This is a genomic window from Algoriphagus lacus, assembly GCF_003583985.1.
Taxonomy (GTDB): domain Bacteria; phylum Bacteroidota; class Bacteroidia; order Cytophagales; family Cyclobacteriaceae; genus Algoriphagus; species Algoriphagus lacus.
Genome location: NZ_QXML01000003.1, coordinates 173,015 through 288,357, shown reverse-complemented (window position 1 = coordinate 288,357; position 115,343 = coordinate 173,015). Strand labels below are relative to the sequence as shown.

At 45.1% G+C, this 115,343-nt stretch carries 94 protein-coding genes and 1 tRNA gene (1 of these 95 cut by a window edge); 37 read left to right on the top strand and 58 right to left on the bottom strand.

What is annotated here, in order from left to right; all coding sequences use genetic code 11:
- The first annotated feature begins 142 nt into the window (after nucleotides 1-142).
- Nucleotides 143-562 carry a hypothetical protein gene (locus D0X99_RS08335; protein WP_119477217.1) on the top strand — a complete coding sequence of 140 codons (420 nt, stop codon included), beginning with the start codon at nucleotides 143-145 and terminating at the stop codon, nucleotides 560-562.
- Between the two features lie 15 nt (nucleotides 563-577).
- The gene (locus tag D0X99_RS08330; RefSeq protein WP_119477216.1) at nucleotides 578-1,402 is read left to right on the top strand and encodes a Cof-type HAD-IIB family hydrolase; all 825 of its coding nucleotides are present in this window, start codon (nucleotides 578-580) and stop codon (nucleotides 1,400-1,402) included.
- A 13-nt stretch (nucleotides 1,403-1,415) separates the two neighbouring features.
- Here D0X99_RS08330 and D0X99_RS08325 read toward each other — a convergent pair whose 3' ends face one another.
- Together D0X99_RS08325 and D0X99_RS08320 are read right to left on the bottom strand one after the other, a co-directional pair.
- Nucleotides 1,416-2,093: a DUF2461 domain-containing protein gene (locus tag D0X99_RS08325; protein ID WP_119477215.1), complete on the bottom strand. Its 678-nt coding sequence runs from the start codon at nucleotides 2,091-2,093 to the stop codon at nucleotides 1,416-1,418.
- 62 nt (nucleotides 2,094-2,155) lie between these two features.
- A complete protein-coding gene (locus D0X99_RS08320) occupies nucleotides 2,156-3,451 on the bottom strand; it encodes a UDP-N-acetylmuramoyl-tripeptide--D-alanyl-D-alanine ligase (RefSeq protein WP_119477338.1) in 1,296 nt (431 codons plus the stop codon).
- Between the two features lie 91 nt (nucleotides 3,452-3,542).
- Between D0X99_RS08320 and D0X99_RS08315 the strand changes: the two genes are divergently transcribed.
- From D0X99_RS08315 to D0X99_RS08300, 4 genes are all read left to right on the top strand, one after another.
- Nucleotides 3,543-5,627: an FG-GAP-like repeat-containing protein gene (locus D0X99_RS08315; protein WP_119477214.1), complete on the top strand. Its 2,085-nt coding sequence runs from the start codon at nucleotides 3,543-3,545 to the stop codon at nucleotides 5,625-5,627.
- A 199-nt stretch (nucleotides 5,628-5,826) separates the two neighbouring features.
- Nucleotides 5,827-7,533, top strand: a complete 1,707-nt coding sequence (locus tag D0X99_RS08310) for an amidohydrolase (protein ID WP_119477213.1) — start codon at nucleotides 5,827-5,829, stop codon at nucleotides 7,531-7,533.
- A gap of 190 nt (nucleotides 7,534-7,723) precedes the next feature.
- Entirely contained in the window at nucleotides 7,724-10,648 is a 2,925-nt protein-coding gene (locus tag D0X99_RS08305; RefSeq protein WP_119477212.1) for a S9 family peptidase, read from the top strand.
- Between the two features lie 368 nt (nucleotides 10,649-11,016).
- The gene (locus tag D0X99_RS08300; protein ID WP_119477211.1) at nucleotides 11,017-11,595 is read left to right on the top strand and encodes an NADPH-dependent F420 reductase; all 579 of its coding nucleotides are present in this window, start codon (nucleotides 11,017-11,019) and stop codon (nucleotides 11,593-11,595) included.
- A 62-nt stretch (nucleotides 11,596-11,657) separates the two neighbouring features.
- Here D0X99_RS08300 and D0X99_RS08295 read toward each other — a convergent pair whose 3' ends face one another.
- Entirely contained in the window at nucleotides 11,658-12,230 is a 573-nt protein-coding gene (locus D0X99_RS08295) for a DsrE family protein (RefSeq protein WP_119477210.1), read from the bottom strand.
- 148 nt (nucleotides 12,231-12,378) lie between these two features.
- Here D0X99_RS08295 and D0X99_RS08290 point away from each other — a divergent pair, with 148 nt between their 5' ends.
- The 3 genes from D0X99_RS08290 (at nucleotide 12,379) to D0X99_RS08280 (ending at nucleotide 18,127) form a co-directional block, all read left to right on the top strand.
- The gene (locus tag D0X99_RS08290) at nucleotides 12,379-13,335 is read left to right on the top strand and encodes a calcium/sodium antiporter (RefSeq protein WP_119477209.1); all 957 of its coding nucleotides are present in this window, start codon (nucleotides 12,379-12,381) and stop codon (nucleotides 13,333-13,335) included.
- Between the two features lie 150 nt (nucleotides 13,336-13,485).
- Nucleotides 13,486-15,879 carry an outer membrane beta-barrel family protein gene (locus tag D0X99_RS08285; protein WP_119477208.1) on the top strand — a complete coding sequence of 798 codons (2,394 nt, stop codon included), beginning with the start codon at nucleotides 13,486-13,488 and terminating at the stop codon, nucleotides 15,877-15,879.
- Between the two features lie 70 nt (nucleotides 15,880-15,949).
- Nucleotides 15,950-18,127, top strand: coding sequence for a DUF5916 domain-containing protein (locus tag D0X99_RS08280; RefSeq protein WP_119477207.1), 2,178 nt, complete (start codon nucleotides 15,950-15,952; stop codon nucleotides 18,125-18,127).
- Here D0X99_RS08280 and D0X99_RS08275 read toward each other — a convergent pair.
- From D0X99_RS08275 to D0X99_RS08250, 6 genes are all read right to left on the bottom strand, one after another.
- Nucleotides 18,124-18,693, bottom strand: coding sequence for a pyridoxamine 5'-phosphate oxidase family protein (locus D0X99_RS08275; RefSeq protein ID WP_119477206.1), 570 nt, complete (start codon nucleotides 18,691-18,693; stop codon nucleotides 18,124-18,126). The two genes, D0X99_RS08280 and D0X99_RS08275, sit on opposite strands and share 4 nt — an antisense overlap.
- Nucleotides 18,694-18,783: 90 nt before the next feature.
- The gene (locus tag D0X99_RS08270; protein ID WP_119477205.1) at nucleotides 18,784-21,903 is read right to left on the bottom strand and encodes a WD40/YVTN/BNR-like repeat-containing protein; all 3,120 of its coding nucleotides are present in this window, start codon (nucleotides 21,901-21,903) and stop codon (nucleotides 18,784-18,786) included.
- A 198-nt stretch (nucleotides 21,904-22,101) separates the two neighbouring features.
- The gene (gene clpB, locus D0X99_RS08265) at nucleotides 22,102-24,720 is read right to left on the bottom strand and encodes an ATP-dependent chaperone ClpB (RefSeq protein WP_119477204.1); all 2,619 of its coding nucleotides are present in this window, start codon (nucleotides 24,718-24,720) and stop codon (nucleotides 22,102-22,104) included.
- A 248-nt stretch (nucleotides 24,721-24,968) separates the two neighbouring features.
- Nucleotides 24,969-25,463, bottom strand: a complete 495-nt coding sequence (locus D0X99_RS08260) for a hypothetical protein (RefSeq protein ID WP_119477203.1) — start codon at nucleotides 25,461-25,463, stop codon at nucleotides 24,969-24,971.
- 169 nt (nucleotides 25,464-25,632) lie between these two features.
- Complete coding sequence (locus tag D0X99_RS08255) at nucleotides 25,633-26,883, bottom strand: dipeptidase (RefSeq protein ID WP_119477202.1); 1,251 nt, start codon at nucleotides 26,881-26,883, stop codon at nucleotides 25,633-25,635.
- A gap of 100 nt (nucleotides 26,884-26,983) precedes the next feature.
- On the bottom strand, nucleotides 26,984-28,441 hold the full coding sequence (locus tag D0X99_RS08250; RefSeq protein ID WP_119477201.1) for a c-type cytochrome domain-containing protein: 1,458 nt from the start codon (nucleotides 28,439-28,441) through the stop codon (nucleotides 26,984-26,986).
- Nucleotides 28,442-28,538: 97 nt separating this feature from the next.
- On the opposite strand from D0X99_RS08250, the gene D0X99_RS08245 reads away from it, so the two are divergent.
- A complete protein-coding gene (locus D0X99_RS08245) occupies nucleotides 28,539-30,107 on the top strand; it encodes an FG-GAP repeat domain-containing protein (protein WP_119477200.1) in 1,569 nt (522 codons plus the stop codon).
- A gap of 11 nt (nucleotides 30,108-30,118) precedes the next feature.
- On the opposite strand, the gene D0X99_RS08240 is transcribed toward D0X99_RS08245, so the two are convergent.
- Nucleotides 30,119-31,531: a DUF1501 domain-containing protein gene (locus D0X99_RS08240; protein WP_119477199.1), complete on the bottom strand. Its 1,413-nt coding sequence runs from the start codon at nucleotides 31,529-31,531 to the stop codon at nucleotides 30,119-30,121.
- A gap of 2 nt (nucleotides 31,532-31,533) precedes the next feature.
- Nucleotides 31,534-34,878, bottom strand: coding sequence for a DUF1553 domain-containing protein (locus D0X99_RS08235; protein ID WP_119477198.1), 3,345 nt, complete (start codon nucleotides 34,876-34,878; stop codon nucleotides 31,534-31,536).
- Between the two features lie 420 nt (nucleotides 34,879-35,298).
- Here D0X99_RS08235 and D0X99_RS08225 point away from each other — a divergent pair, with 420 nt between their 5' ends.
- The 4 genes from D0X99_RS08225 (at nucleotide 35,299) to D0X99_RS08210 (ending at nucleotide 39,660) form a co-directional block, all read left to right on the top strand.
- Nucleotides 35,299-36,177: an SMP-30/gluconolactonase/LRE family protein gene (locus tag D0X99_RS08225; RefSeq protein WP_119477196.1), complete on the top strand. Its 879-nt coding sequence runs from the start codon at nucleotides 35,299-35,301 to the stop codon at nucleotides 36,175-36,177.
- Nucleotides 36,178-36,366: 189 nt separating this feature from the next.
- The gene (locus D0X99_RS08220; protein ID WP_119477195.1) at nucleotides 36,367-37,365 is read left to right on the top strand and encodes an acyl-ACP desaturase; all 999 of its coding nucleotides are present in this window, start codon (nucleotides 36,367-36,369) and stop codon (nucleotides 37,363-37,365) included.
- Nucleotides 37,366-37,444: 79 nt separating this feature from the next.
- Nucleotides 37,445-38,734 (top strand): Zn-dependent hydrolase, encoded by a 1,290-nt coding sequence (locus tag D0X99_RS08215; protein WP_119477194.1) that lies wholly within the window; start codon nucleotides 37,445-37,447, stop codon nucleotides 38,732-38,734.
- A 71-nt stretch (nucleotides 38,735-38,805) separates the two neighbouring features.
- Entirely contained in the window at nucleotides 38,806-39,660 is an 855-nt protein-coding gene (locus D0X99_RS08210) for a pirin family protein (protein WP_119477193.1), read from the top strand.
- On the opposite strand, the gene D0X99_RS08205 is transcribed toward D0X99_RS08210, so the two are convergent.
- The 10 genes from D0X99_RS08205 to bshC all read right to left on the bottom strand — a co-directional run bounded on the left by D0X99_RS08205 (nucleotide 39,661) and on the right by bshC (nucleotide 55,743).
- On the bottom strand, nucleotides 39,661-40,434 hold the full coding sequence (locus D0X99_RS08205; protein WP_119477192.1) for a Rossmann-like and DUF2520 domain-containing protein: 774 nt from the start codon (nucleotides 40,432-40,434) through the stop codon (nucleotides 39,661-39,663).
- Nucleotides 40,435-40,610: 176 nt separating this feature from the next.
- On the bottom strand, nucleotides 40,611-42,008 hold the full coding sequence (lpdA, locus tag D0X99_RS08200; RefSeq protein WP_119477191.1) for a dihydrolipoyl dehydrogenase: 1,398 nt from the start codon (nucleotides 42,006-42,008) through the stop codon (nucleotides 40,611-40,613).
- A 102-nt stretch (nucleotides 42,009-42,110) separates the two neighbouring features.
- A complete protein-coding gene (gene odhB / locus D0X99_RS08195) occupies nucleotides 42,111-43,640 on the bottom strand; it encodes a 2-oxoglutarate dehydrogenase complex dihydrolipoyllysine-residue succinyltransferase (protein ID WP_119477190.1) in 1,530 nt (509 codons plus the stop codon).
- 95 nt (nucleotides 43,641-43,735) lie between these two features.
- The gene (locus D0X99_RS08190; protein ID WP_119477337.1) at nucleotides 43,736-46,528 is read right to left on the bottom strand and encodes a 2-oxoglutarate dehydrogenase E1 component; all 2,793 of its coding nucleotides are present in this window, start codon (nucleotides 46,526-46,528) and stop codon (nucleotides 43,736-43,738) included.
- Between the two features lie 149 nt (nucleotides 46,529-46,677).
- The gene (locus D0X99_RS08185) at nucleotides 46,678-47,604 is read right to left on the bottom strand and encodes a hypothetical protein (RefSeq protein ID WP_233553679.1); all 927 of its coding nucleotides are present in this window, start codon (nucleotides 47,602-47,604) and stop codon (nucleotides 46,678-46,680) included.
- A 24-nt stretch (nucleotides 47,605-47,628) separates the two neighbouring features.
- The gene (locus tag D0X99_RS08180; protein WP_119477188.1) at nucleotides 47,629-49,284 is read right to left on the bottom strand and encodes a SusD/RagB family nutrient-binding outer membrane lipoprotein; all 1,656 of its coding nucleotides are present in this window, start codon (nucleotides 49,282-49,284) and stop codon (nucleotides 47,629-47,631) included.
- Nucleotides 49,285-49,301: 17 nt separating this feature from the next.
- A complete protein-coding gene (locus D0X99_RS08175) occupies nucleotides 49,302-52,535 on the bottom strand; it encodes a SusC/RagA family TonB-linked outer membrane protein (protein ID WP_119477187.1) in 3,234 nt (1,077 codons plus the stop codon).
- A 445-nt stretch (nucleotides 52,536-52,980) separates the two neighbouring features.
- On the bottom strand, nucleotides 52,981-53,481 hold the full coding sequence (locus D0X99_RS08170) for a hypothetical protein (protein WP_119477186.1): 501 nt from the start codon (nucleotides 53,479-53,481) through the stop codon (nucleotides 52,981-52,983).
- A 21-nt stretch (nucleotides 53,482-53,502) separates the two neighbouring features.
- Entirely contained in the window at nucleotides 53,503-54,072 is a 570-nt protein-coding gene (locus D0X99_RS08165) for a 5-formyltetrahydrofolate cyclo-ligase (RefSeq protein WP_119477185.1), read from the bottom strand.
- A gap of 102 nt (nucleotides 54,073-54,174) precedes the next feature.
- A complete protein-coding gene (gene bshC / locus D0X99_RS08160; RefSeq protein WP_119477184.1) occupies nucleotides 54,175-55,743 on the bottom strand; it encodes a bacillithiol biosynthesis cysteine-adding enzyme BshC in 1,569 nt (522 codons plus the stop codon).
- Nucleotides 55,744-55,935: 192 nt separating this feature from the next.
- Here bshC and D0X99_RS08155 point away from each other — a divergent pair, with 192 nt between their 5' ends.
- The 4 genes from D0X99_RS08155 to D0X99_RS08140 all read left to right on the top strand — a co-directional run bounded on the left by D0X99_RS08155 (nucleotide 55,936) and on the right by D0X99_RS08140 (nucleotide 58,885).
- On the top strand, nucleotides 55,936-57,177 hold the full coding sequence (locus tag D0X99_RS08155) for a M16 family metallopeptidase (RefSeq protein WP_119477183.1): 1,242 nt from the start codon (nucleotides 55,936-55,938) through the stop codon (nucleotides 57,175-57,177).
- Nucleotides 57,174-57,656, top strand: a complete 483-nt coding sequence (gene ispF / locus D0X99_RS08150) for a 2-C-methyl-D-erythritol 2,4-cyclodiphosphate synthase (protein ID WP_119477182.1) — start codon at nucleotides 57,174-57,176, stop codon at nucleotides 57,654-57,656. The genes D0X99_RS08155 and ispF overlap by 4 nt, the downstream gene beginning before the upstream one ends.
- Complete coding sequence (gene mnmD, locus D0X99_RS08145) at nucleotides 57,653-58,345, top strand: tRNA (5-methylaminomethyl-2-thiouridine)(34)-methyltransferase MnmD (protein WP_119477181.1); 693 nt, start codon at nucleotides 57,653-57,655, stop codon at nucleotides 58,343-58,345. Before ispF ends, mnmD begins: the two co-directional genes overlap by 4 nt.
- 78 nt (nucleotides 58,346-58,423) lie before the next feature.
- Nucleotides 58,424-58,885 carry a Clp protease ClpB gene (locus tag D0X99_RS08140; protein ID WP_119477180.1) on the top strand — a complete coding sequence of 154 codons (462 nt, stop codon included), beginning with the start codon at nucleotides 58,424-58,426 and terminating at the stop codon, nucleotides 58,883-58,885.
- A 58-nt stretch (nucleotides 58,886-58,943) separates the two neighbouring features.
- On the opposite strand, the gene D0X99_RS08135 is transcribed toward D0X99_RS08140, so the two are convergent.
- From D0X99_RS08135 to D0X99_RS08115, 5 genes are all read right to left on the bottom strand, one after another.
- On the bottom strand, nucleotides 58,944-59,603 hold the full coding sequence (locus D0X99_RS08135; protein WP_119477179.1) for a phosphatidylserine decarboxylase family protein: 660 nt from the start codon (nucleotides 59,601-59,603) through the stop codon (nucleotides 58,944-58,946).
- 74 nt (nucleotides 59,604-59,677) lie between these two features.
- The gene (locus D0X99_RS08130) at nucleotides 59,678-60,955 is read right to left on the bottom strand and encodes a Glu/Leu/Phe/Val family dehydrogenase (protein ID WP_119477178.1); all 1,278 of its coding nucleotides are present in this window, start codon (nucleotides 60,953-60,955) and stop codon (nucleotides 59,678-59,680) included.
- Nucleotides 60,956-61,024: 69 nt separating this feature from the next.
- Entirely contained in the window at nucleotides 61,025-61,867 is an 843-nt protein-coding gene (locus D0X99_RS08125; protein ID WP_119477177.1) for a phosphatidate cytidylyltransferase, read from the bottom strand.
- A complete protein-coding gene (locus tag D0X99_RS08120; protein WP_119477176.1) occupies nucleotides 61,851-62,057 on the bottom strand; it encodes a putative signal transducing protein in 207 nt (68 codons plus the stop codon). Before D0X99_RS08120 ends, D0X99_RS08125 begins: the two co-directional genes overlap by 17 nt.
- A complete protein-coding gene (locus D0X99_RS08115; protein WP_119477175.1) occupies nucleotides 62,032-62,985 on the bottom strand; it encodes a CPBP family intramembrane glutamic endopeptidase in 954 nt (317 codons plus the stop codon). The genes D0X99_RS08120 and D0X99_RS08115 overlap by 26 nt, the downstream gene beginning before the upstream one ends.
- A gap of 37 nt (nucleotides 62,986-63,022) precedes the next feature.
- Between D0X99_RS08115 and dusB the strand changes: the two genes are divergently transcribed.
- On the top strand, nucleotides 63,023-64,018 hold the full coding sequence (gene dusB, locus D0X99_RS08110; protein ID WP_119477174.1) for a tRNA dihydrouridine synthase DusB: 996 nt from the start codon (nucleotides 63,023-63,025) through the stop codon (nucleotides 64,016-64,018).
- Between the two features lie 101 nt (nucleotides 64,019-64,119).
- Nucleotides 64,120-65,016, top strand: a complete 897-nt coding sequence (locus D0X99_RS08105) for a DMT family transporter (protein ID WP_119477173.1) — start codon at nucleotides 64,120-64,122, stop codon at nucleotides 65,014-65,016.
- 11 nt (nucleotides 65,017-65,027) lie between these two features.
- On the opposite strand, the gene D0X99_RS08100 is transcribed toward D0X99_RS08105, so the two are convergent.
- The 7 genes from D0X99_RS08100 to D0X99_RS08070 form a co-directional block, all read right to left on the bottom strand.
- Complete coding sequence (locus tag D0X99_RS08100; protein WP_119477172.1) at nucleotides 65,028-65,924, bottom strand: M23 family metallopeptidase; 897 nt, start codon at nucleotides 65,922-65,924, stop codon at nucleotides 65,028-65,030.
- 58 nt (nucleotides 65,925-65,982) lie between these two features.
- Nucleotides 65,983-67,059, bottom strand: a complete 1,077-nt coding sequence (locus D0X99_RS08095; RefSeq protein WP_119477171.1) for a DUF3810 domain-containing protein — start codon at nucleotides 67,057-67,059, stop codon at nucleotides 65,983-65,985.
- A gap of 12 nt (nucleotides 67,060-67,071) precedes the next feature.
- Entirely contained in the window at nucleotides 67,072-67,653 is a 582-nt protein-coding gene (locus D0X99_RS08090) for a NifU family protein (RefSeq protein ID WP_119477170.1), read from the bottom strand.
- A 72-nt stretch (nucleotides 67,654-67,725) separates the two neighbouring features.
- Nucleotides 67,726-68,469, bottom strand: a complete 744-nt coding sequence (locus D0X99_RS08085) for a ThuA domain-containing protein (protein ID WP_119477169.1) — start codon at nucleotides 68,467-68,469, stop codon at nucleotides 67,726-67,728.
- A gap of 93 nt (nucleotides 68,470-68,562) precedes the next feature.
- Nucleotides 68,563-69,312 (bottom strand): M15 family metallopeptidase, encoded by a 750-nt coding sequence (locus D0X99_RS08080; protein WP_394336579.1) that lies wholly within the window; start codon nucleotides 69,310-69,312, stop codon nucleotides 68,563-68,565.
- The gene (locus D0X99_RS08075) at nucleotides 69,309-70,073 is read right to left on the bottom strand and encodes an SDR family NAD(P)-dependent oxidoreductase (protein ID WP_119477168.1); all 765 of its coding nucleotides are present in this window, start codon (nucleotides 70,071-70,073) and stop codon (nucleotides 69,309-69,311) included. Before D0X99_RS08075 ends, D0X99_RS08080 begins: the two co-directional genes overlap by 4 nt.
- A gap of 177 nt (nucleotides 70,074-70,250) precedes the next feature.
- On the bottom strand, nucleotides 70,251-70,916 hold the full coding sequence (locus D0X99_RS08070) for a heme exporter protein CcmB (RefSeq protein ID WP_119477167.1): 666 nt from the start codon (nucleotides 70,914-70,916) through the stop codon (nucleotides 70,251-70,253).
- 129 nt (nucleotides 70,917-71,045) lie between these two features.
- On the opposite strand from D0X99_RS08070, the gene D0X99_RS08065 reads away from it, so the two are divergent.
- The 4 genes from D0X99_RS08065 (at nucleotide 71,046) to D0X99_RS08050 (ending at nucleotide 76,587) form a co-directional block, all read left to right on the top strand.
- Nucleotides 71,046-71,807: a sterol desaturase family protein gene (locus D0X99_RS08065; protein WP_119477166.1), complete on the top strand. Its 762-nt coding sequence runs from the start codon at nucleotides 71,046-71,048 to the stop codon at nucleotides 71,805-71,807.
- A gap of 116 nt (nucleotides 71,808-71,923) precedes the next feature.
- Complete coding sequence (locus tag D0X99_RS08060; RefSeq protein ID WP_119477165.1) at nucleotides 71,924-74,044, top strand: outer membrane protein assembly factor BamB family protein; 2,121 nt, start codon at nucleotides 71,924-71,926, stop codon at nucleotides 74,042-74,044.
- A gap of 96 nt (nucleotides 74,045-74,140) precedes the next feature.
- On the top strand, nucleotides 74,141-75,451 hold the full coding sequence (locus tag D0X99_RS08055; protein WP_119477164.1) for a DEAD/DEAH box helicase: 1,311 nt from the start codon (nucleotides 74,141-74,143) through the stop codon (nucleotides 75,449-75,451).
- Between the two features lie 74 nt (nucleotides 75,452-75,525).
- Nucleotides 75,526-76,587, top strand: a complete 1,062-nt coding sequence (locus D0X99_RS08050; RefSeq protein WP_119477163.1) for a dipeptidase — start codon at nucleotides 75,526-75,528, stop codon at nucleotides 76,585-76,587.
- Here the strand turns inward: D0X99_RS08050 and D0X99_RS08045 are convergent.
- The gene (locus D0X99_RS08045; RefSeq protein ID WP_158587690.1) at nucleotides 76,584-76,883 is read right to left on the bottom strand and encodes a hypothetical protein; all 300 of its coding nucleotides are present in this window, start codon (nucleotides 76,881-76,883) and stop codon (nucleotides 76,584-76,586) included. The genes D0X99_RS08050 and D0X99_RS08045 overlap by 4 nt on opposite strands.
- A 102-nt stretch (nucleotides 76,884-76,985) precedes the next feature.
- A complete protein-coding gene (locus tag D0X99_RS08040) occupies nucleotides 76,986-78,926 on the bottom strand; it encodes a tetratricopeptide repeat-containing sensor histidine kinase (RefSeq protein WP_158587689.1) in 1,941 nt (646 codons plus the stop codon).
- Between the two features lie 240 nt (nucleotides 78,927-79,166).
- Here D0X99_RS08040 and D0X99_RS08035 point away from each other — a divergent pair, with 240 nt between their 5' ends.
- Nucleotides 79,167-80,309, top strand: coding sequence for an acyl-CoA dehydrogenase family protein (locus tag D0X99_RS08035; protein ID WP_119477160.1), 1,143 nt, complete (start codon nucleotides 79,167-79,169; stop codon nucleotides 80,307-80,309).
- Between the two features lie 73 nt (nucleotides 80,310-80,382).
- Here the strand turns inward: D0X99_RS08035 and D0X99_RS08030 are convergent, their stop codons facing one another.
- From D0X99_RS08030 to ubiE, 9 genes are all read right to left on the bottom strand, one after another.
- Entirely contained in the window at nucleotides 80,383-81,171 is a 789-nt protein-coding gene (locus tag D0X99_RS08030; protein WP_158587688.1) for a 5'-methylthioadenosine/adenosylhomocysteine nucleosidase, read from the bottom strand.
- Complete coding sequence (locus D0X99_RS08025) at nucleotides 81,168-82,463, bottom strand: NCS2 family permease (RefSeq protein WP_119477158.1); 1,296 nt, start codon at nucleotides 82,461-82,463, stop codon at nucleotides 81,168-81,170. The genes D0X99_RS08030 and D0X99_RS08025 overlap by 4 nt, the downstream gene beginning before the upstream one ends.
- Nucleotides 82,464-82,502: 39 nt before the next feature.
- The gene (locus D0X99_RS08020) at nucleotides 82,503-83,273 is read right to left on the bottom strand and encodes a 3-ketoacyl-ACP reductase (RefSeq protein ID WP_119477157.1); all 771 of its coding nucleotides are present in this window, start codon (nucleotides 83,271-83,273) and stop codon (nucleotides 82,503-82,505) included.
- A complete protein-coding gene (locus D0X99_RS08015) occupies nucleotides 83,270-84,712 on the bottom strand; it encodes an oxidoreductase (protein ID WP_119477156.1) in 1,443 nt (480 codons plus the stop codon). The genes D0X99_RS08020 and D0X99_RS08015 overlap by 4 nt, the downstream gene beginning before the upstream one ends.
- Entirely contained in the window at nucleotides 84,709-86,088 is a 1,380-nt protein-coding gene (locus D0X99_RS08010; RefSeq protein ID WP_119477155.1) for a glycoside hydrolase family 88 protein, read from the bottom strand. The genes D0X99_RS08015 and D0X99_RS08010 overlap by 4 nt, the downstream gene beginning before the upstream one ends.
- Nucleotides 86,078-87,490, bottom strand: a complete 1,413-nt coding sequence (locus D0X99_RS08005; protein ID WP_119477154.1) for a sodium:solute symporter family protein — start codon at nucleotides 87,488-87,490, stop codon at nucleotides 86,078-86,080. The genes D0X99_RS08010 and D0X99_RS08005 overlap by 11 nt, the downstream gene beginning before the upstream one ends.
- Nucleotides 87,487-87,699, bottom strand: coding sequence for a hypothetical protein (locus tag D0X99_RS08000; protein ID WP_119477153.1), 213 nt, complete (start codon nucleotides 87,697-87,699; stop codon nucleotides 87,487-87,489). The genes D0X99_RS08005 and D0X99_RS08000 overlap by 4 nt, the downstream gene beginning before the upstream one ends.
- A gap of 165 nt (nucleotides 87,700-87,864) precedes the next feature.
- Nucleotides 87,865-88,668: a type IX secretion/gliding motility protein PorT/SprT gene (gene porT, locus D0X99_RS07995; RefSeq protein ID WP_119477152.1), complete on the bottom strand. Its 804-nt coding sequence runs from the start codon at nucleotides 88,666-88,668 to the stop codon at nucleotides 87,865-87,867.
- Entirely contained in the window at nucleotides 88,617-89,339 is a 723-nt protein-coding gene (ubiE, locus tag D0X99_RS07990; protein ID WP_119477335.1) for a bifunctional demethylmenaquinone methyltransferase/2-methoxy-6-polyprenyl-1,4-benzoquinol methylase UbiE, read from the bottom strand. The genes porT and ubiE overlap by 52 nt, the downstream gene beginning before the upstream one ends.
- A 122-nt stretch (nucleotides 89,340-89,461) precedes the next feature.
- On the opposite strand from ubiE, the gene yihA reads away from it, so the two are divergent.
- From yihA to D0X99_RS07970, 4 genes are all read left to right on the top strand, one after another.
- Entirely contained in the window at nucleotides 89,462-90,073 is a 612-nt protein-coding gene (yihA, locus tag D0X99_RS07985; RefSeq protein ID WP_119477151.1) for a ribosome biogenesis GTP-binding protein YihA/YsxC, read from the top strand.
- Nucleotides 90,074-90,111: 38 nt separating this feature from the next.
- On the top strand, nucleotides 90,112-90,534 hold the full coding sequence (locus tag D0X99_RS07980; RefSeq protein ID WP_119477150.1) for a DUF5606 family protein: 423 nt from the start codon (nucleotides 90,112-90,114) through the stop codon (nucleotides 90,532-90,534).
- 43 nt (nucleotides 90,535-90,577) lie between these two features.
- Entirely contained in the window at nucleotides 90,578-90,883 is a 306-nt protein-coding gene (locus D0X99_RS07975; protein ID WP_119477149.1) for a hypothetical protein, read from the top strand.
- Nucleotides 90,884-90,961: 78 nt separating this feature from the next.
- Nucleotides 90,962-92,083 (top strand): sugar phosphate isomerase/epimerase family protein, encoded by a 1,122-nt coding sequence (locus D0X99_RS07970; protein ID WP_119477148.1) that lies wholly within the window; start codon nucleotides 90,962-90,964, stop codon nucleotides 92,081-92,083.
- A 40-nt stretch (nucleotides 92,084-92,123) separates the two neighbouring features.
- On the opposite strand, the gene rnhA is transcribed toward D0X99_RS07970, so the two are convergent.
- The 6 genes from rnhA to ccsA (D0X99_RS07940) all read right to left on the bottom strand — a co-directional run bounded on the left by rnhA (nucleotide 92,124) and on the right by ccsA (D0X99_RS07940) (nucleotide 97,189).
- On the bottom strand, nucleotides 92,124-92,579 hold the full coding sequence (gene rnhA / locus D0X99_RS07965) for a ribonuclease HI (protein ID WP_119477147.1): 456 nt from the start codon (nucleotides 92,577-92,579) through the stop codon (nucleotides 92,124-92,126).
- 40 nt (nucleotides 92,580-92,619) lie between these two features.
- Complete coding sequence (locus tag D0X99_RS07960; RefSeq protein WP_119477146.1) at nucleotides 92,620-93,204, bottom strand: MarC family protein; 585 nt, start codon at nucleotides 93,202-93,204, stop codon at nucleotides 92,620-92,622.
- A gap of 87 nt (nucleotides 93,205-93,291) precedes the next feature.
- Nucleotides 93,292-95,811 (bottom strand): cytochrome c biogenesis protein CcsA, encoded by a 2,520-nt coding sequence (gene ccsA, locus D0X99_RS07955; protein ID WP_119477145.1) that lies wholly within the window; start codon nucleotides 95,809-95,811, stop codon nucleotides 93,292-93,294.
- Nucleotides 95,812-95,839: 28 nt separating this feature from the next.
- Nucleotides 95,840-96,256 carry a cytochrome c maturation protein CcmE domain-containing protein gene (locus D0X99_RS07950; RefSeq protein WP_119477144.1) on the bottom strand — a complete coding sequence of 139 codons (417 nt, stop codon included), beginning with the start codon at nucleotides 96,254-96,256 and terminating at the stop codon, nucleotides 95,840-95,842.
- A 12-nt stretch (nucleotides 96,257-96,268) separates the two neighbouring features.
- Nucleotides 96,269-96,511: a CcmD family protein gene (locus D0X99_RS07945; protein ID WP_199708038.1), complete on the bottom strand. Its 243-nt coding sequence runs from the start codon at nucleotides 96,509-96,511 to the stop codon at nucleotides 96,269-96,271.
- Between the two features lie 3 nt (nucleotides 96,512-96,514).
- Nucleotides 96,515-97,189 carry a cytochrome c biogenesis protein CcsA gene (ccsA, locus tag D0X99_RS07940; protein ID WP_119477143.1) on the bottom strand — a complete coding sequence of 225 codons (675 nt, stop codon included), beginning with the start codon at nucleotides 97,187-97,189 and terminating at the stop codon, nucleotides 96,515-96,517.
- A 194-nt stretch (nucleotides 97,190-97,383) separates the two neighbouring features.
- On the opposite strand from ccsA (D0X99_RS07940), the gene rlmN reads away from it, so the two are divergent.
- From rlmN to D0X99_RS07925, 3 genes are all read left to right on the top strand, one after another.
- Nucleotides 97,384-98,448: a 23S rRNA (adenine(2503)-C(2))-methyltransferase RlmN gene (rlmN, locus tag D0X99_RS07935; protein WP_119477142.1), complete on the top strand. Its 1,065-nt coding sequence runs from the start codon at nucleotides 97,384-97,386 to the stop codon at nucleotides 98,446-98,448.
- 77 nt (nucleotides 98,449-98,525) lie between these two features.
- Nucleotides 98,526-101,210, top strand: coding sequence for a TonB-dependent receptor plug domain-containing protein (locus D0X99_RS07930; protein ID WP_119477141.1), 2,685 nt, complete (start codon nucleotides 98,526-98,528; stop codon nucleotides 101,208-101,210).
- 67 nt (nucleotides 101,211-101,277) lie between these two features.
- On the top strand, nucleotides 101,278-101,751 hold the full coding sequence (locus tag D0X99_RS07925) for a porin family protein (protein WP_119477140.1): 474 nt from the start codon (nucleotides 101,278-101,280) through the stop codon (nucleotides 101,749-101,751).
- A 33-nt stretch (nucleotides 101,752-101,784) separates the two neighbouring features.
- Here the strand turns inward: D0X99_RS07925 and D0X99_RS07920 are convergent, their stop codons facing one another.
- From D0X99_RS07920 to D0X99_RS07905, 4 genes are read right to left on the bottom strand one after another with little or no spacing between them, the layout of a single operon-like run.
- Nucleotides 101,785-102,720 carry a rhomboid family protein gene (locus D0X99_RS07920; protein ID WP_119477139.1) on the bottom strand — a complete coding sequence of 312 codons (936 nt, stop codon included), beginning with the start codon at nucleotides 102,718-102,720 and terminating at the stop codon, nucleotides 101,785-101,787.
- 1 nt (nucleotide 102,721) lies between these two features.
- Nucleotides 102,722-103,513: a rhomboid family intramembrane serine protease gene (locus D0X99_RS07915; protein ID WP_119477138.1), complete on the bottom strand. Its 792-nt coding sequence runs from the start codon at nucleotides 103,511-103,513 to the stop codon at nucleotides 102,722-102,724.
- Between the two features lies 1 nt (nucleotide 103,514).
- On the bottom strand, nucleotides 103,515-105,356 hold the full coding sequence (gene mutL / locus D0X99_RS07910; RefSeq protein WP_119477137.1) for a DNA mismatch repair endonuclease MutL: 1,842 nt from the start codon (nucleotides 105,354-105,356) through the stop codon (nucleotides 103,515-103,517).
- Complete coding sequence (locus D0X99_RS07905; RefSeq protein WP_147392206.1) at nucleotides 105,349-105,765, bottom strand: hypothetical protein; 417 nt, start codon at nucleotides 105,763-105,765, stop codon at nucleotides 105,349-105,351. Before D0X99_RS07905 ends, mutL begins: the two co-directional genes overlap by 8 nt.
- Nucleotides 105,766-106,021: 256 nt before the next feature.
- On the opposite strand from D0X99_RS07905, the gene D0X99_RS07895 reads away from it, so the two are divergent.
- Complete coding sequence (locus tag D0X99_RS07895; RefSeq protein ID WP_394336578.1) at nucleotides 106,022-108,964, top strand: glycoside hydrolase family 3 N-terminal domain-containing protein; 2,943 nt, start codon at nucleotides 106,022-106,024, stop codon at nucleotides 108,962-108,964.
- A gap of 138 nt (nucleotides 108,965-109,102) precedes the next feature.
- Here the strand turns inward: D0X99_RS07895 and D0X99_RS07890 are convergent, their stop codons facing one another.
- The 4 genes from D0X99_RS07890 to D0X99_RS07875 form a co-directional block, all read right to left on the bottom strand.
- Nucleotides 109,103-111,037 carry an OmpA family protein gene (locus D0X99_RS07890; protein WP_119477134.1) on the bottom strand — a complete coding sequence of 645 codons (1,935 nt, stop codon included), beginning with the start codon at nucleotides 111,035-111,037 and terminating at the stop codon, nucleotides 109,103-109,105.
- Between the two features lie 37 nt (nucleotides 111,038-111,074).
- Nucleotides 111,075-111,563 carry a hypothetical protein gene (locus D0X99_RS07885; protein ID WP_119477133.1) on the bottom strand — a complete coding sequence of 163 codons (489 nt, stop codon included), beginning with the start codon at nucleotides 111,561-111,563 and terminating at the stop codon, nucleotides 111,075-111,077.
- A gap of 75 nt (nucleotides 111,564-111,638) precedes the next feature.
- Nucleotides 111,639-112,430 (bottom strand): (Fe-S)-binding protein, encoded by a 792-nt coding sequence (locus tag D0X99_RS07880; protein ID WP_119477132.1) that lies wholly within the window; start codon nucleotides 112,428-112,430, stop codon nucleotides 111,639-111,641.
- 81 nt (nucleotides 112,431-112,511) lie between these two features.
- Entirely contained in the window at nucleotides 112,512-113,846 is a 1,335-nt protein-coding gene (locus D0X99_RS07875) for a 4Fe-4S dicluster domain-containing protein (RefSeq protein ID WP_119477131.1), read from the bottom strand.
- Nucleotides 113,847-113,949: 103 nt separating this feature from the next.
- Between D0X99_RS07875 and D0X99_RS07870 the strand changes: the two genes are divergently transcribed.
- The 4 genes from D0X99_RS07870 to D0X99_RS07855 form a co-directional block, all read left to right on the top strand.
- Nucleotides 113,950-114,022: transfer RNA gene (locus D0X99_RS07870), tRNA-Phe, on the top strand.
- 280 nt (nucleotides 114,023-114,302) lie between these two features.
- Nucleotides 114,303-114,794: an RNA polymerase sigma factor gene (locus D0X99_RS07865; RefSeq protein WP_119477130.1), complete on the top strand. Its 492-nt coding sequence runs from the start codon at nucleotides 114,303-114,305 to the stop codon at nucleotides 114,792-114,794.
- Nucleotides 114,791-115,228, top strand: coding sequence for a hypothetical protein (locus D0X99_RS07860; protein ID WP_119477129.1), 438 nt, complete (start codon nucleotides 114,791-114,793; stop codon nucleotides 115,226-115,228). The genes D0X99_RS07865 and D0X99_RS07860 overlap by 4 nt, the downstream gene beginning before the upstream one ends.
- A protein-coding gene (locus tag D0X99_RS07855) for a DUF4252 domain-containing protein (RefSeq protein ID WP_119477128.1) crosses the window boundary here: on the top strand, nucleotides 115,225-115,343 show its 5' portion. 427 nt of this gene lie beyond the right edge of the window; 119 of the gene's 546 nt are visible here — the first part of the coding sequence; its start codon is at nucleotides 115,225-115,227; the stop codon falls past the right edge of the window. The genes D0X99_RS07860 and D0X99_RS07855 overlap by 4 nt, the downstream gene beginning before the upstream one ends.

Here is a 115,343-nt window from a genome sequence, read left to right as displayed (position 1 = left end):
CAATTTTTTTTCTTAATCACCGATTTGAATGAATTAATCACCCGCCGGCTTCATTTATATTCCTCCTCTGCAAAATTGAAGTTCGTCTGTCCAGAATGATGAAAAAGTCCGATCTTTAGCTTAGACTTAATTATTCAAACCCATGAAAAAATCTCTGATTTTATTCTCTCTGGTTGTTTGGCTTACATCCTGCGCCTGTGAACCGGAGGACATCGCGAGGATCGCCTTTAGCGGAATGGAAAACATCATGGGAGAAGGATTCATGCCTTCTGAAGAAATCAGGGCTATGGGTGAATTCCAGGGAATGAGTGTGAACCTGGGCCAATCTTCCGTAAACGGAGAAGTGGAATCCACCATTTTTTTGCGGCTTGAAAACGGTGATCCGAAAATTTTGGACCGTCAGCCAGAGGTTTTGGCTCGAAAATGCGCTGAAATCTACCTTAGTGGTTTTGAAAAGTCAGTTGATTATCAAAAAATCACCGTGCAGTTCGTCCAAACTGACCCCTCCAATCCTGAAAATATCGCCATGCAGGAATATACCTTTGACGTCACAGATTTTTAAGCCAGACCTCTGCTAATGAACTTCAAAGCAATTTGCACAGATATCGACGGCACTTTACTCAATTCAGAACGGGATCTCTCACCTCGACTCAAGGCAGTAATTCAACTGTTACCTCAAGACTTTCCCCTGATTTTGGCGAGTTCCAGAATGCCTGATGCCATGCGGCACTTGCTTTTTGATCTCGGAAAACCCTCCGAGCCTATTATTGCCTACAACGGTGGGTTTGTCCTCGATGGGAAAGGCAATGTCCTGGATTCGGTTTGTATCCCACTGGAATTGGTGTCAAAAATCCTGGACATGACCCGCAAAACTGATATCCACGTGAGTTTGTATCAGGGGGAAAACTGGTATGAACCTAAACCAGATTATTGGGCCAAACGGGAAATTCAAAATACTAAAGTTGAACCAACCTGGATGTCTGGAGAGGAAGTGCTCGACCTCTGGGAAAAAGACAATTTGGGAGCACATAAAGTCATGGTCATGGGTGATTCAAATGAAATCAGCTGGCTTTTCGGGGAGTTGCATTTCGAGCACGCAAAAGACCTGCACCTTTATCGGTCCAAGGATACTTATATTGAGATTGCCCCTCGAAAAATCTCAAAAGCCACTGCTCTAAAACTGGTTTTGGATCATCTATATGACTTTGGTATGGAGGAGGTCATCGCCTTTGGAGACAATTACAATGACATAGACTTGATCCAACGTGTGGGATGGGGTGTAGCGGTTGCCAATGCCAGACCGGAGGTAAAGGCTGTAGCCAAAGAAATTACACTCCACCACAAAGAAGACGGGGTGGCAGCAACACTTGAGAGAATTCGAGATTTGAAATTCGAGATTTGATCCTAAGTTTTTATCAAAGGATACCTGACCCATCTTCGACCTCTTCGATGGCTTGGCGCAGAAAATCATTGAACGGCTTCATCCGACGAAATCCATCCATCGCAAAAGTCAAAAACGCTCCGGATTCTACCGCCTTTTCCGAAATAGGATGTGAAACGGTGAAGCTTTTTAGCTTTAGGTACTCGATGTAGGGATGATCCGCTCCGTATTCTCTTGGGCTGGTTTTGAGTTTCTCACCTTCGATCCCAGGGAAAAGTTTTTTGAATTCCGGGTCATTCTCGATCTGCTGGAGTTCGACTCCACTGTAGTCGATTTCCTTTCGGATTTTCTTCAGGGTATCTGCTTCTGGCATCCAAATTCCTCCCGCCAAAAAAGAATTTCCTGGTTGAATTTGCAGGTAGTATCCAGGACCTGGGGATTTTTTTCCTCCAGGAGAAAAGTAGACTCCGAAATTAGTTTTGTAGGGATCTTTATTGGTAGAAAACCGAACATCCCGATTTTGACGAAACACACAATCTTTTGGCTTGAATGCTGAAAGTTCGGGTTCCAGTTCGGTCAGTTCCTTAAGCAAAACGTCAACATCCTCCAGAAATCTTTCCTTGGTTTCCAGGTACCATTTCTTATTGGCATCCATCCATTCTTTATGGTTGTTTTTGGCCAGTGCGGAGAGGAATTCAAGATAGGGACGCATAGTTAACGATGGATTCAAAAGGTTAAAGACACCAAATTCTAACCTCCTTTTTGAAGTTAGGTTCAAATAAAATCTACCAAGGTCTCCAGCTTCATGCCACGGCTACCTTTGATCAAGATCAGGTAATCTTCCAGCTTGCTATCTTCCAGCCAATTTCTAAATGAAAATGGATCAGGAAAATAGAATGCTTTGGGAGCTTTTTCCAAAGCAGATACAATCAGATTCCCGGTAAAACAAACTTTATCAATCGGATATTCACTGACAATTTCTCCCAACCTACGGTGCTCCGCTTCGGAATGCTCGCCTAACTCAAACATGTCTCCGAGAATGATCATTTTATACTTCTTTCCTGTCATCTGTCCGAAAGTACGGATAGCCACCTCCATGCTGGATGGGTTGGCATTGTAAGCATCAAGAATGATTAGATTGCTCCGCTTCTCGATGAGCTGGGAACGCATATTTTCAGGTTTGTAGTTAACAATACCCTCCACCGCTTTTTCCATTGGAACTCCAAAAAACTTCCCGATAGTTAGCGCATTGGCAATGTTTCCAAAATTGTAAGCACCAATCAAGGAGGTCAGATGTTCGCCTGCCACACCCTCCACTGAAAACTTCACGAACGGGTCTGCTCCCAAAAACTGCACCTCGCAAAAATCCCCTTTGGCTGGGTAAAGCACCGGATTTTCAAAGCGCTTGATCATGTTGGACAGGATCGGATCTTGGGTATTGATGAAGACTGTCCCCTGGTTTGCACGAAGGTGCTGATACAATTCTGTTTTGGTCTTTAGCACTCCCTCAGGCCCGCCCATCCCCTCGAGGTGAGCCTTCCCAATATTGGTGATAAAACCATGGGTAGGTTCGGCGATGTCGCAAAGTTCCTTGATATCGCCCTGCTTGTTGGCACCCATTTCGATGATCGCGATTTCGTGTTCTGGCTTGAGGCGAAGCAAGGTCAAAGGCACCCCTATGTGGTTATTGAGATTCCCATTAGTCGCTAGGGTATTAAATTTTTGCTTCAAAACGGCATGCAAAAGCTCTTTGGAAGTGGTTTTTCCATTTGAACCAGTCAAACCGATCACCGGAATGTTGAATTTTCTGCGGTGGTAAGTAGCAAGGTTTTGAAGCGTCATGAGCACATCCTCACAGATAAAATAGCGCTCGTCATCCTCTACAAAATACTTCGCTTCATCAATCACCACCGCCGAAGCGCCCATTTCCAAGGCTTTGGAAGCAAACTCATTCGCATTGAAATTCGGGCCTTTCAGTGCAAAAAAGAGGTTGCCTGGATCGATTTTTCGGGTGTCAGTACTAACGCCTGTACTTTTCAGAAAGAGTTGGTAAAGGATATCGAGGTTCATTTTTCCGGAAAATTTGCCACAAAATAACGCATTCGGTACATCTTTGCGGAGCCCGATTCGTTTTATTTTGGAGCCTGATTTCCCCTTTGCCATGCAAAAAATCCTTGTGCTGATTTTTCTGACGATTGCTTCTCCGGTTTGCGCCCAAACGGTTTTTGAAATAGACCAAAGCAAAACCATCAAAGTGAACGGACAATCAGTTTCCAATGGATTTTCTCAGGGAATCAATTCTGCCCAAATCCAAACGATGGACCTTACCGGAGACGGAAAAGAAGAATGGGTGGTATGGGATATCAATTCCCGCCAGCTTCAGGTTTTTGAGAAAAACGGGGAAAATTTCACCATTAGACACGAACTCCCCTACTTTTTTCCATCGGACATCAGCGGTTTTTTAGTTTTGGCTGACTTTGACCGGGATGGAAAGAAGGACCTGTTTACCTCTACCGCTCTTGGGATCAAAGCTTATCGAAACACATCCCAAGGCTCCCAAATTTCGTGGTCTGTTGCCCAGAATTTCCTGCGATTGGATGGTTCCGGCAACATTCCGGTCAATAACTTGGATACTCCCCTGTTGCAGGATCTCGATCAGGATGGGGATTTGGATTTGGTGATTTTCAACTTTGCCCAAGGTGATTTTCTGGAATATTTCAAAAACACTTCGGTGGAGCGAAAAGGGAATCCTGATATCGATGGATTTGCTTTCCCGGTAGATTTTTGGGGAAATTTTGTCTTTTGCGGTTGCAATGAGTTGTCGTTTGGAGAGCGATGCGATGGCAGGCCGATTGATTTTCGTATCAATTCCGATGATAACAATCGAATCCAGCACGCCGGCGGACATAGTATTTTGTACAGGGATTTCTCCGGCGACGGGATTCCGGATTTGGTTTTAGGAAGGGATGAATGCAGCACACTTTATTACCTTCCCAATTCCGGCACTTCTACCCAACCCAAATTCACTTCGGTTTCCAACCAGTTACCTGGCTACGGAAATCTTCCCGACTTCCAACGCTATCATGTAGGCCAATTGATTGATGACCAATTAGTCGTAAGCCTAAACACCAATGAAACTTCCGCCAGCTATGGGATCGACTTTGCCAAGTCCATTGTCAAACTGAATAACTCGGGAATTGTAGAGTCCAACTTCCTACAAAATCAACTCTTGGATCTGGGGGAAAATGTCCGACCCTATTTCAAGGGAAATGTCTTTTCCGGGGAACTCTGGCTGACAGCCAATGTAAAAAATGGAGAAGCCGTCCAAGGTCAGACTTACCGACTGGGCTACTCTGGAAATCAGCTTGAGCTTTTAAACTCGGATTACCTTGGGCTTTCCTCCCTAAAACTATTGGAACTCCAATTGATCGAATATAGCAGTGTCAAAAATCAATCCTATCTTCTTACCTCCGGAATCCGGACTACCAATGGCATTCCTGCTCAAGTTTTGCTTCGTGGCCAAGGATCAAATTGGACAGATTTCTCGCTCTCTGGGTTGACACTTCGGGTGGGCGATCAGTTGACATTTTTCTCCTATCAGGGAAAAGATCACCTGCTTGTCGCTGCTTTAAATGGAAGCTTGACACTGTATGAGGTAGATTTGGAGGCTCGGATTGCCAGCTTGAAAACCGCTAATTTCCTGGGATACCAAGACAATCCCGCAAACCGAAACTTGAGCGCGGCAGTGCGTATTCAGGAAATGCCGGATCTGTATACCGTGGATCAAAGGGGAAGAATTTTCCTCATCAAAGACATGATGAATTCGGAAGTTCGGGAAGAGGTCTTGGTTAAAATCGGAGAACAAAATCTGCCTTTCCGACTGGGAAGAAATACCTGGATCTCGATAGTCAATCCGGGGTTCGATGAAAACGTGGATTTGATATTGGGAAGCAGAGGAGGGGGAATCACCTATTTGAGTTCAGTCAAAACCGACACACCCAATGACGGTGAACTTTTGGTGAAAATCTATCCCAATCCGACCTCAGGTCCATTCAAAGTCATTTCCAATACTGCTGCCCAAGCCCGATTGATTACTTCCATGGGGCAGATCCTTTTGGATGAAATTACCATTCCCGCTAACCGGGAAATCGAGATCCAAGCCCAAACACTTCAGCCGGGACTTTACTATTTACATCTGGAAACGGAGGATCGAAAAGTGCTGGTAAAGAAAATATTGGTGCGATAACCCAATTTTCCCACCTATAACCTCTGAGAAAAAATCGCAGACTCTAGCTAATTTTTTCACCCATCTCAGAAAACTTTTTAACTCAGTAAACATATCTGTTGAGTTTTTCAGATTTCTCAATCCCCTATTCTACCTTTCAAAAAATCCCGTTTGTCCCTATTCCTCAAAACATCTAGCTTCGGTTCAGAATTATAAATCCATGAAGAATATCTACTTACTCATTTTCTTAGCGCTTTTTGGCTGGGCATGTAAATCAGGCCCTGAAAATCCCGCCGACTCAGTCTACATAAATGGCATCATCTACACCGTGGACGAAGCCAATCCCAAGGCACAAGCCGTTGCGGTTAAGGACGGTTTGATCCTGGCTGTTGGATCAACGGAAGATATCCAAGCCTATGTGGGGGAGTCCACCGAAGTGATCGACCTACAGGGAAAAACCCTAACTCCTGGCTTTATTGAATCCCATGCGCACCTGATGGGCATCGGTTACAACAAGCTCGAGATCGACCTGATGGGTGTGAAAACCTACGATGAACTCATCCAAAAGGTAGCAGACGCCGCCGCCACCGCCAAGCCAGGTGAATGGATTACCGGTCGGGGTTGGCATCAGGATAAATGGCTCCAAATGCCCGAAAAAACAGTCCAAGGCTTCCAAACCCACGATGCACTCAGTGCTGTGACGCCAAACAATCCGGTATACCTAGCCCATGCTTCCGGCCATGCTTCTTTTGTCAACAAAAAAGCCATGGAACTCGCAGGAATCACTCCTTTGCGCAGCGAAAAACCTACTCAGGAAGTTGAGGGTGGTGAAGTTCTTCGCGATGAACTTGGCAATCCAACCGGTGTACTGGTCGAGCGCGCTTCAGCTTTGGTCAGCAAACTGATCCCTGAAGAAACGCCCGAAAGAGCAGAAGAGGCTTTGACTTTGGCGCTCCAGGAATTGGCAGAAAAAGGAATCACCTCGTTCCATGATGCGGGTTCAGGACAGGAAGTGATTGATCTTGTGCAAAAGTTCAAAAACGAAGGCAAGCTCACCTCAAGGATGTACATCATGTTGTCCGGAAGACAGCCTGAGCTTCTCGAGCAATGGTACAAAAAAGGCCCCATGGTCGATCCGGACCACTTTGTGACGGTCCGCTCCATCAAGTTGAATTGTGATGGCGCTTTGGGTCCATGGGGAGCTTGGTTGCTCGAGGACTATTCCGACAAGCCAGGCCATCGGGGCCATGAGACGCTGCCGATGTCAGTCGTGACAGAAGTTTCTGAAAAAGCTCTTCCATTGGGTTTTCAGGTCTGTGCGCATGCCATCGGCGACCGTGCCAACCAGGAGATTTTGGATCGATTTGAGGCGGCTTTAGCCAAAAACCCGGAAGCCAAAGACCACCGTTTCCGCATCGAGCATGCCCAGCATTTGCATCCGGATGATATTCCGAGATTTGGTCAGTTGGGGGTAATTGCCGCCATGCAGGCGATACACCTGAGTTCGGACAGACCTTGGGCTATTGATCGCTTGGGGGAAAAGCGGATTATTGATGGTGCTTATGTGTGGCAAAAGCTTTTCCAAACCGGTGCTCGCATCGCAAACGGAACCGATGCGCCTGTCGAACCCGTAGATCCGATTCCTTCTTTCTATGCCTCGGTAACACGCAAGACCCTTCAAGGACTTCCGGAGGGAGGCTACGAAGGCGATCAAAAAATGACCAGGGAACAGGCCTTGAAGTCCTACACCTTGGACGGCGCCTATGCGGAGTTTGAAGAAAATTTCAAAGGATCAATCCAGGTAGGAAAAGCTGCTGATTTCACCGTTTTCGACAAAAACATTATGGAAGTCCCTGAAGATGAGATTCTTCAGGCCAAAGTTCAGATGACTGTCGTGGGAGGAAAAGTGGTTTACAAGAAGCCTTGAAAATCTTAAAGACAAATTTTAAGATTATAAAAAAACCTGCTTTTCCGGAAGCAGGTTTTTTGTTAAAAACCAAAGGCAATACACCTACTGGGGAATACGGCAATTGAGTATTAAATTTTTTCCAATGAAATACTTTTCCAGCCTAACCTCCAAAAAATCCCCTATTTTCCCACCCCAATAAACTTTACCTATGAGAAAACACCTACTTATTCTTTGGCTTTTTGCCCTTACTTGCCAGCTGGCATTTGCCCAAGATTCGCCTAAACCCATGTCCTGGAAGGATGTCGCTACTTGGAAATCCATGCCTAATAGTGGGTTTAAACTTTCTCCTGACGGCCAGTGGATGGCTTATGTCCTCACTGGCATTGAGGTCGATGGAGAATTGATTCTCCAAAAAGTCGCCGATTCAGCCAGCAAAAAATCTTTCCCCATCGGCAACGCAAACTTCGCCAGTTTCGAATTCAGCGAAAACAGTCAGTGGATCGCCTTTAAGGAATATCCAAAGTTTACCGAAAAGCAGGCCAACGAAAAGGCCAAAGGCAAACCCCTGAAGGAAAAGCTCCACCTGATCAAATTGGGAACAGCCGACAAAAAGACCTTTGAAGGAGTCGGGGGATTTTCATTCAATGGTGAAGCAGCAACTCACTTGATCATCAACCTGCCCAAGGAAGGTAATGGAGAGGCCAAAGGCGCTGATCTCCTAATCTACCACCTCGCTTCTGGCAAATCCCAAAACCTGGGTAACGTCCGAGAACATGCGTTAAACAAAGCCGGAACTCACCTTGCCTACTCAGTTGATGCGGCCAATTCCCAAGGAAACGGTCTTTACCTTCTCACCCTATCCAATAATTCCATCCAAGTTCTGGATTCTGATGAAGCTGGCTATCAGAGCATCAACTGGACCGAGAAGGGTGATGCCTTTGCTGCCCTTAAACTCAAAAAAGACAAAAAATACAAGCAGGAAAAAGGGACTGTTTTGGGTGTGAAAAACATCTCAAACCCTCAGGTAACGCTCTACGAACCTGCAAAAGACTCTATTGGCTTTGACCAGAAATACACGATCAGTCCAAATCGCCGCCCGATGTGGTCGGAGGATTTGACTCGTCTGTTCTATGGAATTCATCCATTGGTTTTAACTGAAAAGGAAACCCCAAAAAAGGAGTTGAACAAAGATTCACTCGCAGCTGCTGAATCGGTGAAAATCGCCAAAATCATGGCTGATACAACCATAAAGTCCATTGCAGATCTGCAAAAAGCCATCGCTAAACTGGACACCGGAAAGGTGAGTGGTAAAAAATCCAATGATGCCAAAAAGCCTGAAATGACCATTTGGCATTGGCAGGATGACCGTCTCCAATCCCGTCAGCAAGTGTTGGAAAGCATGGACAAAAATTACAGTTTCTGGGCCATGTATGATGTCGCTTCCAAAAAGCACATCGCACTTCAGGACAGTAGCATGCGGGATCTGAGCATTTTACCAAAGGAACAATTCGCCCTAGGTTCCGATCAACAAGCCTATGAACTGGACATCAACCTGAACGGTCAGATGTATCGGGATTACTTTATCGTTGACCTGAAGACCGGTGCAAGAACTCCGCTTTTTGAGAAGTTTTACCAGCCTTCCTTTGCTTCCATGCCTCGCCCTTCCACGGATGGGAAAAAGCTTCTCTACGGCAAAGACGGACATTTCTACGTCTATGACCTCACAGCAAAAACGCACACCAACATCTCCGAAAAGCTACCCGTCAGCGTGGTGGATGTGGAAGACGACCACAACGTGACCAAGCCCCTCTACAATCCGCTGGGTTGGAGCAGCGACAGCCGCTATGTACTTGTGCGTGACGGTTGGGACATCTGGCAGATCCCCATGTCAGCTAAAGAAACTCCGATCAACCTCACCCAAAACGGCAAGACTCAAAAAATCCGATACCAATATCGATTCAACCTCGATCCGGAAGAAAAAGGAATCGACTTGACTAAGCCCGTTTACATTAGAACCTATGGGGAGCTTTCCAAGAAAAGCGGAATCGCAACTTTGGCACCTGCCAAAACGGGTTTAACCGCCGGAGCGAAGGTCTTGCTTTGGGAAGATGCCAATATTCAGGGCTTGACCAAGGCGAAAAAAGCTGCGGTTTACACCTTTACCAAGGAAAAATCTAACCAACCAACCCAAGTTTTCTTGGGTGATGCCACTTTGGGCAATGCCAAGCAAGTCACTGAAAATGCACCGGATGCGGGCAAATTCGCCTGGTCTTCCGGTGTAAAACTGATCGATTATGTGACCACCAAAGGCGATTCCCTTCAGGCTGCACTTTTCCTTCCGGCAAACTTTGTAGAGGGTCAAAAATACCCAACTGTGGTCTACTACTATGAGAAGCTTTCCCAGACTTTACACAACTGGGCCAATCCCGGCTACAGCGGTACGGGATGGAATCCTACCCTTTACACCAGCAATGGGTACGCAGTCCTGATTCCGGATATCGTGTACAAAATGGACGATCCAGGGATGTCAGCAGTTTGGGCAGTCCTTCCGGCAGTGGATGCTGCCCTGAAAACCGGCGTCATCGACGAAACTAAAATGGGACTTCACGGACACAGCTGGGGTGGCTATCAAACTTCCTTCCTAATAACCCAAACCAACCGATTCAAGGCTGCGGCAGCAGGTGCCCCACTGACCAACATGATCTCCATGTATGATTTGATCTATTGGAATACCGGAAGCGGCAACATGTCCATTTTCGAAGCTTCACAGGGAAGATTCTTGGGAGGACCTTGGGACAACTGGGATGCTTACGAGCGAAACAGCCCGATCTATCATGTGAAAAACGTTCAGACTCCCCTACTCATGTTGCACAATGACAAGGACGGTGCAGTGGATTTCACCCAAGGAGTCGAATATTACAATGCCCTTAGAAGACTGAAAAAACCGGTGATCATGATCCAATACTTGGGTGAAAATCACGGCTTGGGTAAAATAGAAAACCGAAAAGACTACAGCGTACGGATGATGGAGTTTTTCGATCACCATCTGAAAGGTGTACCTGCACCAGACTGGATGACCAAAGGAGTGCCTAGACTTCAACTCGGAGATCATTTGGATGAACGGGCCTTCTAAAGCTGAAAACTTGGAATTACCTCCACAACTTGAAGTTTTGGAAACCGAAAAATTGACAAAGAGTCTGGGAAATTCCCGGGCTCTTTTCGTTTTAAATAATGCCAATCTGGAACCCAACCTAAATCGGGTCAAGCACTTATCGAAATAAAATTTTTTCTGATAATACTCATATAAAATAAAATTAGGATTTAGGAACCATTTCGAAAAAAAATATGTCCTTTATGAACCTGTGGAGTGTTATAGGACAATTGAGTTCATTTTGCATATCATCGAAATATGAAATCGAGCAAAATGCTATTCACTCCCGAAGGGATGACTGGCAACCATGTGAGATTTCATATGGCCTCTAAAAATCAAATTATAATCATATGAAAAAAATTGGCGTATTAGGCTCAGGAGCCATGGGAAGAGCTTTGGCAGAGGGTTTTGAAAAGCACGGTTACTCAGTAATGCTGGGAACTGACCATCCCAATAAACTTTCCAACTGGCAATCCGGAGTCAACGGAAAAGTGGGGAGTTTTCAGAGAGCTGCCGATTTTGGTGATTTAATTGTCTTTGCAGTGAAAGGAACAGCAGCTATTTCCATAGCTGAGCAGGTAAAAGGAAGCATTAGTGGAAAGACAGTATTGGATACCACCAATCCGATTTCTGATACCCAACCCAAGAACGGTACCTTGGAATTTTTCACCGGACCGGAAGAATCCCTAATGGAAAAACTCCAGGAAGTTGCACCTGAGGCTCACTTTGTTAAAGCATTCAGCTGCATAAAAAGTACTTCAATGGTTAATCCAAAAATGAAATCGAGACCCGTAACCTACATTTGTGGAAACGAAGAAAGCGCAAAAGCTGAAGCTGCCGAAATTCTGGCTCTTTTTGGTTTTTCTGCCAAGGATTCCGGAAATGCAGCCAAAGCAAGGGTAATTGAACCCATGTCTTTGCAGTTTTGAAGTTTCGGTTTTTCATAAAAGACAAAAAAATACGGCTTTGAATGAGCCGTATTTTTTTGTTCCTATTTCAACCCAACATCCAAAAAGCTGTACCCTTTTTGGTCAAGGGTAACCAATGCAGTTTTTGCAGAATATGCTACTTTAACCAGAGGAGAAATCTGCTCTCTTGTATAGTTTAAATATCCCAAGTTTTGACCGCAGACAATCAGGTCAATCCCAGCTTTGCTGAAAGCCTCCAAGGCAACTAAATTCGGATTTGAAACCTTGAACTTTTCCTTGTAGGCCTCATCTGTTAGAATTGCATTGACTGCCATTCCATGGATAACAACTGCCACTTTTAGCTTTTCTTTTGGTACCCCGTTCGCCAAATGAAGGTTGTAAGTGCGGGCGGCCTCCTCCAGAGATCCATGAATCTTGGTGGAGTCTTTTTGATTTCCATACACATCCACAGCCACCTTGTAGTCCAAGCTTGGGTCAAAAGTTAGTACTTCTGCATCAGTCGTAATGACTCCAACCCAGGTACTGAAATCAAACTGAGGATAAGAAATTTTCCCTTTGAGGTATTCGGGAACTCCTTGTCCAATAGCTGGAAGGGAAAAAAATGCGAAAACGAGAATAAAAGTCATTTTTTTCATAACCTATATGGGATTTAACGTTTAGGAAGATAGAAAAAAAATCAGGCAAAGTACCGAAGAAAATGCATCGGAATTCTCAGCTTGTTTAGGCAAAGAAACGGAAAATCAATCTTTTAAAACCCATTACAAAACCCAACGAAAGATACTAATGCTGATTCATCTCTTACTTCTCTCCCTAGGACTGGTATTATTAGTAAAAGGGGCCGACTGGCTCGTGGACGGTGCTTCGGTATTGGCCAAAAAATACAATGTTTCAGATCTAGCGATCGGTTTGACCATTGTTGCATTTGGCACGTCTGCTCCTGAATTGGTGGTCAACGTCGTTGCGGCTTCAGGTAATTTCCCAGATATCGTTTTTGGAAATGTCATTGGATCAAACAACTTCAACCTATTCGCGATCCTCGGTATTGCAGGTTTGATCACTCCTTTGGCAGTCCAATCCAGTACCGTCTGGAAAGAAATTCCCTTCTCACTTCTGGCTGCAATCGTCTTTTTCTTTCTTGCCAACAATTACTTCCTTTCCTCACAGCCATTCGTTTCCAGTTATGACGGGATCATCCTTTTAGTCTTGTTTGCAGCTTTTCTTTACTATGTAGCTACCCAACTCAAAAATGAGCCTCAAACTGAAGTCATTCCAAACAAGGATTATTCAAATCTCAAAATATGGATGTTGATTATTGGAGGCTTGGCCTTTTTGGTAGGAGGAGGAAAGCTCGTAGTGGATAATGCCGTATCCATGGCAGAATCACTTGGTGTCAGCGAAAAAATTATCGGACTGACCATTGTAGCTGCGGGGACCTCCCTTCCAGAACTCGCAACTTCTGTCGTTGCCGCAACAAAAAAGAATGCGGACATCGCCATAGGAAATATAGTAGGCTCCAATATTTTTAATATCTTCTTTATTCTGGGTGTAAGTGTGGTGATACGTCCTATGAATTTCAATCCTGCATTCAATGCCGATATTTATTTCCTTATTGGAGGATCCATCTACCTGTTTTTTGCCATGTTTACCGGAAGAAGACATCGCTTGGACAGATGGGAAGCTGCAATTTTACTTGCCATCTATCTCGCTTACACAGGGTATTTGGTCAGCCTCGAACTCTAAGTTCTTGGCTCAATTTTATTCAAAGGTTTCCTCACGAGAAACCTTTTTTTTTGCCATTTGTAAAATTCAGGCTAGTTCAAACCGGGTTTCATTCTAAATTTCAGGGAGTTAATTTGAATCTATTTTGAATTAACCCTGAAACCCAAACCTATGAATTCCTTTTTCCAGAAAAACCAAGTAATTCTTCTGTTCGTTTTTTTGACTCTGAACTCTGTATCCACTTTTGCTCAGCAAAATCGGGGAAAGATCCGAGGAGTCATTTTAGACAAATCCAACGCTGAGCCACTCCCCTTTGCCACTATTGGGGTTTATTCAGAAAAAGACAGCTTGATTGGCGGGGGGATTTCCGATGAGGAGGGAAAATATACGGTAGATCTTCCGTTCGGGAAATTTTACGCCCTCATTGAATTTATGGGATATGAGACTCAAAAAACGAACATTTTTACGGTTTCGCGCGAAAACCAAAATCTGGATCTTGGGGAAATCGGACTTTCAGTCACTGCTTCTGATTTGAATGAAGTGGTCGTTCAGGGAGAAAAGACGATCATGGAACTTTCACTCGACAAGCGGATTTTCAATGTAGGAAAAGACCTCGCCAATGCAGGCGGAAATGCCTCAGACATCCTGATGAACCTGCCATCTGTAGCAGTAGATCCAGAGGGAAATGTTCGGCTACGAGGCTCCTCCAATGTCCGGATTCTGATCGACGGTAAACCTTCGGGTCTAGTCAGTTTCAAGGGCAGCAGTGGTCTCCGGCAACTTCCCGCCAACATGGTGGAGCGAGTGGAAGTCATCACCAATCCTTCTGCACGATATGAGGCTGAGGGAATGGCTGGAGTGATCAATATCATCCTGAAAAAAGACAGTAAGCAGGGCTTTAACGGTTCCTTTGAAGTCATTACAGGTTATCCACTTAATCTTGGATTTACTACCAATCTTAACTACCGTCATAAGCGGATAAACTGGTTTGTTAATTACGGATTAGCTACCCGACAGCAACCAGGAGTCAGCGAACTTTACCAGGAAGTGTACAATGAGGACGGCAGCACTTCCCTCCTGCTTCAAAACAATTCCATTGACCTCCGAACGCTCAACAATAACTTGCGCGGAGGATTGGACTACTATTTCAACGAAAACAGTATCCTGACCTTATCCTACCTCTGGAGGAGAAGTGATGCTCACCGGATTATGGATATCCGGTATGAGGATTACCTGAATACCTTTGATAATTACCTTGGATATACCCTTCGTCGGCAGGACGAAACCGAGGACGAACCCAACAAAGAAGCAATCGTCAACTACAAGCGGACCTTTGCCCAAAAAGGCCATGAGCTCACTGCTTCCTTCACTTACCTGAATTATTGGGAACGATCAGACCAGCTGTATACCCAGTATTCCTTCACTCCCGGGGGCGACGCAATCCCCTCTGAAGATGTCGTGCAAACTTCCCTAAATGACGAATACGAAAACCAGTATCTCCTTCAAATGGACTATGTTAAGCCATTTGCCACAAAAGGGAAAATAGAAACCGGCCTGAGAACCAGTTTCCGGGAAATGAAAAATGACTACCTCGTTCAGGAGGAAAATGAATCCGGAGAATTTGAAACCATTCCTGGATTGGACAATATCTTCCTCTATGACGAAAACATCCTTGCAGCCTACGGAATCGTGGGAAATGAATCCGGAAAATGGAGTTACCAAGCCGGACTCAGGGCAGAACACACCGACGTAAATACCATTTTGGTGGAAACCAATGAACAAAACCCGAGAAAGTACACCAATCTCTTCCCGAGCGCTCATTTGACCTACAACGTAACCGAGGAAAACGCCTTTCAACTGAGTTACAGCAGAAGAGTCAGGAGACCAGTTTACAATGACCTCAGCCCTTATGTGACTTTTTCCGATCAACGAAACTTCTTCTCCGGAAACCCGGATTTGAATCCTGAGTACACTGATGCATTTGAGATTGGACACATTAAATACTTTGAAAAGGCAACCCTCTTTTCAACCGTCTATTTCAGAAACACGGTGGATAAAATCGAGCGAATCCGACAAGTCAATGAGGATGGATTTTCGGTGACGGCTCCCTACAACCTTACCGGCGAAAAATCCTACGGTGTGGAATTCAGCGGAGACTATCGTGTAAAGGATTGGTGGAAGCTGGACTTCAATGCTAACTTCTTCCATGCCCGAATTGATGCAAGCAACATCGGCCAAACGGAATTAAGAACTACCTACTCTTGGTTGTTCCGGCAAACTTCCCGGTTTACTTTCGGAGAAGGCTGGGACATTCAAGTCCGAGCCAATTATGAAGCCCGCCAAAAAACTGCGCAGGGCGTAAGAAAAGGGATTTTCTTCGTTGACCTTTCTGCCAGCAAGCGGATACTTCAAGACCGTGGAACCTTGGTACTCAATGTGACAGACGTATTCAATTCGAGAATAAACCGCTACATCACCGAGGGAGCCAACTTCTTCACCGAAGGGGAAACCCAAATGATCCGAAGACAAACGAATCTGACCTTCGCTTACAGAATCAAGCAATAATTCAACTTTCAAAGCTACGCCTTGCCGGCTTTCAATCGGCTTTCTTTAGTTTTGAAAATCACCCTCCGCCATGCGTTTCTTTTTTATTTTCGCCCTGTTGACTGTCGGATTGGCTACCAGCCTTTCTGCTCAAAAAATCAATGCAGGCTACAGGCTTTCCATTCAAAAAGCGAGCTCCCCGATAGTAATTGACGGGGTACTTGACGAGAAGGCATGGACAGACGCGGAGGTTGCGACAGATTTTTTCATGATTACCCCGATGGACACGAGTTTCGCCAAGGTAAGGACGGACGTACGGATGAGCTACAACGAAGATCACCTTTACCTGATTGTCGTCAATCATCATGCGGTGGAAGGTCCGTACATGGTGGAATCACTCCGAAGGGACTTTTCATTTGGAAAAAATGACAACTTCCTGCTTTTCATGGATCCCTTCGATGACCAGACCAATGGATTTTCATTCGGAGCCAACGCCGCCGGAGCCCAATGGGATGGTCAGATGTACAATGGGGGAAGTGTTGATCTCAGCTGGGATAACAAATGGGTATCGAAAGTGAAAAACTACGAGGACAAGTGGATTTTTGAGGCCTCGATCCCATTCAAATCCATTCGATACAAAAAAGGCATCACCGAATGGGGAATCAATTTTAGTCGATTGGACCTGAAAACCACCGAAAAATCAGGATGGGCGCCAGTGCCCCGTCAGTTTCCTTCAGCTTCCCTGGCTTATACGGGTACACTCGTGTGGGACAATCCTCCACCGGATGCCGGGGCAAATATTTCAGTCATTCCCTACCTATTGGGAGGAGTGAGCAAAGATTTCCAAAATGAAGGCCCTACGGAATACCGAAGAGAAGTGGGGGTGGACGCAAAGATTTCACTGACCTCTTCCCTGAATTTGGACCTCACGGTAAATCCCGATTTTTCCCAGGTGGAAGTCGATCGGCAAGTGACCAATTTGGACCGATTCGAACTCTTTTTCCCGGAGAGAAGACAGTTCTTCTTGGAAAACGGGGACTTGTTCGCGGGATTTGGCTACAATACCATTCGTCCGTTTTTCTCCAGAAGGATAGGACTTAATGCTCCGATTCAGTTTGGGGCGCGACTGAGTGGCAAGATTAATAAAGATTGGAGAATCGGAGCGATGAACATGCAGACAGGTGAAGTCTCCGAAACGGCTCTCCCCTCTCAAAATTTCACCGTAATGGCCCTACAGCGACAGGTCGGAGCCAGATCCAATATTGGAGCCATGTTTGTAAACAAACAGTCTCTGAACTATAATCCAGACCCCAATTCCGAGCAGCCCGTCTATTCCCAATTTAACCGAAACGTGGGGTTGGAATACAATCTGGCTTCCAGCAATAACCTTTGGACCGGAAAAGCCATGATGCTGCAAAGCTTCGGCCCTGACAATGTCGGCAACGGATTTGTCCATGCAGCTAATCTCAAGTATGCCAGCGGAAACCTGACATGGAGCTGGCAGCATGAATATGTTTCAGAAAATTATACCGCAGAGGTGGGCTACGTCCCGAGAAAGGGGTTTTACAAGGTAAATCCTTTTGTAGGCTATCGCTGGTTTCCCAAAAGCGAAAAAATCCTGAGTCATGGACCTGATCTGAGTTCAACGCTTTTCTACAATACCAAGGGAGTCCATACGGACAACAATTCTTTTTTGTCCTACAACGTACGCTTCAGAAGTCAGAGCAACCTGACCACCTACCTCATTTATGACTTTGTGAAGCTGCAGGCACCTTTCGATCCTACAAATTCCGGAAATGAAAAATTGCCTGTTGGGTCAGATCATTATGCCTACAGCTGGAGGACGGAATACGTTTCAAAGCCACAGAGCGTCTTCACCTATGGCTTTTCCACGAGATTGGGGGGGTATTATGCCGATGGAGAATTATACACGCTGAGTACGGATTTGGGCTACCGTTTTCAGCCTTATGTGAGTCTTGCCCTCAACACCACTTACAATCAAATCGTCCTCCCGGAACCTTGGGGCACTACCGATTATTGGCTGGTCGGTCCGAGAATCGACGTCACGATGACCAACACACTATTCTTCACTGCCTTTGTTCAATACAACGAGCAGATCGACAACATCAACCTGAACACCCGCTTCCAGTGGAGATTCAAGCCAGCTTCTGACTTGTTTATCGTCTACACAGACAACTATTTGCCTGATCCGTTTAATGTGAAGAATCGGTCAATTGTCCTGAAATTCACCTACTGGTGGAATGTTTAGGGAACGAGCCATTGCCCTTTCCAATGGTGCCTTTTTGAAAAAAGTATCCGTAGGTGCTTCAATCCGTCTAGTTGCAAAGCTTCAATGGATTCAGGTATAAATCTCAGCACTGCAAAAAACTCATCACCAGTTTGAGTTGACCAATGAAAGGCTTCTTTGGGATCAGAAATTTCTTCCCCGGGGCTCAAAACGGACTGATATCCTTTTTGTGAATCTGACTTTAGCGTATTCCAAAAAGCAGCACAAACCAAGTCTTGATGATGAATCTCAGCTTTGGCTTTTACCCGGATTTGCACCCGCTTTTTGGGATGGTAAAAATGCAAAGTGGCTGATGGGTTTGCTCTTAGTTCTTTCACTTTGTCGGAACGAAAATCCGTAAAAACATACAAATCGAGCACCTGTTCAAACTCCCGAAGGACCACTGTCCGCACCTCGGGTCCGTTTTCGCCAAAAGTACCAAGGCTCAAAAATCGGAACGGATGATCCGCATCCAAAAATCCTTTTTGAAGTTCATGAATCAGGATTTTCCAGATTTCTTCGGGAGATTCTTTATCAGTGAAGAGCATGACTATTCGTTTGTTCTTTGGCAAATCAACCAATAACTAGTTAGAAGGTTAAAAAAAGCCCCATCCTGCCGGATGGGGCCGGGCCTTACTTTACGATTTTTTCTTAGGTACCAGAAAAGGAATTTTCTGTTCAACCAAGGCGCTTTCCAAGGTCTTGGTTCCTTGCATTGCCTCTTCCACTTGGGCTTTGACTTTGGAATATTTCTCGAGCAGATCTTTTGCCCGAAGTTTTTGCCCTTCTGTCACAGGAGGTTCACCATCGTTGATTGCACTATAGATATGCAGGAGATCTGCATCCAGTTTATTTGGGAAATTGATGACATCCTGGAAGGTTTTCTGTTGGGTTTGGATCAACTCTGCTTCTGCGGCATCTACGGCTTTGACCACCTCATTGGCCTGACTGTGCCATTCGGCAAATTCCTCCTTATCTACACGGTCTTGAAGATCTTTGATCTGCACTCGGAGACTCCGGAGGTTTTCAGCCATTTGACGGGTATCAATAATGGCAGTTCGCAACGAGATCAAGGTCTCATGCTGCAGCTGATAGTCACCGGGTTTTGCAGTCCATCTCGGGTCGGCTTTAACTTCCAATTCCTTGGAGATTTCCTGCCCCTGATACCTCATCACCAATTGGTATTTTCCTGGAATTACCCGCTGGGAGGAAGATCCGATTCCGGAAAAAACCCCCTCAACCCCCTCAAAATCATCCAAACTCAAATCCCAATTCAGGCGATTCATTCCCGATTTTTTCGAGATTTTACCGGTTTTAGCTTTTGAATCCGTGGTGAATTTCCTCAGAACGTTTCCCTTTAAATCCCTTATTTCGGCTTCCAGAAGAATGGAATCCTGAGTGCTTTTCAGGTAATACATCACCGAAAAACCAGGATAGGGATTCTGACCTAATTGAGGATTCTTTCCCCTCATAGCATAATCCCGGATAGCAGGCTCAGGCTGATAAACATAGAAATTTGAAGCTGAGGCCTTTGCCAATTCATACAGGGGATTCAAATCATCCATCACCCAAAAAGACCGCCCGGAAGTAGCAAGAATCAAATCATTGTCCTGAATCATCAGGTCATTGATTGGAACAATCGGGAGGTTTAACTGAAATTTTTCCCAAAGCTGACCACCATTGAAGGAAATATACAGGCCAGTTTCCGTCCCTGCGTACAACAGATCTTTTTGATTGGGATCTTCTCTAACGACTCTGACATGAGCCTCTTTTCCAATGCCATTCACCAAGCGAGTCCAGGTCTTTCCATAATCGGCGGACTTGAAGACATGAGGGGTGAAATCATTGAACTTGTAACTATTAAAGGCTACATAAACCGTGGCAGGATCATGGGGAGACACTTCAATCTGATTGACCATTCCATCAGGCGTATTTGGAATGGTGATGTTTGACCAGCTTTTTCCCCCATCCTGGGTCACATGGAGTAAGCCATCATCCGCACCTGCATAGAGTACATTCGGCGTATGGGGAGATTCGGCCAGGTACATGATCGTATGGTAAACTTCTCCTCCAGCGCCCTCATTGGTGATGGGTCCGCCACCTGGAATCAAGTGTGTGGTGTCATTTTTAGTCAGGTCTGGAGAAACCTCTTCCCAGCTTAGACCTCGGTTGTTGGTTTTTAAAATCACATTACCCGCATGGTAAATCACACTAGGATCATGCTTGGAAGCGATGATTGGTGCGTTCCAGTTGAATCGGTATTTCACTTCTCTCGGATTGGATGCCAGCCCTTGGTAAGGATAGGCCATCACATCTTTTTCCAATTTGGTCGCACTGTTCCATTCGGTAATGATCCCCTGATAACATCCAGAATAAATGTAAATGGGGTTTTCGGGATCAAAAGCCGAATAGGCAGACTCACAACCTCCAACGGGGTAAAAATCACTCAAACCAATTCCTGATCCATTTGCCCGGGAAGCGACTGACACAGAAGAATTATCCTGCTGCCCGCCATAAATGCGATACGGGTATTGCTTGTCTACATTGACTCGGTAAAATTGAGCGGTGGGCTGATTGTCCTGACGAGACCAATTTTTTCCGGCATCGATGGATACGTTACCTCCCCCGTCATTTGCATTGACCATGTATTGAGGATGCTCAGGATTGATCCAAAGCTGGTGATTGTCTCCATGGCGGGTTCCCAAGTCCGAAAACGTCTTTCCTCCATCCTTGGATTCCACCAAAGGTGCATTCATAATGTAGACTGTTTCAGGCTCGGTAGGATGTGCCAAAATGTGCATGTAATACCAGGATCGGGCTCTCAGCAAGCGATCGCCATTGACTAATTTCCAATTTTTCCCTGCGTCATTGGAACGGTAAAGACCTCCGTCTTCGGCTTCTATGATTGCCCAAACGGTGTTTGGATTGGCTCTGGAAACTGATATGCCAATTTTACCCATTATTCCCTTTGGAAGACCTTCGGAAAGTTTTGCCCAAGTCAGACCCATATCAGTGGATTTATAAATTCCGCTTCCCGGACCTCCACTTTGAACTTTCCAAGGAAATCTGCGATGATCCCAATACGCCGCATAGATGATTCGAGGGTTTTTCATATCCATGCTCAGGTCAGAAACCCCGGAGTTTTCATCCACATAATGAACCTTGGCCCAAGTGACCCCACCATCTTCTGAACGATAAATTCCTCTGGCATCTGTTGCTCCATAGGGGCTTCCCTGCCCTCCCACCAGAAGGATATCCGGATTGGTTGGATGGACGACTATTTTTGAGATTTGGCGAATTTCAGGCAAGCCCATATGCTTCCAGGTTTTGCCGGCGTCCGTTGATTTATACACGCCATCTCCATGGGATGTCATTACCCCACGGACAGGTGCTTCACCCATTCCTACATACACGACATTGGGATCGGATTCGGCAACTGCAATCGCTCCGACTGAGGCAGTACCAAAAAAACCATCCGATACATTGACCCAGCTCTCACCTGCGTCTGTGGTCTTCCATACTCCACCTGTGGCCCCCATGTAAAATATCAGCGGCTCTTGGACTACGCCCGCCACTGCTGTGGCTCTGCCTCCACGAAAAGGCCCAACAAGCCGAAATTCCATGGCATTGTAGAGCGAAGTGTCAAAAACAGGTTTTGTACTCAGCTCAGCCTGTTTTTTACTTTTTTGAGCAAAAGCCTGATGGTGTGCAACTCCCAGAAGTAACAGGAGCCAAAGCACCGCGTAAAATCGTTTCATGAAGAAGGATTGATGGTTTTATCGGAATTTAGGTAAAAGACAGGAGAAAAAACTATTGGATCATTTGGAAAGACCTGAAAACTGAAAAGCGTAAAAAAACAAAAAACCCTTGAGGAATTTGGACCTAGTCCAAAGACTCAAGGGTTTGATGGTTTAGCCTTGAAGAGTACAAATTAAGGTACTCTCAGAGGTCAAAAATTAAACTACTGTAAGATCCACATTTTTGAAATAAACCTGCTTGTCAGCATCCAAATCCACCAAAACAGCAGAATCATTCTTAATGTAGCCTGATAAGATCTGCTTCGAAAGCTCATTCAGCACCAATCGCTGCATCGTTCGCTTCAGTGGTCGGGCACCGAAGTTCGGATCAAATCCTACTTCACCCAAGTAATCCAAGACTTCCTGAGTGGCCTCAATTTCGATATTGGCTTCTGCAAGTCTCTTCTGAATTTCCTTCCACTGAATGTCCACGATCTTGCGGATGATGCCTTTGCTCAACGGCTCAAACATGATCGTTTCGTCGATTCGGTTTAGAAATTCAGGCCGAACAGATTTCTTCAGCATTTCATACACCTCGGTTTTGGTCTTTTCCAAAATCTCCTCCTTGTTCCATTCCTCCATCTCTGCGAATCTCTCTTGGATCAAGTGCGAACCGATGTTGGTGGTCAGAATGATGATAGTATTCTTGAAGTTGGCCAATCGACCCTTGTTATCAGTCAAGCGTCCGTCGTCCAATACCTGAAGCAGGATATTAAACACATCCGGGTGAGCTTTTTCGATCTCATCCAGCAGGATCACAGAATAAGGCTTTCTCCTCACCGCTTCGGTCAGCTGTCCGCCTTCATCGTAACCCACATAGCCTGGAGGCGCTCCCACCAATCTGCTAACTGCATGTCGCTCCTGATACTCGGACATGTCGATTCGTACCATGGCATTTTCGTCATTGAAGAGGTATTCAGCTAGCGCTTTCGCCAATTCGGTCTTTCCGACTCCAGTGGTACCCATGAAGATGAAGCTACCGATCGGACGCTTCGGATCCTGCAATCCCGCGCGACTTCTGCGAACGGCATCAGACAATGCTGCAATTGCTTCCCGCTGGCCTGCGACTCTTTTTCCAAGCTCTTCTTCCAGATGGAGTAGTTTTTCACGCTCCGATTGGATCATCTTCGAAATTGGAATTCCGGTCCATTTGGACACCACAGATGCGATATCCTCCTGATCCACTTCTTCCTTGAGCAACGGAGAGCCTGCCTGCATTTCTGCCAGCTGGGTTTTGAACGACTCCAGTTTTTTCTCGGCTTCACCTATCTTGCCATATCGGATCTCAGCCACCTTACCAAAATCTCCGGCTCGCTCAGCTTGTTCCGCTTCCATTTTCAGTTTGTCAATGGCCTCCTTTTCCCGGCGAATGCCCATGATGACCGCTTTTTCGCTTTCCCATTTGGCTTTTACATTTTGTCGCTTTTCGGAGAGTTCAGCGATTTCCTTGCTGAGGACTGTTTCTTTATCCTTGTTGTTTTCCCGTCGAATAGCTTCACGCTCGATTTCCAACTGCATGATGCGACGATTTAACTCGTCCAATTCCTGAGGAAGAGAGTCAATCTCCATTCTCAGTTTTGCGGCAGCCTCATCCATCAAGTCAATGGCTTTGTCCGGTAGGAATCGATCTGAAATGTACCGCTGCGAAAGCTCTACCGCAGCAATCACTGCATCGTCTTTGATCCGTACTCCATGATGCAATTCATATTTGTCTTTGATTCCCCGAAGAATCGAAATCGCATCTGCAGCATCCGGCTCGTCGACAATGACCGCCTGGAATCTTCGCTCCAGCGCCTTGTCTTTCTCGATGTACTTTTGGTATTCCTTGAGGGTGGTGGCACCGATCGCATGGAGTTCACCCCGTGCTAAAGCTGGCTTTAGCAAGTTGGCTGCATCCATGGCACCTTCTCCACCTCCTCCTGCGCCGATCAGGGTATGAATCTCATCGATGAAGAGGATGATTTCCCCCTCCGCATCCGTCACTTCCTTAATAACGGCCTTGAGTCGCTCCTCAAATTCCCCCTTGTACTTGGCCCCTGCCACCAACAAGCCCATGTCCAAAGAGATCAAGGTTTTGGATTTGAGGTTTTCGGGGACGTCTCCGGACACAATACGTTGAGCCAGTCCTTCGACGATTGCCGTTTTACCCACACCCGGCTCACCGAGCAGGATTGGGTTGTTTTTGGTTCGTCGGGCGAGGATTTGAAGCACCCTCCGGATTTCTTCATCCCGGCCGATTACAGGGTCTATTTTGCCCTTTTTAGCCAAATCGTTCAGGTTTTTGGAATATTTTTCCAAAGCCCTGTACTTGCTTTCTGCGTTTTGATCAGTCACTTTATTGCCTTTTCTTAGTTCCTTGATTGCTTCGATCAGGGGCTTTTCAGCCAAACCCTGATTCTTGAGTAATTGAGCGGTGGCATCGCTTCCCGCAAGAATTGCCAAGAACAAATGCTCAATGGCCACATATTCATCGCCAAATGTCTTGAGATAGTCCTTGGCCTTGGTCAATACCTGATTAGCAGGTCCAGACAAGTAAGGTTGCTGATTGGCTCCGCTTACCTTTGGCAACTTGGCCAATTCCTGATCCAGCTTTTGCGAAATCAATTGTTTGCTGGTACCTAGCTTCTTAAATAGAAAGTCAGTCACATTATCATCTTCAGAAAAGATTCCTTTGAGTAAATGAGCCGACTCAATCGCAGGGGTACCTGCTCCTGTGGCAAGCTCGGCAGCTTTTTGAATTGCCTCCTGAGACTTGATTGTAAATTGGTTGAAATCCATAGTGTGGTCTGCTAGTGGTGGTCCATGTTCCGGGGCTCAGAATTCCCCATCCAATGACACGATTCATCATCAGGATTTGAGGAGTTCTTTTCCCGTTACCTCCTTTGGAACAAATTCAACTCCAAGCTGACTTTTCGGCCAGAATGACTGAAAACACCTGATAAACAAAGCAAAAAAGGAAATAATGTCAGAAAACAGGAGCTATAATAGGACAAAAAATAACCCCGTCTTATCTGACGGGGCCATCCTTAATTTCCTTTTTTCAGCAAGTCACCAGCCGGAGGAGCTTTTTTATTCACTACGGAGTTGGTGTTTATCAAAGATGGAAAAAACAGTCTAACCCGATATTGCTCCTGAGAAACAAACAAGGCACTCATTCCATCTGTGATTTCATTTAAAGTTTGCGGATCCTGCTGAGCCAACCAAGTCTGATCAAAGTCTTTAAACATTCTTGTCAAAGTGGAATACGTCCCATCGGTTTTTTGGATGTAAACCGGACGAACCAGCTTACCGCCTTGGATTGTTGCTTTCCCCATGTAGCATTCACTTTGGTTGTTTTGAATGACCGAGATAACTACCTCGTATTCTCCATCTTTAGGTTGGGAAGCACCTCTGTTATGAAACTCAATGTAGTAATCCGAATAGCATCCTTGTACTCCCTGTTTGAAAATGCTTACTTCCTGTTGAGCCTGAACTTGAAAGATGAAAATTAATAGCCCAAGTACTGTTAAATAAATTTTCATAAAGTGACTAATTGATTTTGATTGATTTTAAAATGTTGGCTAAAACTTCGGGAAAATTCCGCTACAAAAACATGACAAAAGTCTTCTGGGAAAATTTTCATGCAAATTCCCGAAAAAATAAACCCAGCCTTAGTTTAAAGCTGGGGATCATTCATGAAGTCAACTGATTTTATTTCGCTGAAGCAGCATATTCCTCCACTGCTTTCCAGACGCGGAAGATGTTTTTGTAGCAGATTTTTTCAATATCCTCCTTGGAATACCCTCTTTTCAGCAGCTCTGCAATTAGATTGGGATACATTGATACGTCTTTCAGTCCGGTAGGCAATGAATCACCCACACCGTCAAAGTCCGAACCCAAACCGATGTAATCAATTCCCACCAGATTTTTTACGTGGTCAATATGATCTGCCACTTTCTGCACCGTCGGAAAAGGATTGTTTTGGGCCGTATATTCCTGAATATAGGCTTGGGCAGCTGAATCCTGTCGAGTCAGATTATTCTCGGCCAACCAGTTGACGATGTGCTCACGAACTTTGTCTGCACCGGCTGCATAAGCGGAATCAATAAAGCTTCCTCCAAAGTTGATCATCATTACCCCACCATTTTTAGCCATAGCCTGGATCAACTCATCACTCATATTTCGCTCAAAGCCCGGAGTAAATTTTCTTACCGAAGAGTGGGAAGCAATCACCGGCACTTTGGTGATGGCCAAGGCATCTTTAAACGTATTGTCTGAAACATGGCTTAGATCAACCATGATCCCCACTCGGTTCATTTCCCTGACCACCTCTTCGCCAAAAGGACTCAAGCCCCCGTGGGTCCCTGTGGTATCGTAGCTCGCATCACCGATCAAGTTGTCCGTGCCGTGAGTCAAGGTGATGTATCGGATTCCTCTCTTGTGAAAGTATTCCAAATTGGCTAGGTCATCCTCAATCCCGGCACCATTCTCCATCCCCATGGGAAGTGAGATCAGGCCTTTTGCAAAATTGGCTTCAATATCCGCAGGACTATAAGCCATGGCAAATTTGTCGGGGAAAGCAGAAGCCAATCGCTCCGTCATTAGGATCAAAGAATCTGCAAGAGCCTTGGATGCACCGGGTATTTTCTGGTTTACTGCCGGGATGTAAATAGACATAAACGGTGCGTCAAGCCCCCCCTCTTTGGATCGTGGAAAGTCAAAATTCCCATCCGGAGTCCGAACCGAAACGTCCAATATTTCGCGCTGAAGTGTAAATCCACCCACCTTCATCCGATAGGGAAGATCCACGTGACCATCAACCATGATGGTAGACCTTGCGATTTCGGTAGCGGCTTTAAGGCGCTCTTCATCGGTCATTTTGGTGTAGTCAATCGCTTCTTCCTTTGGAGAACAAGCGAAGGCTAACCCGGAGAGCGCAAGGAGATAAAGGAGTTTTTTCATGGAATGGATTTATCTGGGAATCGGAAGATAAGTGCTTTTCAAAAACTTATATTAAAAAAATCATTAGGAAATCATCGGCTTAAAAGGCCTTAACCTCCCATCACTTTCCACTCAGCGTTACCCCCAAATCAATCTCCAAGGCAGGGTTTTCTTTCTGAAGGGAATCAGCCAATTCTCTGGTGACTTTGGTGTTCCAGAGGTAAATTCTCTTTAAGCTTTTTTGACTGGCCAATGCCTTTAAGCCTGTATTGCTTACCGATGTACTGTGGAGATTAAGGGATTCCAAATAGTCGAATTTTGCCAAATGGATGATGCCCGCATCCGTAATGGCATTGTTGTCAAGATTGAGTCGGGTCAAGTTGGTAAACTTCCCAATAGAACTTAACCACTCGTCTTTCAGACCTGAATTTCCAAGGTCAAGCCAAGTGATCTGCTCCTTGATGGCCAGCAAGGCCTCCATCTTCGCCGCGGTTAACGTGTCCTTTGACTGCACTTGCAGGAAGTTGTTGCCCTCGGCGAGGGTTTCTATTTTGTAGCCTTGTGACCGCAAACTTGACAAGGTCTCTTCTGAAGCAGGGGTGACAATCGCTTTTTCATAAAAAGGCTTTTTCTTGGTGGTCAGGGCATATCCTTGTTGGAGAAGAACCTGAATCTCTTCCGGAATACGCTCATCCGTCACGGTAAGATCCATCGGCATCCCGGCCGTAATCCAGTAATTCAGAAGGGTGATTTCAGTATACGACATGGGCGTTCCTCGGGGAGGCATAAATTTCCGGCTTGCCGGATCCATACTAACCCTTTTAAAAAGTTCACTACTTTTAGGAGACCCATTTTCAAGTACCGGACCATTATCTCCTCCGAGAAGTAATCCCTCATGAGTAGTGAGCAGCAATCCGCCTTTTTTGGTGTTTTCATCGTGGCAGGAGGCACATTTTTGATTTAAAATCGGTTCGATCACATGCCCGAAAAGCAGGGTGGAATCAGGATCAGCCGGAAATTCAAACTGACTAACTGCCGCTTCCTCTTCAATAAGCAAGTCCTGAATGAATGGAGGAGCGTAGGCAAAAAGATAATCCTCGCCATGGGTGAGATTACCACCAAGGTGTCCAGTGATCGAAATCAAAATCACCAATAAACCCAACAACCACCCGATATTCTTTTTATTCTCGTGTATTCGATGTTCTATATTGGCATGGTTAGAAATTGGCTTTTTATCCTCATTTTGAACCTTTTTGGTGAACCAACCCTGAATCCAGATCCAACTTAGAATCGAGATAATGGCTACCGAAATTCCAATCCATTGGTGCCAAAACAGGGTACTTTCCGGATATCCACCCTCATCTGAAAGAAACAAGCCCAAGATTACTGAAACAACCGCACTGATCGCTCCTAGAAGCAGGACGATCGGCAAGGCTCGTAGCAAAAAACCATAGCTTTTGAATAAGGAGAGAACAAACAAAATCCCTGCGAAAAGCAAAAAACCAATCGGAAGATGAACCGCAAGCGGATGAAAACGGCCTAAAAATAAGGTAGAGTCTGCCTGTAAAAGAATATTCATATAGAGATGGATAACCCATTTAAAGTTAACATTTGTACCTTATAATCCTCCTATCCAAAAATGTATAAGTCCAGCCCTTTTCCCTGATCAAAACCCCATGAAGCTCTTTCTCGCCAAGTTGATTTTTTTGATTGCTGTCTCGGTAATTGCACTTTCTTCCTGTGAAAAAGCCCAGGAATCCTCAACGACAGAAACCCAGGTAGACAAGGTCCTTTGGGAGGATATGACGGAAAAATACTTACCCAAAACTGCCGAATGGACCAATCGCGTAGAAGCCGCGGACCTGAACGGCGACGGAAGGATCGATTTGATTTTTGCAAATGGCGGGAATTATTCCGAACCGGGCGCATTGGAATCCAGCCGTATTTTCATCAATCAGGGTCCGGACGCCCTATTTCTGGAAGTGACCGAGGATATTTTCGGTGATTCTAAATTTTATGCCCGTGTCATAAAAGTCCGTGACCTAAACGGAGACGGAAATCCTGATATCCTGGTCGGCAACACCTTCCAAACCCAAACTGAATTATATCTTGGTCAGGGCCAAGGAAAATTTAAAAGAGTGACAGAAACTCATTTGCCTACTCTTTTGGCAAGTGTCGGTGACGTAGAGTTTGGAGATGCAGACGATGACGGAGATCTGGATATTATTTTCGCCGATTGGGGACCTGGATCGAACATGAACAATATCGGCGGTCGCACCCGACTTTGGTTCAATGACGGGAGTGGGGTTTATACTGATGTAACCGAAACTCAAATGCCCAATATTCTGATCCAATTTTCATGGGATCTGGAATTCTTTGACTTCGACAATGACTTTGATCCCGACATAGCTGTTTCCTGTAAGCAATGCGGATCGAGCCGGATTTTTGTAAATGACGGAAAAGGGAATTTCACCGATAAACGCCTCGTTCCTGCCTACACCAACAATTACGAGTTTGAGGTAATGGATGTGGATGGAGATGGATTTTTGGATCTGGTCACCGTCAACGATGGCGAAATTGTGGATCAAAAAACATGGTCAAGGATAGAGCATGTTTTCCGAAATGACAGCGCAAAGCGGTTTATTGATGCTACTTCCCTGCTTTGGCCGACAAGTGAAAACACCGGAGAGGATGACAACAATGTGGTTTTCCTTGATTTCGATTCTGATGGAGACTCTGATTTCCTGCTAAGTTCACTCACCGGAGAAGATCGCTTGCTGGTGAACGATGGCTCGGGAAAATTCAAACTCCGTCAATCTATTATGTCGGGAGACCCGACTCCTCACACGCTTTCCTTGGTACTAGGCGACATCAATTCGGATGGAAAAATAGACCTAATCATGGGACAGGGAGAAGGGGAGGAAACCATCGAGGAGCGGATCTTTATCGGAACCACTGTGAAAGCTGACACCTCGGCTCCGAAAATCTCACATTCCCAATTGAAAGAGATTGCTCCGGGCACTTTCACCTTGAAAGCGAGAATCCACGACTATAAAAGCCCGAACATGCCGCAGGATTGGCAGTCGGTAGTATTGTTGGTCAATAATCAGGAAGTTCCTTTGAATTGGTATGGAGAAAATCTTTGGAAAGTTACCGTTAGGGATAAGACCAAAACTGAAACCTGGAAAATCTGCGCCACAGATGCTTCCGGCAACAAAACCTGCATGGATCTGATCCCGGATTGATCGATTAAAATCTAGCTGAGGACTCCCTTCACGACCAGTCCTTCCACATCTGTCAGCCTGAATCTTCTGCCTTGGAATTTATAAGTCAACCGCTCATGGTCAAGACCCATCAGATGGAGAAGCGTGGCGTTCAGGTCATGGACATGGACAGGATTCTCCACGACATGGTATCCGAAATCATCAGTTCTTCCATAGGTCAGTCCTTTTTTCACTCCCGCTCCGGCAAGCAGCATCGTATAGGAATCAGGATGATGGTCACGACCGAAATTGTCAGCTGTCAATTGTCCTTCGGAAAAACAAGTTCTCCCAAATTCCCCACCCCATACAACCAGGGTATCTTCCAGTAATCCCCTTTGCTTGAGGTCCATAATCAGGGCGGCGCTTGCCTGATCAGTTTCCTTGGTACGCTTGGTGATATCTTTAGGCAGGTTGTTATGGTGATCCCAGCCTCCATGGTAGACCTGAATGAATTTCACTCCGCGCTCAGCAAGTCTTCTGGCAAGCAGGCAGTTACTGGCAAAAGTCCCGGGCTTTTTACTATCCTCTCCGTATTGCTCATAGATGTAGTCCGGCTCACCTTTCGTGTTCACGACTTCCGGAACAGAAGTTTGCATCCGAAATGCCATCTCATATTGCGCCATTTTGGCTTTGATGCTCGGATCATCCCAAAACTCATGGGCGCCGGATTGCATCTTTTGCAGGTAATCGAGTTGCTCCCTTCGTGCCTGCTCAGTCACTCCGGGGGGATTTGTCAGGAAAAGGACAGGATCCTTACCTCCCCGAAAACGCACGCCTTGGTGCTCAGCAGGTAAAAAAGCACTTGAGAACAAGCCTGAAAATCCGCCTTCCAGCCCTTCAGTCTTGAGTACAATAAATGCCGGAAGGTTTTCATTGTCTGAGCCCAGTCCGTAACTGATCCATGATCCAAAAGACGGTCGGCCGGGAAGTTCCGAGCCCGTATTGGTAAACATCTGAGCAGGTTCGTGCTGGACAGAGGCTGTATGCATGGATTGGATTTTGCACAACTCGTCGGTAATTTTTGACATGTTGGGCATCAACTCACTCATCCACATTCCGCTTTTTCCGTGCTGCTTAAAATTATAAGGTGACCCTACCAGAGGGAGGGAATTTTGTGTGGCGGCGGTTCCGGTAATTCGATCTCCCAAAACACTGCCAGGCAAATCCTTGCCATGCATTTTTTTGAGCATTGGCTTGTAATCGAAAAGGTCTAATTGGGACGGTGCTCCTGCCATGTACAGGTAAATGATCCGTTTTGCCTTAGGTACAAAATGAGGCTGATTTCCAAAGGCAAACAAGGAAGATGGATTCATCAGGGAAGCCAGAGAGACTGCCCCAAGACCCAAAGAAGTTTTGGTCAAAAACTCTCTTCGGGTAAGCGGTTTATGAATATGGTCGTGTCCCATGATTACCTTTTCATATAGGTTTCGTCGAAATTAAAAATTGAATTGGCCACAATGGTGAGCGCTGCGGCTTTGGTTTTATCCAGACGGATATCCCGTGGGATTTCTCCCACCGCTAGTAAAGAATCTGCCAGATTTGGGTGCTGCTGAAAATGAGTAAAGGCACTTTGGTAATGTTCCCTTAAGGTTTTCAGCAATTGCGGACTTGGGGTGACTCCTGTGGAAAGCCGGAATCCAAGCGTTAGCTGATCATCAAGTGAGACTTTCTCTTTTAGCATTCTTTCCGACAGGCTCCTGGAAGCCTCCACAAACTGGGGGTCGTTCAGCAAGTTCAAAGCCTGAAGAGGTGTATTGGTGTTCACCCTTCGGGTGATGCAAATCTCCCGGTTGCCGGCATCGAAAGTGGACATAAATGGCGCCGGTGAGAATCTTCTGGTAAAAGTGTACAAGCTCCTTCTGTGGAGGTTGGCTCCGGTATCCTGCTTATAGGTATACAACTTATATGAAAAATTTCCCAACTCTTCCCAGAGTCCTTCAGGCTGATAAGGTTTTACGCTGGGACCACCGATTTTTTTTTGCAAAATCCCGCTGGAAGCAAGCGCATTGTCGCGGATGATCTCTGCCGGCCAGCGGTAACTACTTCCTCTTGCGTAAAAGCGATTATCAGGATCAGCTTCATACTTTTCCGGATTTGCATAAGATGATTGCCTATAGGTCGAGGACATTACCATCAACTTGAGCATTTTCCGAAGGTCCCAATTGCTTTCCATAAATTCTGCAGCAAGCCAATCCAAGAGTTCCGGATGTGAAGGCAACTCGCCTTGAATCCCGAAATCACCGGTTGTTTTAACCAAACCGGTTCCGAAAATCATCTGCCAGTATCGGTTGATAGTCACGCGGGAAGTGAGCGGATTATCTTTGTTGACAAGCCATTTGGCAAGACCAAGTCTGTTTTTGGGGTAATCTTCCGGAAAAGGCAATACGCTTTCAGGAGTGCCTGTCTGCACTTCTTCCAAATATTGATTGTAAACTCCCCTGCTGAGCAAATAAGTTTTTCGGGGCTTAGGCATGTCCTCCATCACCATGATTTCCCGGGTATTTCTCATGATTTCAGCCTTGGCTTTTCTAAAGGTTTTGAGCTTACCTTCAAGGGCAATGATCTCCTTTGCCTTTGCCAGATTATGCTCAGTGGAGATCGAAGCTGAAATGGGAAGGGTTGTATTTTCACCTAACCGAGCCATTTCCAACTGAGTGAGTTTCCGGTTAAACAATCTAACCTCATCCATGGACCCCTGAAAAATCCCAGGATCAAATGTCCAAACCCGATAGCTCTTCCCTAATCGAATCGGGAGCGTATCATATTTATTGGTGTAGCTATTAATCGGCCTGATGCTTCGGGTGAGTTTATCCGAAAGCGTATTTGTTTTTTGTTTTTGCCCATCAATAAAAATTGAAACTCCTTCGGCTTTTTGACTTCCGTCATAGGTAAATCCTACCTGAGACCACTTTTCAAAGGGTATTGCTTTTTCGGTAACCACTTCAAGGTAATCATCAGGCAACCGATGGATCATTCTCATGGATAATCGGTTGGTCGAATCCAACGCAAACTCCCACCCGCGGTACATTCCGGCATAGTTATTACTATTGCCCATCACCGTTTTGATATGAGGCTTTTCGCTCTTTTTGGGATTGACCCAGACACTTGCACTGAAGGATTCATAATGCTCAATCCAGCCTGCCTCAATCAAACTGACATAATCGTAGTCGTGATCAAAACTCACCCCTTTGCCTCGTTTGCCTTCAGCCAAAGAAACGCCAAGGGTAGCTTCTGATTTTTTGTTTTTGTCTAAAATCAATACCTCCTCATACTCAATCTTTTTTGCCTTTTTAAGGGAGTCCGCTTTCGCCTTTTCTTTGGCTGATTTCTTTTCGTAGGCAGCTTTCTCATCTTCGGCAAAAGGATTCACCACTTTCTTTTTCCTCTTGATTTTTTCAAATGACTCGAAGGAATAAGAGCCAATCTCGTTTTCGATTTGATCAGCGGAGCTTATGCTGGAAACATAATCTTTGATTTGGCCTGCTTCCACCTTAGTCAGCATGGCCTCATGCGTGGCTATCAGTGCATCAATTGAGTCGAGCCTTTTAAGTTGGTCTTCTTCATACAAAATCAGGGTTGGTGGTCGGTTAGCATCGGCAGGCCCCAATCCAAATTCATCCACACTGTTGAAAAAAGCAGAAAGCTGGAAGAAATTCTTTTGAGTGATCGGATCAAACTTATGATCATGACATCTGGCGCACCCAATCGTCAGACCCAAAAAAGCTGTTCCAGTTGTGGCTGTTCTTTCGGCTACATATTCTACCCGATATTCCTCACCAATGGACCCCATAGATGCTTCCATTGGATTTTGTCTGTAAAAAGCAGTTGCCAGTTTATCATCCGGTTTGGCTCCCGGCAACAAATCTCCCGCTACCTGTTTAGTGATAAAATCATTATATGGCAGATTGGATTTGAACTTCTCAATAACCCAATCCCGATAAGGCCACATCTCCCGGTAGCCATCGAAAGAAACACCGTGAGAATCGGCATATCGGGCCACGTCAAGCCATTCCATGGTGAGTCGCTCCGCATGAGCTTGGGTTTTAAGCAACCGATCAACCACTTTCTCATAGGCTTCAGGCGATTTATCTTTGAGGAAATTATCGATTTCCTCGATAGTCGGAGGAAGGCCAGTCAGGTCAAGGGTTACCCTTCTAATTAGCCGTTCCCTGTCAGCTTCCGGATTTGGGGATAAGCCCTGACGAATCAGTTCGGATTGAATGAAATTATCAATTGGGTTCACTGCTACCCAATCCTTTTTTACTTCAGGGACTTCGGGTTTCTCAACCTTCAAAAATGACCAGTGAGCCTTCCATTTTGATCCCTGTTCGATCCATTTTACTATAATGGCAATTTCCTTAGGAGTCAGAGACAAGTTCGACTCAGGAGGAGGCATAATGAATTCCTGATCCTCACTTACCAGTCTATGGTAAACTTCACTTTTTCGGACACTTCCTTTAACAAAAGCATAGTTACCGGAAGCAAGCTGGGCAAAAGCCTCCTCCTCAATATCAAGTCTTAAATTCCCTTTTCTGGATCCTTCATCCGGACCATGGCAAGCATAGCATCGGTCCGCTAAAATTGGCTTTACGTGGAAATTATAATCCACCTCATCAGGAAGCAAGGTGTAGGCTTCCTCAACTGGTTCCGGTAACGAAGGGCTACATCCAACTATAAAAAAGCCCGCCAATAAAAATAAAATCCCAACACAGATTTTTGTGATGGGGTTACCGGCATTCAAAATTGTCACCATGGAACGAGTTGAAAAATTTTATGAATATACCAATTTCAATAGCATTTTTTTCGTTTTGAAAAAAATTGAATTCAAGAAATATCCTATGGTTTTCAATCAATTAGGCAAATATTTCCAGAATCCTCTTTTTGGTTTTTTTCAGGACCATTCCTCCTCAAACCAAAAAAATTCACCTCTGTCGAAGATGAAAAAACCTTATTCCATGGAAACCAGGACAAGTCAAACTGCAATCAAAATTCAGTTAAATCTGTAAAGACGTTACAACTGATTTTCAAAATATTTCCTTGAAAGATGGTTCAATTTCAAACTTTTCCCCTGATTACCGAAACAATTTACTTTCATTCAGGATTTTATTTTGGAAAGTAATTTCACGAAATTTGAATTCATCAATTTAATATTCCAACTAAATCACAATCCTTCATGAAATCAATCACTAAAATTTCTTTGATGGGGGTTGCAGTTTCCGCTATCTTGTTTAGCTGCGCCCCACAAAAGACCGAGGAGGTCGTAGTAGAAGTAGCTGAAATGAAAACTCCTACACTCACCTTGCTTTGGGAAACTGCAGACTCTCTGATCACCAACGAGTCTGTGCTGTTTGATGACGCAACCGGAACCATTTATGTATCCAATATCGAAGGTCAGGATCCACTTCAAAAAGACGGAAAAGGCTCCATTGCGATCATTTCCAAAGAGGGAAAAATCATGAATCCTGCTTGGGTAAAAGGCCTGAATGCTCCAAAAGGAATGGCTATCGCCAATGGAAAACTCTATGTAACCGATATCGATGAATTAGTGGAAATCGACATCGCCACTTCAAAAGTTTCCAATAAGTGGAAAGTGGAAGGAGCACAATTCCTCAATGATGCGGCTGCTCATAACGGAACCGTATACTTCACCGACATGAACACCGGGAAAGTTCATGCATACGCCAATGGAGCAATCACAACGGTATCTGAAGGCCACGCCTCGATCAACGGAATCGCAGTTGGTACTGACGGTACCATCTATGGATTGGATCCCTCAGGATTAAAAAAATGGAATGCTGACGGGACCTCAACTGTAGTGAATGCCAATGTAACGGGAGGAGATGGATTGATCATCCTTGGTGATGGAAACTTTGTAGCCTCCAGATGGCAAGGAGAAATCTGGTTTGCAAACGACTCTACACAAACCCTTATGTTGGACACCAAAGCTGCTGAATCCAACACTGCCGATATCGGATACAATGCCGCTGAAAAAATCGTCTACGTACCTACTTTCTTCAAAAACAAAGTAGCTGCTTACAAGCTGGACTATTGATCTTTACCTGTAGTTTTTGAAGAGGCCTTCAAGTAGAAGGCCTCTTCTTTTTTCAATAATCCACCATTCATGGAAACCAATATCTGAATTAGAGTTTTTCTATCATAAGTCCGCAGATTTGTCCGTACCTTTATTCATATTAACTAGTTAACCGTCCGAGCATAACCCAACGGACTAATCAGTACCCTAATGAAATCAGGCGAAATCAATTACGAATTAGAAAAGAACATGGAGGTCATCTCACAGTTGGATGGTCTCGTGGGCCATGCTGTGGACAATGTGCTGGTGGATCCGGATGATTGCTGGCAACCTTCCGATTTTCTACCCGACATGGGAAACCCTGAAGCTTTTGAAGACATCAAATTGCTTCAAAAAAGAGCCGAAGGAATTCCTGACACTGTTTTGACTTCTTTGGTTGGAAATATGATCACCGAGGAGGCTTTGCCTTCTTACCAAACTTACTTTAACCTTCTGGAGGGAATCAACGAGGAAAGATCTTTGCTTTCTCCATCAGGATGGGTTCGATGGTCCAAAGCCTGGACTGCCGAAGAAAACAGACACGGAGATTTGCTGAACAAATACCTTTACCTGACTGGCAGAGTAGATATGAGAGCGGTGGAGCAGACTATTCATCGACTAATCACTAATGGCTTTGACCCAAAGTCTGAATCAGACCCCTACCAGGCAATGATCTACACTTCTTTTCAGGAAAGAGCTACCAAAATTTCCCACGTAAATACAGGAAAACTGGCTGACAAAGCCGGTGACCACGTGCTCTCCAGAATATGCAAAACCATAGCAGGGGACGAGGCAAGACATGAAAAGGCTTACAAATCTTTTATGGCTCGGATTTTCGAAATTGACCCAAGTGGAGCAATCACGGCTTTTGAGAAAATGATGCGAAAGCAAATCGTAATGCCGGCGGTATTGATGGGAGAAGGAGGAAGCCGACCTAACCTTTATAGAGATTTCTCCGATATCACCCAAAAAGTTGGCATCTATACCGGATGGGATTATGCAAGAATCATCGAGCATTTAGTGGAGTTTTGGAAAATAGAAGCCCTCACCGGCCTGGATGCAGCTGCTGCCAAAGCTCAGGATTACCTGGCAAATCTGGCTGACCGATACATGCGACTGGCAGACAGAATGAAAGCCCCCGACGAGATCAAACTTGCCTGGCTGAAGTAATACTTTCCCTTTCAAACAAAGTCCTTCCCAAAAGAGGGACTTTTTTCATGCTACAACGCCCACTTGGTTTCCCTTAATTATGAAAAAATATCTGGTTTTAGCCTTTGCACTTTTCGAAAGTTTCACCTCCTTTTCTCAGGAGCTCTATGTCAACGGAGATCGGCTTCACGAAAGTCTGATTACGCTTTCTATCTATGGAAAAAATGCCGCCGGAGGATCTGACCGGGTGGCCTATAGCAAGCATGATGTTGAAGCAAGAGTCTATGTCAAGGAATTGATGAAAAATGCCGGATTGGATGTTTCGGTAGACTTTGCGGGAAATATCATTGGGAAAAAAGCAGGGAAAAATCCTGCGCTTAAGCCAATTTCCTTTGGATCTCATATCGATGAAGTACCAAATGGCGGACATTATGATGGACCCGTTGGTTCGCTGGGTGCCATTGAGGTAGTCAGAACTCTCTCCGAAAAAAGTATTCAAACCGAGCATCCGCTGGAAGTGATCATTTTCACCAACGAAGAAGGCGGAGTGGTTGGAAGCCGAGCGCTCGTGGGGGCTTTGAGTAAGGAAGCCCTGCAAGTGGTAAGCAATGCCGGAATTACTCAGGCAGAAGGAATCAAGCTTTTGGGTGGGAATCCTGACCGAATTCCTGAACTGAAAAGAAATTCAGGAGACATCGCAGCGTATTTGGAACTCCATATCGAGCAGGGAGGAAACCTTTACAATGAAAAACTGGACATCGGCGTAGTCGAAGGAATCGTAGCCATCGAGTGGTGGGAATTCACGTTCAAAGGAAAGGCAAATCATGCCGGTACCACACCAATGAATATGCGAAAAGACCCGATGCTACCGGCAGCTAGATTTGTGCTGGCTGTCAACGAAATCGTAAACAGTTATGAGGGTCGTCAAGTGGGCACGGTCGGAAAAATCCAAGCCTTTCCGGGTGCGGGAAATGTCATCCCAGGAGAAGTCAAAGTGAATGTAGAGGTCAGAGATTTGTCCTCCGAAAAAATCTGGAAAATCTATGCGGACTTGGAGGCCAGAGCAAAAAAACTTGCCGAGGAAAGTGAAATCGGATTGGGTATCAAGCATATCGAAGTAGCCAGTAAACCAGCTCTAGCGGACTCGATGATTCGTGAAGTCATCGGCACTCAAGCCCAAAAACTAGGACTTAGCACCAAAAGCCTACCTAGCGGTGCTGGACACGATGCACAGGAAATGGCTCGAATTGCACCGATGGGCATGATTTTCATTCCAAGCAAAGACGGAATCAGCCATGCTCCTCCGGAATATTCCTCCAAGGAAGACATCACCAATGGCGCAAATGTCCTTCTCCATACCATTCTGGATTTGGATAAAAAACTAAAGTAATTGACTTGATAAATTACTCTCACCAAACTTTTAGCGTACTGAATCTATTTACCTCATAGAGTATAAAAATCATGAGAGCCATTAAGCGAATACATAAAGCAGAATATCGACCGATTGCTGATCTAGTTACCTACAGCCCGCTGCCGACCCGAAGTCTCCAGCAGATTGACCCTTTCATTTTTTTGAATCATCACGGATTTCAGCGGTATCCTGAGCGAAATCAAGGTCTTCCTTTTGGACCTCACCCACATCGGGGAATGGAAACTGTGACTTTTATCCTGGAAGGCGACATCATGCATAAGGATTCTTCCGGGCATGAATCCGTCATTGGTCCAGGAGGTGTGCAATACATGACTGCGGGAAGGGGATTGATCCATGCAGAAGTTTCGAGCAGTGAATTCAAGCGGAATGGCGGAGACCTTGAAATATTGCAGCTGTGGCTTAATCTCCCTGCTGCTAAGAAAATGGTCACCCCAAACTACGTTGGGCTACAAAAAGAGGAAATTCCGGCTTTTGAACTGGATGGTGGAAAAGTAAAAATTCAACAGCTTTTTGGGGAATGGAACGGCGTAAAAGGGGCATTTGAAGGAACGTTCCCGATCACAATGAGCACCATTTATCTTCAAAAAGGGGGGAAGTTTGAGAAGAAAATACCTGCCGGAGAAAACATCTTTTTCTACATCGTCCGCGGTGAACTGAGTGTGAATGGAGAAGAAATTATGTTCCGAAATTTGGTTGAATTTACCGATTCAGGAGAAAGCTTGGCTGTTGAGGCCTTGGAGGAATCCATTTTGATTTTGGGTCATGCAGCACCTTTCAACGAACCAATGGTCGCCCAAGGGCCATTTGTTATGAATACCCAACAGCAGATTTATGAAGCTTATCAAGACTACCAAGCCGGCAAATTTGGATCTTGGGAACATTGATCAACTGTCAATAATATCCTGAGAGATCAGTCGGTAGATTTCCGCAAGGGAATCATTGTATCTGAGAAAGCGGTGATGATCCTCCATCGTGTCATAATCCTCTCGGATGGCTGGACCAGTCTGGGCATTTTTTGCTCCAATCTGAAGACTTTTGGAAATGGTCTCAATGATCAGCGGCTTGAGCATTTCGTAGTCGAGACCTTGCCGACGCATGATTTCTTCAGCAATCCGAAGCATGTGATTGGTAAAGTTGCTGGCAAAAACCGCTGCTACATGAATTGCTTTCCGGTCTTTAGAACGCATCTGATAGACGAGTGGAGAAATGCTTTTTGCCAGTTTTTTCAGCTTTTGCAAGGTCTCCTCATCCTCGGCTTCCACCAAAAACGGAACCTCATCCATGTCCATTTTTCTTCCTTTGGTAAAAGACTGAAGAGGATACAAAATCCCGGTGTAACTCGCAGAACTATAGCCCAAAATATCCAAAGGCATCGCCCCTGAGGTATGCACCAAAATACTTCCTTCCGGTAAAATCACTTCATCCGCAAGTTCAGTGATTGCTGAATCCTTAACCGCCAAAATGAAAATCTGAGCTTTACTTTCCGAAAAATCAAGATCATCCTTGGGCTCAGCTGCATAGACCCGTTCAGTGATCTGAGTGGCCTTATCAATATCTCGGGCGTAAATTTCCGTAATTTCATGCCCGGCGTCCTCCAGAGCCGGTGCCAAATGCCAAGCTACATTGCCCGCTCCCAAAATGGCTATTTTGAACTTCATGAGGGAATTAAACCAATTTTTTTACAAAAGAAATCGAGCCTGACAAAAAAATCATCTATGCCAAAGTTATCTGTCATTCGAGATTCCAAATGACTTTAAAAAACAAGCAATATTCAAAAGAAAAAGCCATCCTCAGGATAGAAGATGGCTTCATGTTTATTGCATTGACAGAATCCTTACACGTGCAATGCGCGATTGTCTGTGGCTGCCAGACAGGCTTCTTTAAACGCTTCTGTATAAGTTGGATGTGCGTGTGACATTCGTGCAATATCCTCAGCAGAGGCACGGAACTCCATTGCAACTACCGCCTCAGCAATCATGTCAGCAGTACGGGGACCAATCATGTGTACACCCAGAATTTCATCAGTCTCGGCATCAGCCAGAACTTTCACCAGACCATCTGTATCCATAGACGCTCTTGCGCGACCTGATGCCAGAAACGGAAATTTACCGGCCTTGTATTTTCTACCTTGTTCTTTGAGTTGCTCTTCGGTGTAACCTACCGCAGCCACTTCTGGCCAGGTATAAACTACTCCTGGAATCAACAAATAGTTGATATGAGGCTTTTGTCCGGCAATAGTTTCAGCGACATAGACTCCTTCTTCTTCAGCTTTGTGTGCAAGCATCGCACCTTTCACCACATCTCCTATGGCGTAAATGTGAGGCACGGAGGTTTGAAGGTGATCATTCACTTCGATCTGACCTCTTTCGGTAATTTTCACCCCGGCAGCCTCTGCATTAAGTCCATCAGTATACGGCTTACGACCGATTGAAACCAAAACATAATCACCTTTGATCTCTACAATTTCTCCCTTTCCATTGTCAGCTTTGACAACCACTTCCTCACCGAGATTTTCAACCGCGGTGACTTTATGCTTGAGGTAAAACTCAAATCCGATCTTTTTCAGGGACTTCTGGAGCTCTTTTCCCATCGTTTTATCCATGGTAGGAATAATGGAGTCCATGAATTCTATCACAGAAACCTTTGCTCCCAATCGGCCATAAACCGACCCTAGCTCCATACCGATTACCCCTCCGCCGATGACAATCAGGTGCTTTGGGATTTCCTTCATTTTCAAGGCCTCTGTCGAAGTAATAACTCGCGTCTTATCCAGCGGAATGAAAGGCAAGGAAGCAGGCTTGGATCCCGTGGCGATAATGATGTTTTTTCCCTGAATAACAGAAGAAGAACCGTCCGCTTTGGTCACATTTACGGTGTGGGTATCTACAAATGAACCCATTCCGTGATGTACATCGATTTTGTTTTTCTTCATCAAAAACTGGATACCATCCACATTTTGCTTGACCACGTCGTCCTTTCGGGAGATCATCTGAGCCAAATCAACTTGAAGATCATTCAAGTTAATTCCGTGAGTTTTGAAAGTATGCGCGGCATTGTGATAATGCTCGGATGAGTCCAAAAGTGCTTTTGAAGGAATACAACCCACATTAAGGCATGTACCCCCAAGGGTGGAATATTTTTCAATAATTGCGGTTTTCATCCCGAGCTGAGCAGCTCGGATCGCTGCTACATACCCACCTGGACCTGAACCGATTACAATGACGTCGTACATGATTTTTTAGGTTTTAGACACAAGACACAAGAAAACAGACTTGGACTAGATTTGTGAAAAAAGGGACCGGTTCTACCCAGCCCCTCATAAATCGTAAATTTCTTAAACTCCAAAAAGAAGTCTAGTCGGATCTTCGAGCAACTGCTTCACACGAACCAAGAAGCTGACAGATTCACGACCGTCGATAATACGGTGATCGTAAGAAAGCGCCACATACATCATCGGACGGATAACCACCTGGCCGTTTTCCGCAATAGGTCGCTCCACAATATTGTGCATCCCAAGGATGGCCGATTGAGGCGCATTGATGATTGGAGTGGACATCATGGATCCGAATACTCCCCCGTTGGTGATGGTGAACGTACCGCCGGTCATTTCTTCGATGGAAAGCTTGTTGTCTCTCGCCTTTCCTGCCAATCTCACGATTTCCTTTTCGATCTGGTCAAAGCTCATGGATTCCGCATTTCTGATCACAGGCACTACCAATCCCTTCGGAGCAGAAACCGCAACGGAGATATCACAAAAGTCATTGAATACAATATCGTTTCCATCAATCTGGGCATTTACAGCAGGCCATTCTTTCAATGCCACACAGACAGCTTTGGTAAAGAAGGACATAAAGCCCAATCCAACTCCATGTTTTTCCTTGAACTGATCTTTAAACTTAGCTCTCAAGTCCATGATTGGCTTCATATTCACCTCATTGAATGTGGTGAGCATAGCTGTTTCGTTTTTCACTGCAACCAATCGACGGGAAACAGTCTTTCTCAAGGAAGACATTTTTTCTCTTCGGATATTTCTGGATCCAGGAATAATCGGAGCTGGAGCAGATTCGACAGACTTGGTTGGCTGAGCCACAGGAGCTGCGGCAGGAGCAGGTTTTTGAGCACTCATGGCGTCTTCTTTAGTGATTCTGCCGTCTTTTCCAGAGCCAGAAACGGCGGCAGCGGAAATTCCTTTTTCTGCCAAAATCTTGGATGCGGCTGGTGATGCATGTCCGGATGCATAAGTAGCTGAAGCTGATGCCGGAGTTGAAGAAGCAGCTGGTGAAGGAGCTGAAACTAGAGAAGCACCTTGAACGGGAGCACCCTCGGTAATTTCTATTCTGCAAATCAATCCTCCGATTTCCAAAACATCACCTTCCTTGGCCACATGTCTCAAGATACCGGTAGCCTCAGCTGGAAGTTCAAAAGTTGCTTTGTCTGAATCTACTTCTGCAATGATTTCATCCAAAGTGACAAAGTCTCCGTCCTTCTTGATCCAATTAGCCAAAGTCACCTCGGTAATGGACTCTCCGACAGTGGGAACTATCATTTCCTTTACTCCGCCAGTAGCAACAGCCTTTGCAGCTGGTGCGCTCGGCTGGGCAGCTGCAGGAGCTGAAGTGGAAGCACCTGTAGCCTCTTCAATGACACAAATCAAGCCCCCGATTTCTACGGTATCGCCAGGCTGTGCCTTGATTCTCAAAATCCCAGTGGCCTCAGCTGGGAACTCAAAAGTAGCTTTATCAGATTCCAGTTCACAGAGCACTTCGTCCAATTGAACGAGATCTCCATCTTTTTTAAACCATTGACCCACTGTAACTTCAGAGATCGACTCTCCTACTGTAGGTACTCTCATTTCTTTGCTCATGGTTCTATATTTTATCCTTCGGGTTATTTTGGAAGGAGGTTATTGACTTATTTTTTTAAAACTAGTACCGGGATAAGTTCCATTACAGAATAAGATTAAAGCTTCAACGCTTGTGAAACAATTGTTTTTTGTTCTTCCACGTGGACTTTATTGTATCCGGTAGCAGGTGAAGCACTCGGTTTACGGGCAATTACACTCATTGGTAAATCCTTGTAAAGCAATCTCAGAAGGTAATTCCAGTAACCCATATTTTCTGGTTCTTCCTGTAACCACACTACTTCAGCTCCTTTATATTGTTTGAGATTCTCCAGAATCTGATTCTTTGGAAGTGGATGCAATTGTTCTACTCTAATGATAGCGACATTCTTGATTTTATCCCTTTCTCTAGCTTCTTCCAGGTCGTAGTAAACTTTGCCGGTACAAAGGATCACCCTTTTTACTTCTTTTGGATTGACGGTGGCATCCGGTAAAACCTCTCTGAATCTTCCTGAGGTGAATTCAGAAAGTGGAGAAACTACCTTTGGATGTCTCAGCAACGACTTTGGAGACATTACTATGCATGGTTTTCTAAATTCCCAGGCTACTTGTCTTCTCAACAAGTGGAAGAAATTGGAAGGTTCTGTGATGTTGGCAACCACCATGTTGTATTCGGCAGATAGCTGAAGGAAACGCTCCGGACGGGCGTTGGAGTGCTCGGGCCCTTGACCTTCGTAGCCATGTGGCAACAGCATCACAATACCGTTCATTTTTTGCCACTTGGATTCTCCGGAAGAAATAAACTGATCAATCATGGTTTGTGCACCATTGGCAAAGTCTCCAAACTGTCCTTCCCAAATGGTCAAAGAATTAGGATTGGCCATTGCGTATCCATATTCAAAACCTAACACCGCATATTCAGAAAGGAGAGAGTTATAAATATGGAATTGCCCTTTGCTTCCTTTCAATTCCTTCAAAGAGTTATATGGCTGATTGGTGTTCGCATCATGAATCACCGCGTGACGGTGTGAGAACGTACCTCTTTGTACATCCTGTCCAGTAATCCGAACGGTCTTACCTTCCAAAAGCAACGATCCATAAGCAAGTAATTCAGCAGATGCCCAGTTCAACTCTTTGGATTCAAAGAACATGTCTTTGCGCTGTTTCATTTGAACTTCGATCTGCTTGATCGGCCTAAATCCTTTAGGAATGACCGTCAGCGCATCTGCGACTTTTTCTATTGCTTCTGTGGATATACTTGTTTCCGGAGACTGCTCAAAATCCTCAGGTGTGGACCTTCTTAGGTTGGCCCATTCTCTTTCAAACTTGGTAGCCTGATATGGAAGTGGTTTTTCTTTGACCATGTTCAGGCGATCCTGAAGAAGCTGACGAAACTCCTCATCCATCTGGGCTGCAATTTTTGCATCAAAATCACCCCTTTCGGTCAATTTTTTCACATAAATCTCCCTAGGATTTGGGTGCTTTGAGATGATATTATACAGCTCTGGCTGTGTGAATTTTGGTTCATCTGATTCGTTGTGTCCATGCCGTCTATAACAAACCATATCCACAAAGATGTCTTTGCTGAATTTTTGACGGAATTCAGCAGCCAACTTTGCTGCAAAAACCACAGCTTCAGCATTATCACCATTGACGTGGATGACTGGCGCATCGATAATCTTAGCTACATCCGTACAATAAATGGAAGAACGTGCATCATCAAAATCAGTAGTGAAACCCACCTGGTTATTGATCACAAAATGAATAGTTCCACCAGTATGGTAACCCTTTAGACCTGCCATTTGAGTCACCTCATATACAATGCCCTGGCCAGCAACTGCAGCATCACCGTGGATCAGTATTGGTAACGCTTTCTTTACATCTCCTTTGTGAGCATGATCAATTTTAGCTCTGATAAAACCTTCCACCACAGGATTAACTGCTTCAAGATGGGAAGGATTTGGCGCTAATTTCAGGTGGACTTTCTTTTCTTCAGGAGTAACTATATCACTTGAATAGCCCATGTGATACTTCACATCGCCGTCACCCATCGTAAGATCTGGTTTGGCAGTTCCTTCAAACTCTGAAAAAATTTGCTCATAGGTTTTACCCATGATATTGGAAAGCACATTCAATCGCCCTCGGTGGGCCATACCGATCATTACCTCTTCTACCCCAAATTGGGCACCAGTATTGATAACCGCATCTAGAAAAGGAATGGTGCTCTCCCCGCCTTCAAGAGAAAATCTCTTTTGGCCGAGGTACTTGGTATGCAAGAAATTTTCAAACACCACCGCTTGATTCAATTTGAAAAGAATTCTCTTTTTTTCTTCAAAAGATGGATTGAATGCAAGAGCTTCTTTTTCAACCTTAGACTTAAACCAATCTAGGATTTCAGCATCGCGGATATATAAAAATTCGAAACCCATAGGGCCTTCGTAAATCGTTTTCAGCGCAGAAATGATCTCTGCTAATTTGGCATTTCCAATTCCAATTTCATTACCAGCCTGAAAAACGGTATTCATGTCATCCGAACCGAGACCGAAGTTCTCAGGATCAATCATCGGCTTGCGGTCTCTCCGTTCCCTTACAGGATTTGTTTTTGATCTTAAGTGACCTCTTGATCGATAGGCATGAATCAGGGCACGAACCTTGATTTCCTTTGGCAATTGCTCCATGTCCATAATGGTACCCGGAGAAGCCAAGGAGCCCGATTTCTGCACAGAGGCTACTACAGGCTTTACAGATCCAGAACCGTTTTCTTCCTGACCGTAATTTGCCAAAGCAAAGTCAAATCCGTCGAAAAATTCCTTCCAGCTTGGGTCTATTGATGAAGGATCGTTTTTGTAGGAAGCATAAAGCTCATCGATGTAAGAAACATGAGCATTAGCGATATAAGAGAACTTATCCATGGTTATTTTTTGAGAACCATCAAAACTAAGCTCAATTTGCTGGATTAAAAAATTGCATATTTGCTTTTGCAAATATTAATTAATGACCAATAAGAATAAAAAAAAGCAGTGCCTTTTGAGCACTGCTTTTAAACTGAATCAATAGCCTATTATTTCAAAGCTGGCCAAGGTTTACCAGCATTGGATTTAACTGCCACAGTACCAAATTCACCGTAAGTGTTTACCCACTCAAATGTCAAGACAGTAGGAGTTGAACTCAACACCTTCATAGAGTAGCTATCACCATACTTATCTGTTCCGGTCATAGTCAATGTACCGCAAGCATCATTGATTCTCACGTTACCACTACCCCAAGTATCAGGATAACAAGCATTCCAAGCACCGAAGGTACCATCGTTCACGGTGTAAGCACCAGCAACTGAAGCAACTGCAGTCCAAACAGTAGAACCTGAGAAGGTTTTTCCACAGAATGTTTCCAATGCATCAAATGCATAGGTGCCTGCCAAATCAGATGGACAAACCACACTAACGTTGTACTGGAATGGAGATGCATAGAAAGGAGCACCAGCCACGTTAGTAGTCACGTTATTTGTAGAGAATACACGTCCAAACTTGTCATTCAACACCAATCTGAATTCGAATACATCTCCACCTGCAATTTGTGCAGGAGTCAAGCCTACGGCCGTAATTGCCTCAGCTGCAGTGATCTCAAACGCCGTTCTCAAAAATCTGGATTGATCATTCGGTTTAAAATCAGAAGCCTGAAGCGTCTTAACTAACACATCATTAGCTGGAGTGTACTTTAAGCCTACACCTGCAATTAATCTTCTATGACGGACACGGATTTCTACAGTTTCCACTGTAGCTCCATCTTCCTTATCAACCGCCTCAAGTGTAAGTGCAAACTTTGAACCTGCAAGATTGAAGAAGTTAAAGGTTGTGCTCGTTCTGGCAATTGTTCTCAAATAAGCACCGTTATCAAATTCGCTGTACGGAACATTAGGCTCCACGAAATCTCTACAAGAGCTTAGAAAGATGAGTGCTGTAGCCAATAAGCCGAAACTATATTTTAGCATTTTCATTTTTTCTAAATTTTTTGGTTAATAAATCCAAGGTGATGCAGGATTCTTATCCCAGAACACTTGTACAGCGTTATTAGGCTTCTGAACAGCATTGGTATTGGTTACCATATAGTTGTTTGGATACAGGAAAGACCGAATAAATGGTCCTGGATCTGCTTCCAAAGCTGGCTGCAATCTTTCAGGCTTACCGGTTCTTCTGTATAGATTATACGACTCATGTCCATTACCATACAAAGCCAACCAATATTCTCTACCAATCACATTCATTTTTGCACTTGCGTTAGCCGCAGCATCATAGCGTGAGTTTACAAACGCAACATAACTGTCTCTTTGACGAGCATGTTCTGCATCGCTAATGATAGCATTGATTGCGGCACTTTCACTTGTTGCAACAGAGAAGGCTCTTACATAATTGATATGCTTGGTAATCCCTGAAGCAAGTAGTGCTTTTGGATCGCCATTTGTTCCCAATGTAAGGGCTGCTTCAGCTAGCATAAAGTCAACATAAGCTGCCAACATAATTGGGTGAATACCGGCTCCTCTTGCTCCCAAAGCAGGGTTGTTTACAGGAACTGCGCTGTTGTTGTCAAATCGACCACCAGCAGGAAATACCCCGTATGCAGTTCTCTTCAAACCATCTGGTGGAATACCGTCTGGATCTAAGTGATCTCTACCCCAGTAACCTTTGTTACCCGCTGGATTACAGTAAGGGAAGTTGCCTACCAAATAATGAGAAGGAGGCAATTGAGAAACGCACTCTTGCTCATCCACATTCGTAGTATTGGTCAATACCTGACGATACATATAGTATCTAACACGCGGATCGTCAAAACCCTTATCGACTGTCAAATGATGCATGAAATCAGTAGACTGATAATCACCACCGCCTTGGGTATACTGTCCAGCAAACTTAGGATGTCTAGAATCCGGATCAGCAGCAGTAGTACCAAATTGGAAAACAAAACTATCTGTTGCACCCAACATGTTGTTTTCAGCAATCAACGCATTAATTCCAGCCTTTGAAGCTGCAGCGTCAACCAACTTGGTATTGAGGAAATACCTCAACTTCAACGTGTTGATCAGTTTTACCCAACGGGTATAGTTTCTGTTGTAATAATAATCGTTTGGACTTCCTGCAGAAGTAGCAGCCGTAAAGTGACCTGCAGCTTCATTCAACAAAGCAAACGCAGCGGCATAAACTGCCTGACCAGTGTCTGTCTTAGGATTGAAGTTTGCAGCATCAAGTGCTTCAGTATAAGGAATATCCCCATAAGTATCAACCATGTCAAAAAGCACCATCGCTTTGATTGTTTTAGCAATACCAAGGTGTCTTTGGAAGTTGGATGCTTCAGCAAGCGGCTCCAAAAACTCGATATCAGCCAGAATATTGGCGTAGGCATTTGTCCATGTTCCGTTTGTGGAAATAGCAGTATATGCGTTGATATACAAAGCAGAACCTTGGTTGATTTGACGGGTAAGTCTTGCTCCTCTGTCGGAAATTCCATACCACAAATCCTTGTAATCCAACTGGATTCTGTTTAAGAGGAAGTCCGGTGATGCAGTCGTCGCGTTAACTGCATTTGGGTTTTCCAACAGTTCATCCAATTTTTCTTCGCAAGACGTTGCAAAAACCAATGTGGTTGCAACTGTCAGGCCGTATATAAATCTTTTCATTGTCATCTCTATTAGGGTTAGAAAGTAAGAGTTAACGTTCCACCCACTCTTCTGGAGCTAGGACCAGTTACGAAATCGAATCCAAGTCCGTTACCTACCCCTGTACCCAACACGTCTACGTCAAAGTTCATATTAGGAGGGAAGTTAAGTGCTTCAAACCACAAGTTGGTACCACTTAGCGCGATAGATGCTCTCTTGAAAGGAGTCTTCGACATCAAGTTATTAGGCAACTGGTAAGCCAATGAAACTTCTCTCAACCGGATCATAGAACCATCAAAAATGTTGGGCTCGTCAGTCGCTCCCTGGTAACCAGAGAAGAAGTAATCAGCAGCGGAGATTTGATAGTCGTTAGGAATATACTTAGGAGTTCCGTCAGCATTTGTACCATCCTGTCTTACACCTGGCATGATAAAGGTCAACTCTCTGTCAGCTACTGGATCCTTGGTTACACCACGGGCCAATGTAGCAGTTACAGTGTTGGAGAATACGGCACCTTTATGTCTATATTCCAACATGAAGTTGAACGTGAATCCTTTGAAGGTAAAGTTGTTAATCCAAGAACCATTCCAAGCTGGGTTTGGATCACCTAAGTCAACGTTTTCGGAAGTAGGCTTATGAACACCATTGGAAAGGATGATAGGCTGTCCATCAGGAGCTCTGTCAAAACCAATACCTCTGATGATGTTGAACGGTTTGCCAGGAATTGCGAAGTTACCCAAGTCAGTAAATCCGGCAATTACCACTTCTTCCAAACCACCACCAAGTTCAATTACTTCAGTTCTATACTTTGACCAGTTCAAAGTAGAGTTCCAAACAAAACCGGAAGCAGTAGAAACTGGAGTCACAGTAGCCTGAACTTCAGCACCTCTTGTTCTGATTTTACCGATGTTGATCGCAGTGAATGTAAATCCGGTAGATGGATCAATTGGAGCATTGGTAATCAAATCTCTGGTGTTTTTCTCATAAACTGAGATGTCAAATCTCAATTTGTTATTAAACATAACACCCTCAACACCTAATTCAAGCTCACCATGAAGCTCTGGCTTCAAGTTAGGGTTTCCTAATGTGTTTGATACTGAGTGAGTGGTCGTCACTGCTCCATTCACATCAAATGCTCTGGCAGACTGTGCCAATACATTTCGTGTATTGTATGGTGAAGGATAACCAGCAGAAGTACCATAGCCCAATCTAACTTTCAAGTCATTCAACGTTGAAGAACTCCAGTCAAATGCAGTGGTTGGGATAAATGAGATAGAAGCTCCTGGATAAAGAATACTTCTGTTCTGCTTTTCAACTGTTGAAGTCCAGTCATTTCTAGCGGACATGTTCAGGAACAGGTAATCGGAATAATCAAAAGTTACGTTTGCATACACACCGTATCTTCTTTCTTCCTGTGTGAAGTTCAAAGAACCTCCAGAGTAGGCATCTGTGTTAGCAGAAGTTCTGAAGTTTGAATGTCTGAACAAGCCGAATGCAAGCTGTCCTTGAGAAGCTATACCGTTTTGATTGTAAGAGTCAAATCGGCTGTTACCTCCAAGCAAGGCACTCAAACCAATTTTATCAGAAATATCCTTCTTCCAGTTCAAGATCAAATCCTGATTCCAGATGGTATTGTTGATGTTGATTGATCTGTAGTAACCATTTCTGGTTGCCAAGTTGGCAGTTGCGCCCCCTTTATTGTACCTAATTTCCTGCAACTCTGTATACGTATCCAAACCTATGCGGTAGGTTACTGAGAAATCATCGTTGATGTCGTAATTCAAAGAAGTGGAATTGAAGAATCGATTTACTTTGGAAGTGTTTGAGTAGTACTTAACCAACCAGTTAGGGTTAGTAATGTCATTACCGCCTCTGAAGTAAACAGAGCTCTTATCGGATGGAAGTTCGAAAGGAAGATTTTCCAAATCCACGGAACGCGGAGTGAACAACACGTGTCCGAATACGGAAGGAATATCACTACCAGATCCGTAAGAAGCATTCACAGGAGGAGTCTTCAGATCAGTGATTGCGAAAGTGAATGAAGAGTTCACTGACAATTTATCAGTGATAGCAGAATTCATACCCAATCCAAAGTTGTATTTTTCCAACTCGTTACCAGGAACATAGCCTTCCTCATCAGTATAACCAAAGCTAGCGTTGAATCCAGTTCTGTCGGAACCACCTGCAATCTGAACTGAGGTATTTGACACCAAGCCAGTTCTGAAGAAAATTTCAGATGGATCTTTGTAGGCCTTGTATTCATACTGAACCGGAGTTCCACCTACTTTTCCATCCACCCAAAACTGAGGGAATTCATTACGGATAGCTGCTACGGATGAAGTAGCGTAAGGGTGATTGATAGTCAATCCAGTATCCATTCTCGGACCGAAGTTTGAGAAGAAGAAACCAGGAGCCTGCTGAAAACCATTTCCATATACTTGACCATAAGTAGGCAAAGAAGCTGCCTCGTTGGTAAATACAGACTGGTTGATGGTTACTTCGGCAGCTTTTCTCTTGGAAGCACCAGATTTGGTAGTGATCAGGATTACCCCGTTTCTACCTTGGTCACCATAGAGAACCGTTGCAGAAAGACCTTTCAGTACAGACATGCTCTCGATGTTGTTTGGATCGATATCCAGGAATCGGGAAGATGTTGTAGCTCCACCAGTAGTAAAGCCGTTCTGGGCGTTTGTGCTGGTGTTAAAAGGCACACCGTCCACTACAAATAGTGGCTGGTTATTTCCCGTCGCCGATTTGTAACCCCGGATTACCATGTTGGTACCGGAACCGGACATACCGTTGGTAGAGGTGATGTTCACCCCTGGAACTTTGCCCTGAAGTACGCGGGCCACGTCTGCCTCTGGTCTGTTTTCCAGCTGCGAATTGTCCACTGAAGTTACTGCGTAACCCAGTGCTTTCTTCTCTCTTTCGATACCGATCGCTGTTACTACCACTTCGGATAGTTGAGCAGCGTCAGTCGCAAGAGTGACATTGACTACGGATCGGTTACCGATTGCCTCTTCCATGGTCTTTAGACCTACGAAAGAGAAAATCAGGACATCTGATCCCGCGGGTACGTTGATAGAGTAATTACCATCCAAATCGGTGGTAGTACCTACTGTCGTACCTTTCACGAGAACCGTTGCCCCTGGCAACCCGAGACCGTCTTCCTCGGAAATTACCTTGCCGGTAATTACCCGTTGTTGCGCCGACACCTCATAACTGAGGGCCATGGTGAAAAGCGCAACAACAAAGAGTAAAGCTTTTCTCATAAGGTATTTAGTTTAGTTGATTCGTAAAGAAAATTTATTCTGGGTTAATTTCAAAAGCGGTAAAAAATTTGTTTCAATGGCCCCAAAACCTTTTTATTTGGAAAATATGCCCATTTTTAACAAATCTTAACCAGATTGGATGGATTTTTTAACATTACCGAAACAATATTCGGCCAAAAGCCAAAAAAGTTGAAAATCAAAAATTATTTTCAACTGGAAAAAATATTTTTACTGCCCTGAAAAGCTGTTTTTTTAACCTTTTTAAGAATAAAATCTACCCTTTTATTAAATTTTTCTAATAAAATTTCAAAAGAGAAGGGAATTCAAAAATGAAAAATTGGAAAAATCAAAAATCCGAAATTTTAGGGTGTTTTTTTTCAAACTTTTTTCAGGTTTCTTGAAGAAAAGAAAAAAACCGGTTCTTTTTTTAACCGGTTTTTCAATTTTAAAAGGAATATCTCAATGTGAAGGATGCTTCGTCCCACCAAAGCTTTGTAAAGTCAACAAAATTATATGCAGGCTTCCAATCTAAACTCAAATAGATGTTAGTATTATAAAAATTATATTCTAAACCGACTATAAAATCTACTCCATATGCTTTATAGTCCTCGGTCCCTTTATAAACCCAAGGCGGTTCAGCTTGGGGCTCTTTCCAAATCCCATAATGGCCTCCACCTCCCAGGTACCACTCCATTCCTCTAAATTCTCGAATATCCATATGGTGCTCATAAAGGAGGACCGCATTCCATCCCTTCCAACGATTGAATACCATGAGCTCCACTGCGGAGTGATCGGTAACAAATCGCTTAACTGATCCCCCAACGGAGGTTCCAGCCCGAAATCCAATCATGGTGTTGTAGGCGCCATATTGAGCTAGAGCCTGTGGAGAGAATGAAATAAATGCCAAAACAAAAATGGCAACAGCGAGAAAAATAGGTTTTTTCAATTGGCTACAGGTTGAATCCTGTCAAAAAGTAAAAACTTTTTCCGGAGTAATGCAATAATCCAATGGCACATCATGGGCTTCGGGCTGAATTGTTTCCTCTGGCGGGTAGAAACTAAGGCCAATCTTGATAACCTCCGGTTTTAATTTTCCCAAATAAGAATCATAAAATCCTTTCCCAAACCCAACTCGGTTCCCTGAATGATCATATGCCAAAAGAGGCACAAATACCACCTCTATTTTATTTGGAGAAACCAGGATTGACTCCTGTGGAACAGGGATTCCCCATTCATCCGAAAAGAAAGCGGCGTCCTTGGGCAATTTAAGGGTATCCAGTTCTGTATCACCTCTGTTTACTTGAGAGGTGTATAAGGTTTTATCAAGTTTATCGAGCGAGTCCTTTATATAAAAGGTATTCACCTCATTAAACCGATCGATCGGAAAGAACAAATGAAAATGCTGTAGATGGCTTTTGTCCTTTAGCCAATTTAAAAATTGATCGTGTATTGACCGGGATTTTGCTTCAACTACTGTGGGTTGAAGGCTTTTTCTCAGCTGTCTGTATGCTGACCTTAGTTCTTGTTTGCTTTTCATCAGCCTTTAATTTGTTTTCCCATGGCTTGATTGCCTGTCCTGAATTTATTCAGGGAGAATCCCTCACACTCCATTTTTATCCCTCTAACTTTGTCATTCTGTTCAATTTGAGGTGTATTCCAGCACCATCATGTTAAAGTCAAGCGGATCAAAACAATCCAACAAATCTTCTATCAAGGAAGGATTTGCCAGGTAAAACTGCATCATATTGACCACACGCTCTTGGGGACTTCCCCCAGGAGCTGTAAAATCCAAAACAGCCTTTGCCCGGTTCAGATCCACTTCCAGTCGCCTTTCTTCAGCTTTTCTCAATTTGGCACTCATCTGATCCAAAATCTTCAGACTTCGGGATTTGCCCGCCTGAAATGCCGATTCCAAACTCTTTTCCAAAGTTGCAGCTTCTTTTCCTTTTCTGTCAAAAAGCTCGGAAATAATCTCAATCTCTTGCTTCAGGCTAAAATCCACCTGCGCTTGCCGCTCAACATATCCTTTTTTCCAGGACTCAAAATTCACAAAAACATCTTCCACGGCCCATCCCAACTGAGCGGTCTTTTTCAATACCGGTCCATCCAAAATCAAAGCGAAGTTTCTAGGCAATAAAATGGGAAAAGGAACTCCAAAATGTTCAAAAACTCCTTTCAGCTGAAGCCAATACACCACCTCTGCAGGACCTCCCAAATAGGCCAAATTTGGTAGAATCATTTCCTGATACAATGGCCGCAACACCACATTGGGACTGAATTTTTCCGGATTTGAGTCCACCAACGCTCGGATTTCCTCAGTGGAAAATTTGATTTCGGAATTTAATACCTGAAAGCCCTGTCCTGAAGCCTCAATTCGCTCCCGAATGCCTTTTTCCAAATAAAACAAATTGATTTCCCTCGGGAAAATCTGGTTTTTATAACCCAGTTGCTCCAGAGAATCACTGGCTTTTTGAGCTTCCTTAAACGGTGTATGTTCAAAAAGATCATTGGAAATCACTGGCTTGAAAATCGACTTGAGTGCAGCGTCATTTCCATCGACTACGATCAATCCTTCCTCCCCAAACAACTGATTGACATACTTTCGAACTGCCTCTCCCAGCGTTTTTGAAGTTTGATAGGCATTTTTGAACACATCCGGGGCAAAGGACACCTCCTTCAAAAAGGTTTTAAAGGAGTCATCCAGCTCGAAATCCCCAACCGCACCCTTTTGACTGCTTAACCACTGGTATTTTTTACCATCCAACTTGAAGTAATTGATTTCGTCAAAATCGTGGTCCTCGGTAGCCATCCAATAGACAGGAACAAAATGATTTTTCGGATAAGCCTCCTTCAGACGTTTGGCTAGATTGATGGTGGAGACGATTTTATATATAAAATACAGAGGCCCGGTGAAAAGATTGAGTTGGTGGCCAGTAGTGACGGTAAAGGTATTTTCGCTGAGAAGCGATTGCAAATTGTTGGTTACTGATTCCGAAAGCTCCACTCCGGAATATTGGTCTAGCAAAGCCTGATTGAGAATTGCTCTGTTTTCAAGTGGAAAATTCTTGGCTGCGATGGCCTGGCCAAAACTCTCCAGCTTGGGCAAATGTGAATAAAACGGCCTTAATTCTTCTTTACCTTCTATATAGTCCAAAAAAAATCTTGAAAACTGACCCGTCTTATTCAGATCTACGCAGTGTTTTTTCATCGGAGTGGGTGAAGTATGTTTGGGAAGGCTAACTTAGCGATCCGAACCAAAGTTCGGTTTTTTTTGCAAAAAACAGGACATCTTACATCAATGGTGGTGAAAGGTAGCGCAAAAGTAAAAATCAGGAGATTTTACCCCTTTTCGAAAACCAAAAGACCCCATTTAGATTCTATTTAAGTTAACCCGAACTGAATGTTTCCATACCAACGGTTTTTCCTGAACAACGGCCTCGAAGTGATAGTCCATGAGGACCACAGTAGCAAAATCGCCGTATTCAATTTACTTTACAAGGTCGGATCCAGATTTGAAAAGGCTGGAAAAACCGGCCTAGCTCACTTTTTTGAGCACTTGATGTTTGGGAGCTCGGCTAATGTTCCAGTATTCGACCGGGAATTGGAGCTAGTCGGAGGTTCCTGCAATGCGTTTACCAGCCCCGACATCACCAACTACTATATGACTTTGCCGGCTGCGAATATCGAAACTGCCTTTTGGCTCGAGTCTGATCGCATGCTGCAGCTGACGCTAAGTGAGAAAACCATCGAAACTCAGCGAAAAGTAGTCATGGAAGAGTACAAGCAGCGCTATCTCAACCAACCTTACGGAGATGTCTGGCATCACATGCGGGATTTGGCTTTTGAAAAACATCCCTACCGCTGGCCAACGATCGGCCAAAATCTCAGCGACATCGAAGGCTACACCCGTGAAGACGTTTGGGAGTTTTACCAAACGCACTATCATCCGGGAAACGCCATTTTGGTGGTTGCAGGTGATGTCTCACTTTCCCAAATTGAAAAATTGGCTCAGAAATGGTTTGGCCCAATCGCCTCCAATCCGGCCAAGCGAAACGAAATTGCTTCCGAACCGGTGCAAACCCAAAAGCGGACCCGTGAAATTCAGGCAAAAGTACCTACAGATGCTTTGTACAAGGCCTATAAAATGCCTGCCAAAAGCGAGTCTGGTTACTTGGAAGCTGATTTGATCAGCGATCTTTTGGGCTCAGGAAAGTCCTCTCTGCTTGAACAGCGATTGGTGAAAAACGGAAAAATCTTCGCTTCAGTCGGTGGTTATATCACGGGTTCGGTGGATCCGGGTCTCTTGGTTTTCTCCGGAAAAATGGAATCCGGAATCTCTGCAAAAGAAGGTGAGCAGGCACTGGACGAGGTCATCGGGGAATTTTTAGGGAAGGAAATTTCCGATCGAGACCTGCAGAAAATCAAAAACCAAGGTGAAGCAATCAAAACCTATGAATCCATCCAACTCATCAATCGGGCGATGAATCTCGCTTACTATGCTCATTTAGGCGATCCTGAATTATATTGGCAGGAATTTGAGGAAAAATCAAAAATCGGAGCCGCTCAAATCAAAACCTGGGCAAACCGTCTGCTTCAGGAAGACCAGGCTTCGGCACTTTACTATCAATCATTCCATTCATGACACCATTCAGAATCGGCTTCGGCTATGATGTACATCAACTGAAAGAAGGCTATGACTTTTGGCTTGGAGGAATCAAGCTTGAACACGAAAAAGGTGCAGTCGGTCACTCTGATGCGGATGTACTCATTCACGTAATCTGTGATGCCTTGCTTGGAGCGGCAAACATGAGAAACATCGGGTATCACTTTTCGGACAAAGACCCCAAATTCAAAGGAATCGACAGCAAAATCCTCCTCACTGAAGTCATGAAGATGATCAGAGGGGCAGGTTACGAACTTGGAAATCTGGACTCTACGGTCTGTCTCCAAGTGCCCAAACTCAATCCCCATATCCCTGCGATGAAAACCTGCCTCGCCCAAGTCATGGCAGTGGAAGAAGAAGCCATTTCCATAAAGGCCACCACCTCCGAATGGCTGGGGTTTGTCGGAAGAGAGGAAGGAATTTCAGCGTATTGCACAGCTTTGATTTATAAAGTATGAGTGGAAAAATAAAAATCATCACCACAGAGGACGGCTCACATTCTCTTTACCACGAGGAGTTGCAGGAGACTTACCATAGTTTTCATGGCGCTTATCGGGAGTCTATCCATGTTTTTATGATTTACGGCCTGGATTCTTGGCTGGCCAGAAATCCCAGAAAATACCCCATCCGGATTTTTGAAGTTGGCTTCGGTACCGGCCTTAATGTCTGGCTTACCTTAGTTTGGGCCGAGCAAAACCAGATTCCGGTGTTGTACCATACCATAGAACCCCACCCCATCGAAAAAGAAATCTATTCCCAGCTCAATTACATCGAGCATGACCATGGGATTTGGCACTTCCACAAGTACTTCGAGGCGCTACACACTGCTCCATGGAATGAAGGCGGACCTGTTTCTGAATATTTCAATTTTAAAAAAGACAAAGTAACGCTGCAGGATGCTCAGCTTTATCCCTGCGACGTGGTCTTCTTTGATGCCTTTGCTCCAAGCAAACAGCCAGAACTTTGGGAAAAAGAGTCCTTGGAAAAAGTCATTGAAACCATGAGGCCTGGTGGACTATTCACCACCTATTGCGCCATGGGACAACTGAAGCGGGACTTGAAAGATCTTGGACTTGAAGTTGAAACTCTTCCCGGTCCTCCCGGAAAGAAGGAGATGACTCGGGCTTGGAAGATAAATGCGCAGTAGCCAGTTTAAACTTGGCAGGATGCCTACTTGATAACTGAAATTGTTTTTTCCTTTTCCAACAAAACCTGAAAAACGACCATGCTGATTTTAATTTTATCCATTTTACTAAACCTGCAGGCTCCAACTTTGGAAGGTGCAAAGCTGGAAAAGTTGGTGCAGGAACGCGATCAGCTTCATGCCGAATGGAAGGTTTCGGAAAGCAAAAAGACTGGAATTTTTGGAAACAGGACCAAAAAGGACATGATCGAAACCAACGAATGGCTGGAACGAATCCTCGCCAAAGACAATCAAATCATGGACGAGCTCCGAATGATCGGCGCAATTGAAACAACCACTATCTCCCAGGAAAAAGAAGATTATAAATCGATCACTTTAAAACTCGAACAGAATGTCCAAGCTATGCAAAGGGCTTTGGCTGAAAAAGACAAAGAAATCGAATCCAAAATAAGGGATCGGAGAACTTTTGAATGGGCAAGCCTGATTTTTTTCCTTACCTCTGCAGGACTTGGATATTGGATTTACCGGATTAAAAAACACTAAAAAAGGCTTCCTGAATGATCAGGAAGCCTTTTTTACTACCTCATTTCTTGTTTGGGTTTTATTTCAACTTGGCGATTGGTGTCCTAGCACCTTTTGTCACCTGATCCATCGTACAGAGAATTTCCGCAGAGAGAGGCAGATATAAATCCACCCTAGATCCAAACTTGATGAAGCCAAATTCACCGCCTTGCTCCAATTGAGATCCTGGTTTGACATACCATTTGATCCTTCTAGCCAAAGCACCGGCGATCTGGCGGACCATGATTTTGTTTCCATTGGTGTCGGTCACGACCATCGAAGTTCGTTCATTTTCAGTGCTGGACTTGGGATGCCAAGCCACCAGATATTTGCCGGGGTGGTATTTAAAATATTCCACCACACCTTTCACCGGGGAGCGGTTCACGTGGACATTTACCGGTGACATGAATATGGAAACCTGCTTTCGCTTTTCCTTCAAATATTCATCCTCAAAAGCTTCCTCTATCACCACTACCTTACCATCCGCTGGAGCGAATACGATCCCCTCCTCATTTGGAAGTGGGAAGACTGGGTTTCTAAAAAACTGTAAAATTAACAGATAGATCACCACACTGACCAATAAAGACACATTGATCCACAGTCTTTCCTCCGGTAAGTAATAGTAAAGCAGGTAATTGAGTACGGCCAAGATGATCATCAGCCAAAACAGCAGCACTCGTCCTTCTCGATGTATTGTCATAACGGTGTAATTAAAAAGGCGTGGAGAAGATCTACCCCACGCCTCAAAGTTAAAACTTTTAACCAGATCAAGGCTTAGAAGCCTCCACGGAAGGTATAAGTCTTTGCCACTTTATCAATCGCAACGATGTATGCAGCAATTCTCATGGGCACTTCATATTTGACAGAAGCTTGATAAACATTGTCGAAAGCATCCTTCATGATTCGGTCTGAGCGACGGTTGACACGGTCTGCCGTCCACTTGTAGCCTAATCTGTTTTGAACCCATTCGAAATAAGAAACGGTCACCCCCCCTGCATTAGCCAAAATATCTGGCACAGCCATGATTCCTTTTTCATTAAGTATAGCATCAGCTTTGGCAGAGGTTGGGCCATTGGCGCCTTCTACGATCAGCTTAGCTTTTATTTTATCAGCATTGGCTACTGTGATAACATCTTCAACTGCGGCAGGAACCAGCACGTCCACTTCCAAAGTCAGTAGATCCATGGCATTTTCCATTTTTTCTCCGCCGGTGAACCCTTCCAAAGTCCCATTGTTACCATCGCGATATTGGATCGCCTCCACAATGTTGATTCCTTTTTCGTTGTAAAAAGCTCCTGTATGATCGGAGATAGCAACTACTTTCAAGCCTCTTTCTTCCAAAAGCTGAGCTGCCCAGCTTCCTACGTTACCAAAACCTTGTACTGCACAAGTTGCAGAGAAAGGATTGATTTTAAGTTTTTGCATAGCAGCTAGTGCGGTTACCATCACGCCTCGTCCTGTGGCTTCAGTTCTACCCAAAGATCCACCAAGAACGAGTGGCTTACCAGTCACTACTGCAGGAATGGTCATACCATGAGCTTTGGAATATTCATCCATTAACCAGGCCATTTCCCGAGGTCCAGTTCCCATATCCGGGGCAGGAATATCCTTGTCCGGACCAAATACATCGATCATGGCCATGGTATAAGCACGGACCAATCGTTCGATTTCTCCTTTTGACATTTCGCGCGGATTGCAGCGAACTCCACCTTTACCTCCTCCATAAGGAATATCCACTACCGCACATTTCCAGGTCATCCAGGCAGCAAGAGCTCTCACTTCGTCCAGATGAACATCAGGAGCGAATCGAATTCCGCCTTTAGCAGGACCAAGAATGTTGGAATGAATTACCCGCATCCCTTCGAAAACCTGGATTTTACCGTTGTCCATGGTGATTGGAAGGGAAACGATTACTTGTTTGGCAGGATTCTTCAACACGTTGTAAACCTCGTCAGAGAGTCCGAGTTTCTCCGCAGCGATGTTGAATCTTTCCATCATTGACTCCAAAGGATTCTCTTTATCCTTTATCGGAGCCGGTTCAATGTAAGCCATATTGGGTCTTTAAAATGTATATGTGAAATGCTTCACAAACTTAAGTAGTTTTTGAGACAGCCCGCCTTTCTATTGAAAGATTTTCAAAAAAGCGGTGATAAAGGGGGCCGAAAGTAACAATCCGTCAAAACGGTCCATGAATCCCCCATGGCCGGGCAGTCCGTTACCGGAATCTTTGATTTCAATTGATCGCTTGAATAATGATTCGACCAAGTCTCCATAGGTACCGGCAATAATGATAATGCCCGCGATCACCAGCCACTTCCAATCTTCCAGCACCCGGAAGTACTGGGAAAGAACGAACGCCACTGCTATGGCTGAAAAAGCACCTCCCAAAAACCCTTCCCAGGACTTTTTGGGAGACACACGCTCAAAAAGTTTGGTCTTACCGAATTTCGTCCCGGCGAAATAGGCTCCGGTATCACTTGCCCAGAGTATCAACAAGCATCCGATCAGAATTTCGTAATGGTAGACTTTATCAACTGAGAATACCGCCAGATTCAATAATGAAAAAGGTACTGCAACATAGAATATTCCCAAATAGGTAAAAGCAACACCGGTAAAAGGTTTCTTATCAGTTTTCTTGTAGAGTTTGATGAAAAAAGTCAAAGAAACGAGTGGGAAAATCAGGTAAAGGTACTCATTGGGCAATTGTTCTTTTTCGATCATGAAAGTGAGGGTGAATATCATTACCCCTAAAACCGTCCCAAAACTCTTCAAAGGAAGCATTCCATCCAAACCTGAAAGCTTGTAGAATTCCATTTGCGAAAAGGCAAGAATTCCTGCGAAAACCACAAAATAGGTCCAATCAGAAAATATGGAAGCCGAGACCACAATCAACCCACCGATCAACGCAGTAATTGCACGCTGCCCCAGGTTACTGTAGTTATTAATATTAAAATGTGATCTCATTTTGAATCAATTGCATCGCTACCATGACATCTCCGTGGGGAACCAATACTTCGAAAGTTCCCGTTAGCTGATACACGGTTTCTTTTTTATTTAAGACCACTGCAGGAATTCCACTTTCTTCCAACACCCCCTTCACAATTTCTGCACGGATCTGATTTTGGTCCTCAAATACCCTGATCCAATTCTGCATCTTTTGGTTGATTGATTTTTTTAAAGTAAAAGAATCCAACCATAAGAACCAAAAGTCCAATTATTGCTGCAGGATAAGACACCGTATCTGTGGACTCCAGATCAAAGTCCACCATCCCCTGATTAGCCATATATACTACAATCACTGTCAGTGAATTATTGAAAATATGGGCAAGAATCGGGTATACTAAGCTACCGGAATACATATATAAATATCCGAATAAGGCTCCCAGAAAAACCCTGGGAAGGAACCCATAAAACTGCACATGAATCGCTGAAAAGATAATCGCAGTCAACCAAATCCCCCAGTGAGCAGAATTCGTGTAGAGCTTCATTTTGGGTTGAACGACACCTCGAAAGAACATTTCTTCACCGATTCCGGCAAAAACTCCAATGACCAAAATCCCGGTGAGAAGTTCAGGTATTGTCTGAAAATCAGTCAGAAACTTGGTGAGTTCCATCAATTGGGTTTCCATTTCCTTCATCCAGCTTTCCATTTCGGACATGGACTCGGGAAGATCCAGCTGGGCATTCCAATAGACCAACAGGCCATTGAAAAACATGGCTCCAAGGGTAATTCCCAAGGCAACACCCAGATTTTTAACAGTAAATCTTGAATGTTGGATTTCCCAATGGAGATCTGCTTTTTCAATGAATCGGGTGATGATCCAAGAGGCTACCCAAAAACCTATTCCCGAGCCAATCCCTTGAACAAAAAGCATCGCCATTCGTCCATTTGGCACATCAAAATTACCGGACATGAGTCCTAATACATCTTCCAGCGTAATATTGAACAAAGTCGGAATAAAGGCCAAAGCTATTCCCTGAAGGAGAATTAGCGTACCAAAAGTGACTAAAACAATGACTACCAGGGACAAAAGCCAATTCTTACGTTTGGCTATTTCTGATTGGGTTTCGTAAATCTCCATATTTGGGGTAAATTTACGTCAAATTTAGAATTGAGAAGTGGTTAAGATTGGAAAGTTAGAGCTGGGGGAGTTTCCCTTACTGCTCGCCCCGATGGAAGATGTAAGCGATCCACCCTTTCGCGCAGTCTGCAAGCAAAACGGGGCAGACCTCATGTACACCGAGTTTATCAGCTCCGAAGCCCTGATTCGGGATGCCGCAAAAAGTGTCCAGAAGCTGGATGTCTACGACTATGAGCGTCCTGTGGGAATACAAATCTTTGGTGCTGAGATCGAATCCATGCGTGAAGCCGCTGCCATTGCAGAGGCCGCAGGTCCTGATATTTTGGATATCAACTATGGCTGCCCAGTACACAAAGTAGCCTGTAAAGGTGCCGGAGCCGGGATTCTTCTGGACATCGACAAGATGGTCTCCATGACTGCCGAGATCGTCAAGAGGGTCAATATTCCGGTTACAGTAAAAACCCGGCTCGGCTGGAGCCATGACACCATCCGTATCGTGGAGGTAGCTGAAAGGCTCCAGGATGTAGGAATACAGGCGATTTCCATTCATGCCCGTACCCGTCAGCAGATGTACAAGGGCGAGGCTGACTGGAGTTACCTTAATTTGGTCAAAGACAACCCTAGACTGCATATTCCGGTTTTTGGCAACGGTGACATTGATTCTCCTGAAAAGGCTGCCGAATACAAGGCCAAATACAACGTGGACGGTATGATGATTGGCCGTGCGTCAATCGGATATCCCTGGATTTTCAATGAAATCAAACACTTTCTGGCAACCGGGGAAAAACTTCCCATCCCAGACTTGAACGAACGGATTGCCGTAGCAAAAAAACACCTTGATTTTTCAGTGGAATGGAAAGGCGAAAAACAGGGAATCCTGGAAATGCGCAGACATTACACGAATTATTTTCGAGGCATGCCAAATTTCAAAACCTTCAGAACTGAAATGGTCACTGCCGAAACCTACGCTCAGGTAGCAGAAATACTCGAACAGGTAGCAGAGGCCTATGCGGATTATGAATTTCAAAGCTGAACCAAACAAGACCTCAGAATTTTAACCCCTGAGGTCTTTTTTTTGACCTTATATCTTTAGGAATCACTTCCTTTGCAAACGAAAATTACCCCCTCCATTTAATGAGTACTACTCACTCAGAAAACAGCCTGAAAAACTGGGCTTTACTTGTCATCTTAACCCTGATCTGGGGAACCTCATTTATCCTGATCAAAAGAGGCTTGGAGGTTTTCACTCCTGGAGAGGTTGGGGCTTATCGAATGGTAGCGGCTGCTACTCTACTCCTTCCGCTTTCCATCCCAAAGCTCAAAAACCTGAATAAAACCCAGGTAAAAAACCTGCTTTTGGCGGGTTTGCTCGGCAGTTTCATCCCGGCATTCTTGTTTCCGATGGCTCAAACCCAACTCAGCAGTTCCCTGACTGGAGTTTTGAATGCATTAACCCCGCTTTTTGTGGTACTAGTAGGCGCTCTGTTTTTCAATACCAAGATTACCGGCAGAAATGCCCTTGGATTGGTAATTGCATTTGTAGGGGTTATTATCCTGGTAACTTATAAGGACGGCGGAGGTTGGGATTCGCTTGCAGGAATCAATTCTTATGCGCTGTTTGTCATTGCAGCTTGCATCTGCTATGCGTTCAACCTTCATGTGATCAAAACCCGGTTTACCAAACTGAAATCCATTGAAATCTCTTCGATCTCGTTGTTGATGATTCTGCCTTTGGCCTTGATTTACCTTTTTGCGGGGACCAATTTTTCCTACAAGCTGGTGACTCATCCCGATGCAATGGAGGCACTTGGCTACGTCACGATTCTGGGAATGGTGGGCACGGCCAGTGCACTGATCCTGTTCAATATTATGGTGAAAAGCGCCAGTCCGTTTTTTGCCAGCCTAGTGACTTACACGATACCGATCGTGGCAATCATGTGGGGCGTGTTGGATGGTGAGGTGCTTTTATTAGGCCACTACCTGGGAATTGCTGCAGTAATCCTTGGGGTTTGGGTGGGAAATAGGAAATAGGTTTTTCCCGGCTATTTACCTTCCTGATAGGTCTTCAGCTCTCTTTTACTCATCTCCAAGACGACCACTTCCTCAGGATGCACCACTTCAAATGTGATGTATTGCTTGATCTCGACATTGCCTTTGTCACTCACAAAGCTGACTGGAAATGGCTGATGGATCAAGCGGTCACTGTCCTTTACAGTTTTGATGTTTATCATTCGTACATGTGGGCCTTGGGAATAATTTTCTCCCCCTGATTCTGCCAAAACTTCTCCAGGGAAAACTTGCTGCCCCACTTTTACCTTTTCGGACCCCGGCTTCAGCACTGTCAGCTTGGTGAAAGTCCCATCTTCATGGTAGATCTCAATGAAATTTTCCTCCGCGACAAAGCTTAAATTATTCCCAGTCACATTCGCATCCATTTTCATCGCTGCGATAATTCCCTTTCGAGGAGCAACTATCTCAACAGGCTGATCAAACATAAAGGAAACCCCTACATAGGAGCCCTTTGCAGATTCATTTCCAACTGTGGCCTCGAGAGGATTATTCAATACTGCCTTCACCACTGTCCCTTCAGATACCGGAACCAAATACGCGGGATTGACCTTGGTCTTCGCGTAGACATTTCCTTTTGCAAATGAATAAGAATAGCGATAGCTCGAACCCTGTCCTGCGAGAGTAGGACTCAGCGTGGCCACCTTAGTTCTACCCGGATTGGCTACTACAGTTGTGTTTCCTCCAGCCGGGGTAGTCAAATTTTGGATTTGAGAGAAATTGAGAACCACTGAGTAAGGAATTTCGGCCAAATTGGTCGCGTAAAAGATCACATTGTTTTCTTTGTCCCGCTCTGTTTCTATAGTGATTTGAGCAAAAAGTGCTGAAGTGCAAGAAAGAAAAAGGTAAATAAAAAGAACTAGTTTAGTCATTTTGGTGAGAAAGTATATTTTGACTTAAAAATACTTTCTATTAACTAAATTCCAAGAATCAATCTTTCAAATTCATTCTTTTTCGCCAGGAAAAAGCCAGCATCGGCAATTGCTGATAGCTGTTTACACCGGCCTTCACTCCCTGACTTTTCAGGAAAATATCGTTGGATCTACGACTTAGTTCAAGGGAAAACGGCTGAATCGCTTCGCTGGCTTCCCGAATGGAATTCAGGTCGTTTCGGATTCCAGGTGAAATGTTTTTTACCCAAGCTTTGTACTCATCGGGAGCCATCCGGTAATAATCCCTCATCTGATACAGAAGCAATCGAAGGTGACCGGAATACCTCAACAAGGGATCATCCGAATTGGTACAAATTACCCAGGCGATAAAATTGGCTTCCCCCTCATCGGTCACCCCATAGCTGTGGGCCATTTCATGTGCTACAGTAAAGGGTTGCTCCAAAGGATGCAACGTAGGATCAATGTAGCTCTCTCCGGTAAATGGAAAATAAATCCCGAGAATCCCCATTTTCCGCATAAACCCGGGTGGGGGAAACTGTTTCGTCCTTGGCTTTCCGGTAAAATTCAGCCCCAACACGGACAGGTTTTCACTCATATTGCTTCTGACCAAACGCTCCAGATCAGGGTAATCCAAGATTTGTGTGATTGGAGTTGTATCGGCTGTTACCCTTCCCCTATACTGCTCCACGAGCCGTTGGGTAATTAAAATTTCTGATTCAAGCTGCTCAAGATTGAGGGCTTTTGGTTTGAGCCCCAACTGTTGAAAGATTGGTGTACGCTGATAATTGAAACCCCAAAGCACCAGAAAAAAGAAAACAAGAGCCCCAACGCCATTAGCCAAGGATCGAAAAGTAAAAAAGGAACGGGACTTCCAACCCACTTTCCTTTTGAAATTAAGGATGAACATCCCCAGAACAAAAAACACCAGGGCCATAAAAAGGTAAACGCTCGGAAACGGAAGATTCCCGAGCGTCAAATCAATTACGTTTCGAATTCCAGGAAAAAACCGACGGGAATATATCTCATCGGTTGCCTCCGGATTCTGAATGGCAAAATATCGGATGATCAGGGCAAGGATTCCCAGAAAAGCCCATGACCAATCTCTCTTACCCATTTGAGGTAAAGATTAGATTCCCTCTGCCTGCACTTCCTTCACTTCCGGAAGCATACGGGTCAGTAGGTTTTGGATTCCTGCTTTGAGCGTAACTGTACTGGAAGGACATCCGGAACAGGAACCCTGCAAGAGCACCTTCACGATTCCATCCTGGAAAGAATGAAATACAATTGCTCCTCCATCTTGCTCCACAGCAGGACGAATATACTCATCCAAAATGCCTTTGATTTTTTTCACGATCTCTGAGTCATTCTCATCGAAGAGCGGGTCTTTGTCAAAACTTGCCTGAACGGGCTTTTGACCTGACTCCAGAAACTGCTTGATATGATCACGAATGATATTCTGAATCTCTGCCCACTCCACTTCTTCAGATTTGGTGACGGTGACAAAGTTGGACGCGATAAATACGCGCTGAACTGCTGCAAAATTGAAGAGTTCTTTAGCCAATGGGCTATTTCCTGTACTTGCTGCATCAGGATAATCAAAACTTATCCCTTCCTCAGCGAGCATAAAATTCGCCACAAACTTGAGAGAATTCGGATTCGGATTGGCCTCCATGTAGAGGTGTACGGGTCTGGCTTGAGCTTTCAGCATGGAATTGAAAATTATAACTAGAGAAACCAAAAAGGGCCTCGGAAGTTCCGAAGCCCTGAAATTTTAAGAAAATTACTTTAGCGTTTTGCCTTTGGCGGCATACCAGATGCCTCCATAAAGGTGCTTTAGAAAATCAGGATCTTTCCAAACTGCTTCCACGTGCCCCAAAGCAGTGTAGAATACTCTGCCTCCGTCAAACTCGTGATACCAAGCCATCGGATGGTTTGCACCCATTGGTTTGGCCGGCTCATAGGTAGTTTCGTCCGCATTGATCAGGACTTTGATATTTGGGTTAACGTTTCGGAATTCATACAATTCGTCTGTCCATAACCAGTTTTTTGGCAAATGCCAAGTGGATGGATGCGTGTTGTCCACTACTTCCAGACGCAAGGTCTGCTGTCTTGGATGAGCAAGGAAATAGGCTCCGATCATCTGGTTGTACCAAGGCCATTCGTACTCGGTATCTGTGGCAGAATGGATACCCACCACGCCTTTTCCGCTTTGGACAAATTTCTGGAAGGCAGCTTTCTGAGCATCATTGAAGATGGTACCGGTAGTACTCATCAGGATTATTACGTCGTATTTAGCCAGATTTTCATCAGTAAAATGGTTGGCATCTTCGGTCGTATACACACTGAACACGTGTGCTGCGGCCAACTGCTTGATCGCATAAACTCCGTCGGGAATCATCTGATGCCGAAATCCGGTGGACTTGGAAAAAACCAAGGCACGGAATTGCCCACCCTGTTGGGCAAAAGCCGCCAAACTGGTCAAGAGCGCCAGGGCAAATGTGAAGAAGGTGATTTTAAATTTCATAGGTATTGGGTTTTTTGATTGATTTCGGAATTGGAATATCGGATTTCAGATTGAAAGATTTACGGACTGACGTCCGAAATCAGAAATCCGAAATTATTTTATCAACTGGAATTTCTCTCCGGCTTCTTTTCTCGAAAATGCATTGAAATGCCACCATTCGCTACCGATTCCTGTAAAACCTGCTCCGGTCATCACTTTTCTTAGGATTTCACGGTTGGCAACCTGGGCTCGGGTGATTTTTCCTTCCGCCAACATCTCCAGTTCACGGTCCGGGTAGGCCGGATATCCAAAATAGTCGTAAGGTGTCCCCATATCCAATGGCTCACCTTTTTTCAAATCAAAAATGGTCAAATCCACTGCCACACCATAATTGTGTAAGCCGCCGATTTTGGGATCGGAGACATACAACGGCTTGATACTGTCAGGTTTGTCCAGACTGTCCCAAAGAATCTGCTGTACACTGAGTGGCCTTACTCCGTCATAGATAAGCAAAGTCAGATTAGGATACTGCTTTTTTAAGTCCTCTTGTGCTTTTTTTACCATTTCAGCCACTTCCGGCTGGAGAAAGCAACGAACCAAGTCCCCATAAACATCCCTTCCAAAAAAGTTGTCGGTGGTGGAATACTTCAGTTCGACCCGAATTCCCGGAACAGCAACCTCAATATCCACCAATCCCTGGGCAAAAAGCATACTTTCCAAATCAGAAATGGAATCTCTTGACGCCAAGGATTCGGATTGATCCAAGATTTCGCGCTGCTGTTCTGAAAACTCCTCTTGCGCACTTTTCTGTGGAGAAGAGCAAGCAATTGAAAAAGCCAGGATTAATGCAGACAGCCTTTTCACGTCGATAGGTTTTTGTTTACCACAGTTGCAGATGCCTGCGCAGTAGGGAGGATTACGATGTCGGCTAAAACAACATGGGAAGGGCGATTGACCACAAACTCCACGATATCCGCAATGTCCTGAGCGTAGAGGGGAGTAAAGCCCTTGTAAACTGATTCCGCTCTCGATTCATCGCCTTTGAAGCGGACCAAGGAAAATTCCGTCTCCACCATCCCGGGGTGAATCCCGATCACTTTGATGCCAAACGGATTGAGGTCAATTCGCATTCCTTTGGTAATGGCATCTACTGCATGCTTTGATCCACAGTACACATTTCCATTGGGATAGACTTCTTTGCCTGCAATCGAACCGATGTTTATGATCGTGCCGGATTTGCGCTCGGTCATTCCCGGGATGATGGCCTTGGAAACGTAAAGTAAGCCCTTCACATTGATGTCCATCATCGCATCCCAATCATCCAAGTCTCCGGTCTGAATCGGGTCCATGCCGTGGGCGTTGCCTGCATTGTTGATGAGTACGTCAATTTTTGTCCAGTCAGATGGGAGATTACCCAAAACCTCAAGAACTTTTATTCGATCACGCACATCAAAGACCAAGGGGAAAAAACGAACCCCTGCTGGCATTTCGGTTTCCAATTGATCCAGACGGTCCTTTCTCCTACCAGTGGCAATGATATCATAGCCCATTTTGGCGAGAGTCAGCGCGCAGGCTTTTCCAATCCCGGAAGTCGCTCCGGTGATCAAGGCGATTTTTTTATTCATGTTTTAAAGATAAGAGGATTGGAAAATTAAAGTCATCCTGAACAAAGTCGAAGGATTAAAAATTGGAAAATTGAAGGAGGCAAAGGTGGGAAATGCTGAAGTTGGAAAGTGATAAAAAATTTTCAAATGAGGTTCTTTTTCACCTCGTAAATCAAAAATCGTAATTCGTAAATCGACCTAGCTTCTCCACAAATACGGAAACAAAATATACGCTGTGACTCCCACGATCGCATTAATGGCCAACAGTGTCAAAAGCTTGTCCACACTCACACTCCAATCCAGTCCATCGAGCGCATTTTTGGAAATCCGGATCGCCATCAACAGAATCGGGATAATTACCGGAAAACTCAGAATCGCCATCAACGTAGCGTTATTTCCCGCCTTGGATGCAATTCCGCTGACCATGGTCAAACTGGCAGAAAATCCAACCGATCCCAATATCAGGTTAGTCAGAAAAAGATTTTGATCCTGTACCGGATTACCTAAAATCACCGAAAAAACACCGTATCCCAGTAAGGCAAGAATTAGTGTCAAACCGGTGTTGTAGATGATTTTGGATAAAATAACAGCCTCAGGGGAAGCGATCATGTAATAGTAGAGTTGCCGCCCTTGATGCTCCTGCACGAAGCTTTTTGCGACAGCATTTACTGCTGAAAAAAGAATGATTATCCAGTACAAGGCATTCCAGGTAGGAATGGAAAGGTTACCCATCTTGGCCCCCACGCTCAGGTAGGTGATAAAAACCGCCGAAACCACGTAAAGCAAAATCCCATTCAGCGCATACTTCTGCCGCCACTCGAGGGTCAGTTCTTTGCGAATCAGCACGGAGATTTCTTTCCACATGGCTCAAAGGTAAGAAAAGTAGGCTTTGGGAACGGTTACAGCTCCCCAAAGAAACCTAGGATTTTTCTTTACGCTTGCCCAACGTTTTGAAATCCCTTTCCCGCTATCTTTTGGAAAAAATTTAAGGATATGCAATGGGAAGAATTTTCCTACCGATGGCTTAGGATTGCGGAGTTGACGACCACCAGATATTTTGTAATTGCAGGATTGGCTTTTTTTGTTTTTTACTTCCTCCTTAAAAAAATAATGGCCAGCCGAAGGATGCAGGCCAAATACCCCAAAATCAGGGATTACGTCAGGGATATTACGTATTCCCTGATCACCATCCTGATTTTTGCCACCATGGCAACTCTGGTTTTCATAGTATTTCAGCCTTTCACCAATCTTTATTGGGATAAAGACAAGTACGGAATGTTCTATTATTACCTCTGCTTCCCACTGATGCTGTTGATCCATGATGCTTATTTCTATGGAATGCATCGACTGATGCATCACCCAAAATTGTTCCGTTGGGTCCACAAAATACATCATCAGTCCACCAATCCTTCCCCTTGGACAGCCTACGCATTTCATCCGATGGAAGCGGTCATCGAGGCAGGAATCATTCCGGTCATTGCCTTCACATTACCCGTATACCAGAGCTCACTCGGACTTTTTCTGCTGTTTCAGTTTTTCTACAATGTATACGGCCATCTGGGATTCGAGCTATTTCCTAAAAACTTTCAACATAACTGGTTTGGTCGTTGGGTTAATACCGGCACAGCACACAACCAACACCATGAACATTTCCATGGAAATTATGGGCTCTACACGTTAATCTGGGATCGATTATTTGGAACGCTTCGAGAAGACTATGAGTCAAAATACGAACGTGTGACCGGATCGAAATAAAGGGTTGACCTAATCGGTCTATTCTGAAAAAATCCATTGGTAATGGTAGGGAAACGCTTTTGCCCTTGTTCTGTCCTTAAAAATCCCCGATATTCTGAGGCCAAATTCTCACCCAAATGAGCCTCAGATCCTCCATCACCCTCATATTATTATCCAGTATTCTTTTTTTCTCTTGCGAAAAAAAAACCGATACTATCGATTATTCAGGTTGGGGACACTACGGAGGATCGGAAGACGGAGCTCGATTTTCTTCGTTGGCCCAAATCACCAAAGAAAATGTCGCCCAACTCGAGGTAGTCTGGACGTATCACACCGGCGATGCGACTGAACGCAGCCAGATTCAATGCCAGCCCATCGTAGTCAATGGCCTGCTCTACGGAAGCACACCCAAGCTGAATGTCTTTGCCCTCGATGCTGGAACTGGCCAGGAAGTCTGGCGATTTGATCCCTTTCAGGTTTTGGGTGGGGAAAATTCCTGGGCAGGCACCAACCGCGGAGTCAGTTATTGGGAGGAAGGTGATGATAAACGGATTTTGTTTTCTGCTGGCAATTGGCTCATGGCAGTGAATGCCCTGACGGGGGAGCCGATTTTGAGTTTTGGCGATAAGGGAAAGGTGGATTTGAGAAAAGACCTTGATACCGATTTGGAGGATTTCCTGATTGTTTCCAATTCTCCCGGGGTGGTTTTTGAGGATAAATTGATTCTGGGTATGCGACTTTCCGAAGGATTGGATGCAGCTCCGGGACACGTTCGGGCCTACAACATCAAAACCGGAAAGCGGGAGTGGATTTTTCATACCATTCCTCAGCAAGGTGAACCGGGATACGAAACCTGGGATCCCAAACACATCCGGCAGATTGGCGGCGCCAACAACTGGGCAGGGATGACGGTGGACCAAGAAAGGGGCATTGTCTTTGTCCCGACAGGTTCAGCCACATATGACTTCTGGGGTGGATATAGAACCGGTGATAACCTGTACGCCAATTCACTTTTGGCCTTGGATGCCCGTACCGGAAAGCGCATCTGGCATTTTCAGGCCGTTCATCATGATGTGTGGGACCGGGACTTTCCCGCTCCGCCCAATTTGATCCGCATCCAAAAAGACGGAAAGTGGATCGATGCCGTGGCCCAAATTTCCAAGCAGGGAATGACCTATGTCTTTGACCGGGAAACCGGGGAACCCATTTGGCCAATCAACGAGACACCAGTTACCCAGAGTGTCATGCCGGGAGAAATCAGCTCCAAAACCCAACCCATGCCGACCTTGCCGGAGCCTTTTATGAAGATGGTTTTTACCGAAAAAGACATCCTGAATCTTAAACCGGAATGGGAAGCAGATATCAAATCCAAACTTTCCAATGCGTCCATCGGTGACACATGGGCTCCACCTCATCCGGATAAGCCCATCGTCCTTTTCCCCGGCATGGACGGGGGCGGAGAATGGGGCGGCGCCTCTTTTGACCCGACTACCCAGACGATGTACATCAATGCCAACCAAATCCCCTGGCTGATCGACATGACACCGAATGCGAGCTTCGGCAATGTGGGCCAATCGGTGTACACCAATTACTGCGGCAATTGCCATGGACTGGAGCGCAAAGGAAACCCACCGACAATCCCAAGCTTGATCGGGTTGAAAGAAAAATATACTCCGGATTCGCTGGATTTGCTGTTGCAAAAAGGGAGAGGAGCCATGCCTGCATTTGGGCATATAACCACGGAAGAGCGCGGAGTTCTGATCGACTACCTAATGGGAAAAGCGGACGCAGGCGACAAAAAGGAACTCGAATCGGAAAACACCAAACTGTATCCCCGCTACTACATGAATGGGTATAAGCGCCTGACCACCAAGGAAGGAATCTACGGGTCCAATCCCCCTTGGGGCCTTCTGACAGCCATCGACATGAACACCGGAAAGAAAAAGTGGCAGGTGACTTTGGGGGAAATTGATTCACTCAGTGCTCAGGGCTTTGCACCGACTGGCACGGAAAACTATGGCGGACCCGTGGCTACAGCCGGTGGAGTGCTGTTTATTGCCGCAACCAAGGATGAAAAGATCCGGGCTTTTGACAAAGAAACCGGCACAATCCTCTGGGAAGCCAAACTCCCCGCTTCCGGGCATGCGACTCCGGCGGTCTATGAGAAAAACGGAAAGCAGTACCTAGTCATCGCCTGTGGTGGCGGCAAGGGTACAAAAAGCGGAGATGCCTATGTCGCTTTTGCTTTGCCTGATTGAAAGCTCCAAAGAGTTTTTTCAGGACCTTTTCCAAAATCGAATGCTGCTCGAAAAACTTCATCTCCATTTGGGAATTCAAAAAGCTACCTTTGCCGCATGTCCACCCCGCAAAAAAGCCAGGCAGAGATCCTGTCCAAACTAGGAATTGAGCAACTGAACCCCATGCAGCTCGCTGCCAAGCAGGCCATTGAGTCTTCGGATGAGGTGATTTTGCTTTCTCCGACAGGCACTGGTAAAACTTTGGCCTTTCTTCTGCCTCTGATTCAAAATCTGGATCCGAATTGTGAAGAAATTCAACTCGTCATCATTGTTCCTTCTAGGGAATTGGCGATCCAAATTGAGCAGGTCATGCGGGAAATGGGAACCGGCTACAAGGTAAATTCGGTCTATGGCGGCAGGGCCGGTTCCAAAGACCGAATTGAAATTAAGCACCGTCCGGCAGTCCTGATCGGAACACCCGGAAGAGTGGCTGATCACCTGAGACGGGAAGCTTTTGAAACAAAATTTATCCAAACTTTAGTATTGGACGAATTTGATAAATCTCTGGAAATCGGCTTTGAAAGTGAGATGAAAGACATCCTCCAGTTGCTGCCCAAGGTGAAGAAAACTATCCTTACTTCGGCAACTCAGGGAGTGGAAATCCCACGATTTGTCGGTTTGAAATCACCGGTCACGGTTGATTTTTTGGAGGAAAAAATCTCCCAATTGCAGATCAAAAAAGTCCTCTCTCCCACCAAGGACAAACTGGAAACCCTCATCGACTTGATTGCTCATCTGGGCGGCCAAAACGGAATCATCTTCTGCAATTTTAAGGACTCGATTCAGCGAGTAAGCGATTGCCTGGAAGAGCATGGTATTTCGCATGGGATTTTCTCCGGAGGAATGGAGCAAACCGACCGGGAACGATCCCTGATCAAATTCAGAAACGGCACACATCAAATCCTCCTGGCAACTGATCTTGCTGCCAGAGGTATCGATGTGCCGGAGATCAAGTTTATCATCCATTATCACCTTCCGCTAAGAAGCGAGGAATTCATCCACCGAAATGGACGAACTGCCCGAATGAACAGCGACGGAACAGCCTATGTCCTCCACTACGAGAAAGATCCTCTGCCGGATTTTATAGGAAATCTACCTGTTGAAAAACTGACCAAAGCCCCACTTCCGGGTCCATCGGAATGGAGTACCCTGTTTGTTTCCGGTGGACGAAAAGACAAAATCTCCAAGGGTGATGTCGCAGGTCTTTTTTTCAAACAAGGTGGACTTTCCAAAGAGGAACTGGGCATGATCGAATTGAAGACGGATTGCGCCTTTGTGGGAGTGAAAACAGCGACCTTGGAGAAGCTCCTGCCTAAAATCAACAACATGAAATTGAAGGAAAAGAAAGTACGGGTTACTGTTATTTAGGACACCTTCAATCAACAAATCGGTGTTCCTTTTTCGAATCACAAAAAGCTTTCAGGAGAAAAAATTGTACTTTGATGTCCATGGATCGACATCAGTTTTTGAAGTACATGGGCGCCTTTGCCGGTGCATCCCTCCTGCCGGATTTGGGTTTTGGATTTTCCCCTTCCTCAGATAATAAACCCGGCATCTTCGACCTCCACTGCCATACCGGAAGATTTTTTGCCAAAGGAAGCTCTACCTATCCCGGAGATGAAGCCTTCGCCAAAGCCCTGGTTGAAATGAATCAGGCAGGAGTCAACAGCGTGTTTTTGAGCATCGTTTCTGATATCAGTTTGCTCCGGATCACAGACAAAGGTGTTGTCGTGGACAGCAAACTGGAAAAAGGTGTCGCATGGGAATCCTACAAAAATCAGTTGGTGATTTTGAAGGAACTGATCAAAAATCAAAACGCCCAAATCGGAACTTCAGTGGGGGATCTGAAAAACTCCAAAGAGGTCAACCTGTTCCTTTCCTGCGAAGGAGCGGATTTTGTGGAGGAAGACGTCGACCGGATCAACGAAGTCTACGAGCAGGGAGTCCGTTCGGTCCAGTTGGTTCACTATGTGCCCAATAATGTCGGAGATCTCCAAACTGCCGCCCCGCTAAACGATGGACTTTCGGTCTATGGCAAATCCATCGTGAAACGGCTGACCGAATTGGGAATGGTGATTGATTTGGCGCATGCTTCTTTTGAAACAGTAAAAGGAGTGGCCGAATCAACAGGTGCACCGCTTCTGCTCTCGCACAGCATTTTAGCAGGTGATCCCAACAGACCGATTGCGGCTCGGGCTTTGAGTCGGGATCATGCCAAACTGATCGCCGAAACCGGCGGTCTCATTGGAGCTTGGCCATCAGGTTTTTCCAAGGATTTCGAAGATTTTGTGGAAAACACACTTCGCCTCATCGATGTGGTGGGCGTGGATCACGTGGGCATCGGAACTGACATGGATGCTAATTTCCAACCTGTGATCAATGACTATTTTGGAGTGGAAAAATGGCTACAAGCACTTGCTGCCAAAGGCCTTTCCAACGCGGAAGTGGAAAAAATTGCCGGAGGTAATGCCCGGAGATTGATCAGTTCGATACTCAAAGCCTAATCTGATTTAGACATTTCCTCTCGCTTCCTCATCGCCTCCACTTGCAATTTGATCAGCTCGATCTTTTCATCGGTCTTTTCCTTGAGTTGACTGATTTCTAATGCTTGGACTGAAGATGACTGGGATCGGTGGATTTCCTTCTTGATCAATTGTTCCATTTCGGTTAGTCTTTTCTCCTGTAGCTTCTCCATAACAGCATATTCCCGAAAGAGGAAATAATGCAGCAAAATCAAAGCTCCTAAAGCCAACAAGGTCAGAAGACCCGATTCTCCATTTTCAATAATAACCCTCAACATATCCCTTTCCGGAAAAATCAAATCTAGTCTCTGTTGGTTGGGAAGGGAATACGGCAAAAGGCCTATTTATCAAAATCTTAAAGTGGAAAGAATCAGCAAAAGCTAGGACTTTGGCCAAGTCAGCACTACACTCGTGCCCAATCCCGGCTTGGAATCAATTTCGAGTTTGCCGGAGAGTTCTTCTGCTCGCTTTCTCATATTGTACAAGCCATTTCCCGGCCGGATTGCCGACTCGTCAAAGCCTTTTCCGTCATCCTGAACTGTAACTTCCAATCCTGTATTCGTTTCCTCGATTTTCACTTGCACCGAGTGTGCTTCCGAATACTTGACCGCATTCTGGATCGCTTCCTGTAAAATTCGCAGCACTTGGATGGCATCCGCTGAGGCAAGGGTTTGGTCCGGTTTGATTGTATCACTCATAGAGAATTCGAAACGGATACCTGAAGCAGAATTTCCTGCCCTTTGGATGTAATCCTGAATCCTGCCGGTCAACGATTCCCAGTTGACCTTCCCACTGTTCATCGCCCAGATGGTATCCCTAAGTTCAGTAATGGTTTGCTTGGTAAAGTCAGCAATGGAGTCGTAGCGCTGGGTCAGCTGTTCTTTGATCGGCTCAAAGTATTTCAGGTTTTCGATGGCTGAAATGATGAAAGTCAGCTGGGCCCCGATATTGTCATGAAGGTCTCGGGAGATCAGCATACGTTGCTCATGCAGTTTGTTTTGGGTCTCGATCTGGACTAAAGCAGCCTTCAATTCCCCTTCTTGCTGGAGTTGACGATTCTTGAGTTTTTGTTGTTTGTAGAGTAGATATCCAACCCCTGCAAGTGCCAAAGCCAAAAAAAGTGATCCATAGAGCTGGATGTTTTTATTCCTGAGGGCTAACTGTTGCTGAGCAATTTCCCGGTCTTTTTTCTCCGACTCATACTTGGTCTGGAGCTCATTTGTCAGTTCGGCAACTTGCGCTTCAGTCAGGGAATTCCGATAGTCGATGTATCTATCGGTGTAGTATTGCGCACTGTCAGGCATATTGAGCGCAGCAAACATAGGTACCATCCGCAGCTGAATCGAAGCTACTTCTTCCTTGGCTTCCAATTCAGTCAGGGTAAGGATGGCTTTTTGGTAGAGATTTTTAGCCTTGAGGTATTCTCTTTTTTTGGAATAGGAATTTGCCAGGGCATATTCCATCATCGCCTGATCGTAAAATGAGTTGACCTTTTCGGCGATTTTGATTCCTTCAGTGGCAGCTTTGATGGCATCATCCGGGCGTTCAGCAGCATTGTAGAGCGCTGCCAAATTGAGGTAGGTCACCGACAAAACAAGCGAGTCACCAGCCTTCAGGCCATTTTCCATGGCTTTTTGAAAGTAGTCTTCGGATTTGTCATATTCTTTTGTCGCCTTGTAGATGTTGCCCATGTTGTTGTAAAGCATGGCGAGTTCCGGAATCATCTGGTTTTTCTCGCGGTATTCAGCTACTTCCGCATAGATCTCAAGTGCTTTGGGATAGTTTCGCATATCTTCGTGCAGGACCCCAAGATTGTTTTTCACAAAATTGATGTACCGCTCATTACCGGTTTGCTCATAGTAATCCAGCGCCTCGATGTAATACATCATGGCCGAGTCGGTCTGATACAATCGCTGGTGAATCGATGCCAAATTGCTTTTCGAACCGGCCATTCCTGCCGAATCCCCAATTTCAGTCCGAAGCTCGAGGGCTTTTTTGTAAGCTGCTTTAGCTTCCGCAAATTCCCCACGTTGATTGTAAGCATTACCCAAGTCACTGTAAGCTTGGGAAATTACTTTTTGATCTCCCATTTTTTCAGCCAAAGTCAACGATCGACGTCCATAATCAAGGGCAGAATCCAGATTGACCATTGCCCAGTACCAGGTCAGTTCGGAATAGATGGCTACTTGATCCTGCTCCAGCTTTGCCGACTTCAATTGGACTTTTAGACTGTCGATGACGTATTTTGGACTTTGGGCTTGGGTTTCTTTATGACTGATAAAAACAAAGAGCAGTAAGAAAAGGAATAGGGCGTGTTTCATAGGTTTTACTGGCGAAAAAGGAAATAAGTTAAAAATCAGTCCTTTGGCAATAAAAATATGGAATATCGGACAAGGAGTCCAAGAGCTTTTTTTGAATGGACAGACTTGGAACTTCCCGAAATAAATGGAGAAAAACATGACTAAAAACCAAATTAACCACGGTTTGAGTCGATTTGGAGATGTAAAACTTATTCTAAACCTTAGGGTTAGATTATCAGAAAATAAACCCAAGAGTAACTCATGTTTGATTTTAACCTCAATGAAAATCAGCGGATGATCGCTGAAATGGTTCGGAGTTTTGGAGCCAAAGAAATTACTCCCTTCCGCAAAGAATGGGATGACAACCAGTTTTTTCCTATCCAAGTATTCAAAAAACTCGGCGAGCTTGGCCTGATGGGTGTTTTAGTCCCAACCGAATATGGAGGCTCGGGCTTTGGATACTTTGAATATGTAACCGCAATCCTTGAGTTGTCCAAATTGGACCCTTCGGTGGGTCTGTCTATGGCTGCTCACAATTCCCTCTGTACCGGACATATTCTTATGTTTGGAAATGAGGAACAAAAGAAAAAGTACCTGCCCAAACTTGCGACCTGCGAATGGCTGGGAGCTTGGGGTCTGACTGAACCCAATACCGGTTCGGATGCCGGCAATATGCGAACCGTCGCAAAAAAAGAAGGGGAATACTACATCCTCAACGGGGCAAAAAATTTCATCACGCATGGAGTTTCTGGAGACGTTGCTGTGGTGATTGCCCGTACTGGTGAGATCGGTGATTCACACGGAATGACTGCTTTCCTTATTGAAAAAGGAACTCCGGGATTCAAAGGCGGACGAAAGGAAGACAAACTCGGAATGCGTGCTTCCGAAACGGCCGAACTTATTTTTGAGGATTGTAAAGTCCATGAAAGCCAGATTCTGGGGAAAGTCGGAGAAGGCTTCATCCAGTCCATGAAGATCCTGGACGGAGGAAGAATTTCCATCGCAGCACTCTCACTTGGTATTGCAGAAGGAGCCTTGGAAGCATCCATCCAATACTCCAAAGAGCGCCAGCAGTTTAACAAACCGATATCCAGTTTTCAGGGAATTTCCTTCAAGCTTGCGGATATGGCCACTCAGTTGGAAGCTGCAAAACTACTTACGTTCAAGGCGGCTGATCTGAAAAACAAAGGTCAAAAAGTGACTTTAGCCGGAGCACAGGCGAAACTGTATGCTTCTGAAGTTTGCGTTGCCATTTCGAATGAGGCCGTTCAGATTTTTGGAGGCTATGGATTCACCAAAGATTATCCGGTTGAAAAATTCTATCGCGACTCCAAGCTTTGCACCATCGGCGAGGGGACTTCGGAAATCCAAAAGCTGGTAATCTCCAGAGAGATTTTGAAGTAAAAGCTAGATGCTAATTGGCCTATGACCGTTGTAGGGACTCATCTCCATCAATCACCGGTCATCCGGCATCTTTCTACATTTCCTCCAAAATCCCCAACACCAAGTGTGCGGAATTTACCGAGGCCGGGCCGACAAACTGGTTGAAATTGACTCTTGCGTGGTTGTTTGCATTGTCACTGCAACTGCGGATGATGACAAAGGGAATTCCCAAAGTGCGGCAAATGTGTGCAATTGCCGCACCTTCCATTTCGGTGGCCAAGGCATTGAACTCCTCATAAAGCCAGGCTGCTTTTTCATTGTTACTGACGAAAACATCCCCGGTAGCAATCACTCCGGAAAAGACTTTGGGGGCCCGGTTGGAAATCGGAACAAACTCAATTTTCCGGGCTGCTGAGGCACTTTTCTCCACCAATTCCCGATCTGCCTCGACATAGAGTTCCTCGTGTCTTCCTCCGTTCAATTTTCGGAAAGGAGAAACTTTGAACCCGGTGGAATCCACCTGTCCAAAGTCAAACTGAACGAGTTTTTCCCCGATTACAATATCTCCCGGCAAAGCCTCCGGATGCAATCCTCCTGCTACTCCGGTGAAAATCAAGACAGACGGGCTAAAATTTTCTGTCAAAATCGCTGTGCTGTAGGACGCGTTGACTTTTCCTACTCCGGCTTTCAGGATCACGACTTTTTTGCCTTTCAGTTTCCCTGTGAAAAAGTCAATTCCTCCCCGACTCACCTTTTTGGATGACTTCATCGAGTCAAGTAAAATCGCAATTTCCTGATCCAAAGCACCCATGATGGCAATTCGCTGGGCTTGGATAGAAAGGGAAACAAAAACGAAGAGAACAAATAGAATTAAACTTTTCATAGCCATAAGAAGAAAAGCGAAAGTACGCTGATGATGGCTAAGATGGGGTTGATTTCAGCGGTTTTTCCGGTAATCAATTTCAAAACGGTCCAACTGATAAAGCCGAACGAGATTCCAACCGACAGGCTGTAGGTGAACGGAATCAGAACGATCGTGAGAAAAGATGGAATGGATTCTTCGGGATTGGACCAATTGATTTTGGTCAGCGGAATGACCATAAACGAACCCACCAAAACCAAAGCAATCGAACTGGCAATGGAAGGAATCACCGACAGGACCGGTGAAAAAAACATAAATGGCAAAAAGAGCAGTCCGGCTGTGATCGCTGTGGTACCGGTTCTTCCACCTTCTTCAATTCCTACCGCAGACTCGATATAGGCTGTCCCCGAACTGCTGCCCACCAAGCCTGCGAAAAGCGTCGCAAATGAATCGGTCAGCAAGGATTTGCGCATGTTCTGAGGACTTCCATCAGGATCTTTGAGGCCAGATGCCTCCGCTAATCCTATAAAAGTGGAAATGCCATCGAACAAAATCGTGAAGGTGAAGACGAATATTACCGGAAGGTAAGCATAGCGAAGTGAACCTAAAATATCGGCTTTGCCCACCAGACTGAAATCCGGCCACGCAAAAAATCCGGTGTAATTGACTAAGGTAGAAACTCCGAAATTAATTGTAGAGGCATCACCCCACCACCTGCCGATCGGCCAAGCCAAAGCCGTTGTGAAGAGAATCCCATAAATTATCGCCCCGGAAACTTTCCTAACGAGCAAACCTCCGGTGAAAAGCAAACCCGCCAGAAAGGTCAAGGTCACAGGGTCTTTGAACATCGCCATTCCGACCAAAGTGGCCGGATTGTCTACGATGAAATGCGCATTTTGAAATCCGATAAAGCAAATGAAAAGGCCAATGCCCGCTGATACTGCATGCCGGATTGCATCCGGAATCGCCTGAATGATCTTTTCGCGGGTTTTAAAAACCGAAAGAATCAGGAAAATCACCCCGGACCAGAATACTGCACCTAAGGCCTCCTCAAAGCTAAGTCCGAAACCTTTGACCGCGGTGTATGTGAAAAAAGCATTGATTCCCATGCCGGGGGCTACTACAATGGGGTTTTTGGCATAAATACCCATCATCAAACTCCCAAACGCCGACACCAAAACAGTGGCTGTCAATACCGCAGAAAACGGCATCCCAGCCTGAGAAAGAATTGCCGGATTGACAATAATGATGTAAAAACAGGCCAGAAAGGTGGAGATCCCGGCAAGGATTTCGGTCTTGAGTTGGGGTTTCATAGGTCACAAAATAGAAAAATGAAACCCAATTAAGAAAACCTAAAGTCTCCCCACCATCATTCCCCCATCGACGGCGATGATTTGGCCGGTAGCATAAGGTAAATCTCCTCGAATCAAAGCCGCCACCACTTTTCCGATGTCTTCTGGCTGCCCAATCCTCGGTTCAAGGGTGAGTCCCTTTTCGATTCGCTCCTGATAAATGGATTTTACCTTTTCAGTCATATCTGTTTCGATAACTCCAGGCTGGATTTCAAAGACCGGAATGTTGAATTCTGCCAAGCGAACCGCCAAAACTTTAGACATCATGGAGAGTCCTGCTTTGGCCATGCAATATGCGGCTCGATTGGTGGAAGCCAAAACTGCCGAAACTGAAGTGATGGTTACGATATAAAGAGGACTTTCCGAATCTGACTTTCGGATTTCTGCCATCCAATTGGCAAAGGACTGACTCAGGAAAAATGTCCCCTTCAAATTGATGTCCATCAGATGATCAAAATCCTCCTCAGCCATTTCCAAAACATCCGCACGGACTCTCGGCGCCACGCCAGCATTGTTTATCAGGAAGTTGATCTTGCCAAACTTCTCTTTCACTCCTCTCAGAATACTCTCCCGATCGGCCTTTTCGGCAATATTTCCGGGAAAATACTCCACTCGGACTCCTTTTTTGCGAAGCTCTTCCAAAACCTCCACCACATCAGACTCGACCCTTACGCCGTTCAAAGCCAAATCGATTCCTTCCTGAGCCAATTTTCGGGCGATTCCTAGTCCGATTCCTCGGGTTCCCCCGGTGATCAATGCAATATTATTCATTCTCCTTTCAGTGCTTTGAGTTGATCATATTCCGGCATTTCCTTGTAGAAGGGATCAAGGGGAAAACATCCCGAGATCATCCCATTTCTCGGAGCAGTGGTACAGTCGGAAAAAGTCCGGCAGATTTTTGCCCGCTTCAATCCCCCTCCGGAAAGGATATCCGCCGGCATATCAGGATAGCTAAGGACCATCCGACCAAAGCCGATCGAATCAGCTTTTCCGGATTTAAGTACGTTTTGCCCCACATTTGGAAGCCATTCTTGCAGGTAGGAATAGGCCGATCCGACAACATAGAAGTTGGGAAATGCCTTTTTGATTTCAGCAGTCGCCTTGATTTGCCTGGCCACTCCGCACAGCGGGTCCTCCGGAGGCAAGTATCCGTCGGAAGGAGGAAATAAGGCCGGTCTTTGAATGTGCGGATTGTAATAGGGACTTCCGGCTGTGGTGCAAAAGAGCTCGATTCCGAGTTTTTCAAGTTCCTCAAGAAAAAGAAAAGACTCATTCAAATCAGCATTTATCCCGCTTTCATCCCCTCCGAAGGCGTAGAGGTAATTTTCGTCTTGTGCAGGGATTCCGATTTCTTCGGGTCCTTTTTGAAAGGGAACCCAATCGAAAACACTCATTCGCACGCCGATTTCCAAACCCGGAGCTGCTGCTCTGATTCCGGAAACAATATCCCGGAGAAAACGGGTGCGGTTTTCGAAACTTCCTCCAAATTTTCCCTCCCGGTCGTAAGCACTCAAAAATTCATGTCCGAGGTACCCGTGGCAATGCTTGATGTCTACAAAGTGAAACCCTGCCTTCTGAGCCAAAACAGCCGCTTTGATGTAGTCGGCAATGATCGAATCAATTTCGGCATCAGTCATCAATGGGTAATCCTCTCCCAAACCAAACTTCTTATTTAAAATAGGATGGGGATATAGAATCCTCGGTTCCATTTTTTTCTTGTCATTCGGTTTGCAAAAGCGGCCGGAATGAGTCAGCTGGAGTCCTACAAGCAAATCTGAGGTATCTCCAAAATGCTCCTGATGGGTGGTGTGAACCAGCTGAAACAACTCAACAAAGTCGGAAAATGTCTGCTCATTGAGCAGCAACTGGTTGGGATTAGCCCTGCCTTCGTGGCGAACCGCCACTGCTTCACAGCCCCAAAGGAGTTTTGCACCACTGAGTCCAAAATGCTTCCATCGCCTTTTGGTGAGTTCAGTGGGTCGTCCGTCTTCAGTTCCATCCCAGCCTTCCATCGGCAAAATGCAAAGGGCATTCCCGATTTTTTGTCCGGAGCGAAGGGAATGGCCTTTGGCAAAAGGAGAATCCCGCCCAGGCAACAATTCAGAATCAAAATCCAACTCAATTCCTTCATTCGCCAGATGCTTTGCAAACAGCTCCGCAGTCTTTAGATGAGCGACTCGGGGATATTGGGGTTTGTACTTTCCGCTCATGCCGGCACACAGTTTAGGAAAGAATAGTGTGGCTCATTATTCAGCATCCGATGGAGCAAAAGAGCCAATTCCCGGGCATGGTAATCCCCCCACATGCTGGACTCGCCATTGGCTACTTTTCCGGCTTGGGGGGTATAATCCCATCCATTGGGCTGGTGATAGATAGAATGCAAAATCAGCCCTTGGTGCTTTTCCCCGGTAGAGAGATAAGGTTCGGAGAAAAGTACTCCGGCAAGCTGAATTCCGGCATTTTTATACTTTTCACCGCGTTCTGGATCACTTGCTTTCAGCCAATTTCCAATTCTTATCAAACCCTGAGCAGCGATGCAAGCTGCTGAACTGTCTACCGGTTCGAATTCATTGAACGGATCTGCAGGTCTGGACAAGTAGTCTCCCAAACGGTGAAGAGTTGGCGCTCCGGTATCCCAATAGGGAATACCATCCGTAGGTGTATTTGCAAGGTAAAATTCAGAAGTTGCGATGGCCGCCTGAGAAAGCTCGGCTAAGAGATCTTTCTTGGAAATCACCTCGGAATAATCCGCTTCAGCAATCTGATCCAGGATTTCCAAGGTCTCACCCAATCCACAAATCGCCCATGCCAGGCCTCTCGTCCATGTGCTGAACCCGGTGTAACCCTGCTGGGAATTGGGGCAGCGGTAATTTCCATCGTTTGTATTGAAGATGATTTCGTGGGCTGTGCGACCTGAAATATCATAGCGATCCCGGCCTTTTCCATAGTAAATGGAAAAGCGAACCGTGCTCAGTATGTGTTGAATGGCCCGATGGATCAAGGAAATTCGCTTATCGTTTTCTGCCTGAAGAACATGCCCCAGCTGATGGGAAACGACCAACGCACGGCAACTGCGTATTGTGTCCACAAACAAGGAGTGAGGTCCATTGAAGGAGTAAATAAACCCTCCGCTTGGAATAGTGGTCCAACGCGTGGCTTGCACCGCACCGGTGACTTTCAAAGCAAGTTTGTAAAATTCCTTCTCCCAGTCCGAACCCTCGATTTTGCCTTCATTGATCAGTCGAAGGAGATTTCCATAAGTACTCACATTGTTAAATCCATGGTCATGCACTCCGATATGAGTCAGGTGCGGAGCCATTTTATGGACAGTATTCTTACGGCCGATTTCCAGAAATTCGGATTCACCCGTGGCATCAAACTGTAAAATCGCCGAACCAAACTGGAATCCCTGGGTCCATTCTGTCCACCCGCGGGTGACGTATTTTCCTTTTTCAGTGAAAACAGGAGCTCCTTTTTGGGTGTCAAAAGAGTCCTCAATCATCCGGATTTTTTGTCCGGATAGATTCCAAAATCGCTCTAATGAACTCTTTAAATCAGTAATTGAAAAAGCAGGGTTAAGCTTCATGGGTAGGTTTTTGGGTAAAATGGTGAGCAACCATCACTATTACTGTTAGAGGAATAAGAATGCAATACATCGCAGCGTCAGTCGGAAGTCCTGCAAAGCCAGCCGGAACCCACTCGAGCAGCGACAAGATGAAATAACTCAAGGCAAGTGCAGAAACTAGAAGAAGTGACTTGGGTGGATTCTTGAAAATTACAGAGCCTAAGACTACCGGAGCAATCATGGATGTCCCTGCAAAACTCACCCTCGCAAGCAATACGAGTTCATCACTCATGTAGGTAGAAAACACCAACACAATGAGTGAGAAAACCAAAATTGCAACTTGGGTAATTCGCATATTGCTCTTGTCAGACCCGGACAATAAAGACCTGAGTTCTGTGCCCAAGGCAAAAATCTGTGCATTAGTCGTCGAAAGACAGGCTGCAAAAAGTCCCACCACCGCCAAGGCTGCAATGGGACTGGCCTGGTCAAAAAGTAACGCTGCAGATATAAAGTCTGCAGTCGAGCTATCCGGATACTTCACGGCCCCATACAATCCGATAAAAGCAGTCGGAAGGATGACCAAAATCGCAAAAATCCCAACCGCATAGGCCATTTTATGAACGGATTTCAGATTTTTCATCACCACCAACCGGGTTGTAAACTGGGGCTGAGACACCGGAATCAGGACAATGGCAATGGCTGAAGCGATCAGAAAGGGGCTCGAGAAAAGTCCTTTTGGACCGGGAAGGGAAAGCAAAGCGGCATTACTTTCCTCTACTTTGGCCAGCCCTGCTTCCAACCCTCCGGCCATTTCGAGACAGGTCAGTCCGATTATCCAGATGACAGCCAACATGATTACCCCCTGAATGGCATCACTGTACATGATGGCCTTCAATCCACCGATTTCAGAATAGACCAACATCAAAATGACCAGCAACGAAGACCATCCCCAAGCGGGAATCAAATCTGGAAATGCCGCATCGAGAAAAATGGAAATCCCACGAATCTGAATTGCTACGTAAGGAATAAGGAAAAGAAAAGAACTGATGAAAACCAGGTAGCCAGCCCAGCGGTTTTTGAAGCAACTCTGAACAAAGCCTGCTACACCTTTATAACCAACCTGAGCAGCTTTTTTGCGAAGTGCAAAGCCAAACCAAATCAGCAAAAACACCATAAACGCATCCGATAGCGCTAAAAAAATCCAAGCACCTACCCCATGCACCCGGAAGAAGTCCGGCATTCCCATAAAGGTAAACGCGCTGAACAAGGCTGCAGAAAAGGTCAGGAAACCCAGAATCGCCCCGATATTTGATCCAGCGAGCATGAACTCATCCGAACTCCGATTCTTATTGTAAGAGATGTAGGAAGCATAGCCCAATGAAGCGAGGAACAACCCGAAGAAGAAAATCAGCCAGCCTGTCATCCCTTGTTTGATTCTTCATGTGGAAAAAAACGGGAAGCCAGGAAGGTAAGTCCGACGATCACTGCCGTGATCAGAAAACCTGTCCAAAAGATGTAAGGAACACCTCCCAGCCTTGGGTCAATTTTATTTTCTTCAAAGATTACCAGAAATGAGCCGACTGAAAGTAAAAAAACAGCCAAAGCGATGAGGTTCCAAATTTTGGATTTCATAAGCGGAGTGCGGGGTTATTTGGGAAGTAGTTAGATAGCAAGAAAATTATTTCAAGCTTGGCTTAAAATAGCAATTATCTTCTGCTTTGGTAACCCACCCAGTCAGTAAACCTGCCGGAATGAAAAAGTATTTACGGAAACAATTCCGGAAAAAGGAATTCCTGATTATTGGAAATTGAGGTAAATGGTAATGCCCTTACGCTTGATGGAGGATAGTGCATCCCGGAGTTCCACCGGAGTTTTTTCCGCATAATACAGGTTGTTCAGCCCATGTGAAAAGCGGATTTCGGGTGCAAACTTGAAGTACCTAAAATAAATTTCAAAGCCCATTCCAGCCTCAATCGAAAAGTCCTGTCCTTTGGTAACAATGGGATCCAAGTTGGCTTCATCCTGGCTTTTGGTGCGGAAGTTATAGCTTGCCCCTCCGATAAAATACATCCTCGTGTTGTTAAACCGCTGAGACCTATACTTGAAAAGGAGCGGAATCTCCACCATCGTAGCCTCATTGACTAGTTCCTCAGTCGTATAGCCCAGATTGGAAGTATTGTCAGAGTTGGTATTACCCGGAACAGTACTGCTCCCTGGTTGAAAATAATTGACATCTACCCGATACTCGTAGAATCCGATCTTTGGGGTAAGGAGCAAATTGACCTGGTCGTGAATTCTCAAAATCCCTGTAAATCCAAGTGAAAACCCGGGAGTGTACTTGGGATAAATCGAATAAATCTGGTTATTACCTGCATTGGCAGGATTGAAAAAAGCATCCGAATACTTGATCTGATAGGTAGCGGTGTGCCCAGCTAGGAAAAACCCATAGGAAAGCAACTTATCGTCTGAACCTGAAGTACTGGTCAAACCAAACAGTCCTTGTGAAAAGCCGGAAAAGCTAAGTCCAAAAAATGCCAGAATCAGGACTACTACTTTTGACCTACGTAGATGGAGCTGATTCCGAAAGTGAGTGGTTTGCATACAGTGCTGTGAAATCCGACTTTTTTCAAAACTGCCAGAAAATCCTCCCCATCCGGAAAGGCTTGAACTGACTCGGGAAGATAAGTATAAGCAGAATTGTCTTTGGATACAATTTTACCCACCTGAGGAAGAATCGTGTTGGAATAAAACGAATAAGCCTGCTTCATAGGGAATGCTTTCGGCTTGCTGAACTCCAATATCACTGTTTTTCCGCCTGGCTTCAATACTCGGTACATATCTGCCAATCCTTTCTCCAGATTCTCGAAGTTTCTGACTCCAAATGAAACGATGACTGCATCAAACTTATTATCCTCAAACAATAAACCTTCGGAATCGCCAAGCTGCAAGTCGATTTTGTCCTGCAGGCCTCTCTTGACCATTTTCTTTCTTCCTTCAGAAAGCATGCCCTCGGAAATATCCACTCCTATGATTTTGTCGGGATTAAGCGCAAGTGCTTCGATCGCAAAATCCCCAGTGCCCGTGGCAATGTCCAAGATCAATTTCGGATGGTCTTTCCTGAGCATCTTGATGGCCTTTTTTCTCCAGATAATATCAATTCCCAAACTCAACACATGGTTGAGCAGGTCATACTTCGGGCTGATGTTGTTAAACATCTCAGCCACCTGGGCCTTCTTTGGGTCTTGCTTATCTTTATAGGGGACTACAGACATCACGAATCTTCTTTGGTGGGACAATATTACTATAGAAACCCGAGGAATCGAAAATTGTTGACCAATAAGCCTCCAAAGGCCTTCCGAAATAAAAACGTACTTTTGCAGTCAATTGAAGAATTATGATCCGAAAAGCACAATTTGTCGTCAGCAATACCACCCCTGAGAAATGTCCCAAACCTGACCGGGCGGAGATCGCCTTCATCGGACGATCCAATGTGGGAAAAAGCTCCCTGATCAATATGCTGACCGGAGTGAAAGAATTGGCGAAAACCTCTCAAAAACCGGGTAAAACCCAGTTGATCAACCACTTTATGATTGATGATCGTTGGTTTTTAGTGGATTTGCCCGGTTATGGATTTGCCAAAGTGAGCAAGGACAAAAAAGTCAAATGGGAGAAAATGATCAGCACTTACCTGACCACACGACAAAATCTCTGTGGCGTATTTGTCCTGATCGACAGCCGATTGGAGCCTCAAAAAATTGACCTTGAATTCCTGAATTGGTGCGGAGAAGAGAATGTCCCTTTTGTGGTGGTTTTTACCAAAGCTGACAAGCAATCCAAAACTCAGACCGATAAAAATGTAAAAGCATTTCTGGATAAAATGGCGGAGATATTCGGTGACTATCCGGATTACTTCGTGACATCGGCCGAAAAAGGCGCGGGAAAAGAAGAAATGCTAACCTTCATCAGTGACCTGATCGCTGAATATGAAGCTGAGCAAACAAATTGATTGATAATTCTATATTTGCAGCCTGAAAACGATTAACCATGAATTTCAAAGACATCGCCACTGTAGCCGGTAAGCCGGGTTTGTATAAAATACTGAAGCCAACCCGTTCTGGAGTTGTGCTGGAATCAATGGATGAGAAAAAAACCAAGCTGGTAGCCGGAATGGCTCAGCGGGTATCCATTTTGAGCGACATTTCGATTTACACCCTGACCGAAGCCGGTGCTGAGCCGCTGGAATCAGTGATGAAAAAAATCGAGTCCGAATACAAAGGCGACACCGGAGTGGAAAGCACATCCTCGGACAGTGAACTGAGAGCATTCCTAAAATCAATCCTTCCGGAATTTGATGACTCTCGAGTGTACACCTCCGACATTAAAAAGTTGGTGACTTGGTACAAGATCATCAGAGGCGCGGCCCCTGAAGTACTACAGGAAAACAGCGAAGAACAAAAAGAAGCCTAATCAGACCGCCCCGACTCAAATCGGGGCTTTTTTCTTAAACCTCATGAGTCAGTCCCTCCCTGAAGAAACCTTTTCACTGATCACTCAAAACTTTCAGTTGCCTGAAATTCAGGAAGGATTTTCCGAAGAAAAAGCGCTGGAAATCCTGACCAAAGCGATCAGCCAACTCATGGACCGCAATCTGGAGCGACTATTGCAAATTTGCTATCGGGTGGATCTGCCTGAAAACACCCTCAAACGGATTCTTCATGAGTCCGAACCTGAAAAGGTTGCAGCGGATTTGGCCAAGGCACTGTGGGACCGGCAAAAACAAAAAGTGGAGATTAGAAGACGGTATTCGGACATTTGAAATCCCGATTCACCATTCTTAATTTTCCGTTCCTAATTCTACCTTTCAAAAGTTATTTTTATCCCAAACCCAAAACCCATGGCAAATCCCATTTGGATCATGACTTCGGCTTTTGATCAGCTCAATCTGGATCAGACGGTCGAAAAAGCACTTGAAATAGGCGTTCAGGGACTGGATTTATGTGTGTTCCGGAAGGATGGCACACGGGATGACTTTGTCGCCACCCACTTGGATTACGAAAACTTCGGTCCTGACCAAGCCAAAGCCTTGATTGAAAAATTCAACGGAGCGAAACTCAGACTTTCTATTGGCGCATTCGAAAATCTGATCGGAGGAGACCCAATCCATCGGATCAAAAACCAAAATCACCTGCTTCGCCTTATCCGAATGGCCTACCTGCTGGGAGGAGATGAAAATGATGTAAAGGTTGGGACATTTGTCGGTTACAATCATGAACTCGGCAACCAAGAAGGGGGATTTGAGAAAAACCTGTTGGAATATCAGCGGGTTTTTGGCCCGATCATCCGCTATGCAAACAGTTTGGGCGTGACTGTCCTCTATGAAAACTGTCCCATGGAAGGCTGGAGGAGTTCAGGTTTTACAGGCACATACAACAACCTCACGGGTGTGCTTGCCGCCCGAAAACTCATGTATGAACTCGTGCCGGAGAAAAACCATGGGGAAATCTACGATCCTTCCCACGACGTATGGCAGCATACCGATCCGGTGGAAGTCATGAAACACACTGACATGAATCGACTGAAGCGCATCCATGTCAAATCCACCCGAAATGTTCCCGATCCTTTCTGGGGCAACATGTATCCCATGCAGCAAATCAGACCGGAATGGGCTTCCAAACTGGGACTAACTTCAAGCAACAATCCTTGGGACCGCCATCATTACGAAGCGACTCTTCCGGGATTCGGATTGGGTGACTCGATGGATTGGAGGGCTTTTGTGAGTATTCTGAAGGAAAAAGGCTTTACAGGTCCTTTTGAAATTGAAAATGAAGCGGTGCTTTCCAAGCAAACAGGAAAAATGGGAGCGATAGTCCAGGGGTGCAAAGCAGCCGTGCAAAACCTGGCTCCCCTGCTTTGGAACCTGACCGATGAAGGATGGACTTTTCCGGCGGCGGCCTACCAGCCCTTGAAGGATCTGAATCGAGCAGATGTCCCGTTACTGACGATGGAGAAGTTGTAAATGAGTAAGCAGTCGCGATTTACTAACTTACTGTGACTGCTTACTGCAAACTTGATTCGTATCCCGTATCCACTTTCAATCCCTGACCTTCTGCTGCGGCCACAGCCAATTGATCGCATCGCTCGTTTTCAGGATGGCCGGCATGGCCTTTTACCCAATAAAACTTCGGTTTGAATTTGAGGTGTAAAGGAATGTATCGAAGCCAGAGATCAGGATTCTTTTTATCCTTAAAGCCCTTTTTCTGCCAGCCCCAAAGCCAGCCTTTTTCGATGGCATCCACCACATATTTGCTGTCAGAATGAATATGAACCGGATATTCTGTGGTCTTGAGTTCCTGAAGTGCCCGGATTACTGCCAAAAGTTCCATGCGGTTGTTGGTAGTCAGCCGAAATCCTTCCGACAGTTCTTTCCTGTGCTGACCAAACTTGAGAACTGCCCCATAACCTCCCGGGCCTGGGTTGCCTTTGGCAGCACCGTCAGTGTAAATGATTATCATGCTTCAAAAATCGGGCGTGTCACTGATTAATTCGCGTTGGTTAATTGATCACCTCGATTGGGAATGCATTGGTCTTGAAAATCTTGACCGCAATAGAAAGCAGAATGATTCCAAAAATCCTTCTCAGCACGTCCAAACCGGTTTTTCCAAGTTTGCTTTCCAGCCAGTTGGTACTTTTCAACACCGCATAGACAAAGAGTAAATTCAGCAAAATCCCAATGGCAATGTTGACTTGGTCAAACTCCGCTTTCAAGGTCAGGATGGTAGTTAAGGTACCTGCACCTGCAATCAAGGGAAAAGCGATCGGAACAATAGAGGCACTGCTAGTCGCTTCCGGATCAGGTTTGAACAGTTCAATTCCTAAAATCATCTCCGCGCCAAGGGCAAAAATGATCAACGCACCTGCGATGGCAAAATCACTTACCCCAATTCCGAACAATCGGAGAATTGACTCCCCGACCAGCAAAAAAGCAAGCATCAAAGCGCCTGCAGCAAGGGTAGCCCGTTCCGATTTGATGTGACCGACTTTTTTCCTCAGATTGATGACGATGGGAATGGATCCCAGAATATCGATGACTGAGAATAGAATGAGGGAAACGGAAAGAATTTGCTTGAAATCTAACATGCCGCAAAGGTAGGGTATTTCGGATATTGGATTGGCGATTTCGGATTTGAAACCATCGAAATCCTAAATCACCAATCCGAAATCGAATTATTCCAGTCCTTTGTCCCTCATCTTTTGGAACTCATCAAACCGGCGGAAAATGGCTACTGTAAAGCCCATAAGCATGATGATAGTCCCAACCCAAAGGACATTGATGTAGGGTTTCACGATTGCTTTCATCACCACGTAGTCTTTCTGATACTGATTGACTTTGAACACAAACTTGTTTTGCTCAGGAAGAATGTTTTCAAGGCTGACCTTGAGTCCCAACTCCGTGTCAATTACTGGGAGTTTCCCAACCTGATTATTGCGAATTATAAAGGTTGGTTCCAGAGTTTTCTCCACATCATAATCCAAGACCCGAAGTTTTGCTTTTACTGCCACGTCACCTTCCTGAAGCTGATATCCGTCAATTTCTTTGAGCACTTCAGCGCCGTCGAAATACGTCACAAAATCGGCAATGTGAAACTGTTCACCCGGGGCTACTTCGTAGTTTTCATCCTCTTTCCAGTCCGGATCTGCATAATCGTTCATTGCAGCCACATAGGTGTACAGATCGCGGTTTAAGTAAATCTTTGAATCCGGGGAAGAAATCAAGCCTCCCATTCCTTCATTAAACTGAGACATCGGACTCAGGGAAAACTTCAAGGTTTCGTTTTGGTAATAATCAATCTTGAAGTAATCATTTTCCTCCAGAACGATGTTGACCACATCTCCCTTCTTGAAATAGTCTTTGTAGTCCTCCAAGGCAATTGCTTCGTTGACATTCCCTGTGGACTCCAGGATCTTGGCGGGAACATATTCAGGCACGCCCACTACTTTTTTCTGACGACCACGGTACACCACCGTATAATCTTTCATCTGAGTCGGCTTATTGATCCAAAGCAGGACGTGCTCCTTGTTCATCTCATCTTCCCAGCTATTGCTGTAAGTAAGACCGGACATATTGATGGAAATCACGTCTGAATAGCCTGAACTGAACATAATTCCGATCAGAATCATACCCAAACCGATGTGAGCCAAAGAGCCACCGGCAAGTTTGAAAGTCGATTTTTTGAGCAGCTTTGCCAAAATCACTGAATTGGCAACGATGGTAAACGTCCCAGCAAGAACGATGATGATGTATTTCCAGTCGTAAACTTTTGCCAGCACAATAATCGCTGCAGAAACCAGAACGGATACAATATAAGGCGTGACCAAGGCTTCCTTGAGCGCTTTTTTATCAATTTTCTGCCACCAGAAAAACTGGCCAACGGAAGTTAAAAGCGCAATAGCTACGGCAAACCACAACTGGAATTTGGTGTAAAACTCCACCTGATCAGCCGGAGGAGCCATATTGGAGATTCCTCCAAAACTTTCCACCAGAGCATTCCAAGCTGGAATTGATGTAGGCAAAATCACTTGAAAAGCCATCAAACCCAGCGTTACAGCCCCAAGGAAAATCCAGAATTCGCGGGAATAAACAGAGGCTTCTTTTTCGGATGTGGGGATGTGTTTCCACGCTTTCGCAGCAAGAAAAATTGCGATAACCATGAAAAACAGCATGTAAATCAGCAATTGTCCTGAGAGACCTAAGTCTGTGAATGAGTGAACGGAAGCATCTCCCAAAACCCCTGATCTTACCAGGAAGGTAGCATAAAGCACCAGAATAAAGCTCAGGATTACCAAGACGATCGAAGTCTTGAGTGCCGTAGCGCTTTTCTTAAAGGTGATCATGGTGTGAATCGAAGCAACCAAAATCAGCCAAGGCACATACACGGCATTTTCTACTGGATCCCAGTTCCAATACCCACCAAAATTCAAAGTGACATAGGCCCAGTAGGCTCCCATGATAATCCCCATTCCCAGAATCATGGCAGAGAAAATCGCCCAAGGCAAAGCGGGACGGATCCACTCGGAATATCTTTTGGTCACCAATCCACCAATCAAAAAGGCGAAAGGAACCAAGGTCGAAGCATAACCCAGGAAAAGCGTTGGAGGGTGAATTACCATCCAGATGTTTTGCAAAAGCGGATTCAAACCTGTCCCGTCTTCAGGCACAAAGTCCGGGTTCATTTGAAAAATCGGAGCCTGTGTAGCATCTCTCAAAAGCATAAAAGGAGAACTTCCGATCTTCAGATCTCCGATCACCACACCCATGATCATCGAAATCAAGAAGGCTTGAACCAAAGCAAAAACGACCATTACAGGCGCTTCCCAGAATTTGTTGGTATGAATAAGAATTACACCCAAAATCACATTCCAGAAAGCCCATAGGATGAAGGCGCCCTCCTGACCTTCCCAGAAGCTGGAGATCATGTAATGAACCGGAAGTGCTTTGGAAGAATGGGAATACGCGTAAAAATACTCGTAGCGGTGATTATAGATAATTTCAAAAAGAGAAAAAGCAATCATCACGGTGGATGCCGTGTGAATGTAAAAGCTGATTCTGCTAAAACGCCTCCAGCTGGCCTTTTCGATTTCGTTTGCCCGGAAATACTGGATGTAAGCGTAGGCCGTAACCAATGCACTGACAAAAGCCACTATGGTCATCAAGTGGCCCAAATTACCCACAAAGGTATTGATCATGATTTTTTACTTGGGATAGTACTCAACATCACATTCCTGCCGCCTGCACGTCTGTCTCCTGATATTTGGAGGGACATTTCATCAGGATTTTATCGGCTACAAAAATTTCTTTTTCTCGATAGGATCCAATCACAACCACCTGTTCGGAACGCTGAAAGTCTGCTGGAACCGGTTCGTTGTAATAGACTTTTTGTTCGGTACCCTCATTGTCGACCAAGAGAAAGGTAAAGGAAGTTTTGTCCTCTCCCACTTCCAAGCCTGTGACTTGACCGGCACTGTCTTTTTTCAGCTGCCCTACCACGTGAATGGCTTTATCGTCCCCGTCTTCCTTCATTTCCCAGGCAGTATCGAAGCTCTCATAGCTGCTAGCATCTCCGATTGAAGTCATGATGATCACAATCGCAATTGCAATGATTCCCAGGCCGATGATGTGTCCTTTTTTCATAGTATTGAAATATTAAGAGGGAAGGTTCTTTTCAAGTTTGGATATTCTTCGGTCGGTATTTACCACATAAACTGTGATTCCGACAAAAATGATCACAATGATACCCACCAATACGTATATTTTTCCATCCGCACGCATTTGGTCGGCCATTTCCACTGTATTATTGGAATAATCGGATTCGGTTACTGGAATTTTTTCCTGTGCCAAAGCGCTCAGGGAGAAAATCAACAGGGCTATTGTCAATAATTTTTTCATCAATCAGGAATTAATCAGTTTGTCCTCAAGGGTGCGTTCTACCCTACGAATTCTCACCCGTACAGTTGCCACCCATGCGCCTAAAAGTGTCCATCCAATTATCGCGGGATAGAAAATCATTCGGAGTTTGGAATCCAGATCATAGGCATTGAAGCCTGGGTTTCCTCCGTTGCCTGGATGCAAACTGTCGGTCAGGCGGGGGAGTACGAAAATCAAAGGAATGAATGCTGCAAAAGCAAAAATATTGTAAACCGCTCCAATACGAGCTCTCTGCTGTGGATCTGTGATGCTGCCACGAAGAATCAGGTAGGCGAAATACATGAGTAATCCAATCGCCGAAGCGTTCTGCTTGGGATCTCCACTCCAATAATCTCCCCAGGTAAATTTGGCCCACAGCATACCGGTTACAATTCCCAAAACCCCGAACAAAATCGCGGCATTGGTAAATTCGATCGCCATATCGTCATGCTCAAGGCGATTGCTTCGAAGGTATTTGATGCTGTAAACGACTGCGACAACCAACATCAAAATCATTCCAAACCACATCGTCACATGAAAATGTAGCGCACGGATGGTTTCGTTCAATATCGGGAGCCGAGGCACATCCATCAACAAACCGGCAGTGAGCGTGTATAGCAGGAGACCTATTGCAAGGATTTTCCACCAGGATTGGCGCATAGGGGATTTTTACTTTTTCAAGCGCAAAAATAAGGCATAAGTTCCTGAATCCGCTGCATTTTATCATAAAAGGAAGGGTATTCCCGCATTAAAAAGCTTCCAGATCAACGCAGAATTCAACTAGATCAAATGACCCTAACCAGCAATTTCCCAATTTTGAAATTTTTCAATTTTCCAATCCCTAACTTTGCACTGTGGAAAACCAGAAAAAAGACATTCGTAAACTCAGCCTCGCCGAATTGGAGGAGTTTTTTGTAGCTCAGGGAGAAAAAAAATTCCGGGCCAAGCAAGTCTATGAATGGCTTTGGAACAAGTCACTCAAGAATTTTGACGACATGAGCAATATTTCCCTTTCCACCCGGGAAATGTTGAAAAGCCACTTTACCATCGATCATATTCAGGTGGATTTGATGCAGCACAGCAGCGACGGTACGATCAAAAATGCAGTAAAGCTTTTTGATGACAAAATTGTTGAATCGGTCCTGATACCGACAAGCAAAAGAATTACCGCCTGCGTTTCTTCTCAGGTCGGTTGCAGCTTGGATTGCAACTTCTGTGCGACTGCACGCCTGAAACGAATGAGAAATCTTACCCCCGGGGAAATTTACGATCAGGTAGTCGCCATCAAGGATGAGGCAGAAACCTATTTCCAGCGTCCGCTGACCAATATCGTGTTTATGGGAATGGGAGAGCCCTTGCTCAATTACGCCAACGTGATCGAAGCCATCGATAAGATCACCTCCCCGGAGGGCTTGGGAATGGCCCCACGACGGATCACCCTTTCGACTGTGGGGATTCCGAAGATGATCCGCAAAATGGCCGATGACGAAGTCAAATTCAATCTGGCAATTTCCCTCCACTCTGCTATCAATGAAACTCGTTCACGTTTGATGCCAATCAACGATACCAACCCGTTGGAAGAATTGGCTGAAGCATTGAAATATTGGTACCAAAAGACCAAGCGAAAAGTAACCTACGAATATGTAATCTGGGACGGAGTCAATGATGACGAACGCCACGCAAAGGCACTGGCCAAATTCTGCAAAATCATCCCGTCCAAGGTCAACATCATCCAATATAATCCTATTGATGAAGGGGAGTTTCGCCAAGCCAAGCAGGAAGCAGTGGACATGTATGTCCGGGTTTTGGAACAAAACGGAATTATTGCCAAAGTCCGAAAATCCCGCGGTCAGGATATTGATGCCGCCTGTGGTCAGCTAGCCAACAAAAACGAAGTCGCACAGCTAACTACCAATTAAGATTTTTTCACTTGTTTTTAACAAAGACAATAGTTTTATTATTTGCGCTTTTAGTACTCAACCAGCTATTCTTCACAATGAGAAAATTAATTTTGATTCCAATTTTTGGAATACTGTTTTCCATTACCCAGACCCAAGCCCAAACCCAGCAAGAGCAAGTTGAAAAGATCCAATCCTATTTTGAAAAGTCACAATCAGAATTTCCGATCGAAAAGGCCTATCTCCAGCTGGATAAATACACCTTCACATTGGGAGAGGACCTTTGGTTTAGTGCCTTTCTGACTGCTGGAGGCTTACAGTTACCTTCTCCCCTGAGTAAGACACTCTATGTCGACTTTTTTGACGGAGATGGATTATTGCTTAGTCAAAAAGTAATTAAAATGGAAAACGGCCGTGGGGCGGGTGATTTTCAAATCCCGCTTTTCGGCAAAACTGGGATATACCAAATCAAGGCTTATACCACTTGGATGAGGAATTTTGGTGAGGATTATTTATTCTCCCAAACCTTCAAAGTGGTGGATGGACAAGGAGGCTCTTTTTTGCCAAATGTGGCTTTCACTCAAATTTCTTCCCAAAATGGAAGGATCAGATATCAAGTGGAAATGGAGGCGGTAGATGCTTCTGGAATTCCCCTTTCCAACCGAACGTTACTTCTACGTGCAATCTCCGGCATGGATGAATTGAATACGCAGGAGGTCACACTAAACGCCCAGGGAAAAGTCTCGTTTGGTTTTTCCATCCCAGATGGCGAGTATCCCGATCAATCCCTTGAGATCAATTTTCAGGAAAATCCCGACTACACCGTCACCCACAAGATTAAACTGCCTTTCAGCTTTTCAAAGGCTGACATCCAGTTTTTACCCGAAGGAGGGCATTGGGTGCTTGGAAAAAAATCAACGCTCGCTTTTAGAGCTATTTATCCGGACGGCACGCCAGTCGAGATTGAGGGAAGTCTCGAAGGTGTCGATAATTCCCATTTTTCCACTTTTTTTGGAGGAATGGGTAAGCTGGAGGTGACTCCGACAACCGAGGAAAATTTTGCATTGGTGAAGGACCGTAAAACGGGCGAAGAACGAAGAATTGCTCTCCCAAGAGTCGAAAAGGAAGGGATTACACTTCAGGTGGTCAATTCTAAAGATGCGGCTTTTGTAACGGCTTTTATCCAAGGCAATTCCAATCCAGGACGTCTGATGCTGGTCTCTCACACCCGAGGCTTGATAAATTTTATCATCCAGGGAGAACTTTTCAATGGAGTTTGGGGAGTGCGAATTCCCAAGCAAAACCTTCCTTCCGGCATTAATTCCATCTCCATTTTGAATTCGCTGGGAAAGCCTCTTTTGGAGAGACAGGTATTTATCCAAGGAGAAGATCGGCTCCAAGTGGAGCTTTCCAATTCAGGAAAAACAGGGCCCAGAGAAAAAAACACCTTGAATTTCACAAGCAATTTTCAGGGAAAGCCCGCACCGGGTTCTTTCTCCATTTCGGTAGTCGACGCGGATCAGACTGCAGATGAAACTGATGAAAAAGGAAACATTCTATCCGCGCTGCTTCTGACTTCTGACTTGAAGGGAAAGGTGTTCAATCCCGGCCATTATTTCAAAAACCAGGAAGAATCTACCCTACAGGCCTTGGACTTGGTGATGCTTACCCACGGCTGGAGTAGGTATAGCTGGGATGATATTTTTGAATCGAAATTTCCCGATCAGGGATTTTTTATCGAACAGGGAATCACCATTCAAGGGCAGATTTCGGAGCAAAACAGCACCAAAAAAGGATTGGCAGGTGGAAAAGTAAGTGCATTGATCGGAGAAGGGGTCGAATTGATCTCCACTGAATTTGGTGCGGACGGCAAATTCATTTTGGCAGATCTGGATTATCAGGACTCCGTGACAGTGACGATTACAGCCGAGGATCAACGCGTCAAAAATTTCATCGATGTAAGCCTAACACAGCCCGTCCCGGCATTCAAATCCCTTGGCGGGATGTTTCCTGAATCCGTCTTTTGGCCAAAGGGACTCGCTGAATCTGCCCAGGCCCGAAATCTGATGCAGCGCATGAATACCGAAGAATCAATCACTGATTTGGAAGGTGTCACGGTAGAAGCCCAGACGCTTCAGGAAGAACAAATCCAGTCCAGAAAACTCTTTGGGGAAGGTGATGCCAGCATTCAGCCGGATGAAATTCCGGGTATGGCAGGCTTTTCCAATGTCTTTCAGATGATTCAAGGCCGGGTAGCCGGAGTGAGAGTCAATGTGAGCGGCTTCAATGTGAGTGTTCAGATCAGAGGTGCCGGATCGATTCAAGCCGGAACAGATCCTCTGTATTTATTGGACAATGTGCCGGTGGACGCAGGAGTACTTTTTCAAGTTAATCCCCGTGACATCCAAAGTATTGAGGTTTTCAAAGACCCAGCTCGTACGGTCATGTTTGGCGTTCAGGGCGCCAATGGAGTGATTGCAGTCTACACCAAAACCGGCGCAGGAATCACTTACGAAAGTGTGGGCGGTACTCTGGTGACAAAATATGGAGGATATCAGATTCCGAAGGAGTTTTATTCACCAAAGTACGACGAGTTGACTCCTTCTAATTCCATTACTGATCAAAGGGCGACGATTTATTGGAATCCTTTGGTACAAACCGACTCGGAGGGAAAGGCAATTGTGGAGTATTACAATTCAGACATTGCAAAAAAACAGCTGATAATCCTCGAAGGAATGGATGCTCAGGGAAGATTAGGCAGGGTCGTCAAAATCCTGGAATAAGCTGTTGTAAAGCTCAGCAAAGCCTACTATCTTTTTCTGACTAAAAAGAAAAAATCAAAACAATCATATGAAAAAGGCCCTGCTGATTCTTTTATTATTAAGTGGAGTGGCTTCAATTACAAATGCTCAGGATCAGGGTGATTTCAGGATTCATGCCACAGGATTCTATGGGTTGAAATTTGATTATTTTGGAGTCGGAGGCGGATTGGAATACTTTTTTGCAGATCGATTTGCCCTGATGCCAAGCTACACCAGGCTCTATCCGGAGGTTGGGAATGCCAGTAATTTTAGCTTTGATCTGAGGTATTACCTGACAGAAGGAGCCTCTCAAGTATATGTGATGGCAGGATACAGCCAGTCCTTTCAGAATACCGCACCCGGTGACCCGGGAACCAGAAGGGATTACGTAGGTGCAAATTTTGGGGTGGGTGCTTACATTCCTCTGACGGATTGGGTGGGACTTAGCTCAGAGATTAAATTTCAAAGTCAGCAGCCACAAGAAGCAGGAATCAAACTTGGGTTCGCTTTCCCTTTCAAATAAGAATTGAAAAAAGCTGAGTACGCGATCCAAGACCTACTTCTTACTAAACTCAAACAATTTACGCTTCTCTTCTTTGCTGAGGGCATCGTAGCCTTTTTCAGCAATTTTATCCAGAATCCGGTCGATTTCCTCCTGAGTGGTTTCCGGGCTCTTTGGAACTGCGGTCGAACTGGATTTAGTTGAAAACCCACCAAAACCTCCCGAAGACTCAGTTTTAGCCTTTCGGTAGCTGACTTTTACTTTGCTTTTGTTTCGGCTAAAAAGGTTTTCAAAGAAAATCCCAACCTTCTGGACAGGTACTCCCCAGTCCACTCCTTTTCGGAGTTGGACAATGTAGAGATAGCCTAAAAGCGCACCTCCCAAATGGGCGATTTCCCCCCCGGCATTGTCTCCGATCGAATTGGCAAAGGACAAAATCACATAAAATGCTGCGATGTACACAATCCTGACCGGACCTAGCAGCAACAGAAAAAACGTGGTATTAGGGCTCAGAGTAGCTGCTCCAACCACCACAGCAAAAACACCGGCGCTGGCTCCCAGCATCATGGATGTATCCACCGATCCGCTGAAATAAGGAGCCAGATTATAGATCAAAACATAAAATACTGCACCGAATATCCCGCCTAAAACATACAAGTTTGCAAGTTTTCTACTGCCAAGATATTGGTGAATTAGCATGCCGAACCAATACAAGAACAGCATATTGAAGAGGATATGAAAAACCCCTTCGTGCAAAAACATATAAGTAAAAACAGTCCATGGCTGAGTGGCGAGCTTGGGTAAAGAAGCAGGCATCATTAAATAACCCAGGGCAGCCTTATAGATATCGCCAAGCCCGCTGATAGTCAATAGAACGCGAACAACCAACAGGACGAAAAACACCAAGATGTTTATCGCAATCAGCTTGAAAAGGCTGTTGTCGCTGTGCCGGAAGGCATTTCTCAGGTTTTCCCAAAAGCTACCGTACATATCAATAGAAGGTGTTTCTGTCTTTTTTCCAATTATAAACCAATGCAGCCCCTATCACCAAGCCACTCAAATGGGCAAAGTGGGCCACATTGTCCGTAGGACTGTTGAGCAATACGTTGTATACGGTATAAAGGCCGTAAAAAAGCACTAAATATTTCGCCTTTACCGGCATGGGAGGAAACAAAAGGAAAAGCTGGGTATTGGGAAACAGCATCGCAAAGGCGACCAAAATCCCAAACAAAGCACCCGATGCACCCACCATGGGCTGATTGGCATGGAGCTGAAGGATGGCAACAAGAGTCTTCTCTGCCCGCTCGATAAACATCGGATCCTCCGGGTTTCTACTAAACTGATCCACAAAATCAAATACCGCAGGATCGAAATACCCTCTGTTCTCCAGTACAAGCCTGTTGAAATATTCCGGATCGGGGTTGGCTTCAAAAGTCAGTACTTTCTCCTCGAGACTTTTATATTGGTACATGGAATAGCCGGAATATAGCACTCCAGCTCCTACTCCACAGACCATCCAAAGGGTGAACAGCTTCTTTGGTCCCAAAAATTGCTCCAGCAAGGGCCCAAAGATCAGAAGACCAAACATGTTGCTGAACAAATGCCAAAAATCGGCATGCATAAACATATAGGTCAAAAACTGAAAGGGTTTGAACAGAGGGCTTTGGATGTAGTAAAGCGCGAACCATTCATTTAAAACCGGCATCGCAAAATTCGCCACCACAAAAACGACGATGTTGATCAGCAGGAGATTTTGTACGACCGGGGTGATATTTCTAAACATGCTATTTTCCGAAGAAAGAGTGAATGCTATTTAAATCCAATTTCACGAAAGTTTTGTTCCCGCCGGGGGAATAGTTTGGATTTTGGCAAGCAAATAACTGCCCAACCAACGTTTCCATTTCCTGTGAATTTAACTTTTGGCCTTTTTTAATAGAAGATCTACGGGAAATGGATCGCGCAAGATTTTCTCTTTTTTCTAACGAAAGCTCATTCCGAAAATTCTTGAACTGCTCCAACAAGCCTTCGAAGAGTTCCTTTTCGTTTTTCACCTGCACATCAGCAGGTACTCCCTGAATGAGAACGGTATTCGTCCCAAACTCCTCCACCACAAATCCCAAACTGTGCAATTCTGGCAACATATCCATCACCAAAGCAAAATCTGAAGGATTCAAATGCACAGTAGGCGGGAAAAGGCACTGTTGAGATGCACCCTGAGCAGATTGGAGCTGACGGTAGTACCGCTCATACAGGATCCGCTCATGTGCCGACTGCTGATCAAGAATCAATAATCCCGTAGACATCTGAGCCACGATGTAGCTCAACTCCACCTGAAAAGTAGTCCCAGTGACTTCGGCCTCCTGGGGCTGGATCATAAATCTGGGCTCATCCGCAGAAGCACGACTTGGAAAAGTCAAAATATCCTGCTCCTCCTCAGCGGGTGGAGTGAGGATCGGTGCCGGATTGAAAGTGCCTTCGAAAAGCCTCTCCCAGCCCGAAACAGAAGCTCTTTTAAACTCAGGAGTATTGAAGGTTTTATAACTATACTCCCGATCAACCTGTGCTTTAGTATCGGGATTGGAAGTCCAGTTTTCCTGAAAATTGACATCGACACTAAAATCAATTGCAGGCGTCACATGATGGGCCCCCAAAGCTTGCTTGACAGCCGAACGGATCACTGCATATACCGTCCGCTCGTCATCAAACTTGATTTCGGTCTTAGTAGGATGGACATTGATATCGATGTGGGCAGGATCTATTTCGAGGAAAAGTACATAAAACGGATGCTGATCATTTTGGATCAGCCCTTCAAAAGCAGAACTAACTGCATGGTGGAGGTAGCTGCTTTTGATGTATCGATTATTGACGAAGAAAAACTGCTCCCCTCTTGTTTTTTTGGCATGCTCGGGCTTTCCGATGTAGCCTTTGATATTGACATGAGGGGTGTCTTCCTCACAGGGAACCAATTGGCCTTGGTAAGTTTTTCCAAAAAGACCTACAATCCGTTGACTTAGTTTACCTGCTGGAAGATTGAATACTTCCAGATCCTGTTGGAAAAGCGAAAATGCAATTTCCGGATAAGACAAAGCCACTCGCTGGAACTCATCCACGATGTGGCGCATTTCGACAGGATTTGATTTCAAAAAATTCCGTCTGGCAGGAACGTTGAAAAAGAGATTTTTCATGGAGACAGAAGTGCCCACGGGAGCAGCCACAGGCTCTTGCTTTTTCACCTCAGATCCTTCGATTTGGATCAAAGTTCCCAGTTCAGACTCGGCCTGTCGGGTCTTGAGTTCCACCTGAGCTACCGCTGCAATGGAGGCTAATGCTTCCCCCCGAAAACCAAAAGTACGAATGGCAAACAGGTCCTGAGAAGTACGGATTTTGGAAGTAGCGTGCCGCTCGAAGCTCATTCTGGCATCGGTAGGAGACATTCCTTTCCCGTTGTCAATGACTTGGATCAACAGTTTTCCAGCCTCTTTGACTACCACCTGAATGGAAGTTGCCCCTGCATCCACGGCATTTTCCAAAAGTTCTTTGAGTGCTGACGCTGGACGCTGAACGACTTCCCCGGCTGCAATTTGATTGGCTATTGCATCAGGAAGAAGCTGGATGATGTCACTCATCTTTACTTCTTTTTAAAAACCTGAACAAATAATACCCTCCTCCAATGACAGCAACTGCATAAAGCATGTAATTAAAAATTTCCGGCCCTAGGTAGATATACCCAAAAACGCCTATTACCATACCGAAAAAAAGCAAGGTCCTGATAACCGATGAGGCACTAATCATGCTGGTGCTTTTAGGCTTCATGCCACGTTGGGCAAACGAACCACGGATGCCACTTCCTAGACCTTTTCGCTTTTCAATCCCATCACCTTCGTTTTCCGATTTGTTCAGAAGGCCTTCCTGCTCCAGTTCATACTTGATACGCGAAGTTCTTTCTTCGATTTCCTCTTTGATCGGATCGTAATACCTAGGCTTAATATCAAATCGCATGTGCGAAGCGGTGCGAAAGAGGGAGGGTAATTTCATGATTTACTGTTTGATTTTTGGTAGGGTCCTATATCCTGAAGGAAATATTGGAGTCTTTAAGGAAAGTAAATACCGCAAAACACTTTTTTACGTTTTTAACCTTAAATCCCAATCAATGTTGCCCAATCTTTACTATATTCAGTTTAAAGTCCCTTTATCCAATGCACTGAAGCGGCCAGGGACTTTTGGAAGTAATCACTTCGGCCGCACTTGCAAATATATTTTGAAAGTTAAGGATTAAAAATTGATCTCTGTCGTGGACAAAAAGCATTGGAGTCTGTTTTCTTTTCTGATTTTGCTGGGATTGTTTTCTTCAGGAAAAGTTGACCCCTTTGTAGCCAATGAAGATCCCCTAATCGCGGAGGACAGGATGAGCCAGGAAAACTGGGTGGACAGCGTTTTTCAATCCCTCAGTTTCGAAGACCGGCTCGGGCAGCTTTTTATGGTAGCAGCCTACTCCAACAAAGACCAACGTCATGTAGATGAGATCAGTGAATTGGTCAAAAATGAAAACCTTGGAGGTTTGATCTTTTTTCAGGGTGGGCCAAACCGTCAGGCTCGATTGACCAATTACTACCAAGCACAGGCTAAAACTCCCTTATTAATTGCCATGGATGCCGAATGGGGCATCGGAATGCGGTTGGATTCGGTGCCAAACTTTCCCAAAGCCATGACGTTGGGAGCCATCCAAAATCCCAATTTAATCTATGAAATGGGAGCTGAAATCGCCCGTCAGTTTAAAGAACTTGGCATGCATATCAACTTTGCACCGGTTGTTGATGTGAACTCCAACCCTGAAAATCCGGTCATCGGCTATCGGGCCTTTGGGGAAAATAAAGAAATGGTCACCAAACGGGCCGTGGCCTACATGAAAGGACTTCAGGACAACGGGGTGATGGCAAATGCCAAGCACTTCCCCGGCCATGGAGATACCGAAACAGACAGCCATCATGACCTACCAGTGATCAATCATCCCGAAAAAAGAATCTGGGAAATTGATCTCTATCCATATCAGGAATTGTTCAGGGAAGACCTCATGTCCGTGATGGTAGCCCACCTGAATGTCCCGAGTTTGGATCAAGGCGCAAACATTCCAACCAGCCTTTCCAAGCCCGTGGTGACGGACTTGCTTCAAAAACGCATGAACTTTCAAGGATTAATTTTCACTGATGCACTCAACATGCGGGGTGTTGCCAATTTCAGCAAACCTGGGGAGGTGGATCTAAAGGCACTTCTTGCCGGAAATGATGTCCTGTTGTACTCACAGGATGTTCCCAAAGCTAAAGTCCTGATCAAAGAGGCCGTGGAAAGAGGATTGATTTCAGAAAATGAGATCAACCGTCGTGTAAAAAAAGTGCTTAAAGCGAAATATTGGGCAGGACTTGATCACTACAAGCCCATAGACACCTACAGAATCGCAGACCGGCTCAATACACCGAAAACCCGGGAAGTAATTGAAAAGCTCTATTCCGAGTCGATCACAGTGGCGTCAAACAAGGATGACTTACTCCCATTCCAAAACCTGGACTTGAAGAGGTTTGCAAGCTTGACGATTGGGGATGAAGGAACAGAATTCAGTAAATTCTTGAATAACTACACCAAGGTTGATCATTTCCACATTCCAAAGGCCGAATCAGAATCCGTCCATTATAACCTCATGAAACAGCTTGAGGATTATGATGTCGTAATTGTCGGACTGATGGGTGTATCCAATAATCCACAGCGAGCTTTTGGTATCGCTCCGGGAGATATTGCCTTGCTTCGAAATCTCGAAGCAAGGCAGAAATTAACTGTTGTTCTTTTTGGGAATGCCTATGGAGCGAAGGCTCTGGAAGGTTTTGGAAATGTAGTTTTAGCTTATGAGAATTCTACCGAAACCCAAAAACTGGCACCTCAGGTACTTTTTGGCGGACGTCCTAGCCAAGGGATTCTGCCGGTTACGGTCAGTGGAGAATATTCCCACGGAGTAGGCGGATACCTTCCTGATGCTAACAGACTTTCCTATGGCACTCCCGAAAGCGTGGGAATGAACAGTGAGGTATTGGAAAAAATAGACGAAGTAGCCAACCGGATGATTCAAATTCAGGCTGCTCCGGGAGCAAATGTCCTGGTGGTCAAGGCCGGAAAAGTTGTCTTTGAAAGATCTTACGGATATTTGGATTACAGCAAAAGCGCTCCTGTTTCTCAGGAAACTATTTACGACTTGGCCTCGGTGACCAAAGTGCTTGCCACTACCCAGGCGGCCATGTTCTTGCATAGTCGGGGCGAGCTCGATATGAACAAAACTCTGGTGAATTACTTACCGGAACTGAAAGGGACCAATAAAGCCAATCTTGTTCTGAAAGACGTAATGGCTCACGAGGCAGGGTTAAAAGCATTTATCCCTCACTATGTCAAAACTGTCCAATCCGGTCAATGGAGGGGAGATTTCTACAAACCTACCCCTCAGCCCGGGTTTACCCGGCCTGTTGCCAATGACATGTATGGGATCGATGCACTCCGGGATAGCATTTGGAATTGGACAGTTCAGTCTGAATTACTTCCCAAACCGAACAAATACGTCTATTCGGATCTAACCATGTACTTCATGCAGGCTGTGATCGAGCGGATCGTCAATCAGCCCTTGGATGAGTTTTTGGATCAGAATTTTTACGCCCCGCTTGGACTGAATACGCTGACTTTCAATCCATTTTTAAAAATTCCTTTGGAGAAAATTGCTCCAACAGAAAACGATGTGGCATTCCGCAAGCGTCAGATCCAAGGATATGTCCATGATCCGGGAGCAGCGATGTATGGAGGAGTCGCCGGTCATGCCGGGCTTTTTGGCACTGCCAATGACTTGGCTGTAATGATGCAGCTGATGCTCAACAAAGGCACCTATGGAGATATTACCCTTTACAAACCCGAGACGGTAGAGGCATTTACCAAACGACAATCCAGCCTGAGCCGTCGCGGTTGGGGATGGGATAAGCCTGAGCCCGAAGTTGGTAAAGGAGGTTCAGCCAGCAAACTCGCTCCAAAAAGCACCTTTGGCCATACCGGATTTACCGGAACCTGTGTCTGGGCAGACCCGGAAAACCAATTGGTCTATGTCTTCCTTTCCAACCGAGTTTATCCAGAGGCAGAAAACAACAAGCTCTTGGAAGAAGGAATCCGAACCAAAATCCATGATATCATCTATGAATCAATGGAAAAGTAAAATCCATAAAGGGAAAATCAATAAGGGAAAACACTCCCTTTTCACAAGCTCTTCCAACTTATCACCAGCCAACTGAAACAAAAAGGCCTTCCGAAATCTGATTTCGGAAGGCCTTTTTTATCAAGAAAAATTTTCAAATCATTGCTCTCTGATCTCAATCACTTTAAACTCAGTTCGGCGGTTGGTCTGATGTTCCTCTTCTGTCTTTGCGTCTTTGATGATCAGTTGAGTTTCACCGTAGCCTTTTGCAACCAATCGGTCAGCCGCTATTCCTTTGGAAACCATGTAATCAACCGCTGACTGTGCTCTGCGCTGGGAAAGATCCAAGTTGTAGGCATCGCTGGAACGGGAGTCAGTATGCGAACTCAATTCAATTCGGATGGCAGGGTTGTCTGCAAGGATTTTCACCAGCTTATCCAACTCCACAGCCGCATCCGGACGGATTTCAGCTTTATCCAAATCGTAGTAAATATTTTCAAGCACGATGGCTTTTTCCAAAATCAGCTGATCCAGCACGATGGTCGTATCCAAGGTGATGTTGGTCACTTCCTGAACCAGAGTAGTAGGGTCTGGAGTTTTTCCTTTGGTAGTGTAAGGAATGGATTTGGAGAAATATCCGCCTCTAGAGGCAATGATGGTGTAATCCGAATCCGGTGCCATGGTGAATCTCACCCGACCGTTGGTATTGGAAAAGTCCCCGCCTTGCTGCTTGTTATCCGATCCGTACAATACAACTCGAGTTTGAGGAAGGACTGCTTGGGTACCATCGGCTTTGGCTTCTTTGGTGTAAACATTCAGGAGTACATTCACAATTTTCGGCTTGGGTGTTTTATCCTCGAAAAAGTAGATATCGTCATCCCCCACTCCATCTTCACGATTCGAAGAAATAAAACCTGCCTTAGGATACTCGGTAAAGAAAATACCGAAGTCATCAGCCTTGCTGTTGATGTTTTGACCTAGATTCCTAATGACTTGTGTTCCGGATTCATTTTTTTCAGCAACAAACAAATCCAACTTTCCATAACCTGGATGTCCGTCGGAAGAAAAGAAAAACTTGCCATCAGCTGCCAATCTTGGGAACATTTCATTCCCTGGGGTATTAATGGTTGGACCCAAATTCACGGGATTGCCAAAATCACTGTTGGCAAGTCGGGTAGCTTTCCAAATATCTATCCCGCCAAAACCTCCAGGCCGGTTTGAAGCAAAATAAAGCTCAGAGCCATCCGGGCTGAAAGCCGGTGTGGAATTCCACCACGTTTCGTCCTCATTGACCGGCATCCATATCGGCTGAGTAAAACCTGCACCACGGAAATAGGAAACAAATAGGGCCACATCCGGAAGATCTTTGGAAGAGGTCGAATTTCCCCGGGCATAAATAATCGTATTTCCATCGGGACTGATGGCGATTGCAGCCTGATTGAGTCCTTCTTCATTTTTGAATTCCGGCAAAGCCTGCACTGCTCCCACATCCACTTTTAATCCATCAGCTCTAGCGCGGAAAAGCTTGGTATAGGGAGTTCCTGTGGCTGGATAAATTCCGGAGGCTTGTCTTCCAGAAGTGAAATACAGAAAATCCTCACTTAAGACCGGAGCATAATCCGCTCCTGGAGTATTCAGTTCTTTGTAATTGACCAATTCATGTTTGGGCCAGTAATTTTCTATTCCTTCTGCAAGTTTGATTGCTTCAATTTCACGCTGATTGCGGGCTAGAAGGGCTTCATCGGAAGTGTATCCCTTCCCTTTTTCAAAAGCTTCCTTTGCCTCGGCATTCTTCTGTTGGGCTTTTAAGCTTTGTCCCAAGAAAAAGTAAGCATCAAAGGAGGGCTCTTTTTCGACTAATTGTTTGTAGTACGGTTCGGATTTTTCGATCCGGTTGGAAAGCCGATAACTTTCTGCGATCACCCGATTTGCCTCCAGGTTGGAAGAATCTCCGCTCAAGATCTGGGTGTAGGTATTAATGGCATATTGGTATTGCCCAGATAGGAATTGGTCATTTCCTTTTTCCTGCAAGCTTTTACAGCTTCCAAGAATCAAAAGAAAATAGGCAGATATCCAAAAAAAATGCTGTTTCATCGAAAGGCGATTGTCGGTCAGTACGGAATATTACTAATTAATTTGGAAAATATTTGTTCAGCCAGCTATTTCGGACGGGTTGCCAGAGATTTTTAAGGTCGGCTTTGATGTGAATCAAAGGATTGATCACTTCAGTTTCAGTATCTATTTCACCTGAGTTCACCCGTGCCTTCACTCCCAAGGCGGGAATTACCCGAAGTTCACCGGTAGATTTTTTCAGGCTGATTTTACCCTGATCGGTCAGGTTGATTTGGAGAAGGTCCTCAAGCTCCCTCAAAGTCCGAACAGAACTGTCTATTGAGCATCCGCTTGCTCCGAGTTTGCTTTCATCCACGGCCAAGACAAGAATCTGATTTTCAATGATTTCAAAAGAGGTCGGCATCAGGTTACCGTGAGTATTCCAGCCCTCACAAAATCTTCCCATCCTTTCACGGACAATTTTCTCTTCGGCTTCAGTGAATCTTTGGTCTGCCTGGTACACCCAAACCCGGGAATAATCTGGCATCTGATCAAATGGTAAGTACATAGTCGTGTTTGTCTGACAAAGAAAAACCCTTTCTGCATAACGGCAAAAAGGGCTTAATTGATTCAAATCAGGAAATTAAATCCCCATGTCTTTGGCGATCATTTCTGCCAAATCATAGACTTTGACGTCCGCTTCACGCTCCTTGTTTTTCACGCCGTCGGTCATCATCGTCAGGCAAAAAGGGCAACCGACTGCGATCGCCTGTGCTCCTGTGGCCAAAGCCTCCTCAGTCCGCTCGATATTGATGTCCTTTTTGCCCTGCTCAGGCTCCTTAAACATCTGGGCTCCGCCGGCGCCACAACACAATCCCTTGGTCTTACACCGCTTCATCTCGACTAGTTCCACATCGAGCGCCTTGATCACTTCCCGAGGGGCTTCATACACGTCATTGGCGCGACCGAGGTAGCAGGAGTCGTGAAAGGTGATTTTTTTTCCTTTGAATTCGCCTCCACCCTGAAGTCGGACTTTGCCTTCATTGATCAGCTGCTGGAGAAACTGGGAGTGGTGAATGACTTCATAATTTCCGCCTAATGCAGGGTACTCATTTTTGATCGTATTGAAGCAATGGGGACAGGCTGTCACTACTTTTTTGACCTCATAGGCATTCATCACCTGGATGTTGGCGACGGCCTGCATCTGGAAAAGAAACTCATTACCGGCTCTTCGGGCTGGGTCACCAGTACAGGTTTCTTCCGGACCCAAAACGGCAAAACTCACCCCAACTTTATTCAATATTTTCACAAAAGCCTGCGTAACAGCTTTGTATCGCTCATCAAAAGAACCGGCACATCCTACCCAAAACAAGACTTCGGGACTTTGACCATTCGAGGCCATTTCGGCCATGGTGGGAACTTTATATGTTGACATTTTTCAGGTTTTAGACATTAGACACAAAATGAAAGACCAAAACGGAGAAAATAATCTCCTCGATCAACCGGCATTGGCCATTTACTTCATTTCTTCTTCTTTTACTTTTTCGGACCAGTTGAACCGATCGGAAGGACTGAACTTCCATGGGGAAAAGCTAGTCTCCATATTTTGAAACATGGAGTTCCATTGTGCTGGGGTACCGGACTCCTCCATCGCCACATACCTACGAAGCTGGAGGATGATCGAAAGCGGGTCAATATTGACCGGACACGCTTCCACACAGGCATTGCAGGTGGTGCAGGCGTTGATCTCTTCCTTGGTGATATAGTCTCCTAGAAGTGATTTTCCATCCTCGAATCCAGGTCCACCTGCGTCAAGGCTTTTGCCCACTTCTTCGGCACGGTCACGCACATCCATCATAATCTTTCTCGGAGAAAGCTTTTTCCCGGTCAGGTTTGCAGGACATTCGGAAGTGCATCGGCCACACTCGGTACAGGAATAGGCATTGAGCACATTGATCCAACTGAGATCATTGACGTCTTTGGCTCCAAAGCGACCGATTTCGGCAGGAGGTGCTGACGGATTTTCAGATGCGATTCCCAACATCATATTCACTTCGTTGGTTACTTCAGGCATGTTTCTGATTTCGCCTTTGGGCTTCAGGTTGGAATACCAGGTATTCGGGAAAGCCAAAAAGATGTGGAGATGCTTGGAATAAGTCACATAAACGGCAAATGCCAAAATCCCAACAATATGAAACCACCAGGCAAATCGCTCGATGAATACCAATGCCCCATCTGACATCCCCTCAAAAAGCGGGCGGATCAAATTGCTGAAAAACAAAGTTCCCAATGCCGGGTAATGTTCATCACCTCTGGAAGCCAAAATTTGATCCGTGGCATTCATGGTCAAAATTGCAAACATCAGAATAATCTCCACTACCAGGATGGTGTTGGCATCCAGCGCAGGCCAGCCCTTCAACTCAGGCTTGTTGAAACGTTCCACCTTCATCACGTTTCGACGGATCAGGAATGCAACACAGGACACCAAAACAGCTACTGCCAAAAACTCAAAAACGTTGATCGCAACGGTATATAGAGAACCAAGGAATGGGGCAAATAGGCGATGAGTACCTAATATGCCATCCAAGACAAACTCCAGGACTTCAAGATTGATTACCAGGAAACCTACATAGATCAAAAGGTGCAGGAATGCAGGAACGATGCGCTTAAACATTTTCTGCTGTCCCAAAGCCACCAGCAGCATGGTTTTCCAACGATTTTCGTGTTGGTCATTTCGGGTTTCAGCTTTTCCCAAGAGAATATTTCTTCGGAGAAATTTGATCCTTTTAGTCAAAATAAAACCCGCAGCACCTAAAATAAGCACAAATGCGAGTTGTGGTAAAATGCTCATATTGATCAGATTAGCGTTTTATTTGGGTTTATGTCCTGATTTTTTTCCGGAAAGGGTTTGTATCGAATAGTCATTTTTCTACCTTTGCATCACTTTACGAGTCGGTGATATAGCTCAGTTGGTAGAGCATCGGACTGAAAATCCGTGAGTCGGTGGTTCGAGTCCACTTATCACCACCCTCCCGATCCCCACGGATCGGGATTTTTTTTGTCCATATGTCAACAACTCGAGGTTCATTGGGATTTTTTTGACCTGTGCAAAATATAAAATAGTCTGCATGCATACTATTTTTTGATTCGAATTTAAATTGAATCTAAGGATTAGGCTCTCTTTTTTGATCTTCCTCGTCAATTGGAACACTTCATTCTTCCGGAGGTTTGAGGCAGGTTAAAAATTATTTCACTTTTTTCGGGGGAAAGGTGTAACATTTCCTTCCCTACTGCATCATCCTCAAGAATGAAGTCATTTTTCGAGTCGCACATCTGGCCGATGAGAGGCAAACTTTACCGGCTGGTCTATCTCTGGATAAGGGATAGATCCCTGGCCGAGGATGTCTTGCAAAATGTCTTCACCAAATCTGTGGAGCGTCAAACGGAACTCCAATCTCATCCCAACCTGACAGGATGGATGATCAAAAGCCTGAAAAACGAAGTGCTGATGCACCACCGTTCGAACAGTCGGCTCGATGGTCTGGAGAAAATGGAGGAACCGGCGCAATTGGATCCAAATACCATGGAATCGGGAGAATCACACCAACTTATTTTCAGTTTGGTCGATCGCCTTCCGGAAAAACAACGGGAAATCTTCCATTTGCGGGAAATCGAGGAAATGAGTTATGAAGAAATTGCCAATCAACTGGAGATCAGTCTTGATCAGGTCAAAGTGAATCTTCACAGGGCTAGGAAGACCATCCGGGAAAAATTAATCAACCAAGGAATTACCCCATGAAGGAAAGAATAAAAGAATTACTGGATAAATATTGGGATGCCGAGACCACTCTTGAAGAGGAAAAAGAACTCCGAGATCTTCTGCGCAATTCGGAAGGTTTTGAGCAGGAAAAATCACTCTTCAAAGCCTTGGAAAATTTCCAAGCTGAGGAGCCGCAGCATCTGACTTTGCCGGATTCCAAGCTTAGAAAGCTCAATCCTCGATGGATCAGCTGGGCAGCCTCAGTGGCAATTTTGGTGGGAAGTTTTTGGAGCTGGAGAGTCTATGAGCAAAAACAGGCTGAAAAAGAAGCCTATGAAGAAGTCATGGAAGCGCTCGCTCTAATCCAAACCAACCTTTCCAAAGGACAGGAACAAATGGAGCCCCTCAAGGATCTGAAATATTTAAACACTACGAACCAGCTATTCCAACTGAATAAACCGACGAAACAATGAAAAAAGCCCTAGCAATTTTAGTTCTGATGACCGGATTGACCTTATCCGGTTTTGCTCAGGATGATGCCATTCAGAAATTTTTCTCCAAATACATGGAAGACGAACGCTTTTCCCG

What these genes read in the sequence shown, in the direction of transcription:
- D0X99_RS08085 (WP_119477169.1), bottom strand. Translation starts at nt 68,469, where the DNA reads ATGAAATTTAAAATCACCTTCTTCACATTTGCCCTGGCGCTCTTGACC.
- D0X99_RS07945 (WP_199708038.1), bottom strand. Translation starts at nt 96,511, where the DNA reads ATGAAAAAATTATTGACAATAGCCCTGTTGATTTTCTCCCTGAGCGCT.
- D0X99_RS08125 (WP_119477177.1), bottom strand. Translation starts at nt 61,867, where the DNA reads ATGAGATCACATTTTAATATTAATAACTACAGTAACCTGGGGCAGCGT.
- D0X99_RS08335 (WP_119477217.1), top strand. Translation starts at nt 143, where the DNA reads ATGAAAAAATCTCTGATTTTATTCTCTCTGGTTGTTTGGCTTACATCC.
- D0X99_RS08275 (WP_119477206.1), bottom strand. Translation starts at nt 18,693, where the DNA reads ATGCTCTTCACTGATAAAGAATCTCCCGAAGAAATCTGGAAAATCCTG.
- D0X99_RS07905 (WP_147392206.1), bottom strand. Translation starts at nt 105,765, where the DNA reads ATGAAATTACCCTCCCTCTTTCGCACCGCTTCGCACATGCGATTTGAT.
- D0X99_RS08215 (WP_119477194.1), top strand. Translation starts at nt 37,445, where the DNA reads ATGAAAAAATATCTGGTTTTAGCCTTTGCACTTTTCGAAAGTTTCACC.
- ispF (WP_119477182.1), top strand. Translation starts at nt 57,174, where the DNA reads ATGACACCATTCAGAATCGGCTTCGGCTATGATGTACATCAACTGAAA.
- D0X99_RS08010 (WP_119477155.1), bottom strand. Translation starts at nt 86,088, where the DNA reads ATGAAGCTTAACCCTGCTTTTTCAATTACTGATTTAAAGAGTTCATTA.
- D0X99_RS08040 (WP_158587689.1), bottom strand. Translation starts at nt 78,926, where the DNA reads ATGAAACACGCCCTATTCCTTTTCTTACTGCTCTTTGTTTTTATCAGT.
- ubiE (WP_119477335.1), bottom strand. Translation starts at nt 89,339, where the DNA reads ATGTCTGTAGTCCCCTATAAAGATAAGCAAGACCCAAAGAAGGCCCAG.
- D0X99_RS08260 (WP_119477203.1), bottom strand. Translation starts at nt 25,463, where the DNA reads ATGAAAATTTATTTAACAGTACTTGGGCTATTAATTTTCATCTTTCAA.
- D0X99_RS08015 (WP_119477156.1), bottom strand. Translation starts at nt 84,712, where the DNA reads ATGAGCGGAAAGTACAAACCCCAATATCCCCGAGTCGCTCATCTAAAG.
- D0X99_RS07960 (WP_119477146.1), bottom strand. Translation starts at nt 93,204, where the DNA reads ATGTTAGATTTCAAGCAAATTCTTTCCGTTTCCCTCATTCTATTCTCA.
- D0X99_RS07890 (WP_119477134.1), bottom strand. Translation starts at nt 111,037, where the DNA reads ATGAAACAGCATTTTTTTTGGATATCTGCCTATTTTCTTTTGATTCTT.
- D0X99_RS07915 (WP_119477138.1), bottom strand. Translation starts at nt 103,513, where the DNA reads ATGTTTAGAAATATCACCCCGGTCGTACAAAATCTCCTGCTGATCAAC.
- D0X99_RS08065 (WP_119477166.1), top strand. Translation starts at nt 71,046, where the DNA reads ATGCAATGGGAAGAATTTTCCTACCGATGGCTTAGGATTGCGGAGTTG.
- D0X99_RS08190 (WP_119477337.1), bottom strand. Translation starts at nt 46,528, where the DNA reads ATGGATAAGTTCTCTTATATCGCTAATGCTCATGTTTCTTACATCGAT.
- D0X99_RS07975 (WP_119477149.1), top strand. Translation starts at nt 90,578, where the DNA reads ATGAGTCAGTCCCTCCCTGAAGAAACCTTTTCACTGATCACTCAAAAC.
- D0X99_RS08035 (WP_119477160.1), top strand. Translation starts at nt 79,167, where the DNA reads ATGTTTGATTTTAACCTCAATGAAAATCAGCGGATGATCGCTGAAATG.
- D0X99_RS08185 (WP_233553679.1), bottom strand. Translation starts at nt 47,604, where the DNA reads ATGCTAAAATATAGTTTCGGCTTATTGGCTACAGCACTCATCTTTCTA.
- D0X99_RS08045 (WP_158587690.1), bottom strand. Translation starts at nt 76,883, where the DNA reads ATGTTGAGGGTTATTATTGAAAATGGAGAATCGGGTCTTCTGACCTTG.
- D0X99_RS08140 (WP_119477180.1), top strand. Translation starts at nt 58,424, where the DNA reads ATGCTGATTTTAATTTTATCCATTTTACTAAACCTGCAGGCTCCAACT.
- odhB (WP_119477190.1), bottom strand. Translation starts at nt 43,640, where the DNA reads ATGAGCAAAGAAATGAGAGTACCTACAGTAGGAGAGTCGATCTCTGAA.
- D0X99_RS08075 (WP_119477168.1), bottom strand. Translation starts at nt 70,073, where the DNA reads ATGAATAAAAAAATCGCCTTGATCACCGGAGCGACTTCCGGGATTGGA.
- D0X99_RS08105 (WP_119477173.1), top strand. Translation starts at nt 64,120, where the DNA reads ATGAGTACTACTCACTCAGAAAACAGCCTGAAAAACTGGGCTTTACTT.
- D0X99_RS08245 (WP_119477200.1), top strand. Translation starts at nt 28,539, where the DNA reads ATGAAGCTCTTTCTCGCCAAGTTGATTTTTTTGATTGCTGTCTCGGTA.
- D0X99_RS08320 (WP_119477338.1), bottom strand. Translation starts at nt 3,451, where the DNA reads ATGAACCTCGATATCCTTTACCAACTCTTTCTGAAAAGTACAGGCGTT.
- D0X99_RS08270 (WP_119477205.1), bottom strand. Translation starts at nt 21,903, where the DNA reads ATGAAACGATTTTACGCGGTGCTTTGGCTCCTGTTACTTCTGGGAGTT.
- D0X99_RS08120 (WP_119477176.1), bottom strand. Translation starts at nt 62,057, where the DNA reads ATGCAGAATTGGATCAGGGTATTTGAGGACCAAAATCAGATCCGTGCA.
- D0X99_RS08290 (WP_119477209.1), top strand. Translation starts at nt 12,379, where the DNA reads ATGCTGATTCATCTCTTACTTCTCTCCCTAGGACTGGTATTATTAGTA.
- D0X99_RS08000 (WP_119477153.1), bottom strand. Translation starts at nt 87,699, where the DNA reads ATGAAATCCAAAATTTGGAACCTCATCGCTTTGGCTGTTTTTTTACTT.
- D0X99_RS07930 (WP_119477141.1), top strand. Translation starts at nt 98,526, where the DNA reads ATGAGAAAATTAATTTTGATTCCAATTTTTGGAATACTGTTTTCCATT.
- D0X99_RS08155 (WP_119477183.1), top strand. Translation starts at nt 55,936, where the DNA reads ATGTTTCCATACCAACGGTTTTTCCTGAACAACGGCCTCGAAGTGATA.
- D0X99_RS08025 (WP_119477158.1), bottom strand. Translation starts at nt 82,463, where the DNA reads ATGAAACCCCAACTCAAGACCGAAATCCTTGCCGGGATCTCCACCTTT.
- D0X99_RS08250 (WP_119477201.1), bottom strand. Translation starts at nt 28,441, where the DNA reads ATGAATATTCTTTTACAGGCAGACTCTACCTTATTTTTAGGCCGTTTT.
- D0X99_RS08100 (WP_119477172.1), bottom strand. Translation starts at nt 65,924, where the DNA reads ATGACTAAACTAGTTCTTTTTATTTACCTTTTTCTTTCTTGCACTTCA.
- mnmD (WP_119477181.1), top strand. Translation starts at nt 57,653, where the DNA reads ATGAGTGGAAAAATAAAAATCATCACCACAGAGGACGGCTCACATTCT.
- D0X99_RS08295 (WP_119477210.1), bottom strand. Translation starts at nt 12,230, where the DNA reads ATGAAAAAAATGACTTTTATTCTCGTTTTCGCATTTTTTTCCCTTCCA.
- D0X99_RS08130 (WP_119477178.1), bottom strand. Translation starts at nt 60,955, where the DNA reads ATGGCTTACATTGAACCGGCTCCGATAAAGGATAAAGAGAATCCTTTG.
- bshC (WP_119477184.1), bottom strand. Translation starts at nt 55,743, where the DNA reads ATGAAAAAACACTGCGTAGATCTGAATAAGACGGGTCAGTTTTCAAGA.
- yihA (WP_119477151.1), top strand. Translation starts at nt 89,462, where the DNA reads ATGATCCGAAAAGCACAATTTGTCGTCAGCAATACCACCCCTGAGAAA.
- D0X99_RS08305 (WP_119477212.1), top strand. Translation starts at nt 7,724, where the DNA reads ATGAGAAAACACCTACTTATTCTTTGGCTTTTTGCCCTTACTTGCCAG.
- D0X99_RS08220 (WP_119477195.1), top strand. Translation starts at nt 36,367, where the DNA reads ATGAAATCAGGCGAAATCAATTACGAATTAGAAAAGAACATGGAGGTC.
- D0X99_RS08180 (WP_119477188.1), bottom strand. Translation starts at nt 49,284, where the DNA reads ATGAAAAGATTTATATACGGCCTGACAGTTGCAACCACATTGGTTTTT.
- mutL (WP_119477137.1), bottom strand. Translation starts at nt 105,356, where the DNA reads ATGAGTGACATCATCCAGCTTCTTCCTGATGCAATAGCCAATCAAATT.
- D0X99_RS08280 (WP_119477207.1), top strand. Translation starts at nt 15,950, where the DNA reads ATGCGTTTCTTTTTTATTTTCGCCCTGTTGACTGTCGGATTGGCTACC.
- D0X99_RS08330 (WP_119477216.1), top strand. Translation starts at nt 578, where the DNA reads ATGAACTTCAAAGCAATTTGCACAGATATCGACGGCACTTTACTCAAT.
- D0X99_RS07875 (WP_119477131.1), bottom strand. Translation starts at nt 113,846, where the DNA reads ATGAGCATTTTACCACAACTCGCATTTGTGCTTATTTTAGGTGCTGCG.
- D0X99_RS08030 (WP_158587688.1), bottom strand. Translation starts at nt 81,171, where the DNA reads ATGAAAAGTTTAATTCTATTTGTTCTCTTCGTTTTTGTTTCCCTTTCT.
- D0X99_RS07950 (WP_119477144.1), bottom strand. Translation starts at nt 96,256, where the DNA reads ATGAAAAAAGGACACATCATCGGCCTGGGAATCATTGCAATTGCGATT.
- D0X99_RS08240 (WP_119477199.1), bottom strand. Translation starts at nt 31,531, where the DNA reads ATGGGACACGACCATATTCATAAACCGCTTACCCGAAGAGAGTTTTTG.
- D0X99_RS08070 (WP_119477167.1), bottom strand. Translation starts at nt 70,916, where the DNA reads ATGTGGAAAGAAATCTCCGTGCTGATTCGCAAAGAACTGACCCTCGAG.
- clpB (WP_119477204.1), bottom strand. Translation starts at nt 24,720, where the DNA reads ATGGATTTCAACCAATTTACAATCAAGTCTCAGGAGGCAATTCAAAAA.
- D0X99_RS07920 (WP_119477139.1), bottom strand. Translation starts at nt 102,720, where the DNA reads ATGTACGGTAGCTTTTGGGAAAACCTGAGAAATGCCTTCCGGCACAGC.
- D0X99_RS08055 (WP_119477164.1), top strand. Translation starts at nt 74,141, where the DNA reads ATGTCCACCCCGCAAAAAAGCCAGGCAGAGATCCTGTCCAAACTAGGA.
- D0X99_RS08210 (WP_119477193.1), top strand. Translation starts at nt 38,806, where the DNA reads ATGAGAGCCATTAAGCGAATACATAAAGCAGAATATCGACCGATTGCT.
- D0X99_RS07980 (WP_119477150.1), top strand. Translation starts at nt 90,112, where the DNA reads ATGAATTTCAAAGACATCGCCACTGTAGCCGGTAAGCCGGGTTTGTAT.
- D0X99_RS08090 (WP_119477170.1), bottom strand. Translation starts at nt 67,653, where the DNA reads ATGCTGAAAGCTCAAGCCAGACCCGTACACCTCTACATGGAGGCCAAT.
- D0X99_RS08135 (WP_119477179.1), bottom strand. Translation starts at nt 59,603, where the DNA reads ATGACAATACATCGAGAAGGACGAGTGCTGCTGTTTTGGCTGATGATC.
- D0X99_RS08115 (WP_119477175.1), bottom strand. Translation starts at nt 62,985, where the DNA reads ATGGAGATTTACGAAACCCAATCAGAAATAGCCAAACGTAAGAATTGG.
- D0X99_RS08300 (WP_119477211.1), top strand. Translation starts at nt 11,017, where the DNA reads ATGAAAAAAATTGGCGTATTAGGCTCAGGAGCCATGGGAAGAGCTTTG.
- D0X99_RS08285 (WP_119477208.1), top strand. Translation starts at nt 13,486, where the DNA reads ATGAATTCCTTTTTCCAGAAAAACCAAGTAATTCTTCTGTTCGTTTTT.
- D0X99_RS08325 (WP_119477215.1), bottom strand. Translation starts at nt 2,093, where the DNA reads ATGCGTCCCTATCTTGAATTCCTCTCCGCACTGGCCAAAAACAACCAT.
- D0X99_RS07860 (WP_119477129.1), top strand. Translation starts at nt 114,791, where the DNA reads ATGAAGGAAAGAATAAAAGAATTACTGGATAAATATTGGGATGCCGAG.
- D0X99_RS08020 (WP_119477157.1), bottom strand. Translation starts at nt 83,273, where the DNA reads ATGAATAATATTGCATTGATCACCGGGGGAACCCGAGGAATCGGACTA.
- D0X99_RS08315 (WP_119477214.1), top strand. Translation starts at nt 3,543, where the DNA reads ATGCAAAAAATCCTTGTGCTGATTTTTCTGACGATTGCTTCTCCGGTT.
- D0X99_RS07970 (WP_119477148.1), top strand. Translation starts at nt 90,962, where the DNA reads ATGGCAAATCCCATTTGGATCATGACTTCGGCTTTTGATCAGCTCAAT.
- D0X99_RS07885 (WP_119477133.1), bottom strand. Translation starts at nt 111,563, where the DNA reads ATGTACTTACCATTTGATCAGATGCCAGATTATTCCCGGGTTTGGGTG.
- ccsA (WP_119477145.1), bottom strand. Translation starts at nt 95,811, where the DNA reads ATGATCAATACCTTTGTGGGTAATTTGGGCCACTTGATGACCATAGTG.
- D0X99_RS08225 (WP_119477196.1), top strand. Translation starts at nt 35,299, where the DNA reads ATGAAATCAATCACTAAAATTTCTTTGATGGGGGTTGCAGTTTCCGCT.
- D0X99_RS08235 (WP_119477198.1), bottom strand. Translation starts at nt 34,878, where the DNA reads ATGGTGACAATTTTGAATGCCGGTAACCCCATCACAAAAATCTGTGTT.
- D0X99_RS07925 (WP_119477140.1), top strand. Translation starts at nt 101,278, where the DNA reads ATGAAAAAGGCCCTGCTGATTCTTTTATTATTAAGTGGAGTGGCTTCA.
- D0X99_RS08165 (WP_119477185.1), bottom strand. Translation starts at nt 54,072, where the DNA reads ATGAAAAGCAAACAAGAACTAAGGTCAGCATACAGACAGCTGAGAAAA.
- D0X99_RS08005 (WP_119477154.1), bottom strand. Translation starts at nt 87,490, where the DNA reads ATGACAGGCTGGCTGATTTTCTTCTTCGGGTTGTTCCTCGCTTCATTG.
- porT (WP_119477152.1), bottom strand. Translation starts at nt 88,668, where the DNA reads ATGCAAACCACTCACTTTCGGAATCAGCTCCATCTACGTAGGTCAAAA.
- D0X99_RS08310 (WP_119477213.1), top strand. Translation starts at nt 5,827, where the DNA reads ATGAAGAATATCTACTTACTCATTTTCTTAGCGCTTTTTGGCTGGGCA.
- ccsA (WP_119477143.1), bottom strand. Translation starts at nt 97,189, where the DNA reads ATGCGCCAATCCTGGTGGAAAATCCTTGCAATAGGTCTCCTGCTATAC.
- D0X99_RS08095 (WP_119477171.1), bottom strand. Translation starts at nt 67,059, where the DNA reads ATGGGTAAGAGAGATTGGTCATGGGCTTTTCTGGGAATCCTTGCCCTG.
- rnhA (WP_119477147.1), bottom strand. Translation starts at nt 92,579, where the DNA reads ATGATAATCATTTACACTGACGGTGCTGCCAAAGGCAACCCAGGCCCG.
- D0X99_RS08060 (WP_119477165.1), top strand. Translation starts at nt 71,924, where the DNA reads ATGAGCCTCAGATCCTCCATCACCCTCATATTATTATCCAGTATTCTT.
- D0X99_RS08050 (WP_119477163.1), top strand. Translation starts at nt 75,526, where the DNA reads ATGTCCATGGATCGACATCAGTTTTTGAAGTACATGGGCGCCTTTGCC.
- D0X99_RS07880 (WP_119477132.1), bottom strand. Translation starts at nt 112,430, where the DNA reads ATGTCAACATATAAAGTTCCCACCATGGCCGAAATGGCCTCGAATGGT.
- D0X99_RS08205 (WP_119477192.1), bottom strand. Translation starts at nt 40,434, where the DNA reads ATGAAGTTCAAAATAGCCATTTTGGGAGCGGGCAATGTAGCTTGGCAT.
- lpdA (WP_119477191.1), bottom strand. Translation starts at nt 42,008, where the DNA reads ATGTACGACGTCATTGTAATCGGTTCAGGTCCAGGTGGGTATGTAGCA.
- D0X99_RS08255 (WP_119477202.1), bottom strand. Translation starts at nt 26,883, where the DNA reads ATGAAAAAACTCCTTTATCTCCTTGCGCTCTCCGGGTTAGCCTTCGCT.
- D0X99_RS08175 (WP_119477187.1), bottom strand. Translation starts at nt 52,535, where the DNA reads ATGAGAAAAGCTTTACTCTTTGTTGTTGCGCTTTTCACCATGGCCCTC.
- D0X99_RS07865 (WP_119477130.1), top strand. Translation starts at nt 114,303, where the DNA reads ATGAAGTCATTTTTCGAGTCGCACATCTGGCCGATGAGAGGCAAACTT.